At 69.7% G+C, this 113,772-nt stretch carries 93 protein-coding genes, 2 rRNA genes and 3 pseudogenes (2 of these 98 only partly in view); 62 read left to right on the forward strand and 36 right to left on the reverse strand.

Annotated elements, in window-relative coordinates:
- Together AC1PLR_RS00780 and rrf are read left to right on the forward strand one after the other, a co-directional pair.
- A 23S ribosomal RNA gene (locus tag AC1PLR_RS00780) occupies nt 1–1,138 on the forward strand (it extends 1,742 nt beyond the left edge of the window).
- A 151-nt stretch (nt 1,139–1,289) separates the two neighbouring features.
- A 5S ribosomal RNA gene (gene rrf / locus AC1PLR_RS00785) occupies nt 1,290–1,404 on the forward strand.
- A gap of 613 nt (nt 1,405–2,017) precedes the next feature.
- Here rrf and AC1PLR_RS00790 read toward each other — a convergent pair.
- The 9 genes from AC1PLR_RS00790 to AC1PLR_RS00830 all read right to left on the reverse strand — a co-directional run bounded on the left by AC1PLR_RS00790 (nt 2,018) and on the right by AC1PLR_RS00830 (nt 16,673).
- Complete coding sequence (locus AC1PLR_RS00790) at nt 2,018–3,118, reverse strand: alginate lyase family protein (protein ID WP_481102342.1); 1,101 nt, start codon at nt 3,116–3,118, stop codon at nt 2,018–2,020.
- Between the two features lie 372 nt (nt 3,119–3,490).
- On the reverse strand, nt 3,491–4,846 hold the full coding sequence (locus tag AC1PLR_RS00795) for a substrate-binding domain-containing protein (protein WP_481102343.1): 1,356 nt from the start codon (nt 4,844–4,846) through the stop codon (nt 3,491–3,493).
- 144 nt (nt 4,847–4,990) lie between these two features.
- Nucleotides 4,991–5,866 (reverse strand): methylglyoxal synthase, encoded by an 876-nt coding sequence (locus AC1PLR_RS00800; RefSeq protein WP_481102344.1) that lies wholly within the window; start codon nt 5,864–5,866, stop codon nt 4,991–4,993.
- Between the two features lie 104 nt (nt 5,867–5,970).
- Nucleotides 5,971–7,026, reverse strand: a complete 1,056-nt coding sequence (locus AC1PLR_RS00805; protein WP_481102345.1) for a glycoside hydrolase family 5 protein — start codon at nt 7,024–7,026, stop codon at nt 5,971–5,973.
- Between the two features lie 190 nt (nt 7,027–7,216).
- Nucleotides 7,217–8,269, reverse strand: coding sequence for a glycoside hydrolase family 5 protein (locus AC1PLR_RS00810; protein WP_481102346.1), 1,053 nt, complete (start codon nt 8,267–8,269; stop codon nt 7,217–7,219).
- A gap of 273 nt (nt 8,270–8,542) precedes the next feature.
- Entirely contained in the window at nt 8,543–9,601 is a 1,059-nt protein-coding gene (locus tag AC1PLR_RS00815; RefSeq protein WP_481102347.1) for a glycoside hydrolase family 5 protein, read from the reverse strand.
- A gap of 411 nt (nt 9,602–10,012) precedes the next feature.
- Nucleotides 10,013–11,503 carry an FAD-dependent oxidoreductase gene (locus tag AC1PLR_RS00820; RefSeq protein ID WP_019799606.1) on the reverse strand — a complete coding sequence of 497 codons (1,491 nt, stop codon included), beginning with the start codon at nt 11,501–11,503 and terminating at the stop codon, nt 10,013–10,015.
- A 124-nt stretch (nt 11,504–11,627) separates the two neighbouring features.
- On the reverse strand, nt 11,628–16,085 hold the full coding sequence (gene gltB / locus AC1PLR_RS00825; RefSeq protein ID WP_481102348.1) for a glutamate synthase large subunit: 4,458 nt from the start codon (nt 16,083–16,085) through the stop codon (nt 11,628–11,630).
- 192 nt (nt 16,086–16,277) lie between these two features.
- Complete coding sequence (locus AC1PLR_RS00830; protein ID WP_010342269.1) at nt 16,278–16,673, reverse strand: I78 family peptidase inhibitor; 396 nt, start codon at nt 16,671–16,673, stop codon at nt 16,278–16,280.
- Between the two features lie 289 nt (nt 16,674–16,962).
- On the opposite strand from AC1PLR_RS00830, the gene AC1PLR_RS00835 reads away from it, so the two are divergent.
- Nucleotides 16,963–18,192 (forward strand): DNA topoisomerase IB, encoded by a 1,230-nt coding sequence (locus tag AC1PLR_RS00835; RefSeq protein ID WP_481102349.1) that lies wholly within the window; start codon nt 16,963–16,965, stop codon nt 18,190–18,192.
- A gap of 45 nt (nt 18,193–18,237) precedes the next feature.
- Here the strand turns inward: AC1PLR_RS00835 and AC1PLR_RS00840 are convergent, their stop codons facing one another.
- Nucleotides 18,238–18,594, reverse strand: coding sequence for a hypothetical protein (locus AC1PLR_RS00840; protein ID WP_010342267.1), 357 nt, complete (start codon nt 18,592–18,594; stop codon nt 18,238–18,240).
- A 139-nt stretch (nt 18,595–18,733) separates the two neighbouring features.
- Here AC1PLR_RS00840 and AC1PLR_RS00845 point away from each other — a divergent pair, with 139 nt between their 5' ends.
- Both AC1PLR_RS00845 and AC1PLR_RS00850 read left to right on the forward strand, forming a co-directional pair.
- Nucleotides 18,734–18,967, forward strand: coding sequence for a hypothetical protein (locus AC1PLR_RS00845; protein WP_019797504.1), 234 nt, complete (start codon nt 18,734–18,736; stop codon nt 18,965–18,967).
- A 71-nt stretch (nt 18,968–19,038) separates the two neighbouring features.
- Nucleotides 19,039–20,079, forward strand: a complete 1,041-nt coding sequence (locus AC1PLR_RS00850; protein WP_481102350.1) for an SDR family oxidoreductase — start codon at nt 19,039–19,041, stop codon at nt 20,077–20,079.
- A gap of 367 nt (nt 20,080–20,446) precedes the next feature.
- On the opposite strand, the gene ligD is transcribed toward AC1PLR_RS00850, so the two are convergent.
- From ligD to AC1PLR_RS00865, 3 genes are all read right to left on the reverse strand, one after another.
- Nucleotides 20,447–23,089: a DNA ligase D gene (gene ligD, locus AC1PLR_RS00855; protein WP_481102351.1), complete on the reverse strand. Its 2,643-nt coding sequence runs from the start codon at nt 23,087–23,089 to the stop codon at nt 20,447–20,449.
- Nucleotides 23,090–23,108: 19 nt separating this feature from the next.
- Nucleotides 23,109–23,285, reverse strand: a complete 177-nt coding sequence (locus AC1PLR_RS00860; RefSeq protein WP_420008511.1) for a DUF3606 domain-containing protein — start codon at nt 23,283–23,285, stop codon at nt 23,109–23,111.
- A gap of 167 nt (nt 23,286–23,452) precedes the next feature.
- Nucleotides 23,453–25,780, reverse strand: coding sequence for a TonB-dependent receptor (locus tag AC1PLR_RS00865; RefSeq protein ID WP_481103506.1), 2,328 nt, complete (start codon nt 25,778–25,780; stop codon nt 23,453–23,455).
- 614 nt (nt 25,781–26,394) lie between these two features.
- Between AC1PLR_RS00865 and AC1PLR_RS00870 the strand changes: the two genes are divergently transcribed.
- Entirely contained in the window at nt 26,395–26,781 is a 387-nt protein-coding gene (locus AC1PLR_RS00870; RefSeq protein ID WP_481102352.1) for a BlaI/MecI/CopY family transcriptional regulator, read from the forward strand.
- Between the two features lie 3 nt (nt 26,782–26,784).
- Nucleotides 26,785–28,914 carry a M56 family metallopeptidase gene (locus tag AC1PLR_RS00875; RefSeq protein WP_481102353.1) on the forward strand — a complete coding sequence of 710 codons (2,130 nt, stop codon included), beginning with the start codon at nt 26,785–26,787 and terminating at the stop codon, nt 28,912–28,914.
- Nucleotides 28,915–28,935: 21 nt separating this feature from the next.
- On the opposite strand, the pseudogene AC1PLR_RS00880 reads toward AC1PLR_RS00875, so the two are convergent.
- Both AC1PLR_RS00880 and AC1PLR_RS00885 read right to left on the reverse strand, forming a co-directional pair.
- Nucleotides 28,936–29,724 (reverse strand): annotated as a pseudogene (locus tag AC1PLR_RS00880) (ribonuclease H-like domain-containing protein); the annotation flags it as partial.
- A 311-nt stretch (nt 29,725–30,035) separates the two neighbouring features.
- The gene (locus AC1PLR_RS00885) at nt 30,036–32,555 is read right to left on the reverse strand and encodes a DEAD/DEAH box helicase (protein WP_481102354.1); all 2,520 of its coding nucleotides are present in this window, start codon (nt 32,553–32,555) and stop codon (nt 30,036–30,038) included.
- Between the two features lie 234 nt (nt 32,556–32,789).
- Between AC1PLR_RS00885 and trhA the strand changes: the two genes are divergently transcribed.
- Nucleotides 32,790–33,452: a PAQR family membrane homeostasis protein TrhA gene (gene trhA / locus AC1PLR_RS00890; protein ID WP_371184401.1), complete on the forward strand. Its 663-nt coding sequence runs from the start codon at nt 32,790–32,792 to the stop codon at nt 33,450–33,452.
- 64 nt (nt 33,453–33,516) lie between these two features.
- Nucleotides 33,517–34,029 carry a hypothetical protein gene (locus AC1PLR_RS00895; protein WP_481102355.1) on the forward strand — a complete coding sequence of 171 codons (513 nt, stop codon included), beginning with the start codon at nt 33,517–33,519 and terminating at the stop codon, nt 34,027–34,029.
- A 48-nt stretch (nt 34,030–34,077) separates the two neighbouring features.
- Here the strand turns inward: AC1PLR_RS00895 and AC1PLR_RS00900 are convergent, their stop codons facing one another.
- The 4 genes from AC1PLR_RS00900 to AC1PLR_RS00915 all read right to left on the reverse strand — a co-directional run bounded on the left by AC1PLR_RS00900 (nt 34,078) and on the right by AC1PLR_RS00915 (nt 39,597).
- Nucleotides 34,078–35,775 carry a peptidoglycan-binding protein gene (locus tag AC1PLR_RS00900; protein ID WP_481102356.1) on the reverse strand — a complete coding sequence of 566 codons (1,698 nt, stop codon included), beginning with the start codon at nt 35,773–35,775 and terminating at the stop codon, nt 34,078–34,080.
- A 52-nt stretch (nt 35,776–35,827) separates the two neighbouring features.
- A complete protein-coding gene (locus AC1PLR_RS00905) occupies nt 35,828–36,988 on the reverse strand; it encodes an XAC2610-related protein (protein ID WP_481102357.1) in 1,161 nt (386 codons plus the stop codon).
- A gap of 130 nt (nt 36,989–37,118) precedes the next feature.
- The gene (locus AC1PLR_RS00910) at nt 37,119–37,676 is read right to left on the reverse strand and encodes a lysozyme inhibitor LprI family protein (RefSeq protein ID WP_481102358.1); all 558 of its coding nucleotides are present in this window, start codon (nt 37,674–37,676) and stop codon (nt 37,119–37,121) included.
- Between the two features lie 97 nt (nt 37,677–37,773).
- Nucleotides 37,774–39,597, reverse strand: coding sequence for a family 43 glycosylhydrolase (locus tag AC1PLR_RS00915; protein ID WP_481102359.1), 1,824 nt, complete (start codon nt 39,595–39,597; stop codon nt 37,774–37,776).
- A 152-nt stretch (nt 39,598–39,749) separates the two neighbouring features.
- On the opposite strand from AC1PLR_RS00915, the gene AC1PLR_RS00920 reads away from it, so the two are divergent.
- From AC1PLR_RS00920 to AC1PLR_RS00945, 6 genes are all read left to right on the forward strand, one after another.
- Complete coding sequence (locus tag AC1PLR_RS00920) at nt 39,750–40,658, forward strand: DUF4424 family protein (protein WP_481102360.1); 909 nt, start codon at nt 39,750–39,752, stop codon at nt 40,656–40,658.
- A gap of 159 nt (nt 40,659–40,817) precedes the next feature.
- On the forward strand, nt 40,818–42,212 hold the full coding sequence (locus AC1PLR_RS00925) for an MFS transporter (RefSeq protein ID WP_481102361.1): 1,395 nt from the start codon (nt 40,818–40,820) through the stop codon (nt 42,210–42,212).
- Nucleotides 42,213–42,333: 121 nt separating this feature from the next.
- Nucleotides 42,334–43,149: an EcsC family protein gene (locus AC1PLR_RS00930; RefSeq protein WP_371184031.1), complete on the forward strand. Its 816-nt coding sequence runs from the start codon at nt 42,334–42,336 to the stop codon at nt 43,147–43,149.
- 104 nt (nt 43,150–43,253) lie between these two features.
- Nucleotides 43,254–44,078, forward strand: a complete 825-nt coding sequence (locus AC1PLR_RS00935) for an NYN domain-containing protein (protein ID WP_267120257.1) — start codon at nt 43,254–43,256, stop codon at nt 44,076–44,078.
- A gap of 73 nt (nt 44,079–44,151) precedes the next feature.
- Complete coding sequence (locus AC1PLR_RS00940) at nt 44,152–44,754, forward strand: DUF938 domain-containing protein (protein ID WP_481102362.1); 603 nt, start codon at nt 44,152–44,154, stop codon at nt 44,752–44,754.
- A gap of 215 nt (nt 44,755–44,969) precedes the next feature.
- Nucleotides 44,970–45,752 (forward strand): hypothetical protein, encoded by a 783-nt coding sequence (locus AC1PLR_RS00945; RefSeq protein ID WP_420008521.1) that lies wholly within the window; start codon nt 44,970–44,972, stop codon nt 45,750–45,752.
- Between the two features lie 301 nt (nt 45,753–46,053).
- Here the strand turns inward: AC1PLR_RS00945 and AC1PLR_RS00950 are convergent, their stop codons facing one another.
- Both AC1PLR_RS00950 and AC1PLR_RS00955 read right to left on the reverse strand, forming a co-directional pair.
- Entirely contained in the window at nt 46,054–46,650 is a 597-nt protein-coding gene (locus AC1PLR_RS00950; protein WP_481102363.1) for a hypothetical protein, read from the reverse strand.
- A 267-nt stretch (nt 46,651–46,917) separates the two neighbouring features.
- Entirely contained in the window at nt 46,918–50,640 is a 3,723-nt protein-coding gene (locus AC1PLR_RS00955) for an indolepyruvate ferredoxin oxidoreductase family protein (RefSeq protein ID WP_481102364.1), read from the reverse strand.
- A 190-nt stretch (nt 50,641–50,830) separates the two neighbouring features.
- Between AC1PLR_RS00955 and AC1PLR_RS00960 the strand changes: the two genes are divergently transcribed.
- The gene (locus AC1PLR_RS00960; RefSeq protein ID WP_481103507.1) at nt 50,831–51,442 is read left to right on the forward strand and encodes a tetratricopeptide repeat protein; all 612 of its coding nucleotides are present in this window, start codon (nt 50,831–50,833) and stop codon (nt 51,440–51,442) included.
- 17 nt (nt 51,443–51,459) lie between these two features.
- Here AC1PLR_RS00960 and AC1PLR_RS00965 read toward each other — a convergent pair whose 3' ends face one another.
- On the reverse strand, nt 51,460–51,660 hold the full coding sequence (locus AC1PLR_RS00965; protein WP_481102365.1) for a hypothetical protein: 201 nt from the start codon (nt 51,658–51,660) through the stop codon (nt 51,460–51,462).
- A gap of 114 nt (nt 51,661–51,774) precedes the next feature.
- Here AC1PLR_RS00965 and AC1PLR_RS00970 point away from each other — a divergent pair, with 114 nt between their 5' ends.
- A complete protein-coding gene (locus AC1PLR_RS00970; protein ID WP_481102366.1) occupies nt 51,775–52,689 on the forward strand; it encodes an AEC family transporter in 915 nt (304 codons plus the stop codon).
- Between the two features lie 264 nt (nt 52,690–52,953).
- On the opposite strand, the gene AC1PLR_RS00975 is transcribed toward AC1PLR_RS00970, so the two are convergent.
- Entirely contained in the window at nt 52,954–54,447 is a 1,494-nt protein-coding gene (locus AC1PLR_RS00975) for an AAA family ATPase (protein WP_481102367.1), read from the reverse strand.
- Between the two features lie 142 nt (nt 54,448–54,589).
- Here AC1PLR_RS00975 and AC1PLR_RS00980 point away from each other — a divergent pair, with 142 nt between their 5' ends.
- The 10 genes and pseudogenes from AC1PLR_RS00980 to AC1PLR_RS01025 all read left to right on the forward strand — a co-directional run bounded on the left by AC1PLR_RS00980 (nt 54,590) and on the right by AC1PLR_RS01025 (nt 63,892).
- Complete coding sequence (locus AC1PLR_RS00980; RefSeq protein WP_010340933.1) at nt 54,590–55,222, forward strand: ParA family protein; 633 nt, start codon at nt 54,590–54,592, stop codon at nt 55,220–55,222.
- Between the two features lie 15 nt (nt 55,223–55,237).
- Nucleotides 55,238–55,714 carry a SixA phosphatase family protein gene (locus AC1PLR_RS00985; RefSeq protein ID WP_010340932.1) on the forward strand — a complete coding sequence of 159 codons (477 nt, stop codon included), beginning with the start codon at nt 55,238–55,240 and terminating at the stop codon, nt 55,712–55,714.
- Nucleotides 55,705–56,325, forward strand: a complete 621-nt coding sequence (locus tag AC1PLR_RS00990) for a YceI family protein (RefSeq protein WP_481102368.1) — start codon at nt 55,705–55,707, stop codon at nt 56,323–56,325. Before AC1PLR_RS00985 ends, AC1PLR_RS00990 begins: the two co-directional genes overlap by 10 nt.
- Before the next feature lie 11 nt (nt 56,326–56,336).
- Nucleotides 56,337–57,615: pseudogene (locus AC1PLR_RS00995) on the forward strand (phospholipase D family protein); the annotation flags it as partial.
- A 122-nt stretch (nt 57,616–57,737) separates the two neighbouring features.
- Nucleotides 57,738–58,331: pseudogene (locus tag AC1PLR_RS01000) on the forward strand (phospholipase D-like domain-containing protein); the annotation flags it as partial.
- A gap of 148 nt (nt 58,332–58,479) precedes the next feature.
- Entirely contained in the window at nt 58,480–58,899 is a 420-nt protein-coding gene (locus tag AC1PLR_RS01005; RefSeq protein ID WP_420008525.1) for a hotdog fold thioesterase, read from the forward strand.
- A gap of 114 nt (nt 58,900–59,013) precedes the next feature.
- Complete coding sequence (locus AC1PLR_RS01010; protein ID WP_019801786.1) at nt 59,014–59,808, forward strand: lysophospholipid acyltransferase family protein; 795 nt, start codon at nt 59,014–59,016, stop codon at nt 59,806–59,808.
- A 67-nt stretch (nt 59,809–59,875) separates the two neighbouring features.
- A complete protein-coding gene (locus tag AC1PLR_RS01015; protein WP_481102369.1) occupies nt 59,876–60,868 on the forward strand; it encodes a YheT family hydrolase in 993 nt (330 codons plus the stop codon).
- 316 nt (nt 60,869–61,184) lie between these two features.
- Complete coding sequence (locus AC1PLR_RS01020; RefSeq protein WP_481102370.1) at nt 61,185–63,260, forward strand: tetratricopeptide repeat protein; 2,076 nt, start codon at nt 61,185–61,187, stop codon at nt 63,258–63,260.
- Nucleotides 63,261–63,280: 20 nt separating this feature from the next.
- Nucleotides 63,281–63,892, forward strand: a complete 612-nt coding sequence (locus AC1PLR_RS01025; RefSeq protein WP_481102371.1) for a YbhB/YbcL family Raf kinase inhibitor-like protein — start codon at nt 63,281–63,283, stop codon at nt 63,890–63,892.
- Between the two features lie 220 nt (nt 63,893–64,112).
- Here the strand turns inward: AC1PLR_RS01025 and AC1PLR_RS01030 are convergent, their stop codons facing one another.
- Nucleotides 64,113–64,904, reverse strand: coding sequence for an undecaprenyl-diphosphate phosphatase (locus AC1PLR_RS01030; RefSeq protein WP_440985301.1), 792 nt, complete (start codon nt 64,902–64,904; stop codon nt 64,113–64,115).
- Between the two features lie 226 nt (nt 64,905–65,130).
- Between AC1PLR_RS01030 and glnA the strand changes: the two genes are divergently transcribed.
- From glnA to AC1PLR_RS01065, 7 genes are all read left to right on the forward strand, one after another.
- A complete protein-coding gene (glnA, locus tag AC1PLR_RS01035) occupies nt 65,131–66,540 on the forward strand; it encodes a type I glutamate--ammonia ligase (RefSeq protein ID WP_481102372.1) in 1,410 nt (469 codons plus the stop codon).
- Between the two features lie 319 nt (nt 66,541–66,859).
- Complete coding sequence (locus AC1PLR_RS01040; RefSeq protein ID WP_010341076.1) at nt 66,860–67,198, forward strand: P-II family nitrogen regulator; 339 nt, start codon at nt 66,860–66,862, stop codon at nt 67,196–67,198.
- A gap of 19 nt (nt 67,199–67,217) precedes the next feature.
- Nucleotides 67,218–68,657 carry an ammonium transporter gene (amt, locus tag AC1PLR_RS01045; protein WP_420008529.1) on the forward strand — a complete coding sequence of 480 codons (1,440 nt, stop codon included), beginning with the start codon at nt 67,218–67,220 and terminating at the stop codon, nt 68,655–68,657.
- Between the two features lie 328 nt (nt 68,658–68,985).
- Nucleotides 68,986–70,023, forward strand: a complete 1,038-nt coding sequence (locus tag AC1PLR_RS01050; RefSeq protein WP_481102373.1) for a two-component system sensor histidine kinase NtrB — start codon at nt 68,986–68,988, stop codon at nt 70,021–70,023.
- Nucleotides 70,024–70,033: 10 nt separating this feature from the next.
- Nucleotides 70,034–71,464 (forward strand): nitrogen regulation protein NR(I), encoded by a 1,431-nt coding sequence (gene ntrC / locus AC1PLR_RS01055; protein WP_481102374.1) that lies wholly within the window; start codon nt 70,034–70,036, stop codon nt 71,462–71,464.
- 245 nt (nt 71,465–71,709) lie between these two features.
- The gene (locus tag AC1PLR_RS01060; protein ID WP_481102375.1) at nt 71,710–72,291 is read left to right on the forward strand and encodes a superoxide dismutase family protein; all 582 of its coding nucleotides are present in this window, start codon (nt 71,710–71,712) and stop codon (nt 72,289–72,291) included.
- A gap of 78 nt (nt 72,292–72,369) precedes the next feature.
- Nucleotides 72,370–72,996, forward strand: a complete 627-nt coding sequence (locus tag AC1PLR_RS01065) for a superoxide dismutase family protein (protein ID WP_481102376.1) — start codon at nt 72,370–72,372, stop codon at nt 72,994–72,996.
- Between the two features lie 164 nt (nt 72,997–73,160).
- Here AC1PLR_RS01065 and AC1PLR_RS01070 read toward each other — a convergent pair whose 3' ends face one another.
- Entirely contained in the window at nt 73,161–73,727 is a 567-nt protein-coding gene (locus tag AC1PLR_RS01070; protein WP_481102377.1) for an NADAR family protein, read from the reverse strand.
- Nucleotides 73,728–73,938: 211 nt separating this feature from the next.
- Nucleotides 73,939–74,826 (reverse strand): hypothetical protein, encoded by an 888-nt coding sequence (locus tag AC1PLR_RS01075; RefSeq protein WP_481102378.1) that lies wholly within the window; start codon nt 74,824–74,826, stop codon nt 73,939–73,941.
- Between the two features lie 105 nt (nt 74,827–74,931).
- Between AC1PLR_RS01075 and AC1PLR_RS01080 the strand changes: the two genes are divergently transcribed.
- Nucleotides 74,932–76,212, forward strand: coding sequence for an acetyl-CoA C-acetyltransferase (locus AC1PLR_RS01080; RefSeq protein WP_026143786.1), 1,281 nt, complete (start codon nt 74,932–74,934; stop codon nt 76,210–76,212).
- A gap of 100 nt (nt 76,213–76,312) precedes the next feature.
- On the forward strand, nt 76,313–76,936 hold the full coding sequence (locus AC1PLR_RS01085; RefSeq protein WP_481102379.1) for a hypothetical protein: 624 nt from the start codon (nt 76,313–76,315) through the stop codon (nt 76,934–76,936).
- Between the two features lie 171 nt (nt 76,937–77,107).
- Here the strand turns inward: AC1PLR_RS01085 and AC1PLR_RS01090 are convergent, their stop codons facing one another.
- The 3 genes from AC1PLR_RS01090 to AC1PLR_RS01100 form a co-directional block, all read right to left on the reverse strand.
- The gene (locus AC1PLR_RS01090) at nt 77,108–78,376 is read right to left on the reverse strand and encodes a heme biosynthesis HemY N-terminal domain-containing protein (RefSeq protein ID WP_481102380.1); all 1,269 of its coding nucleotides are present in this window, start codon (nt 78,374–78,376) and stop codon (nt 77,108–77,110) included.
- Entirely contained in the window at nt 78,373–79,353 is a 981-nt protein-coding gene (locus tag AC1PLR_RS01095; protein ID WP_481102381.1) for a uroporphyrinogen-III C-methyltransferase, read from the reverse strand. Before AC1PLR_RS01095 ends, AC1PLR_RS01090 begins: the two co-directional genes overlap by 4 nt.
- A gap of 112 nt (nt 79,354–79,465) precedes the next feature.
- Nucleotides 79,466–80,239: a uroporphyrinogen-III synthase gene (locus AC1PLR_RS01100; RefSeq protein WP_481102382.1), complete on the reverse strand. Its 774-nt coding sequence runs from the start codon at nt 80,237–80,239 to the stop codon at nt 79,466–79,468.
- A 42-nt stretch (nt 80,240–80,281) separates the two neighbouring features.
- Here AC1PLR_RS01100 and AC1PLR_RS01105 point away from each other — a divergent pair, with 42 nt between their 5' ends.
- The 5 genes from AC1PLR_RS01105 to AC1PLR_RS01125 all read left to right on the forward strand — a co-directional run bounded on the left by AC1PLR_RS01105 (nt 80,282) and on the right by AC1PLR_RS01125 (nt 83,356).
- Nucleotides 80,282–80,752: a YiiD C-terminal domain-containing protein gene (locus tag AC1PLR_RS01105; RefSeq protein ID WP_420008540.1), complete on the forward strand. Its 471-nt coding sequence runs from the start codon at nt 80,282–80,284 to the stop codon at nt 80,750–80,752.
- 45 nt (nt 80,753–80,797) lie between these two features.
- Complete coding sequence (locus AC1PLR_RS01110; protein ID WP_209245335.1) at nt 80,798–81,217, forward strand: hypothetical protein; 420 nt, start codon at nt 80,798–80,800, stop codon at nt 81,215–81,217.
- 53 nt (nt 81,218–81,270) lie between these two features.
- On the forward strand, nt 81,271–81,705 hold the full coding sequence (locus AC1PLR_RS01115) for a rhodanese-like domain-containing protein (RefSeq protein WP_420008541.1): 435 nt from the start codon (nt 81,271–81,273) through the stop codon (nt 81,703–81,705).
- Between the two features lie 88 nt (nt 81,706–81,793).
- Nucleotides 81,794–82,312, forward strand: coding sequence for a protein-export chaperone SecB (secB, locus tag AC1PLR_RS01120; protein WP_010340061.1), 519 nt, complete (start codon nt 81,794–81,796; stop codon nt 82,310–82,312).
- An 18-nt stretch (nt 82,313–82,330) separates the two neighbouring features.
- Complete coding sequence (locus AC1PLR_RS01125) at nt 82,331–83,356, forward strand: NAD(P)H-dependent glycerol-3-phosphate dehydrogenase (protein ID WP_017912148.1); 1,026 nt, start codon at nt 82,331–82,333, stop codon at nt 83,354–83,356.
- Nucleotides 83,357–83,532: 176 nt separating this feature from the next.
- Here the strand turns inward: AC1PLR_RS01125 and AC1PLR_RS01130 are convergent, their stop codons facing one another.
- Both AC1PLR_RS01130 and AC1PLR_RS01135 read right to left on the reverse strand, forming a co-directional pair.
- Nucleotides 83,533–84,105, reverse strand: a complete 573-nt coding sequence (locus tag AC1PLR_RS01130; RefSeq protein WP_371184070.1) for an OmpO family porin — start codon at nt 84,103–84,105, stop codon at nt 83,533–83,535.
- A 409-nt stretch (nt 84,106–84,514) separates the two neighbouring features.
- Complete coding sequence (locus AC1PLR_RS01135) at nt 84,515–85,117, reverse strand: TetR/AcrR family transcriptional regulator (protein ID WP_481102383.1); 603 nt, start codon at nt 85,115–85,117, stop codon at nt 84,515–84,517.
- A gap of 127 nt (nt 85,118–85,244) precedes the next feature.
- Here AC1PLR_RS01135 and AC1PLR_RS01140 point away from each other — a divergent pair, with 127 nt between their 5' ends.
- From AC1PLR_RS01140 to AC1PLR_RS01155, 4 genes are all read left to right on the forward strand, one after another.
- Nucleotides 85,245–86,462, forward strand: a complete 1,218-nt coding sequence (locus AC1PLR_RS01140) for an efflux RND transporter periplasmic adaptor subunit (RefSeq protein ID WP_481102384.1) — start codon at nt 85,245–85,247, stop codon at nt 86,460–86,462.
- Between the two features lie 14 nt (nt 86,463–86,476).
- On the forward strand, nt 86,477–89,626 hold the full coding sequence (locus tag AC1PLR_RS01145; protein WP_481102385.1) for an efflux RND transporter permease subunit: 3,150 nt from the start codon (nt 86,477–86,479) through the stop codon (nt 89,624–89,626).
- A gap of 1 nt (nt 89,627) precedes the next feature.
- Nucleotides 89,628–91,094: an AdeC/AdeK/OprM family multidrug efflux complex outer membrane factor gene (adeC, locus tag AC1PLR_RS01150; protein ID WP_481102386.1), complete on the forward strand. Its 1,467-nt coding sequence runs from the start codon at nt 89,628–89,630 to the stop codon at nt 91,092–91,094.
- Nucleotides 91,095–91,228: 134 nt separating this feature from the next.
- Nucleotides 91,229–91,813, forward strand: coding sequence for a TetR/AcrR family transcriptional regulator (locus AC1PLR_RS01155; protein WP_481102387.1), 585 nt, complete (start codon nt 91,229–91,231; stop codon nt 91,811–91,813).
- A 252-nt stretch (nt 91,814–92,065) separates the two neighbouring features.
- On the opposite strand, the gene AC1PLR_RS01160 is transcribed toward AC1PLR_RS01155, so the two are convergent.
- Nucleotides 92,066–92,608, reverse strand: a complete 543-nt coding sequence (locus AC1PLR_RS01160; RefSeq protein ID WP_481102388.1) for a TetR/AcrR family transcriptional regulator — start codon at nt 92,606–92,608, stop codon at nt 92,066–92,068.
- 148 nt (nt 92,609–92,756) lie between these two features.
- Here AC1PLR_RS01160 and AC1PLR_RS01165 point away from each other — a divergent pair, with 148 nt between their 5' ends.
- A complete protein-coding gene (locus AC1PLR_RS01165; RefSeq protein ID WP_481102389.1) occupies nt 92,757–93,446 on the forward strand; it encodes a DUF1349 domain-containing protein in 690 nt (229 codons plus the stop codon).
- Between the two features lie 84 nt (nt 93,447–93,530).
- Here AC1PLR_RS01165 and trmL read toward each other — a convergent pair whose 3' ends face one another.
- Both trmL and AC1PLR_RS01175 read right to left on the reverse strand, forming a co-directional pair.
- Complete coding sequence (trmL, locus tag AC1PLR_RS01170; RefSeq protein WP_481102390.1) at nt 93,531–94,010, reverse strand: tRNA (uridine(34)/cytosine(34)/5-carboxymethylaminomethyluridine(34)-2'-O)-methyltransferase TrmL; 480 nt, start codon at nt 94,008–94,010, stop codon at nt 93,531–93,533.
- A gap of 41 nt (nt 94,011–94,051) precedes the next feature.
- On the reverse strand, nt 94,052–94,528 hold the full coding sequence (locus AC1PLR_RS01175; protein WP_481102391.1) for a hypothetical protein: 477 nt from the start codon (nt 94,526–94,528) through the stop codon (nt 94,052–94,054).
- A gap of 411 nt (nt 94,529–94,939) precedes the next feature.
- Here AC1PLR_RS01175 and AC1PLR_RS01180 point away from each other — a divergent pair, with 411 nt between their 5' ends.
- The 6 genes from AC1PLR_RS01180 to AC1PLR_RS01205 all read left to right on the forward strand — a co-directional run bounded on the left by AC1PLR_RS01180 (nt 94,940) and on the right by AC1PLR_RS01205 (nt 102,298).
- Complete coding sequence (locus AC1PLR_RS01180; RefSeq protein ID WP_481102392.1) at nt 94,940–97,813, forward strand: M16 family metallopeptidase; 2,874 nt, start codon at nt 94,940–94,942, stop codon at nt 97,811–97,813.
- Nucleotides 97,814–97,938: 125 nt separating this feature from the next.
- Nucleotides 97,939–98,256 (forward strand): DUF4156 domain-containing protein, encoded by a 318-nt coding sequence (locus tag AC1PLR_RS01185; protein WP_019800624.1) that lies wholly within the window; start codon nt 97,939–97,941, stop codon nt 98,254–98,256.
- Nucleotides 98,257–98,358: 102 nt separating this feature from the next.
- On the forward strand, nt 98,359–99,375 hold the full coding sequence (locus tag AC1PLR_RS01190) for a 3-oxoacyl-ACP synthase III (RefSeq protein ID WP_010340070.1): 1,017 nt from the start codon (nt 98,359–98,361) through the stop codon (nt 99,373–99,375).
- 118 nt (nt 99,376–99,493) lie between these two features.
- On the forward strand, nt 99,494–100,576 hold the full coding sequence (locus tag AC1PLR_RS01195) for a Fic family protein (RefSeq protein ID WP_481102393.1): 1,083 nt from the start codon (nt 99,494–99,496) through the stop codon (nt 100,574–100,576).
- Nucleotides 100,577–100,661: 85 nt separating this feature from the next.
- Entirely contained in the window at nt 100,662–101,567 is a 906-nt protein-coding gene (locus AC1PLR_RS01200; protein WP_481102394.1) for an alpha/beta fold hydrolase, read from the forward strand.
- 251 nt (nt 101,568–101,818) lie between these two features.
- Nucleotides 101,819–102,298: a hypothetical protein gene (locus AC1PLR_RS01205; RefSeq protein ID WP_481103508.1), complete on the forward strand. Its 480-nt coding sequence runs from the start codon at nt 101,819–101,821 to the stop codon at nt 102,296–102,298.
- Nucleotides 102,299–102,411: 113 nt separating this feature from the next.
- Here the strand turns inward: AC1PLR_RS01205 and AC1PLR_RS01210 are convergent, their stop codons facing one another.
- On the reverse strand, nt 102,412–102,786 hold the full coding sequence (locus AC1PLR_RS01210; protein WP_481102395.1) for a YkgJ family cysteine cluster protein: 375 nt from the start codon (nt 102,784–102,786) through the stop codon (nt 102,412–102,414).
- A gap of 149 nt (nt 102,787–102,935) precedes the next feature.
- On the opposite strand from AC1PLR_RS01210, the gene oleC reads away from it, so the two are divergent.
- The 8 genes from oleC to AC1PLR_RS01250 all read left to right on the forward strand — a co-directional run bounded on the left by oleC (nt 102,936) and on the right by AC1PLR_RS01250 (nt 112,007).
- Complete coding sequence (oleC, locus tag AC1PLR_RS01215) at nt 102,936–104,597, forward strand: olefin beta-lactone synthetase (RefSeq protein ID WP_481102396.1); 1,662 nt, start codon at nt 102,936–102,938, stop codon at nt 104,595–104,597.
- A 100-nt stretch (nt 104,598–104,697) separates the two neighbouring features.
- Nucleotides 104,698–105,708: a 2-alkyl-3-oxoalkanoate reductase gene (gene oleD / locus AC1PLR_RS01220; RefSeq protein ID WP_481102397.1), complete on the forward strand. Its 1,011-nt coding sequence runs from the start codon at nt 104,698–104,700 to the stop codon at nt 105,706–105,708.
- Between the two features lie 63 nt (nt 105,709–105,771).
- On the forward strand, nt 105,772–105,930 hold the full coding sequence (locus AC1PLR_RS01225; RefSeq protein WP_003468167.1) for a DUF1328 domain-containing protein: 159 nt from the start codon (nt 105,772–105,774) through the stop codon (nt 105,928–105,930).
- Between the two features lie 199 nt (nt 105,931–106,129).
- Nucleotides 106,130–108,088 (forward strand): alpha/beta hydrolase family protein, encoded by a 1,959-nt coding sequence (locus tag AC1PLR_RS01230; RefSeq protein ID WP_481103509.1) that lies wholly within the window; start codon nt 106,130–106,132, stop codon nt 108,086–108,088.
- 79 nt (nt 108,089–108,167) lie between these two features.
- Entirely contained in the window at nt 108,168–108,809 is a 642-nt protein-coding gene (locus tag AC1PLR_RS01235) for a ubiquinone biosynthesis accessory factor UbiJ (RefSeq protein WP_010340080.1), read from the forward strand.
- Nucleotides 108,806–110,464 (forward strand): ubiquinone biosynthesis regulatory protein kinase UbiB, encoded by a 1,659-nt coding sequence (gene ubiB / locus AC1PLR_RS01240; protein WP_481102398.1) that lies wholly within the window; start codon nt 108,806–108,808, stop codon nt 110,462–110,464. Before AC1PLR_RS01235 ends, ubiB begins: the two co-directional genes overlap by 4 nt.
- Nucleotides 110,449–111,066, forward strand: coding sequence for an O-methyltransferase (locus AC1PLR_RS01245; RefSeq protein ID WP_481102399.1), 618 nt, complete (start codon nt 110,449–110,451; stop codon nt 111,064–111,066). Before ubiB ends, AC1PLR_RS01245 begins: the two co-directional genes overlap by 16 nt.
- A 155-nt stretch (nt 111,067–111,221) precedes the next feature.
- Entirely contained in the window at nt 111,222–112,007 is a 786-nt protein-coding gene (locus AC1PLR_RS01250) for a pseudouridine synthase (RefSeq protein WP_481103510.1), read from the forward strand.
- A 101-nt stretch (nt 112,008–112,108) separates the two neighbouring features.
- On the opposite strand, the gene AC1PLR_RS01255 is transcribed toward AC1PLR_RS01250, so the two are convergent.
- Nucleotides 112,109–112,633, reverse strand: coding sequence for a DUF2059 domain-containing protein (locus AC1PLR_RS01255; RefSeq protein ID WP_371184104.1), 525 nt, complete (start codon nt 112,631–112,633; stop codon nt 112,109–112,111).
- 161 nt (nt 112,634–112,794) lie between these two features.
- Here AC1PLR_RS01255 and arfB point away from each other — a divergent pair, with 161 nt between their 5' ends.
- Both arfB and AC1PLR_RS01265 read left to right on the forward strand, forming a co-directional pair.
- Entirely contained in the window at nt 112,795–113,226 is a 432-nt protein-coding gene (gene arfB, locus AC1PLR_RS01260) for an alternative ribosome rescue aminoacyl-tRNA hydrolase ArfB (RefSeq protein WP_017907723.1), read from the forward strand.
- 51 nt (nt 113,227–113,277) lie between these two features.
- Nucleotides 113,278–113,772 carry the 5' portion of a lysophospholipid acyltransferase family protein gene (locus AC1PLR_RS01265; protein WP_420010298.1) on the forward strand. The gene runs 60 nt beyond the window's last position, so only the first 495 of its 555 coding nucleotides appear in the window; it begins with the start codon at nt 113,278–113,280; the stop codon falls past the right edge of the window.

Consider the following 113,772-nt stretch of genomic DNA (forward strand, 5'->3'; position numbering starts at 1 on the left):
GCTGCGACTGTTTATCAAAAACACAGCACTCTGCAAACACGAAAGTGGACGTATAGGGTGTGACGCCTGCCCGGTGCTGGAAGGTTAATTGATGGGGTCAGCCGCAAGGCGAAGCTCTTGATCGAAGCCCCAGTAAACGGCGGCCGTAACTATAACGGTCCTAAGGTAGCGAAATTCCTTGTCGGGTAAGTTCCGACCTGCACGAATGGCGTAACGACAGCGGCGCTGTCTCCACCCGAGACTCAGTGAAATTGAAATCGCTGTGAAGATGCAGCGTTCCCGTGGCAAGACGGAAAGACCCCGTGAACCTTTACTATAGCTTTACACTGAACGTTGAGTTCGTCTGTGTAGGATAGGTGGGAGGCTATGAAACTGTGGCGCTAGCTGCAGTGGAGCCATCCTTGAAATACCACCCTGTCGTGCTTGACGTTCTAACCTAGGTCCGTAATCCGGATCGGGGACCGTGTATGGTGGGTAGTTTGACTGGGGCGGTCTCCTCCTAAAGAGTAACGGAGGAGCACGAAGGTACGCTCAGCGCGGTCGGACATCGCGCACTGTGTGCAAAGGCATAAGCGTGCTTGACTGCAAGATCGACGGATCAAGCAGGTACGAAAGTAGGTCTTAGTGATCCGGTGGTTCTGTATGGAAGGGCCATCGCTCAACGGATAAAAGGTACTCCGGGGATAACAGGCTGATACCGCCCAAGAGTTCATATCGACGGCGGTGTTTGGCACCTCGATGTCGGCTCATCACATCCTGGGGCTGTAGTCGGTCCCAAGGGTATGGCTGTTCGCCATTTAAAGTGGTACGCGAGCTGGGTTCAGAACGTCGTGAGACAGTTCGGTCCCTATCTGCCATGGGCGTTGGAGATTTGAGAGGGGCTGCTCCTAGTACGAGAGGACCGGAGTGGACGAACCTCTGGTGTTCCGGTTGTCACGCCAGTGGCATTGCCGGGTAGCTATGTTCGGAAGCGATAACCGCTGAAAGCATCTAAGCGGGAAGCGCGCCTCAAGATGAGATCTCCCGGGACACAAGTCCCCTAAAGGAACCATGTAGACTACGTGGTTGATAGGTCAGGTGTGTAAGTGCAGCAATGCATTGAGCTAACTGATACTAATGATCCGTGCGGCTTGACCATATAACCTCAAGATGCTTCCTCGAAGCATCCCTTAGCGCGACACACGTCGATCGCTCTCACTCGCTCGCTACATCACACCCCATGAGAGGCTGGCGCCTGCCGTCCTCGGTCACACGACCGATCGACCGCACGGCGACACTCCAACCGTCTCCCTGGTGAAATTAGCGCTGTGGAACCACCCGATCCCATCCCGAACTCGGAAGTGAAACGCAGCTGCGCCGATGGTAGTGTGGCTCAAGCCATGCGAGAGTAGGTCATCGCCAGGGGCTTTACCCCAAATCCCCGTCCGAATGGACGGGGATTTTTTATTGCGCGCGGAAAAACGATCCGACGCGCGCAGGCGAGCGGGGACGGGCGAAACCTCGTTCTCTCTTCTCCCGTCGGGACCATGGCCCCCTTCTTGGGGGAAGGTGCCCCGAAGGGGCGGATGAGGATGCGGGCGAAGCCTCGCAATGACGGATCGGCGAGGCGCTGCGCGCGCCGCACCCTCACCCCAACCCCTCTCCCGGGGGGAGAGGGGCGCGGTTCTCCCTTCTCCCGTCGGGACCGGCCCCCTTTGCGGGGGAAGAGGGCTGGATGAAGGAGCTGGCGAAGCCTCGCAATGACGGATCGGCGAGGCGCTGCGCGCCGTACCCTCACCCCAACCCCTCTCCCGGCGGGAGAGGGGCTCGGTTCTCCCTTCTCCCGTCGGGACCGGCCCCCCTTATCCGGGAGAGGTGCACCGCAGGGCGGATGAGGCCAAACCGCGCGACCATCTCCCGCGCCGCTGTGCCGCGCGATGAGATGTGCGATGGCTCGCATCGAGACCTGTCGCGTCGCGGACCCTACGTGATGCGTGGCTGAGCACCGGCATTCCGATGCCGGCGGAGTCGACGGGAGCTAGCGCGGTGAATCGGGCAACGTGCTGATCGCCAGGCGCCAGGGTGGCGTCCCGTGTCCGAGTTGCTGTGCCAGTTGCGCGCAAGCAGGGTCGTAGGCCGCTGCAAGCACCAGCAGCGGCACCGCGCCTTCGGCCGCGTAAGGTGCGCCGATCACATGACCCGCTTCGCCATTGGCCGAGCGTGCCTTGTCGAACGGTACCTGGCTGCCGACGAATTCGGCGTGGCTGCGATCGCCCCGCACATACGGCAGCAGCCAGTCGACGCTGCGTGCCAGCGATGCGCCGTTCGGTGCGCGCCAGTGGTACAGATCCTCGCCGCGTTCGGAGAACAGCAGTGCCAGCGTCACCAGCGGACGCAGGTCGTAGACGTGATAGGACAGCGCATCGCGTTCGACGAAATCGATGCTGCGGCCGTCGGGCAGCAGGTTGTCGGCGATCTGCTGGCGAAAGCCGGTGCGGGCGTAGTCCAGCAAGCGCTGATCGTCGAGCGCGGCGCCGATCATGCCCACGGTCTTCAGCCGGTGGCTGTGCCAGTTGTTGGTGGCGGTCTTGCGCTTGAGGTCGCGCGAGCCGATTTCGGCATCGGCGATCTTGCGCATCCACGCGTCGATGGCGTGGCGTTGTGCGTCCGGCAGCGTTGGGCGCACGATGCGGTACGCGAAGATCGCCGGTTCCAGCCCGGTCTCGTCGATCGGATTGCCGTTGGGCACATTGCGCGCGGCCCATTGCGCGAGTTGGTCGCCGGCGGCCAGCGCGTCGGCGCGCTCGCCGTCCAGGGCGTAGCGCAGCGCCAGCGCCTGGATGCGCGGCATGTCGCCCAGGCTGGTTTCGGTTGCCGCCTTCACTGGATCGCCGCGCAGGCGACCGCCGGTGCTCAGGGTGTCGAGCGGATGTGCGCCCTGCGCGCGTGCCGCATCGGCCAGTCGGGCCTGCGCTGCCTCGACCTGCCGCCAGGCCGGATCGGTGGCGGCCGACGCATGCAGCCGTTGCCATTGCTCCGCGGTCGGCCACAGCCGTTGTACCGCGGCGGCGGGCGTGCTGTGGGTCAGCACGAGTCCGGCAAGCATCACGCCGAGAACGGCGTGCGATGAGCGAAGCATGGCGATCTCCGGAAGCGCTGGCGAGGGTGTCGGGCGACTGTAGGCGCGATGCGGTGAACGCCGGATGGCCCGAGTCCGGGAGCACGGTCGCCAGCATGCGCTCGCCGGTGCGCGGATGGCGACGGGTCGTATCGGCGCCAGCGCGGCGTCACGCGCGCGCGGCTGCCAATGCCTGACAACGCGCTGACCTCCCATCTTCCGCCGGCGAGGGCGCTCCGTACCCTCACCCCAACCCCTCTCCCGACGGGAGAGGGGCTTTGGCGTTTCCTTCTCCTCTCGGGACCACGGCTTGCTTTTCGGGGAAAGGTTCCGGAGGGGATGAGCGGTCGAGCGACGTCGTACCTAACCGGCCGCAACCACGCTCCGGCTGTCCTATCGCGCCCGATCCAGCAGCCACACTTCGACGCGTTCGTTGCGCGCCTTGGCCGCCGCGTCCTCACCGCCGATCAGCGGACGCAGTGCGCCGAGACCGCGTACCCGTTCCACTGCGACACCGCGTTGCACCAGGTAGGCGGCGACCACGTCGGCGCGGTCGTTGCTGGCGATGGTCGGGTACAGGCGGTTGGCGCTGTCCGGTGTGGCGAAGCCGATCACCGCCAGGGCGCGGCCGTGCATCGCCGGCTGTTGCATGAAGGCGACCAGCCGGTCGAGATCCTGTGCGCTGCGCGCTTCGTACATGCCATTGAGCGACTGCAGGCTGAAACGCAGCGTGGTGGTCAGGCGCCGGGCACCGGCGCTGGCCTGGACATAGGTGCCGTCCGCGCGGGTCGCGGCGGTGGCGCCGTGCGGTGTGGCCGGGTCGACGTCGATCGTCATGGCGATCGGGCCGAGTCGGCGCACCACCCGTTGCGCCTGCGGGCCGATCGCGTACAGCGCCAGGCTGCGGCCGAGCGCCGACATCATCTGGCCGCCGTACAGGCTGTAGCGCTGGACCAGCGGATAGTCCTCGCCGCGCACGGCGGCGTCGGTCGGGAGCACGGCGATACCGCCGTCGGCGATGGCCAGTGCGCGCGTCCCGGCCGGCACCGGCGTGGTCAGGCCGACGACCGCCAAGGCGTCGGGATGGCCGGCGACGGCGCGTGCCGCCTCGGCCAGGTCGGCATGCAGGACGTTCCCCGGCGTGCGCAGTGCCGGCAGCGCCAGGCGTTCGCGCAGGAAGTCGTCGAGACCGCCGGGAATGGCACTGCGGTGCAGCGCGATCGGCAGGTCCGCGCCGCCGAGTTGCGACCAGCGCGTCGTCCGGCCGCTGAGGATGTCGCGCAGTTGCGCGACGCTCAGCGCGGCGATGGGGTTGTCGGCGGCGACCAGCACCCGCGCGCCATCCAGGGCGACGACGAACTGCTGGTCCGGCGACCCCAGGTCGCCGAGCTGCCAGGCGGCCTCGCGTTCGTGCGCATCGGGCTGGCGCGCCAGCATCGCCAGTTCGGCGTCGCCATGCACCAGGTCGGCGAAGCCGGCGGCCGCGCCGGTGCCGGCGATCTCCACCACCAGCGGCGCCTCGTCGCGGACCGCGGCGATCTCCAGCGTCGTCGCATCGACGCGATGCCGCTGCAGTTGCCGGTAGCCCATGCTCTGCAGCCAGGATTCCACCAGCGCCGGCATCAGCCGCGCGCCGAGGCTGTTGGAGCCGTGCACGCGCAGGCGTTCGGCCGGTTGTGCGGACGCGGCCGGTGACGCGCACAGCATTGCCGCGCCGAGCAGCAACAGGCGCAGGGTGAAACGCAACATGGGATCCCCCCTGGGATCTGGACAGGCGCGGCAGTGTTGGCGATCGGCGTGTGACTGTGCGCATGGTCACGCACGACACCGCTGCGTCGCGGCGTGTCCTGCAGACGGTCAACGCGCGACGCGAGCGCGCGGGACCGTCGAACCTCAGGCCGATCCGAGCCGGCGTTCGGCGGCCTGCGCCCAGCGCGCGGCGATCGCCGGCGAGGTGATGCACACGGCGCTGTCGGTGACCGTGGTGACCGCGCGTTCCAGCAACTGGATGTCGGCCTCGTGCTGACGCGCGACGTGTGGATCCTCGAAGAAGATCGCGCGGTGGCAGCGCCGTTCCAGGACGCGATCGGCGATCTGCGCGTCGCCGCCCATCGGACCGCTCTGGTAGCGGTGCACCCAGTCCTGGCCCTGCGGCCAGCCGCGGCTCCAGGCCAGTTCGTTGAGCCGCTGACCGGTGGTGCCGGTGGCCACGCGCTCGGCGAAGCGCGACAGCAGGTCGAAATGTTCGCTGGCGAAGGCCAGCATCTGCGGCTTCATCGCATCGTGGGCGATCAGCGCCAGGGTCTGCCGCGGCAGCGTATAGAGATCGTCGGCGCCGGGATCCGGTGACAACGCGGCGTGGATGCGCTCCATCTCGACCCAGTCGCGGGCGCTGGCCACGGTGGAAATGAACGGCTTGCCGTGGATCACGCACTGGCGCTTGAGCGCGATCGCCTCGGGGAAGATCGAGGACGGGTCGACCGGATCGATCAGGTAGATGGCACCGTCCAGGGTCCGCTCGGCGCCTTCCAGGCCCACGACCTCGGCCACCAGCTTCATCAGTCCGCCCTCGCGGCCGAATGGGTAGCGCCTGAGGCCGGCATGGCCGGCCAGCAGGCCGGCACGAACGATCGCTTCGTGGGTACGGCCGACCGCGTGCAGGCCGAGCTGCAATTCGCGGATACCGGCTTCGCTGGCGCGCAGCCAGCGGAACAGCGCGGCATCCTTGCCCTGGTGGTGCAGTCGGTTGGCGGCCAGGCCCAGGCGCATGCGTCGATCCGTACGGGAAAGGTGCGACAGTCTGCGCCCGATGGCGGTGTCGACTCAATCGCCGCGATCGCCGGGCCGCCGCTGCGGACCCGGCGTTGCTGCAGTCACTGCGTGACTTGCTGGGCGCGCACCGCCAGTACGTCCATCTGCGGCTTGTCGGCACCGCTCTTGTCCGGCTGCAGGTTGAACGCGTAGTCGCTGCGCCACCACGCGCCGCCGGCCCAGGCGGTCCAGCCCAGCCAGACGTCGCCATTGTCGTGGACGTAGCCGAGCATGGTGTCCAGCGCGGCCAGGCAGGTGGGGTCGCTGCTGCCGCCGAACTCGCCGAGGAAGCCGCGATAGCCATTGGCGCGCAGCCATTGGGTGAACGCTTGCAGGCGTTCCGCGCCGATGCTGGTGCTGACGCAGGCGGCACTGGTGCCGGAGGAGTCGGCATCCAGATACTGGTGCACCTCGAACGCCAGGTTGGCGGCCGGGTCGTGGACCGTCAGCAATCCCTGCGCGTTGGACACGCCGTACCAGGTGCTGTTCCAACTGTGCGCGCCGCTGAAGGCGGTGCCGGGCACCAGGATCAGGTTGTCGGCACCGGTGCCGCGGATCGCGTCGATCGCTGCCTGCGCGATGGCGGCCCAGTCGCCGGAGGCGAGGCCATTGGGTTCGTTCATCAGCCCGAACACCACGCTGCCGTCGTTGCCGAACACCAACGCCAGGCGCCGCCACAGATCGGCCAGCGCCGCCGCCGGCACCGCGTCGCCGCCGATGCGTACGCCGTCGTACTTGGCGTAGTTGTGCACGTCGAGGATCAGTTGCAGGTCGTAGCGCTTGGCGCGTTCGACGGCGGTGCGCAGGGCGTCGAGTTGTGCCGCATCGAGCGGCCCGCCGGCCTGCGGCTGCAGCCGTTCCCACAGGAACGGCAGGCGCACGATGTTCATGCCCTGCGCCGCGGTGTACGCATAGTCGGCGTCGGTGGGATACACGTAGTCCTTGAACAGCACGCCTGGCTTTTTCGCGGAGTTGAATTCGGCGCCGGCCAGGTTGATGCCGGCGTAGCGCAGCGTCTGCTGCGCGTGGGCGAACGGCGCGCAGGCGGCCAGGAGCAGGCACAGCGCGGCGCGCTGCCGCCACTGCGGGGAACGGGAAACACGGGTCATGCGTGGCATGGCGGATCCTTCGTGGGGAAGAGCGGCAGGCGCCACCGCGATGCGGCGTGCGCGGCCGTGCACAACGCTGCAATCGCCATGCCAGAGCGATCGTCGTCGTGGGAAATGTGCGACGCATTGCACGTCGCACGTCATGCGTTCGCGCGCACCGCGTTGTGCGCGTTCGTCACTCTTGCGGCGTCGGTCGCGCTCAGCGCGTGATGCGCTGCGCCCAGGGCGCGAGGATCGCCATCTGCGGACGGTCGTGGCCGTCGGCGTCGGGCTCCACATTGAACGGATAGTCGGCGCGCCACCAGGCGCCGCCTGCCCAATAGCTCCAGCCTAGCCACAGCGTCGGGTGCTGGGCGATGTCGGCGAGCATGCCATCGAGCGCGCGGCGGCACACCGGATTGTCGGCGGCGGCGAATTCGCCGAGGAAGCCGAGGTGGCCGGTCTCCTGCAACCATCCGGTGAACGCACGCAGGCGTTCGACGCCGATGTCGTCGCTGACGCAGACCGGGCTGGTGCCGCTGGAATCGGCATCGAGGTATTGATGCACTTCGATCGCCATGCGCTGCAGCGGGTCGTGCAGCGCGGCCAGCGCGCTGGCGTTCGAGGTGCCGCCCACCGGGGTGTACCAGCTATGCGCGCCGGTCCACAGCGCGCCCGGCACCAGGATCAGGTTGCTGGCGCCGGTGGCGCGGATCGCGTCGACCGCGGCCTGTGCGGCGGCGGCCCATGCGGCCGGCGTGATGCCGTTGGGCTCGTTCATCAGCCCGAACACCACCGCATTGTCGCTGCCGTAGGCGCTCGCCAGACGCTGCCACAGGTCGACGAAGGCGGCGACCGGCAGGCCGGTGCTGCCGACGAGGCGGCCGTCGTAGCGCGCGTAGTTGTGGATGTCCACGATCACGTACATGCCCTGCGCCTTGGCCTGCTGCACGGCGTCGTCGAGCAACGCCAGTTGCGCGGCGTCCAGCGGCCCTTGCGGTTGCGGCTGCAGGCGTTCCCAGCGCACCGGCAGGCGCAGCAGGTTCATGCCCTTGCCGGCGAAATAGGTGTAGTCGCTGCTGCGCGGATAGGTGTAGTCGACACCGACCACGCCGGGGATCTTCGACGGCGCGATCTCGGCGCCGGACAGGTTGACGCCGGCAAGACGCAGCGCTTGCTGCGCGTGCAACGGGACGAGCGGAACGGACAGGCACAGCAGCAGGGCGGCACGCCAGGCGTGCCGCGACCGCCGCCGCAAGATGCGCGCGATCATGCTGGATCTCCTTCGGCATCAGAGGGGGAACCCGGCCGATGCAGAGAGAGCAGCCGGGCTGATGACAACGGTGTGCGGACACCGTAGTGCATTGCCGAGGTCAGGGCGATACGTCGCAGGTGCGCATGCATGGATCTGTGCGGCGATTGGCAACGCGATCCGGTACTGGATCGCGCTGCATGCGCTGTGCCTGGTGTGTGGGTCGCTGATGCTGCACGACGCGGTGCGGGGATGCGCAAGGCGTTGCCGGCATGCAGCGCCGGCAACGGCGGCTCACTTCTTGCCGGTGATCTGGCGCGCGTACTTGGACAGGATTTCCATCTGCGGCTTCTCGCTGCCGTCCTTGCCGGGTTGCACGTTGAACGGATAGTCGGGCTTCCACCACGCGCCGGCCGCCCACCAGGTCCAGCCCAGGATCACGTCGTCGTTCTTCTGCATGTAGCTGAGCATGTTCTCCAGCGCCTCATTGCAGGTGGGCGTATTCGCGGTGGCGAACTCGCCGATGAAGCCGACCTTCTTGTTCTCGCGCAACCAGCTGACGAATCCGGCCAGCTTCTCGGCGCCGGCGGTGGCGCTAACGCACTCGCCCTTGGTGCCGCTGTTGTCGCGGTCCAGGTACTGGTGCGCTTCGAACGCCATGCGGTTGCGCGGATCCTTCAGCGGCTGCAGGGCAACCGCGTTCGGCGTGCCGTAGGCGGTGCTTCGCCAGCTGTGTGCGCCGGTGTAGGCGGTGCCCGGCACCAGGATCAGGTTGTTGGCGCCGGCCTTGCGGATGGCATCGATCGCCGCCTGCGCCGCACTGGCCCAGTCGGTCGAGGACACCGCGTTGGGCTCGTTCATCAGCCCGAAGATGACGTTGTCGTCGCCCTTGAACTCCTTGGCCAGGCGCCGCCACAGATCGGCGAACACGTCGTCGGGGGCGCCCTCGCTGCCGACCAGCGCGCCGTTGTACTTGGCGTAGTTGTGCGGATCCAGGATCAGGTACAGGCGGTTGGCCTTGGCCTGCTCCACCGCCTTCTTCAACAGCGCCAGTTGCGCCGGGTCGAACTCGCCCTTGGCGGTGGGCTGCAGGCGTTCCCACAGGAACGGCAGGCGGATGGTGTTCATGCCCTTGCTGGCGAAGTAGCTGTAGTCGCTGGCGGTCGGGTAGGTGTAGTCCTTGTAGAGCACGCCGGGCTTCTTGCCGGAGTTGAACTCGGCGCCGGACAGGTTGACGCCGGCGTACTTGAGCACGCTGCGGCCTTCGGCGGCGGCGTTGCAGGCGACGGTGGCGAGCAGCAGCGCCAGCGGCAGGGAACGCCAGCGCGGGGAACACGACGAGGAAAGCGACATGGGGGAGCTTCCTGGAGTGAAGGGGGAGCGCCGCCCGCTCGGGGGTGCGGACGGCAGGCGCAAGCGTGCAAGGATCGCCCCCATGACCGCCAGCTTGGACGCACCCGTGTTAGCCGGGCATTCACCTGGAACAGACAGGCCGTGCGCGGACGCCAGCCGGCATCACAGCGCACGCGTGGTGCAACTGGCAGTGGCGGCGTGACCGCGGTCGCGATGACCGCCTGCCCGGGCGTGCAGCGATGGCAGAGCGGGGTGTTCGTCACGCCAGCGACGCTGCGCGCAGCCTGTTCCCGGCGCGTGCTGGCGTACGGGATCGAGGATGCCGCCTTCGGCCGCTTCCGCCGATCCCGCAAGGTTTGCCGTCGCCGTCGTCCCGAACGCCCGACTTCTGTCGAAGTCCGGGCGGGGAGCTCAGGCGGCTGCCTGGGTCGTCACCGGCAGGCGGTTGCCGATCCATTCGGCGATGCTGGCCGCGGCATCGCGGCCTTCGGCCACGGCGGTCACCACCAGGTCGGCGCCGCGCACGGCGTCGCCCCCGGCGAACAGCTTCGGGTTGGTGGTCTGGTACGGCAGGCGGCCGCTGCCGTCGGACTCGCCGCCGCCGGCGAGGATGCGGCCGTTGGCGGTGCCTTCCACGCCCTGCGCCGCCAGCCACTCCGGCACGCTCGGCGAGAAGCCGAAGGCGATGATCACCACGTCCGCGTCCAGCAGCGATTCGCTGCCTTCCACCGGCACCGCGGCCTGGCGCCCGCGCGCATCCGGCTCGCCCAGACGGGTCTGCACCACGCGCACGCCGACCAGGTTGCCGGCGGCATCGGCTTCCACCGCCAGCGGCTGGCGGTTGAACAGGAAGCGCACGCCTTCCTCGCGCGCATTGGCCACCTCGCGCGCCGAGCCGGGCATGTTGGCCTCGTCGCGGCGGTAGGCGCAGGTGACCTTGGCCGCACCGAGGCGGATCGCGCTGCGCACGCAATCCATGCCGGTGTCGCCGCCGCCGAGCACGACCACGCGCTTGCCGCTCAGGTCGGGCAGCGCGATCTTGTCTTCCCAGCCGGCGATCGGCCGGCCCCAGGGATCGTTGCCGCCGACGATGCGGCTGTTCTGCACCAGGAACGGCAACGCCGGCAGCACGCCGGGCAGATCCTGGCCAGGCAGGCCGCCATCGGTGTAGCGGTAGGCGCCGGTGCCCAGGAACACCGCGTCGTACTCCTCGAGCAACTGCTCCAGGCTCACGTCGCGGCCGATCTCCACACCCAGCCGGAACTGCACGCCCATGCCTTCGAGCACCTCGCGGCGCTTGCCGATCACGCTCTTGTCCAGCTTGAAGCTGGGGATGCCGAACTGCAGCAGCCCGCCGATCTGCTCGTAGCGGTCGTACACCACCGCCTGGATGCCGGCGCGGGCCAGGCGGTCGGCGCAGCTCAGCCCGGCCGGGCCGGCGCCGATCACCGCCACGCGCTTGCCGGTGGGCTCGACCTGGCTCAGGTCCGGGCGCCAGCCGTTGTTGAGCGCGGTATCGACGATGTACTTCTCGACCGCGCCGATGGTGACCGCGCCGAATTCCTCCAGCGTGCAACTGCCTTCGCACAGCCGATCCTGCGGGCACACCCGGCCGCACACTTCCGGCAGCGGGTTGGTGCTGTGGCACAGCGCTGCGGCCTCTTCGATGCGGTTTTCCTGCACCAGCTGCAGCCACTGCGGGATGGCGTTGTGCACCGGACACTTCCAGCTGCAGTACGGGTTGCCGCAATCCAGGCAGCGCCCGGCCTGGTACTGCGCATCGGCCTTGTCGAACTTGCCGTACAGCTCGTTCCAGTCGCCGGAGGTACGCAGTTCCACCGGGATGCGCTGCGGCATCTGCCGCGGCAGGTCGAGGAACTGGAAGGCGTGTTTGCGGCTCATAGGGCTGGGAATCGCGAATGGGGAATGGGGAATCGGAAAAGCGGGTCTGCGTGAGCGGAAGGGGAGCTGGCGAGCCGGGCTGTGACCATTCCCGATTCTCCATTCCCCATTCCCGGCACCACCATCAAGCGGCGCGCCGCAGCGACTCGGTCAACGACTCGATGCTCGCCGCCTTCGGTTTGACCAGCCAGAACTTGCCGACGTAGTCGCGGAACTCGTCGAGGATCTGCTGCGCCCAGATGCTGCCGGTCAGTTCGCGGTGGCGGCTGATCAGCTTGTGCAGGTGCTGGCGGTGGCTCTCGAAGCCTTCGGCGGAGATGCGGTGGATGTCGATCAGTTCGTGGTTGTAGCGGTCGACGAAGTCGCGGTCCACGTCGAGCACGTAGGCCAGGCCGCCGGTGAAGCCGGCGCCGAAGTTCAGGCCGACCTTGCCCAGCACCAGCACGATGCCGTCGGTCATGTACTCGCAGCAGTGGTCGCCGGCGCCCTCGATCACCGCCAGCGCGCCGGAGTTGCGAACCGCGAAGCGCTCGCCGGCGCGGCCGGCGGCGTACAGTTCGCCGCCGGTGGCGCCGTACAGGCAGGTGTTGCCGATGATCGCGGTGCTGCGCGCCTCGAAACGCGCGCCGCGCGGCGGACGCACCACCAGGCGGCCGCCGGCCATGCCCTTGCCGACGTAGTCGTTGGCCTCGCCTTCCAGTTCCAGGTGCAGGCCGCCGGCGTTGAACGCGCCGAAGCTCTGCCCGGCCGAGCCGCGGAAGCGCAGGGTCAGCGGCGCATCGTCCATGCCGTGGTTGCCGTGGACGCGGGCGATGGCGCCGGACAGGCGCGCGCCGATCGAGCGGTCGGTGTTGTGGATCAGGAAGCGATGGTCGCCGCCGCGCTTGTGCGCGATGGCGTCGGCGAGCAGGCCGTCCATCTGCGTGGCCAGGCTGTCCGGCGATTCGTACAGGCGCTGCGCGGCGCAGTGGCCGCCGTCGTGGCGCACGTCCTTGAGCAGCCGCGACAGGTCCACGCGCACGCCTTCGCGCGGCGAGATGTCCAGTTGCTGCAGCAGTTCGGTGCGGCCGACGATCTCGTCCAGCGAGCGCACGCCCAGGTACGACAGCCACTGCCGCACTTCCTCGGCCAGCAGCCGGAAGAAGTTCTCCACGCGCTCGGGCAGGCCGACGAAGTGGTTGGCGCGCAGGCGCTCGTCCTGCGTGGCCACGCCGGTGGCGCAGTTGTTGAGGTGGCAGATGCGCAGGTACTTGCAGCCGAGCACGATCATCGGCCCGGTGCCGAAGCCGAAGCTGTCCGCGCCCAGGATCGCGGCCTTGACCACGTCCAGCCCGGTCTTCAGGCCGCCGTCGGTCTGCAGGATGGTGCGCGTGCGCAGGTCGTTGGCGACCAACGCCTGGTGCGACTCGGCCACGCCCAGTTCCCACGGCACGCCGGCATAGCGGATCGAGCTGACCGGGCTGGCACCGGTGCCGCCGTCGTGGCCGGACACGGTGATCAGGTCGGCGCCGGCCTTGACCACGCCGGCGGCGATGGTGCCCACGCCGGCATGGCTGACCAGCTTCACCGACACCAGCGCGCTGGGATTGACCTGCTTGAGGTCGTAGATCAGCTGCGCCAGGTCTTCGATCGAGTAGATGTCGTGGTGCGGCGGCGGCGAGATCAGGCCGATGCCCGGCTTGGCGTAGCGCAGCCGCGCGATCAGTTCGTTGACCTTGTGCCCGGGCAACTGGCCGCCTTCGCCGGGCTTGGCGCCCTGCGCGACCTTGATCTGCAGCACCTCGGCGTTGACCAGGTATTCGGGGGTGACGCCGAAGCGGCCGGACGCCACCTGCTTGATCTTGGAGCGCTTCTCGGTGCCGTAGCGCGCCGGGTCTTCGCCGCCTTCGCCGGAGTTGCTGCGCCCGCCGAGGCGGTTCATCGCGATCGCCAGCGCCTCGTGCGCCTCCGGCGACAGCGCGCCGAGGCTGATCGCGGCGGTGTCGAAGCGACGCAGCAGGTCCTCGGCCGGGGCGACCTCGTCCAGCGGGGTCGGCGTGGCCGCGCGCTTGAGTTGCAGCAGGTCGCGCAAAGCGGAGGCCGGGCGCCCGTGCACTGCGGCGGCGTAGGCGTCCCAGTCGGCCTGCAGGCCGCTGCGGGTGGCGCGCTGCAGGGTCAGCACCACGTCCGGGTTGTACATGTGGTACTCGCCGCCGTGCACGTACTTGAGCAGGCCGCCCACTTCCGGCTTGAGCAGGTCGTTCCAGGCGCGCGCGGCGAGCTGCCGCGCCTCGGTGTCCAGCCGCGCCAGGCCGACGCCGCCGATGCGCGCGGCGGTGTCCGGGAAGCACAGCGCCACCACGTCCGGATCCAGCCCGACGATCTCGAACAGCTGCGCGCCGCGGTAGCTGGCGATGGTGCAGATGCCCATCTTGGAGATGATCTTGGACAGGCCCTTGTAGATGCCCTTGCGGTACTTGCGGCCGATCTGGGTCTGTTCGCCGCCGCTCTTGAGCAGCAGGATGCCGCGCCGGCCCAGGTCGAACAGGGTTTGGTAGGCCAGGTACGGATACACCGCGGTGGCGCCGAAGCCGAGCAGGCAGGCCATGTGGTGCGGATCGCGCGCGGTGCCGGTCTCGATGATCAGGTTGACGTCGCAGCGCAGGCCCACCCGCGAGAGGTGGTGGTGCACCGCGCCGGTGGCCAGCAGCGCATGCGCCATCGGCCGCTCCGGCACCGGGTAGCGGTCGGTCAGCAGCAGCATGACCTTGCCGTCGCGCGCGGCCTGTTCGGCCTCGGCGCAGATGCGCTTGAGGCCCGCCTCCAGGCCTTCCTCGACGCTGTAGGACAGGTCGATCTGCGCGTTGCGGGTCTGGTACTGCGGCATCTTCAGCAACTGCCGCAGCTTGCGCTGGCTGAGCACCGGCGAGTTGAGGATGACGTGGTTCACCGTCTCCGGGCCGGCATGGAAGATGTTGGTCTCCTTGCCGAGCTGGGTGGTCAGCGACATCACGCAGTCTTCCCGCAACGGGTCGATCGGCGGGTTGGTGACCTGGGCGAAGGCCTGGCGGAAGTAGTCGTACAGCGGCCGGGTGTGGCGGCTGAGCACCGCCATCGGGGTGTCGTCGCCCATCGAGCCGGTGGCTTCCTGCTCGGTCTCGGCCAGCGGCCGCAGCACCTGCTCCACTTCCTCGGTGCTGAGCTGGAACAGCTTGTGGTAACTGCGCAGCGTGCGCTCGTCGAACGGCTCCTCGACCAGCGAGGGGTCGATCAGCTCGGTCTGCAGGTAGGTCACGCCCTGCTGCAGCCACTGCTTGTACGGGGCGCGGCCGCGGTTGATGCGGTCGATGGCATCGGAATCGAGCAGGTCGCCGCGCTTGAGGTCGATGGCCATCATCTCGCCGGGGCCGAGCTTGCCCTTGCGGGTGACGCGCTCGGCAGGCAGTTCCCACACGCCGGCTTCGGAGGCCACGAGGAAGTGCCGATCGGAGGTCAGCATCCAGCGCGCCGGGCGCAGGCCGTTGCGGTCGAGCATGCATGCGGCGTAGCGGCCGTCGCAGGCGACGATGCCGGCCGGGCCGTCCCACGGCTCGGTGTTGAGGCCGTAGAACTCGTAGAACGCGGCCAGGTCGGCGTCCTTGAACTCCAGCGACTGCGTGGCCGGCGGCACCAGGATGCGCAGCGCCTGCAGCAGGTCCATGCCGCCGGCGACCAGCAGCTCGAGCATGTTGTCCAGGCTCTGCGAATCGGAGCCGTGCATGGAGATCACCGGGTCGAACTCGGCGATGTCGAAGCGCGGGGTCTTCCACACCTTGCTGCGCGCCTGCGCCCAGTGCCGGTTGCCCTCGATGGTGTTGATCTCGCCGTTGTGGGCGAGCAGGCGGAACGGATGCGCCAGCGGCCAGCGCGGCAGCGTGTTGGTGGAGAAGCGCTGGTGGAACACGATGGCGCTGGAGGCCAGGTCGTTGCGCTGCAGGTCCGGGTAGAAGGTGCTGAGCTTGTCCGGCAGCACCATGCCCTTGTAGCTGATGCCGTTGGGCGAGAGCGTGGTGACGTAGAAATCGCCGACCTCGCGCAGGCGCTGCTCGGCGCGGCGGCGCGCCAGGAACAGGGCCAGGGCGAAGGCGTCCTCGCCCTGCTCGGCGCCGGCGTCGACGAACACCTGCTCGATCCGCGGCAGGGTGTCCTTGGCCAGTTGCCCGCACACCGCATCGTCGGTGGGGGTAAGGCGCCAGCCGCATGGCTGCGCGCCGACCCGACGCAGTTCCTCTTCCAGCACCTGCCGGCAACGCGCGGCGGCATCGGCATCGTCGCGCGGCAGGAACACGTTGCCGGCGGCGAAGCGCGCGCCGACGCTCAGGCCGGCCTCGCGCGCCAGCGCGCGCAGGAACGGCTCGGGTTTGCGGATCAGCAGGCCGCAGCCGTCGCCGGTGAGGCCATCGGCGGCGACGCCGCCGCGGTGGGTCATGCGCGACAGCGCGGCGATGGCGGTATCCACCAGCGCCCGCGAAGGTTGGTCGTCGAGTTGCGCGACCATGCCGAAACCACAGGCATCGCGCTCGTCTTGGGGGTCGTAGAGCCCGTGGCGGTTGCGGGGGGCCATGTCTGCCTCTGAAAGCGATCCGAAGGAACGCGGCGACACTCGCCCCCGCTCTATCCTGGAGCGCTTCTTGAGGTCACCGGAATCCCGACTAAAACATAGTTGGTGCGGTGCCGCAATACACCGTTACACCTGCAACTTCAGCGCTGGCGGCGGCCGTGTCGCCGCCGCCGCGCCGGGGTCTTGGCCGAGCGCTCAGCCGCAGCGAACGCCGGTGATCTGGTTCTTTTCGTCGACCTCGATGTTGAGCCGTTCGCCGTTGAACTCCATGGTCACCGCCTGGTTCGGCTTGAGCACGCGGGCGGTCTTGGCGCCGGTATCGCTGCGCGCCTGGTCCAGCAGCGCCGGAGCGAAGGTCTGGCCGACCAGGCCCTGCGCCTGCGAGGCATCGCAGCTGCCCACCGGCGGCGCGTCCGGCGCGTTGGCCGGGTCCGGCGCGGCGGCCTGCTGCGCGGCGGCCTGGGCCTTGGCGCTCACCTGTTCCTGCTCGTCCGGCGGCGGCGCGCCGCAGGCGGCCAGGGCCAGCGCCAGGCAGGCCGTGCCGAGCAGGCCGGCACGCGTGGACGCACGGGAGGAAAGGAGGTTGCTCATCGGGGCTCCTATGGATGGAGGGAAGGACGCGTGAAGCATAGAACGTGCGTCGCGCTTTGAGGCCACCCAGGGCCACCGGCGGCGAACGGCGCCGCCGGCGCGCCGGCCACGGGGATCCGGCCTTCCGGCGCGACGCACGTTCCAACGCCGGCAGCATCGGACATGGCGCGTTCGCCTCTCGTTAAGCGCTGCAGCCGGCCGGCATCACGTGCCGTAGCCGTTGCGCTGCCGACAATCCAGGCTCGTGGAACCGGCGGCGCGGGCCGCGGTTCCGGCTTCCGGAGGTCCGATGTCCACCCAGTCCCGTTCCACCGCCGCCGCCGAGGCCGCGCGTGCCCGGCAGTCCCGCCAGGCCGCCAGCAGCGCCGGCCTGGTCTATGTTAGCGACCAGGAGCCGGGCATCGTCCGCCGCCGTGCCGGCAAGGGTTTCAGCTACCGCCTGCCCGACGGCAGCGCGGTGCGCGACGCCGCCACCCTGCAGCGCATCCGCCAACTGGCGATCCCGCCGGCCTATACCGAGGTGTGGATCTGCACGCGCGACAACGGTCACCTGCAGGCCACCGGCCGCGACGCGCGCCGGCGCAAGCAGTACCGCTACCACGCCGACTGGGCGCAGGTGCGCGGCGACGGCAAGTTCGAGCGCATCGTCGCCTTCGGCCAGGCCTTGCCACGGCTGCGTCGGCGCCTGCGCCGCGACATGGCGCTGCCCGGCTACCCGCGCGACAAGGTGCTGGCGATGGTGGTGGCGCTGATGGCCGAGACCCTGGTGCGCGTGGGCAACGCCGAATACGCGCGCAGCAACCGCTCCTACGGCCTGACCACGCTGCGCAACCGCCACCTGGCCTTCGTGAAGGGCGGCCGTGCGCGGCTGCAGTTCCGCGGCAAGGGCGGCCAGGAGCACGACATCGAGGTCGACGACGTGCACCTGGTCAAGCTGATCCGCGGCTGCCAGCAACTGCCCGGGCAGGCGCTGTTCCAGTACCGCGACGACGACGGCCAGTTGCAGCCGGTGGATTCGGGCGAGGTCAACGACTATCTGCGCGAGGCGATGGGCGAGAGCTTCACCGCCAAGGACTTCCGCACCTGGGGCGGCACCCGCGCCGCGCTGCAGCGGCTGGCCGCGCTGCCGCTGCCCGACACCGGCGGCGAGCGCGCGCTGGCGCAGGCGCAGAATGCGGTGATCCGCGAGGTGGCCGAGGCGCTGGGCAACACCCCGGCGGTGTGCCGCAAGGCCTATATCGACCCGTGCGTGTTCGACGGTTGGCGCTGCGGCCGCCTGCACGGCCTGTGCGAGGGCGTGCGCGGCGAGCGGCAGTGGGATCTGATCACGCTGAAGTACCTGGGGCGGGCACGCACCGCGGCGCGCAAGGCGGCCAAGGCCGCTGGCCGTAACGCGGCCAAAGCGCCGCCCTTGCGCAAGGCCGCGCGGACCACGCGCAAGGGTGCGGTGGCAAGTACACAGGGCAGTGGTCACCGCAGCAAGCGCAAGGCCGCGCCCGCGGTGCGCAAGCGCGCCTGAGCGCCGTACCGCCGCAGATGCGGCGGCACGGCCCCGCGGTGCGGATCAGCCGCAATACACGGTGGTGATGTTGTTGGTCGGGCCGACTTCGACGGTCAGGCGGTCGCCGCCGGTTTCGCGGGCGCCGCGGTTGGCGCTGTCCACGCCGCTGGAGGTGGCGCCGTTGTCGGCGACGCTGCTCTTGACCACCTGCACCTTGAGGCTGTCGCTGTCGACGCGGGCGCGTTCGACGGTCATGCGCGAGGCGGCCAGGCCGACCGCGCCGCGGACCTTGTCGATATGGCACTGGCCGGAGATGACGCCGTCGATCGGCTGCACCTGCGCCACCTGGGTGGTGCTGCAGGCGCCGAGCAGCAGCACGGCGGCGAACGGGGCGAGGCGGGCAAGCGGGTGGCGGATCATGGGGCGTCTCCTTCGATCGATGGCGCGAGCCTGTCGCGGCGCATGTTTGCGCCGCATGAAGAGATCGCGCCGGCGGTTTCACCGGTCGTGGCCGCGGGCGGGGCCAGACTCGGGATTCCCCCAGCAACCGGAGCCGATCATGGCCACCTGCGATGTCTGCGGAAACGACTACGACCAGGCCTTCACCCTGACCCAGGGCGCGCGCAGCGGTACCTTCGATTCGTTCGAGTGCGCCATCCACGCCTTCGCCCCGCGCTGCAGCCATTGCGATTGCCGCATCGTCGGCCACGGCGTGCAGGCCGGCGAGCGCATGTTCTGCTGCGCGCACTGCGCCCAGCACGCCGGCGTCAGCGGTCTCGCCGACCGCGCCTGAGCGACGCCCGTTCCTTCCCTTCGAGGAGGGTTGCGCGACCGCGTCCTCCTCCCGCATCCGGAGTATTGCCGATGGCCTCCCGCAAGCGTCCTGCCGCCACCAAGTCCGCCCCGTCCAAGCGCAGTGGCGCCGTGGCGTCGTCCAGCGCCAAGACCGCGCAGCAGCAGCGCGCGCTGCAGCGCGCGGTCGATGCCGGCGACGCCAAGCCCAAGCCCAAGCCCAAGCGCGCCAAGCCGGGTGACGCCGGCCAGGCCGGGCCGCGCAAGCAGCCGCAGCGCATGCCCAGGCAGCACCTGGCCAAGCCGGGCAACGAGCACGCGCTGGCGCTGCAGCCGCGGTTCGAGGCGCCGGAGTACGTGGGCAGCGGCAAGCTGCGCGGCATGAGCGCGATCGTGACCGGTGCCGACTCGGGCATCGGCCGCGCAGTGGCGGTGCTGTTCGCGCGCGAGGGCGCGGATGTGGCGGTGCTGTACCTGGACGAGCACGAGGATGCGCAGGTCACCCGCCAGCACGTCGAGAAAGAAGGCCGCCGCTGCATCACCATCGCTGGCGACGTGAAGGATCCAGCGTTCTGCGAGGGCGCGGTGGCGCAGACCGTCAACGCCTTCGGTGGGCTCGATGTGCTGGTCAACAACGCGGCTTTCCAGTTGCATTGCGATGCGCTGGAGGACCTGAGCGAGGAACATCTGCAGGAGACCTTGCAGACCAACATCGCCGGCTATTTCCACATGGCACGCGCGGCGCTGCCGCATCTCAAGCGTGGTTCGGCGATCGTCAACAGCGGTTCGGAGACCGGGCTGTTCGGCAGCAAGTCGCTGCTGGACTATTCGGCGACCAAGGGCGCGATCCATGCCTTCACCATGGCCCTGGCCAGCCAGTTGCAGCCGCGCGGCATCCGCGTCAACGCGGTCGCGCCAGGGCCGGTGTGGACGCCGCTCAATCCTGCCGACAAGCCTGCGGAGGACGTGGCCGAGTTCGGCAAACAGAACCCGATGGGGCGCCCGGCGCAGCCGGAGGAACTGTCGCCGGCGTATGTGTTCCTGGCCTCGCCGATCACTGCCAGCTACATCAATGGCGCGATCCTACCGGTGATGGGTGGGCCGACGGGGTAGGGGGCGAGTGGGTTGGCGGGTGAGTTGGCTGGCGGTCGGACCCTCACCCCAACCCCTCTCCCGCCGGGAGAGGGGCTTTTGATTCCCTTCTCCCCTCGGGACCATGGCCCCCTTTTTGGGGGAAGGTGCCACGAAGGGGCGGATGAGGGTGCGGTCGCTCGTGTTCGATCTCAGCGCGTCGCTTCGCGCCGGACCCTCACCCCAACCCCTCTCCCGAAGGGAGAGAGGCTTTTGACTCCCTTCTCCCCCCGGGAGAAGGTGCCCCGAAGGGGCGGATGAGGGTACGGGTCGCTCGTGTTCAATCTCAGCGAGTCGCTTCGCGCCGACCCTCACCCCAACCCCTCTCCCGACGGGAGAGGGGCTTTGCTCACTCCGTTTCGGCCCAGCGCGCCAGGTTCTGCTTCAGCGCGTCGATGCCGGCCCACGGATCCTTGCGTCGCCGTTTCAGCTTGGCGGGGACGTCGCGCAGCTTGAAGGCGTCGGCGCGGTGCAGCTTGGGCAGGTCGCTCCAGGCCAGCGGCATCGCCACCGGGGCGCCGGCGCGGGCGCGCAGCGAGTACGACGCCACTGCGGTGGCGCCGCGGCCGTTGCGCAAATAGTCGACGAAGATGCGCTGGTTGCGCAGGCGCTTGCTGGCGGTGGCGAGGAAGCGCTCGGGTTGCGACTGCGCCAGTGCGTCGGCGAAGCCGTGGGCGAAGCGCTTGGTCAGGTCCCGGTCGCAGCCCGGCGCCAGCGGCACCACCACGTGCAGGCCCTTGCCGCCGGACACGCGCAGGAACGATTCCAGCTCCAGTTGCGTGAGCAGCTTGCGGATGTCGGTGGCCGCGCGCTTGACCTCGGCGAAGGGCACGTCCGGGCCCGGGTCCAGATCGAACACCACGCGATCGGCGCGCTCCGGGGACGCGGCATGCGCGCCCCACGGGTGGAACTCCAATGCGTTGAACTGCACCAGCTCCAGCAGCCCGGCGGCATCCTCGACCACCAGGTACTCGGCCTGGGTGCCGCTCTCTTCCTTCAACCGCACCGACGACACCAGTTCCAGTCCGGCGGTGTGGTGCTTCTGGAAGAAGCACGCGCGTTCGGCGCCGGCCGGGCAGCGGATGATCGACAGCGGGCGGCCGGCGATCTCCGGCAGCAGGTGGTCCATCACCGCGCTGTAGTAGTCCCACACCTCGCGCTTGGTCGCGCCGATGTCGGGGAAGACCACGCGGCCCGGGCTGGACAGCGTCGGCGGTGTGCGCGCGGTGCCCGTGGTCGCGACGTCGCGCTTGCTGCGCCGAGGACCGCTGGTCTTGGTTTCGCTCGACTTCGCAGCCTTCGTCACCTTGGTCGCCTTCGTTGTTTTGGCCGTTGCGTCTGCCTTGGCTTTCCTGGCCGCCGGCGTCACCCGCGCCGCCGCCGCGCGCGGTGCCGGTGCGTCGGCATCGCCCAGGTCGGCGATGTCCTTGTCCGGTCGCACCGCCTTCAACGAGGCCTGGCGCAGCAACTGCTGTCCGCCGATGCCGCGGTAGAACACCTCCACCACGAAGCGCGGCGCGAACCAGCGCGCGCTGCGCAGATCGGTCTCGGTGGTGGGCACGTGCACACTGGGCGTGGCGCTGCCGGCCTTGCCGATCAGCGCGGTCAGCTCGCGCAACAGGGCATCGGAGAAGCCGGAGCCGACCCGCCCGACGTACAGCCAGCCATGTTCGGCATCCGGCCGCGCCAGCAGCAACGAGCCGAAGCCGCTGCGGCTGCCCTTGGGCGCGGTGTAGCCGACCACCGCGAATTCGTCCGAGCGCAATTGCTTGGTCTTGCGCCAGTCGTCGCTGCGGCCGCCGTGGTAGCTGCGGTCGGCGCGCTTGGAGACGATGCCCTCGAAGTGCTGCGCGCCAGCGAGCTGGAACGCGGCGTCGCCGTCGCCGTCGATGTGCGAGCTGAAGGCCAGGTGCGTATCGGCGTCCTGCAGCAGCCGCTGCAGCAGCGCCTTGCGTTCGGACAGCGGTGCGGCGGCGATGTCGATGCCGTCCAGATGCAGCAGGTCGAACAGGGCCAACGCCAACTTGCCCTGGCGCTCGCCGGACAGCACCGCCTGCAGCAGGTTGAAGTCCTCCTTGGTCCCCTTGCCGGCGATCAGTTCGCCATCCAGCGCCGCCGAGCGCAGGCCCAGCGCGGCGATGGCATCGCGGATCTCGGGAATCTTGTCGGTCCATTCGATCGCGTTGCGCGACCACAGCCGCACCACGCCGTCGGCGACGGTGGCCAGGATCCGGTAGCCGTCCCACTTGATCTCGTGGATCCATTGCGCGCCCTGCGGCGGGGCATCGCCCAGCCGGGCCAGCTGCGGCGCGAACGGTCCGTCCGGCGCCGCCGCCGGCATCGCGCCCGGCAGCGCCTCGGCCAACTTGGCCCAGTTCGTCCGGCGGCCTTTGCGCACTGGCGCCACCGCCGTGACCTTGCGCTTGTCCGGTTTGCCGGCGCCGGCGCGTTTGATGTCCTGCGCCAGCGCCGCGGTGACATCGGCCAGCAGGTCGTCGGCCTCCAGGTCGCCGGCGAAGGCGTCGTCCTCCTTGAACAGCAGCCACTGCGGCTGCCGCGCCGGCTTGCCCGAGCGCACCAGGTGCCAGCCACCCTTGAGCTTGTCGCCGAACAGTTCGAAGCGTAGATGGCCCTTGGCCAGTTGCGCCTCCGGATCGTCCGCGCTGCTCCACACGCCGTGATCGAACTGGGCGACGTGGCCGCCGCCGTATTCGCCCTGCGGGATCTCGCCCTCGAACGTGGCGTAGTCGAGCGGATGGTCTTCCACCTCTACCGCCATGCGCTTGACCTTGGGGTCGTAGCTCGGCCCCTTCGGCACCGCCCAGCTCTTCAGCGCATCGCCGACCTGCAGTCGGAAATCGTAATGGCGGCGGCTGGCGTGGTGCAGCTGCACGACGAAGATCGGCCGCTGCCCCGACGGCACCGGCTTGCCCGGCTCCGGCTCGCGGGTCTTGTCGAAGCGGCGCTTGCGGCGGTAGTCGGCGAGGCTCATGGCGCGGGCCCGGCCCGCGTCACTTGCGCAGGTGCGCGCGGACCGCCGCGGCACTGCTGCCCACGGCTTGCACGGCGGCGCGCAGCGCGTCGGCGGACACGCCCAGCGCCTGCGTCCAGTAGCGCACTTCGTAGTCTTCGTGGAGGTTGATGCGGTCGCGATCGGGCGAACCGGTGTTGCGGGTGTCGTCGCTCATGCCGATGTCCTGCTGTCCAGAAGCCGCTGCGGTCGTGGGGCGCCGCGTGTGGCGGCGAGTGCCGACGGACGCGGCGTGCGTCGGCGAACCGGTGCGGAAACTTCTAGTCGCGCCGGCGTGGCATCGCCGTGAACGCCGTGTCTGCCCCATGCATGCGCGCCGCCCGCTCAGAACGCCAGCGAGGTACTGAACAACACCTGCCGCGGCGCGCTGCGCTGCAGCGTCTGGTAGTCGCCAGCGAACGCCGAGCCGGCGATGTTCGCGGTACCGATGTTGTGGCGATCGAGCAGGTTGCTCACGTCCAGGCGCAGTTCCAGGCCGGGCAGCGGGCTGTCCGCGCCAAGCGTGTAGGCCGTGTACGCGTTGACCTGCCAGAACGCCGGTACGCGCAGGTCGTTCTCGTAGGTGAAGGGCTGATGCAGGTACTCGGTGCTGGTGGCGCCGAAGCGCCAGTGGCGCACATGCGCCGACAGGTCGCTGACCAGCGACAGTTGCGGATAGCCGGGCTGCGCCTTGCCCTGGATCGGATAGACGTTGCCGTCGACGACCACGTCGCGGTCGTAGACCGAGCGCGCCAGCGCCACGCCCTGGTAGAACTGCAGGTGCGGGGTCAGGTCGGCGGTCACGCCCAGGTCGGCGCCGAAGGTGTGCATCTTCGGCATCACCTGCACGGTGTTGACCTGCGCGAACTGGGTGCCGACCGCGGCCGACAGCAAGCGGTGACGGATGTCGCCGTAGAACACGTCGGCGGTGACGGTGGCGCGGTCGAAGCGATGGGTGCCGCCGAGGGTGAGGTTCCAGTCCTGTTCCGGCTGCAGGTGGCGGGCGAGGCGGTCGAACGTGGCCTGGTCGGGGACGGTCCAGGCGGAGGCGGTGTAGCCGATGTTGCCGCGCTGGGCGACGCGGAAGCCGTTCATCGCGCTGCCCAGGTCGATGAAGCCGTCGGTCTGCGCGGTCGGGCTCCAGAACAGCGACAGGTGCGGCAGGAACGCGCTTTTGGCGCGCAGCGTGCCGGAGGCCGGCCGGTCCGGCGCACCGCCGACACCGCCACCGCTGGTGCGGAAATCCACCGCCTTGACGCCCAGGCCCAGCACCAGCGTGTCGCCCAGGGCGATGTCGTCGTGCACGTACACCTGGCGCGCGCGGGTCGTCCACTGCGAGCCGTTGTCGGTCTGGAACGCCGGGCCGTAGGTGTCCCACGGCCCGATGGTGCGCAGCGGCCGGCCTTGTCCCAGCAGCGGCTCGCTGTACCAGAAGGTCGCCGCGTCGGCGCTGGCGTGCTCCTGCCAGAGGCCGGCGCTGAGGGTGTGCCGGCCGAGCAGGTAGCTCAGGCTGAGCAGGGCGCCGCTGCGCTGCAGGTGCGGTGCCTGCACCTGCTCGGAGAACGGCGCGCCATTGGGCGAAGGCGTGGTCGGGTCGCTCAGCGTGGCGTGGGTGCGGCTGCGCGCGCTGTAGACCTGCACATGTCCGTTGAGCGCGTCGGAGATGCGGAAGTCGTGCGCGAGCGAGGCGATGCGGTCGTCGGTGACCTGACCGGTGTCGTACGGCAAGAGCCCGGCCAGCGTGCCGCAGCTGTAGACGCCGCAGGAGGCGCCGGCGTTCTGCGGCAGGGCGACGGCATAGGCCCTGGCGTAATCGGGATAGAAACTGTCGGCGCGCCAGCCGAGCTTGCCGAGCATGTCGAAGGACAGGTTGTTGTAGCCCCACATCGCCGCGTGGCTGGCCGACAGGAACACGGTGAACGTGCCCCAGGCCACGGCCTGCGTCGCCTTCAGGTCGCCGCGCAGGAAGCGCTGGGTGCCGCCACCCTGGTATTTGTCCGCACCCAGCCGTTGCAGGTCCACCTGCAGCTTCGGGCCGTTGTCGCCCTGCTGTCCGCTCTGCGCGGAAACGGTGGTGACCTGGGTCGCGTCGCTGCCCACACCTTGCTTGACGCGCAGGCCGGGCGAGTCCTTCGGTTCGCCCAGGCGGTACTCCAGCGCGCCGCCGTTCGCGCTGCTGGAGAACACGCTCACCGGCGCCGCGCCGGGGCTGACGGTGATGGTGCCGATCGCATCCGGCACGCCGACGTTGACCACGCTGGTGCCGGTCAACGACAGGAAGCCGCTGTCGTTCAACGGCACGCCTTCGAAGGTGATGCCCATTTCGTTCATGCGGAAACCGCGCACGAACAGACTGGTGGCGGAGACGTCCAGGCCCAGCCCGTCGGTGGCGGTGTAGCTGGCGCCGGGCACGGTCTTCAGCCGCGCCAGGCCGTTGCTGCCGGCGACGTCGGCGTCCATGTCGCCGGCATTGATGACGTAGCGGTTCGGGCCGACCACTTGCGTAGGCGCCACCGACGCCGCATGCGGCGAGGCCACCACGTCCAGTGCGGACAACGTGGTCGGCGTGGTGTTTGCGTTGCCGCTGGCAGTCGCCTCCGCGGCGTGTGCCGTGGACGCGGCGAGGCAGGCGGTCAGCGTCGCGGACAACAACGACGGCGTGCACGCGCGCATGCGGCGATGCGGTGCGGGCGGCGGCAAGGCGGTGGCGCGGAGACGGGAGGAAGTCGCGTGCATGGTGGGATCCGGCGTGGAGTGGGAGCGGTGGCGCACGCGCGCACCCAGCGCTGGGCGGCGGCCTCGCGGCGACGCCCGGCTGGTTGTGCGTTTGCGATGGAAGGGCGCCGGCAGTGCGGCGCGGACCAGGGGGCGTGGCGCGTGGCTTTGCGGCTGTTCGCTGCAAATCGATGAAGGCGAACGGCGCATCCGCGCGGCAGCGCGTGACCCGAGGTGGAGACAGCGGCGTGAAGCGATGCAGAGAATTCTTGCACCGCATGTGCGCTTGCACCATTGCGCGTTGGTACAGCCTTGCCTGCCGCGCGTATGCGTGGCGATACCTGGGTATAGGGCATTCGGTCCCCAGCGCGAACAGTCGGAGCGCAGCGAACGTGAGGCATGGACGAACCGACTACCCAGACATCCGCCAGCCTGCGATAAGCGCTGCCAGCCTCGCGGCCGGACACCATCGCCAGGCCTGCAGCCGCCTGTCGCCCGTGACCTGCGACCTATTGACGACAGTTGTCGTCACGGGTAGCTTTGCCGACACGTGTAGTCATCGGAGCGGGCGGATGCGTCGCAAATCGATCGGGGACCAGGAACTGGCCCTGCTGCAGTACATCGCCGAGCGCGGCGATGCCAGCGTCGGCGAGGTCGCCGCCGGGTTCGGCGAGGCCCGCGGACTGGCGCGTTCGACGGTGCTGACCATGATGGAGCGCCTGCGCGCCAAGTCCTATCTGCGCCGTCGCCAGGTGCAGGGCGTGTACCGCTATGCCGCCACCAGCGGCCAGGACGACGTGGTGCGCAGCGCGGTCGGCAGCTTCGTCGAGAAGACTCTGCAGGGCTCGGTCTCGCCGTTCGTGGCGTGGATGTCGCAGCGCGCCGAGGTCAGCGACACGGAGCTGGCCGAACTGGAGGCCCTGGTGGCCAAACTGCAATCGCAACGGCGAGAGGACTAAGCCATGCACAGCCTGTTGGGGACGGACGTGTTCGAGACTCTGCTGTCGCGGCTGCTGGCGACGAGCGTGCAGACGGTGGTGCTGGTCGCGCTGGTCTGGGCGCTGTGCCGCTGGCTACCGACCCTGCCGGCGGCGACGCGTTGCCGGCTGTGGTGGCTGGTGGCCGCGCAGAGCGTGCTGGGCCTGCTGTGGGCCGGGGCGGTGCAGTTGCCGGTACTGCCGGCCGCGCCGGCGCAGATGGCGACGCCACCGGCGGTCGTCGCCACGATGCCGGCGACCCCGGTACGCGCTGCGACGTCGTCTGTGCAGGCCGCCTCCGCGGTGCCCCCGCAGCTCAACGTCAACGCGACCGCCGCCACCGCTGTCGCGTCGATCGCCACCCCGCCGGCCACGCCGTCCTTGGCAGCCTGGCCGTGGGCGCAGGCGCTGGCGGCGTTGTGGCTGGCCGGCGTGCTGGTCTGCGCCGCGCACAGCGTGCTGGCCTACCGCCGCAGCCGCCAGCGTGCGCGCGCGGCGGCGCCGTGCACCGACGCCGCCCTGCTCGGCGCGTTGCGCCTGGCCGCCGAGGCGCACGGCCTGCGCGAGCCGCCGCAGCTGCGGCTGTGCGCGCACATCGATTCGCCGCAGTTGATCGGGCCGTGGCGGCCGGTGCTGCTGCTGCCGGCGCGGCGCATGGCCAGCCTGCGCGCCGACGATCTGGACATGGCACTGACCCACGAACTGGTGCACCTGCAGCGCCGCGACCTGTGGTGGGGCCTGCTGCCGGCCGTGGCGCAGCACCTGTTCTTCTTCCATCCGCTGGTGCATCTGGCCAACCGCGAGTACGCCCTGGCCCGCGAGGCGGCCTGCGATGCGGCCGTGGTCGCCGGCCACCGCCATTGCCGTCACGACTACGCGCGGCTGCTGGTGCAGCTGGGCGTGGCGCCGCGGCCCAGCGCCGGCGTGGCCAGCGCCTCGCCGACCTTCCTGAGCCTGAAACGGAGATTGCAGATGCTGCAGACCACGTCCGCTTTTCCGCGCCTGGGCGCGGCCCTGATCCTGACCGCGGTGACCGTGCTCGGCGTGATGCCGCTGCGCCTGGTGGCCCAGCCCGGCCATGCGGCCCCGAGCGCGGCGCCGACCCGGCCGGCGCGCACGCCGGCGGCCGACGTGGCGACCGATGTCGATGCCGGCACCGAAGCCGCGGCCGATGCGGCTGCCGCGGCCGCCGAGGCGGCGCAGACTGCCGCCGATGCTGCCGGCGATGCCGCCGCGCAGGCGGCCGACGTGGCCGATGCCGCGCGGGAACGTGGACGCGAGGCGGCGGCTGCTGCGGCAGAAGCCGCCGAAGCTGCCGAAGCGACCGACGCGGCGGACATGGACGATGCCGCGCGTGCCGCCGACGCGCCCGCCGCGCCGCTGCCGCCGCGTGCGTCCAGGGCGGCCAGGGTGGCGGCAGCGACGCCCGCGCAGCCTGCACCGCCGCCGGTCGCGCCACTGCCGCCGCCCGCGCCGCTGGCGCCGCCGGCACCGGCGGTCCCCGCTGCGCCGCCGGCCATCGGCTCGCGGATCAGCAAGCGGTCGGTGCAGAAGACCCGCAACGGTCAACTCGAACAGTCGTATGTCCGGGTCAAGGGCAACCACTCGACGATGAGCGGCAGCAGCGACGAACTCGCCAGCATGAAGCGCGAGACCCAGGGCGATGGCCTGTGGTTCCGCCGCGGCGGCAAGCGCTATGTGGTGCACGATCCTGCGCTGCTGGCCCGCTTCGACGCGCTGTTCGAGCCGATCGGCAAGCTGGGCGCACAGCAGGGCGAACTCGGCAAGCGCCAGGGTGCACTGGGCCGCGAGCAGGGCGAGCTGGGCCGGGAACAGGGCAAGCTGGCGCAGGAGGCCGCGGCGCGGGCGCTGGCGCGTATCGACATGGACGCCGTCGCTGCCAAGGCGCAGGCGAATGCACAGGCAGCGCTTGCGCAGCGCCAGGACGCGCTGTCGGCGAAGATGCGCGTGCTCGGCGAACAGCAGGCTGCGCTGGGCCGGCAGCAGGGCGAACTGGGCGCGCGGCAGGGCGAATTGAACGCGCAGCTCGATCGCGAGGTCGACCGCCTGTTCGATGCGGCCATCGCCGCCGGCAGTGCGCAGCGGCTGGAGTGATCCGCCGGCCGCAAGCCGCGCCTACGCCGACGCGGCCGCCGCCAGCGCGCGTTCCTCGGCCTCGGCGGCGACCAGGCGCTGCAGCAGCAGCGCCAGCGTGACCACGTCCTGATGGTTGTGTGCGGCGACGCGACGCAGGTTGCGCGCGTTGCCGCCGCGCAGGTAGCCCAGCCACGCCGCCGGCGCTTCCGAGCCCGGCAGATCGTCCTCGCGCACCACCCGCAGCAACTGCCGCTCGATGGTGGCGAGCTTGCAGTTCTCCCAGGTGCCGCGGTAGCGGCGGCGGGTGGGATGCAGCAGGTCCACGTGGTCCAGCGCCGACAGCGGATCGGCGCAGCGCGCCAGCCGGTAGCGGGTCTTCAGCAGCGGCGCGTCGTAGCAGCGGCCGTTGTAGCTGGACAGCACCGTGCCTGGCCGCAGCCAGGCGCGGAACGCCTCCAGCATCGCCTTCTCCGCGCCCATCGTGGCCATCAGCAACTGGCGGATGCGCAGGCCCGGGCCATCGGCCGGATGCACGGTCCAGTCGGCCGCGCCGATCATGAAGGCGCGCGTCCCGGTGCCGCCGGCCAGGCCGGTGGTCTCGGTGTCGAAGAACAGCAGGTCGGTCGGTTCCACCGCATCCTCGCGGCGGGCGAAGGCCAGCGACAGCGCGCCGGCGGGGATCGGCTGCGGCAGGAATGCCTCGATCAGGTGCAGCCCGGGCGCGATCTCCACCCCGGGCAGATGTCGATCCGGCGCGGCTGGCTTGCGCGCGACCGCTGCCGCGGCGGGCGCGACGGCGCGCTCGCGCAGGCCGAGCAGGCGGCGCAGGGCGGACACATCGGTGCCGCCGCGGTCGAACGGGGCGATGGCGATGGGTGGCGCCACGGCGGTGTCGGTGCCGCCGCTGCGCGCGGGAGCGGGTTGCGTGCGTGCGGCCGGCGGTGCCGCGTGCGATGCGACCTCGCGCGGCTGCGCCGTTGCCTGCCGCGGCGCGTGCGTAGGCGTCGTCGCCACAGCGTCCGTGCGCGACGCGCGAGGCGCATCGGCCGCGGTGGGATTGCCGGAGGACGCCGGCGTGCGCTCGGCGCTGGCATCGCCGGCCTGCCGGCGCAGCGCGCGCAGGCGCTCCAGGCTGATGCTCATGCGCTCCACTCCGGCAGCGCGTCGGCATCGACGTCGGCGGCGAGCGTGGCCGGGCCGCGCGCGTCCAGCGCCGCGTCGTCCCCGCCGTCGAGCAACAGGCGCAGCACGCGCAACGCCAGCGCCCGCGGCGTGGTCGCGCTTTCCTCCTGCGCTGCCAGCACCGGGCCGACGCAGGCCGGGCAGCCGGCCACGCAGTCGCAGCCCTGTACCAGTTCGCGCGCGCGCTGCACCAGCTCGGCCTGGCGTCGCCACAACGGCTCGCTCAGGCCGACGCCGCCGGGGAAGTTGTCGTACAGGTACACGGTGGGCACGAACTGCTGCAGTTCGACGCTGGCCGGCTCGCCGCTGTCGCCGCCGCGCAACTGGCCACGGCCCTTGGCATCGGCCACCGCGAACCAGGCGCCGTCGCCATCGCCCACCGCCTGCTGCAGATCGCGCGCATCGGCCATCACCGCCACCGTGGCCACCACGTGCAACGCGTAGGCCGCGCCCAGGAAACCGTCCAGCGCGTCCTGCTTGCTGCCGAACGCCTTGAGCAGGGTGGCCTGCGGCAACTGCCACCACACCGCGGTGGTGTGCAGTTCCTGGTCGGGCAGGTTGACCGGGCCGTAGCCGATGTTCTCGTGGGTGTAGTAGCGGATCTTCTTGTAGCCGGCCACGCGCCGCACCACGTGCACCTCGCCGTGGTGCGCGTCGCCGCGCCCGGCTGCGCCGCCGTCGAAGCGGTCCAGCACCTTGAGCTTGGTGAAGTCGATGCTGTCGGTGTAGTAGTCGACGTGGGTGCGGGTGACGTAGGCCTTGCGCCCTTCCCAGTCCAGCTTCTCCACCTGGTAGGGCGTGCTCTGCACCATGTGGATGGCGCCCTCGTACAGGGTCAGCGCGGCGGCGGAATAGTCGACCTCGGCGATGATCTGCTGCTTGCCGTCGGTCTTGTCCACCACCACGAAGTTGCCGTCGGCCACCGAGCGCAGGCTCACCGCATTGGCCGGGTAGCTGTCGGCGATCCACTCCCAACGGTCGCCCTCCTGGTGCACCACCTCGCTCTCGGCCAGCGCTTCCAGGAACACCGCCGGGTCCACCGGGCCGAACGCCTCGCCGGCGACGAAGGTCAGCTCGAACGCGGCGCAGCGGATGTGGTCGAACAGGATCAGCGGCTGGTCCGGGGCGATGCGCGCGTGCTCGGGCGAGGCGTCGGCGAAGAAGTCCGGATGCCGCACCACGTACTGATCCAGCGGCTGCGAGCTGGCCACCAGCACGCCCAGCGCCGGCTGCTGGCGGCGCCCGGCGCGGCCGAAACGCTGCCAGGTGGCGGCGACGCTGCCGGGGTAGCCGTTGAGCACCACCACGTCCAGCGCGCCGATGTCCACGCCCAGCTCCAGCGCCGAGGTGGAGACGATGCCGTCGATGCTGCCGGCACGCATCGCCCGTTCGGCCTCGCGGCGCTCGCTGGGCAGGTAGCCGCCGCGGTAGGCGCGGATGCGCGGCGGCTTGCGCGGGTCGTGGTCGAAGATGTCCTTCAGGTACTTGGTCAGCACCTCCACCATCAGCCGGGTCTGCGCGAACACCAGGGTCTTGAGCCCGGACTTGATCGCGATGCGCGCGATGCGGTTGCTCTGCGAACGCGCCGAGGCGCGCAGGCCCAAGTCGGCGTTGACCACCGGTGGGTTCCACAACAGCACGTGCTTGTCGCCGCTGGGCGCGCCGGAATCGGTGATCGCGTGCACGCGCTGCTCGATCAGCGCCTCGGCGTGCGCGCGCGGGTTGCCGATGGTCGCCGAGCACAGGATGAACTGCGGCGTGACGCCATAGAACGCACAGATGCGCTTGAGCCGGCGCAGCACGTTGGCGACGTGGCTGCCGAACACGCCGCGGTAGGTGTGGATCTCGTCGATCACCACGTAGCGCAGGTTCTCGAAGAACTGCGCCCACTTGGTGTGATGCGGCAGGATCGCCTGGTGCAGCATGTCCGGGTTGCTGACCACGATGTCGCCGTGCAGGCGGATTGCCTGGCGCGCATCGCCGGGGGTGTCGCCGTCGAAGGTGAAGGCCTTCACCCCGAGGTCGCCGGCACGGTTGAGGTCCAGCAGTTCGGCCACCTGGTCCTGCGCCAGCGCCTTGGTCGGGAACAGGTACAGCGCCTTGGCCTGCGCGGTCATCGCCGCGGCCACCACCGGCAGCGTGTAGCACAGTGACTTGCCCGAGGCGGTGGGGGTGACGATGGCCACGTGCTCGCCGCGCTGCGCCGCCTCCCAGGCCTCGGCCTGGTGGCTGTACAGCTGCGCGATGCCGCGTTCGCGCAATGCCGCGGCCAGCGCCGGTGGCACGTCGTCCGGGATCGGCGCGTAGCGGCCGGCCTGGCCGGGGATGGTGAAGCTGCCGGTGATGCGGTCGTGGTAACGGCGCTCCAGCCGCGCGCTGAGCAGGGCGCCATCGCGCGAGGGCACCCCGTCGGTGGTGGACAGGGCGCGCTCGGCGTCCTCGGTGCGCGGGGCTAGGGCGTGGGCGTGGGCGGGCATCGGCACGGCTCTCAAAGCGGAACAGGGAAGCGAAATCGCGTCTCAGGGTATGAGACGGGGCGCGCCGAGGCGAGGACGGCAGATGAGCGGATTCAGGCGGGGCGGTTGCGGGTGCGTTGCCCATATGGATGCCGCGCCATCGGTGCGTTGCCCCGGTCGCCTTGCGCGCGTTGTCGTCCTCGACAGGTATCCTGTCGTCCCCCCGGCACCGGCGGCCCCTGTCGCCCACTGTTCCTGTCCGTGTCCGCTTCCGCGCTTCCCCCGCACTACCGCACCGCCGCCGCCCGCCGTGCCGATCTGCTCGTGCATGCCGCCGGCCTGCTGCTGGCCGTGGTCGGCGGCGCGCTGCTGGTCTGGCGCGCCCATGCCAACGATGCGCTGATCCTGGCCACCAGCATCTACGCGCTGGGGCTGCTGACCATGTTCGCCTGCTCGGCGGCGTACAACTTCGCCCCGCCGCAGCGCCAGCCGGTGCTGCGCAAGCTCGACCACGCCGGCATCTTCGTGATGATCGCCGGTTCCTACACGCCGTTCTTCGTGCTGGCGCTGTCCGGCGCCTGGGTCTGGTCGATGACCCTGGCGGTGTGGGGCGTGGCGCTGTTCGGGGTATTCGCCAAGCTGTTCCTGCCCGGCATCGCCAAGGGCTTCTGGGTGGCGATCTACCTGCTGCTGGGCTGGGCGGGGATGGCCGCGGTCAAGCCGATCGTGGCCGGACTGGACACGCCGGTGCTGTGGCTGATCGCCGCCGGCGGCGCGATCTACACGGTGGGCGTGGCCTTCTACGTACGCAAGTCGATGCTCTACAACCGCGCGATCTGGCATGCGCACGTGCTGGGTGGCGCGCTGGCGCACTGGTGCGCGATCTGGCTGTGCCTGCGCCCGCTGTCGCCGACGTGAACGGCGGTGGCGACGCGCTAGAGATGGCCGCGCCGCGTCCGTAAGCTCGGGCGCCATGGACAGCATGGGCACAACGGAACCGATCGGCCGGCGCCTGAGGGCGTTGCTGGCTGTCGCGTTGCTGGCGGCGTGCACGCAGGTGCAGGCGCAACAGGCGGCGCCTGCGACCGATGCCGCTGCGCCGCCCGCGTCGTCCGTCGCCATGCCGCCGGCCACCGACGCTGCCAAAGACGACATCCAGACCCTCGGCGAAGTGCGCGCGCTGCCGCCGGACGAGGGCGAGCCGCTGGATCTGTATCGCTTCAAGAATCCGGTGACCCCACCGCCCAACCGCTTCGACAAGGACTGGCGGCCGCCGCCCTCGGTGGAACAGGTCAGCCAGAGCGGCGGCTACATCGCGCTTGGCGTCTACTACCTGGCCGGCAAGGCGGCCAAGGGCCTGCATGCGCTGACCGGCGGTCCCGACCAGGTCCAGGCCGCCGTCGCGCGACCACCCCCGCAGCTGAGCGAGGCCGAGCTGCAGCGCGCCATGAAGGTGTGCGCGGAACAGGGTGGGGGCTGCGCGGCGGGGCAGTGAGCGTGTCGCCAGCTAGCCAGGGCTCGGGCACCGTCGGCACGGGCCGTGTCATCCCATGCTTCTGCTGTTGGCCTCGCGTGTCTGTGCGTCGCGCTGTTGCTCCATGGCGACCTGAGCCTGCAGGCTGGCTTGGCGTTGCTGCTCCGATTGCGCCAAGGCACCGAAGGACACCTCCACTGGTGTATTGATCGCTTGATCGGTCGGCATGTGCGCGCGCAGGCTGGCGGGATTGCGTGGATCGCCTTCGACGACGAAGACGTACTGCCCCGGCTCGGCCTGACGGCCGCGCTCGCTGAGCAGCACATGATCGACGCGGGTCAGGCCGTTGCGCGTGGCCAACTCGGTCAGGCTGGCCTTCATGCATGCGCTCGCGGTATCGGACGCGCGGCCGAGTTGCCGGTCCAGCGCGTCGACGCCGTTGGAGCAGTCCTGATACAGCGAGCTGTGCATGACCGCAGGCGCTGCTGGCGTCGGTGCTTGGCCTCGCCGCTGATCGGGTGATGGCTCCTGCGTTGCAGGTGCAGATGGAGCGGGTTGCGCCGGCGCCTGCTGGCGGGTCTGATATTCGGCCCTAGTATACGGTGGCGGTTGCGGCGGCCAATTTTCCGGACGGTCGAATTCGGTGGTGGGCGCTAGATGCTGGCTCACCGCGGACGCATTCAACTGCCGCCGCGTCTCCGTATCGGCGCGTCCGGTCTCCTGCAGCCCATTGGCCTTCTGGAATGCACGGACGCCGGCTTCGATGTGCTCGTCGTAGAGGCGGTCGCCGCCCCAGTTCGGAGGCGCATTCTGGATGTAGCCCAGGCCCTGCAACTGACGGCGCAGTTCATAGACAGGTTCCCCCTTCTCGCCTCGGCGGAGCTCTCCGTCCTTCAAGGGGCCGTACAGGTCGGTCATCGTCTGGCGCTTGAATTGCGGCTGCGCCTGCAGGGTATCGGCGCGCAGTTCGGCCAGCATGGCGGCATCGACGCGGCCGGTTGGCTCTGCAACGCCTTTGCTGCGCTCGTATTGTTTGACTGCATGCTCGGTGCCAGCACCAAAGTCGCCATCGGGGGAGATGGCCTTGCCTTTGCTATCGGTCATTCCCAGCGCGGCCAGATACTGCTGTGCTTCGAACACAGTTTGATTCGCGTCGCCCTTGCCGACGGATGCTGGCGCATTGGATGCGGCCGGCGGCTGCGCGGGTGCCACGGCTTCGCGTTGGGCGCGCTCTACCAGCGCCGGTACCGAAGCTTCCCAAGTGCGCGCATAACCGGCGATGGTTTGCACGCTTGCCGCATCGCGGGGATTGATGATCGCGCGTGCGCCGGCATAGTCCTGTTTGTCGGCGTTGATATGGGCGGCCAGGGTCTGACCCTGCACGAAGTCGCCATCGCGCATGCCGGCGACGAGGATCTTCGCCGCAATGGCGGGTTCCGCGGCCCGGCTTGGCGATTGCACGAGTTCGCGGCCTAGCCCGGCCTTCTCGCCAAGCTTCTCGTACAACTCGACATGGGTGAGATGCGCATAGCCGCGGCCGTAATAGGCTTCGCCACCGTGATACGACAGCGTCACGGCCTGCTTTCGCCCCCAGTCCTCTTCAGGGGCCTGGAAGTCTTTGGATTCGTGCTGTGCCGTGGCCAGCACATACGCGATCTGCCGGGTATCAGTGACACCGTGGTCCAGGCAGCTGCGGACGATCAGGTCGACCGATTGTTCGCGTGTCAGACCGAATCCCGCGTTTTGCTTGCCGTATCCGTCGCTCATGGGAGGTCCTTGTCTCTCTGTGTCATGCGAGGGTTGCGCCGCACTGGCTTAGCTACTTGCAGGAATCGATGGTCTTGCTGGAATGCCGCGTCGGTGTCGTTCCATGCAGAGCAAGCGCCACCATGGTGCGCTTGCATTGTCCTTCTTCCGACCACAGATGCAGGGTCGTGCCGCTGATGCCGGAGAGTGTGAGGCCGCGTGTCGCCTGTGCGAGCTTCTCGCTCTTCACGAAGCGCTTGGCCTTTGGATCGAATAGATAATAGGTATAGGCGGGCGCGCCGAGGCGGCCGGAAAAGTCGGTCCACAACAGCAGATCGTCGTAGCCGTCACCATTGATGTCCGAGACGATCACGGTGTAATGCAGGCCCTCGCTCTCTTCGCCCTGTTGAGTAATGGGGCCGCGATAGGCGGCGACATACTCTTGCTGGTCGGTTGTCTTGTTCAAAAAGACCAGCGACGGGACCGGGATGGACTGCTCACCCGCCGGACGCCGCACCACGACCGTCGCGGGCGCGCAGCGCAGCAGTAGCCCGCCGGTGTCGCGACAATGTGCGTCTGCGACCTGCAGGCTTAGATCTCCCAGGGAAAACGCGACCTGTCCCGCCGCATCCGGCAGCCCAGTCGCAGTGAACACCTTCGCCGCCGAGCCTGCATCGGGCGACGGCGTGATCGGCTTGGCGGCACTGATCGACGCGACGAACTGCGGATCGTTCAGTTGGCGCAGGCGGCTGATCGTCGTGGCCAGCCTGCATTGCTTGGCATCCAGGCGCATCGCCGGGCTTGCCTGCTCTGGCAGCTTGCACCGATTCTGGTAGATCTGCGCGATCCATTGGCGCTGTGCGGCTTGCAACGCCGATCGCTCTTTCGCGGACGGCAGGGCCGTCATGCGGGCGCGGTAGACCCTGTTCAACTCGCCGTCCTGGTAGGCGAACTCCTCGTCCACGCAGCGTTCCCGCCCCTCCTGCTGCATCGCCTTGGCGAGACACTGCGAATATGTGGGACGCAGCGCGTCCTTCTGCAACGCCAACAACTCCGCGCCCGACGGCAAGGACGGAGCCGCCGCGACTGCGCCACTTAGCACGATCGCGGACAAGGCCCCGAGGCACCGGGTGCCGAGCCAGCGCGCGTGCGCCCATTTGAACGATGAGACAAGGCCAGGGTGCGGCAGTTGTGGCGACGTGCTCCGCTTACGAATCTGATCTCGTTGTTCCATGCCTGCCATCTCCGGCCTCCGTGCAACGCCTTTGAAAGACCTCAGCTGTGCTTTGCTGCCTGGGACAATCGCCTGTTCAGCACCGCAACACGCTGCCGCGTAGCGTCCGACAGCTTGCCTGTCACTGCCCTCAACGCCCGCCGCGCGTATAGCCTTCCAGTTCGTCGGCGCGGGAGCTGATCCGGCGCAGGGTGGCCTCGGCGCTTTGCAGGCCAGCCTCCTGGCCGCGGGCGCCGAACGTACGGTCGAGCTGTGCGGCCTGGTCGTTGGACTGCTGCCAGGTGGATTGCGCATCCATCAGGCGGGAGCGGTCCATGCCGCTGAGGCGGTAGCGCAGCTTGTCGTAGGCGCGGTCCAGGCGTTCCTGCTGCACGCGCTGTTCGCGCTGGATGCAGCGCCGGTTCTCGTCCAGGCCCTGGGCCTGCTTGCGGCAGTCGTGGTAGGTGGCGGACAGGCCATCGCTCGGTGCAGCGGCTTCGGCGCCGGCCGGCGGCGTCTGCTGCAGTTGCTGCTGCATCTGCTGGATCTGCTCGGCCTGCTGCTGCAGCAGGCGTTGCTGTTGCTGAAGTTGCGCGTCGCGCGGGTCCATCTGCTGCGCGGCGGCGTTGCCGCACACGCCAGCGACCACCGCGGCGATCAGCCATGCGCGCAACCGGCGCTGGCGCTGGGTTCCCTGGTGCTGGTGCATCGTCCTTCTCCTTCGATCGGCAACCGATCCTGCCGCGCGCCGCATCGCCGGTGCGCGGTCGAGGTGGCGCCAAGCATACGGGAAGGCCGTGATGGCTTCATGGCACGGCGATGGGTGCGCTCAGCGGGGAGACACCGCGTTCGTCGAACGCTTCGACGGCGAACACGTAGTCCTGGTCGACGTTGAGCGCGCGGAGTTCCAGGTCGGTGCCGCGGTCGGCGAACACCTGGTAGGTGAGGGTGAGGCGGTCGGCGCGCAGGCCCCAGCGCACGTTGTAGCCGACGGCGCCGGGTACCGCCTGCCAGTGCACGCGGGCGTTGCGGCGGTCGGCCTCGCGGTGCGCGACCACGCCGGTGGGCGCCGGTGGCGGGGCGCCGTCGGCGTTGCCGAACACGCGCAGGTCGCTGATCGCCAGATGGGCGGCGCCGACGTGGCCGTGCACGTAGCGGATGTAGCGGGTGCGCACCGATGCGGGCAGTTGCAGGTAGGCGTTGGGCCGGTCGCGGCGGTCGGCGCCGTCGCCGACCTCGGCCAGCGGCAGCCAGTGGCGGCCGTCGCGCGAGTGCTGCAGCCGGAACGCGGTGTAGATGTCCGGCGCATCGCCGTAGCGGCCGGCACGGTAGTCGGCGAAGTTGATCTGCACTGCGCGCACGTTGCGCTCCCCGCCCAGGTCCACGGTGAGGGTCTCGCCGGCCGCGTTGCGTGCGGCGACCCAGTAGCTGCGCGGGTCCTCGTCGGTGGTGCGGTCGGCGGCGAAGCCGTCCAGGGTGGACGAGGCGGTGGCCGGCTTGCGGTAGGACAGCAGCATCCAGCCGGTGAACAGCGTCTCCGGGTCGGCCACCGGGCCGTCCGGCATCCAGTGCGGGAAATCGCCGAAGCGGGTGGACACGCGCATCTGCCCGTCGTCGGCGAACGCGGCCGGGAACAGCACGATGCGCCGTTCGAAGGTCCAGTTGGCGCCGATCCAGGCGGTGCCGCTGTTCCACCAGTTGCCGTGCGCGTCCTGGAAGGTGGAACCGTGGCCGGCGCCCTGCATGAAACCGCCGGGCTTGTACGCCACCGGGTTGTAGGGTGCGTAGACGAACGGGCCGAGCGGGTGCTCGCCGACGTACACGCCGTTGGCGTAGGCGTTGTACTCGCTGCCCGGCGCGCCGTATTGCAGGTAGTAGCGGCCGCCGGTCTTGGTCATCCATGCGCCTTCCAGGAAGCTGCCGATCGGGCTGCCGTCCGGGAAGCGGGCGCCGCGGTGATCGGGGCCGAAGCGCTCCCAGCCATGCTGCGCCGGGTCCAGCGCGAGCAGCGGCGTCGGCACGCCGCGGAAGGCGAAGCCCTGCGCACTGCGGTCCATGGCGATGCCGTACAGCGGGTAGCGGTCCGACGAGCCCCAGTACAGGTACCACTGGCCGTCGTCGTCGATGAACAGGTCCGGATCCCAGGGGCCGGGCGGCACGTCGCTGAGCGGCCTGCCCTTCATCTCGGTGCCGATCGGCTGGGCGCGCGGCAGCGTGGGCAGCAGCCGGGTCAGGAAGTCGAGTTGGCCGCTGGCCGGGTCGCGGGTCTGCAGCAGCGGGCGCGGTTCGAAGGCCGACTGCATGATCACCAGGCGGTCGCCGTCGGCGACCACCGCCGGCGCGACGATGCTCTCGAACGGCCAGCGGCTGGGCGTGACGAACTGCCAGTCGAGCAGGTTGGGGGAGCGCCAGTAGCCGTCGGCCAGGGTCTGGAACAGGTAGTAGGCATCGCCGAAGTGCACGAACACCGGATCGGCGCCGGTGCGGTAGGAAATGCCTTCGTTCAACTGCTCGAAGTTGTAGCGGTAGTCCAGGTCGATCGGGTTGGCGTAGCTGCGCGCGCCCGGTGCCTGCGCTGCGGCCAGCCCGGCGGACGCCAGCAGCGCCAGCGTTGCGAATGCTTTGAACATGGCGATGGCCTTCCCCCCGTGACGGCGGCGGCTACCGTAGCAAACGCCGTGGAGGGGCGCGATGCGGCGCGTGATGCGCCGCGGTTACCATGGCGCTCGTTCGCCGGCGCCGCGCTGCGGTCGCGGCGCCCATCCGATCGACCCCCGATTCCATGACCACCAACGTCTCGCCGCGCCGCCTGCTGCCCTCCCTGCTGCCGTGCTTGCTGTTCGCCGCCGCGTCCGCCTTCGCCAACGACAGCAGCATCGGCGACGCCAATGGCTCCATCGAGCTGATCCGCCAGCCGGACATCCGCATGAGCAAGGAAGACCTGTTCGTCAGCGAGGAGCGGGTGCAGGTGGACTACGTGTTCACCAACACCAGCACGCGCGAGCTGCTGGTGCCGATCGCTTTCCCGATGCCGCCGATGTACTTCGGCATGGCCGACCACAGTGCGCTCACCGACTTCAAGCTGTGGGTGGACGGCAAGCCGGTGCGCACCGAGCGCCGGCTGGTGGCGAAGCTTGACGGCAGCGACATCTCGCGTGCCTGGGCGGCCAGTGGCTGGACGCCGGACGACTTGGCCGAGTACGTCGAGAGCGGCAACGTCCCGGCCGGCCGCAAGCCGCTGCCCGGGCGCTGGTTCGATGCGGACGGGCAGCCGCGCTTCACCCTCAGCGAATACTTCGTCTGGCAGCAGCGCTTCCCCGCCGGCGGCACGGTGGCGATCCGCCACAGCTACGTGCCCAGCGTCGCCACCGGCGTGCCGATGCTCGCCAGCGATCTGATCGGCGAGTACGCCAAGCCCACCTGCCTGGACGCCGCCACCCAACAGCGCATGCGTCGCCGCGCCGGCGCCAACGGCCTGCAGTGGAGCAACCTGCGCTACGTGCTGCGCACCGGCGCCAACTGGAAAGGGCCGATCCAGGACTTCCACCTCACCCTGAAGAAGCGCGCCCCCGGCGACCTGCTCAGCCTGTGCTTCGACGGCGACCTGCAGCGCACCGATGCGCTCACTTTCGAGTTCCGCCAGCGCGACTTCATGCCCGACCGCGACCTGGACATTCTGTTCCTGCGCTGATCCGTTGCCGGCACCCGCCGTGTCCGGCCGCGCCGAAGCCGACATCTCGCTGAACGCCGAAGCGGCGCGGTCTGCAGTTTTCGCCCGACGCGGTGGCGCGCGCGGCGGCGGATCGGGCAGCATGCGGCGGCGCGTTTCCTCCCCCCAGGACCCACCCGCATGCGCGATGTCGCCGTTGCCGCTTCCGATCCCGTCGCCCTGGTCGCGGCGCGCATGGAGCGCCTGCCGCCCACCCGCACCCTGTGGCGCCTGGTGGCGCTGCTGGCGCTGGGCGGCTTCTTCGAACTGTACGACCTGTTCCAGACCGCCTACCTCAGCCCCGGCCTGCTGCGCGATGGCATCTTCGCCGAGGGCGCGGCCGGCGTGTTCGGCATCGCCGACCAGGCCGCGTTCGCCTCGGCGACCTTCCTGGGCCTGTTCCTCGGCGCAAGCCTGCTCAGCCCGCTGGTCGATCGTGTCGGACGCCGCGCGGTGTTCTCCTTTGCGCTGCTCTGGTACAGCGTGGCGACCGTGGCGATGGGCCTGCAGCACAGCGCGCCGGGGGTCATCCTGTGGCGCGGCGTGGTCGGCATCGGCCTGGGCGTGGAGCTGGTCACCATCGACACCTACCTGTCGGAAATGGTGCCGCGGCAAATGCGTGGCGCGGCGTTCGCGCTGGCGTTCTGCGTGCAGTTCCTGGCGGTGCCGGCGGTGGCGCTGAGCGCCTGGGCGCTAGTGCCGCACGCGCCGCTAGGCCTGAGCGGCTGGCGTTGGGTGGCGCTGCTCAGCGGCGGCTTCGCGCTGGCGGTGTGGTGGCTGCGCAGCCGTTTGCCGGAGTCGCCACGCTGGCTGGCCACCCAGGGCCGCCACGCCGAGGCCGACGCGGTGCTGCAGCGGCTGGAGGCGCGCTGTGCCGCCGACCTGGGGCGGCCGTTGCCGGCGCCGGATCCGCTCCCTGCCTCCCTTGCGCCGCCGCCGCGCTTCTCCGCGCTATGGCAGCCCCCGTACCGGCGCCGCATGGCAATGCTGGTGACCTTCCACATCTTCCAGGCGATCGGTTTCTTCGGTTTCGGCAACTGGCTGCCGGCGCTGCTGGCGCGGCAAGGCGCCGACAGCGTGCACGGGCTCGGCTACGCCTTCGCCATCTCGCTGGCGTATCCCGTGGCACCGCTGCTGCTGATGGGCGTGGCGCAGCGCTGGGAGAACAAGTGGCAGGTGGTGGTGTCGGCGCTGGGCGCGATGCTGTTCGGCCTGCTGTTCGCCTGGCAGCACCAGCCGCTGTTGCTGATCGCCTGCGGCGCGGCGGTCACCTTCTGCAATGCCTGGATGAGCTTCGCCTACCACGGTTACCAGGCCGAATTGTTCCCCACGGCGCTGCGCGCCCGCGCGGTGGGCTTCTGCTATTCCTTCAGCCGCCTGTCCACCGCCGCCAGCAGCCTGCTGATCGGCATGCTGCTGGACCGCACCGGCCATCGCGGCGTGCTCGGCTTCATCGCCGCCAGCCTGCTGATTGCCGCCGCGGTGGTGGGCCGGTTCGGACCGCGCACCCGCCAGCGCGCGCTGGAGCGGATCTAGGGCTGGCCCTGGGCGCACGGGCGCGCCGACCGCTGAACGTCCCGAACCGGTCATCGGCTCTCGACACCATGTCGCTGCCGCCCGGTGCATGCTGTCGCCTCCCTCGCCACGAGCTTCGGCCATGACCACGCTACTGCCCGTCCCCGTGATGGATGCCGCCGACCACCGCGACCTGGCCCAGGCGCGCGCCCTGCTGGAACACCCCGGCCTGGCGGCGAAGATCGCCAATGCGGTGGGCGCGCCGATCGAGGCGCTGATCAGCAAGCGCCTGCCGAAGATGCTGTCCTCGCGCATCGATGCGGTCAGCCAGCGCGCGCTGCGGGTGGCGTTGCGCTCGGCGCTGCTGACCCTGCGTGGGCAGGCGCCGGAACGCGCGCGGCCGCGCCTGCATGGCGCCGCGGTGGCGGCGACCGGCGCCGCCGGCGGCTTCTTCGGCCTGCCCGGGCTGGTGGTGGAACTGCCGCTGACCACCACCTTGATGCTGCGCTCCATTGCCGACATCGCCCGCGCCGAAGGCGAGCGCCTGGACGATCCGGCGACCGCCCTGGCCTGCCTGGAAGTGCTGGCGCACGGCGGCCGCAGCCAGCGCGACGATGGCAGCGAATCGGGTTACTTCGCGGTGCGTGCGGCGATGGCGCAGCAGCTCAGCGCCGCCGCGCAGTACATCGCCGCGCATGGCCTGGGCAGCAAGGGCGCGCCGGTGCTGGTGTCGCTGCTGTCGCGCATCGCCGCCAAGTTCTCGGTGACGGTCAGCGAGAAGCTGGCGGCGCAGGCGGTGCCGCTGGTCGGCGCGGCCAGCGGCGCGCTGCTCAACACGGTGTTCATCGCCCACTTCCAGGCGATGGCGCGCGGCCACTTCACCGTGCGCCGGCTGGAACGCCGCTACGGCGAGGCCGCGGTGCGCCAGGCCTACGAGGCGCTGCCGGCAGGGCGATGAGCCATGGCGGTCGCCGCATTGCGCTGGCTGTGGGCAGCGCGCGCTGGCACAGTGGTGACCGCTTCCACGCTTCTCCCGCTCTTTCCTTGCCGCAGGTGCACGCCATGAAAACCCGCCACCGTTCCGACAGCGACGACGACCAGCCGCGGCTGGCGGTGCTGATCGACGCCGACAACGCGCAGCCGTCGGTCATCGAAGGCCTGCTCGCCGAAGTCGCCAAGTACGGCCTGGCCAGCGTCAAGCGCATCTACGGCGATTTCACCAGCACGCGCATGACCCAGTGGAAGCAGGCGCTGCTGAAGCACTCGATCAGCCCGGTGCAGCAGTTCGCCTACACCAGCGGCAAGAATGCCACCGACAGCTCGCTGATCATCGATGCGATGGACCTGCTCTACACCGGCCGCTTCGACGGCTTCTGCCTGGTTTCCAGCGACAGCGACTTCACCCGCCTGGCGCAGCGCCTGCGCGAGGAGGGGCCGACGGTGTACGGCTTCGGCGAACGCAAGACCCCGGATGCGTTCGTGCAGGCCTGCGACAAGTTCATCTACACCGAAGTGCTGCGCAGCGAGGCCAGCGCCGCCGAACCGGCCAAGCCCGCCGCTGCGGCCGCCAAGCCGGCGGCCAAGGGCCGCAAGAAGCCGGCCGCGACGCCGGCCAAACCCGAGCCGACGCCCGCTGCCAACGAGACCAAGCAGGCGCCGCTGACCCTGCTGCGCCAGGCCATCGAGGAAGCCTCCGACGACCAGGGCTGGGCCGGGCTGGGTAGCGTCGGCAGCTATCTGAACAAGGTGCGCCCGGATTTCGATCCGCGCCTGTACGGCCACAAGAAGCTCAGCGACCTGCTGCGCCGGCTGTCGACGCACTTCGAACTGGAGGAGCGCGGCAACGAGGGCGGCGGCAAGCGCATTTTCGTGCGCTCGCGCGGATGAGCCGTCAGTCGCTGCCATTCGCGCTGGTGCGTGCCGTCGCGGCACGCAACGGCACACACAGGTGCACGACACGATGAGCGATCGACCCTACGCCCCGTCCTGCGACCGCAACCGCGATCCGATCCTGCGGGTGCTGCAGCGGCACTTCGCCGGTCGCCGCCATGTGCTGGAGATCGGCAGCGGCACCGGCCAGCACGCGGTGCATTTCGCCGCGGCGCTGCCGCATTTGAGTTGGCAATGCAGCGAGCGCGCCGAGCACCTGCCCGGCATCGCGCAGTGGCTGGCGGCGGCAGGCCTGCCGAACACGCCGCCGGCGCTGGCGCTGGACGTGCGCGAGGGGCCGTGGCCGCACACCGGCTACGATGTGGTGTTCACCTCCAATACCTTGCACATCATGGGCTGGGACGCGGTGCAGGCGTTCTTCGCCGGGGTCGGCCAACTGCTTGCCGCCAGCGCCGGCGGCATGCTGGTGGTGTATGGGCCGTTCAATTACGGCGGCGCCTTCACCAGCGACAGCAATCGCGACTTCGATGCGTGGCTGAAGGCGCGCGACCCGGCCAGCGGCATCCGCGATGCCGAGGCGGTGGACGCGCTGGCGCAGGCGCAGGGCCTGACGTTGCAGGAAGACGTGGCGATGCCGGCCAACAACCGTTGCCTGGTCTGGCGCCGCGGCTAGGCGCGGCTGACCGCGACGACGATCTGAACCGGGTGCGCGATCGGCCCGACGGTGGCGCGTTGCGTCCAGGTGACGAAAGCGTGCCGTGCCCCTCATGACGGGTTCACCACTGTGCCACGGCGGATTCACCGCGCGCTTGCGACTGTGCGTCGACACCCGCCGCCGCCGAACGGGCCTGCGGTCGGTGCTTCCTTCCTTCGCCACGGAGCGTTCCCATGGACAACAACGACAAAGCCCGCGATCTCAATCGCGACCCGATCTCCGGCACCCCGGGTTCGCATCCGGTCGGGGTCGGTATCGGCGGCACCGCCGGCGGCGTGGCCGCGGGCGCACTGGCCGGCACCGTGTTCGGGCCGCTTGGCACCTTGATCGGCGCAGCGGTGGGCGTGGTCGCTGGCGCGGCTGCGGGCAAGGGCGTGGCCGAGCGCATCGATCCCACCGGCGAAGACGCCTACTGGCGCGAGGAATACCGCAACCGCGACTACGCCAAGGCCGATTACGACTACGATCGCGACTACGCCGCGGCCTACGGCCTGGGCCTGCAGGCCCGCGAGCAGTATCCCTCGCGCACGTGGGACGAACACGAGCGCGAACTGTCGCACGACTGGGGCACGCGCCGCGGCGACTCGCGCCTGGAGTGGGACGAGGCGAAGCTGGCCGCGCGCGATTCCTGGGAGCGCGCCGATGCCACCTACCGCACCTACGAGGACAGCGACCGCTACTACGCCGATCGCTTCGACACCGTGGACTACCGCGAGACCGACAGCAGCTACGACGACTACCGCCCGGCCTACCGCTACGGCGTGCAGGCGCGCAGCCGCTACCGCGACCGGGTCTGGGACGACCGCCTGGACACGGACCTGGAAAGCGGCTGGGAGCGCGCCAAGGATCGCTCGCGGCTGAGCTGGGCGCAGGCCAAGGCCGCCGTGCGCGAAGCCTTCGATTCGGATCGCTACGATCGCCCGGGCCGCGGCAATCCGCCCGATCCGCGGGTCTGATTCGACGTTCGTTCCGTTGAGTGCCTTCGCTCGAGTTACCACCCGGCACTCGACAGAGTGACGTCTCGATACGACACAGCGGCCGCTCGCCTAGGGCCGCTGTGGCGTATACGGAGTGTGCGGACCCAACCATGTGGGAGGGACTTCAGTCCCGACGCGCAGACCCTTCCGTCATCGACAGCATCGCGATCGACCGGGATCCATCTGCATGGTAGTGGTGCGCGGGAAGGCGCTGGCACAGGCTGCATCGCCACCGGGTGACATGGCAGGTCGCGGCTGAAGCCGCTCCTACAGCCTGGCCCTACAGTCCGTCCGACTTCAGCGAACTACCCGCAGGTTGTTGCGCCGTCGATTGCAACGGATCGTCCTCCTGCGCATCGGCCTCGGCGTCTTCCTTCAACGCCGCATCCCACCATGCCGGGGCTGCCAGCGGTTCTTCCCCATAGCCGTTCATGCAACCTGTTCGTTGCTGCTCCAGGCGCTTGTAGTCCAGGGTGAGACGTTGCACGTCCTGTTGCTCTGGCCACTCGGTGTAGGCGAAGTAGCCCTCGTACTGGTTCCCATTGATGCAGGCGATATACGAATCCGCCCGCAGCCCGGCTGCCTGAAAGACCAAGACACGCGCCTCGCCGTTGCGATCCAGGCGGCCATGGAAGACCGTCCATTTGCCCGATGCGCAACTCGCGCCGGAGATCCCCATGTAGCTCAGGCACGGAATCGACCACACGTCCTGCTGGACGCGGATCCTCGCGCCGGAGAGCGGCCGATCGGGCCCCGCCACGACGCGTATCGTGATGAACCGCGGCATGATCCAGGGGCCAGCGTGCTCCGCCAGCAGGTAGAACAGCAGGATGGCGCCCACCAGCGCCATGCATGCGAGTTTGACCAAACGCTTCACGCGATGTTCCTTCGAGGGTGATGCGGTCGTGGATCGCTGGCGATCCACGCAACGCGCGGATGATGCCCAAGGCCGGTTGCCCTGGGCGATGCTGCTGTCCTGCGTGCTGCTGGAGTCGGGTTGAGGCTGCAGCCGCTCCTGCAGCAGATGCACGCCAGGGAGCGCGGGAGGGCGGCAGGCGCGGCGCCCGCCGCGCCGCGTTCGGTCAGACGCCTTCGATGCCGCCACTGCGCCGCCGCTGCACGGCGGCAGGCGTTCGTCTCCCGCTCAGGCCGCCTGCACGATATGCAGCGCCTTCGGATTGCGCCAGGTCGCCAGCAGCCGCGCTTCGCGCTGCTTGGCTTCGTGCAGGTGCGCTTCCTTGACGTGGCCGTAGCCGCGGATGTGTTCCGGAATGCTGGCGATCTGCACCGCCAGCGCCAGGTTGTCGGCCTGCAGCCGCTGCAGCAGTTCGTCCACGGTGGCGACGTAGTCGGCGATCAACTGCCGTTCGCCGCGGCGCTCGGCGCTGTAGCCGAACACGTCGAAGGCGCCACCGCGCAGCCGGCGCAGCTTGGCCAGCCACTTGAACGCGGTGAACATCCACGGCCCGTACTCGCGCTTGCGCAGCCGGCCGTGTTCGTCCTTCTTCGCCAGCAGCGGCGGCGCCAGGTGGAAGCGCAGGCGGTAGTCGCCCTCGAACTGCGCCTGCACCTGCTGCGCGAACGCGCCGCTGGTGTACAGCCGCGCGACTTCGTACTCGTCCTTGTAGGCCATCAGCTTGAATGCGTAGCGCGCCACCGCTTCGGTCAGCGCGGTCGAGGCCGGGGCCACCCGCTGCTCGGCGGCACGCACGCGCTCCACCAGCGCGGTGTAGCGCGCGGCGTAGGCGGCGTCCTGGTAGTCGACCAGGAAGGCGTGGCGGCGCGCGACAAGCTCGTGCAGCGAGCGCGACAGGCGACTGTCGTCCAGCGGCGCGTGCCCGGCCTCGCCGCTGTCGGCGGCGGCCGGCAATTCGCGCGCCGGACGCGGATTGGACGGATTGCGCGGGGCGGCGCTGGCGCCGGCCTCGTGGCCTTCCCACTCGCCCGGCGGCAGTTGCTGCAGGCCCAGCGTCTGGCGTTCGCCCTCGTCCGCGGCCGGATCGGCGAGACCCGCCGCGCGTCGCACCGCCGGCAGGTCCAGCGCCGCCAGGCGACCCCAGGCGAAGGCCTGCTGGTTCATCGTCACGGCCGCGCCGTTGAGCTCGATGGCGCGCATCAGTGCGGCGTGCGACAGCGGCACCAGGCCCTGCTGCCACGCGTAGCCGAGCATGAACAGGTTGCTGGCGATGGCGTCGCCGAGCAGCGCGGTGGCCAGCTGTGTGGCGTCGAGCAGCAGCGGATCGCGCCCGCCCAGCGCCAGGCGCACGCCGGCAATGATGTCGGCTGCCGGGAACTGCATGTCCGGATGCGTGGTGAAGGTACCGGGCATCGCCTCGTAGGTGTTCAGCACCACCTGCGAGCGGTCGCCGCGCACCTTCGACAGCGCCCAGTAGTCGTTGACCACGACCATGTCGCAACCCAGCACCAGGTCCGCCTCGCCGGCGGCGATGCGCACCGCGTGCAGGTCTTCCGGTTGCCGCGCGATGCGGATATGCGTGGTGACGGCGCCGCCCTTCTGCGCCAGGCCGGTCTGGTCGAGCACGCTGGCGCCCTTGCCCTCCAGGTGCCCGGCCATGCCCAGCAGCGCGCCGATGGTGACCACGCCGGTGCCGCCGACGCCGGTGATGAGGATGTTCCAGGGCTGGCTCAGGTCGCTGCGGAAGTTCGGCGCCGGCAGTTGCTCCAGCAGTGCCGCGGCCTCGGCCTTGCGGCCCTTGCGTGGCTGCCCGCCGTGCACGGTGACGAAGCTGGGGCAGAACCCGGACACGCAGGAGTAGTCCTTGTTGCAGCTGGACTGGTCGATCTGGCGCTTGCGTCCGTACTCGGTCTCCTTCGGCAGCACCGACACGCAGAAGCTCTTCTCACCGCAGTCGCCGCAGCCTTCGCAGACCAGCGAGTTGACCAGCACGCGCTTGGGCGGATCGGGCAGCTTGCCGCGCTTGCGCCGGCGCCGCTTCTCGGTGGCGCAGGTCTGGTCGTAGATCAGCACGCTGGTGCCCTTGACCTCGCGCAGGCGCCGCTGCACCGCGTCCAGTTCGCTGCGGTCGTGGAACTCCACGTCGCTGGGGAACAGCTCGCGGCGCCGCGTCCACTTGCCGATGTCGTCGCTGACCAGGGCGATGGTGTGCACGCCCTCGGCGCGCATCTGCCGGGCGATGTCGGGCACGCTGAGGGTGCCGTCCACCGGCTGCCCGCCGGTCATCGCCACCGCGTCGTTGTAGAGGATCTTGTAGGTGATGTTGACGCCGGCGGCGATCGACTGGCGGATCGCCAGCGAGCCGCTGTGGAAATAGGTGCCGTCGCCCAGGTTCTGGAACACGTGCGGGGTGTCGGTGAACGGCGCCTGCCCGGCCCAGGTGACGCCTTCGCCGCCCATGTGGGTGAAGGTGTCGGTGGCGCGGTCCATCCACGTCACCATGTAGTGGCAGCCGATGCCGCCGAGCGCGCGCGAGCCCTCCGGCACCACCGTGGAGGTGTTGTGCGGGCAGCCGGAGCAGTAGTGCGGCACGCGCGGGAAGTTGGCGCGCGGCAGCGCCATTTCCGCTTCCTTGGCCTCCATCCAGCGCAGCCGCTGCTGGATCGAGTCGGTGTCGAGCGCGGCGGACTGCGGCAGGCGCAGGATGCGCTGGCCGATCACTCCGGCGATGGTGGCCGGGGTCAGTTCGCCGGTGGACGGCAGGATCCATTCGCCGGCCTCGTCGTACTTGCCGACGATGCTCGGGCGCGGGCCGGCGCTGGCAGGCCAGTTGTAGAACTGCTCCTTCATCTGCCGCTCGATGAAGGCCTTCTTCTCCTCCACCACGACGATGTCCTGCAGCCCGCGCGCGAACGCGGCGATGCCCAGCGGCTCCAGCGGCCAGGTCATGCCGACCTTGTACACGCGGATGCCGATGCGCGCGCAGGCGTCCGCGTCCAGGCCCAGGTATTCCAGCGCCTGCAGCACGTCTAGGTAGCTCTTGCCGGTGGTGACGATGCCCAGCCGCGCCTGCGGCGCGTCCATCACCGTGCGGTCGATGCCATTGGCGCGGGCGAAGGCCTGCGCCGCACGCACCGCGTAGCGGTGCAGGCGCATTTCCTGGTCCAGCGGCGGATCCGGCCAGCGGATGTTGAGTCCGCCGGGCGGAAGTTCGAAATCCTCCGGCAGCACGATCTGCCGCGCGAACGGGTCCACCTGCACCGAGGCCGAGGATTCCACCGTCTCGGCGATGGTCTTGAAGCCGATCCAGCGCCCGGTGTAGCGGCTCATCGCCCAGCCGAGCAGGCCCATGTCGAGGATGTCCTGCACCCCGGCCGGGTTGAGCACCGGCATCATCGCGCTGACGAACTCGTCCTCCGAGCCGTGCGGCAGGGTCGAGCTGCGGCAGGCGTGGTCGTCGGCGGCCAGCGCCAGCACGCCGCCGTGGCGCGAGGTGCCGGCGGCGTTGCCGTGCTTGAACACGTCGCCGCAGCGGTCCACGCCCGGGCCCTTGCCGTACCACATGGCGTACACGCCATCCACGCGCGCGCCGGGGAACAGGTTGGTCTGCTGCGTGCCCCAGACCATGGTCGCGCCCAGGTCCTCGTTGAGGCCGGGCTTGAACACCACGTTGGCCGCGTCCAGGTGCTTGCGCGCGCGCCACAGTTCCAGGTCGAACCCGCCCAGCGGGCTGCCGCGGTAGCCGCTGACGAAGCCGCCGGTGTTCAGCCCGGCGGCGCGGTCGCGCAGCTGCTGCATCAGCGGCAGCCGCACCAGCGCCTGCACGCCGGACAGGTAGATGCGGCCGTCGGTTCGGGTGTACTTGTCTTCCAGCGTATAGCCGGTATCCACGCCGCCAGCGGCCGCTGCGGCGAGGGAGGACGACGGACGCGGATCGGCGATGCGGTTCATGGCTTGCCCGGAAATGGAAGGCTGGCGGGCGCGCAGCGCCTGCCGCGCGCGATCGTCCCGATTGTATCAGCGGCGATTTTTGCGCTCGTTCTCGTCCACGTCGGCCCCGCCGGGGTAGGATGGGACCCGGGTGAGGGGATCACTCCAGGGGATTGCAGCAGTGAAGGCATACACATACGCAGTGGCCGCGATGCTGGCCTGCATCGGGCTGGCCGCCGCGGCCAGCGTGCGGGCGCAGGCATTGCCGGCACCGAAAGAGTTCTATTTCGACGAAGACCGCAGCACCACGCGTCCGGTCACCGCCATCGCCGGCAGCGGCGAGGCCCTGGTCGATCGCCTGGCCAGCGCCGTGCAGCGCGACCCCGATGCCAACGAAGCGCGCGCGCAGTTGGCCGGCATCGCCATGGCCGGCGGCCGCCAGGAACTGGGCGAACAGCTGTACCAGGCCGCGTTGCACGGGCTGCCCGCCGGTGTGCAGCGGCGCCAGGTGCAGTGGAACTACGGCTGGGACCTGCTGCGTGCCGGCGACCCGGCGCGCGCGCTGGCGCAGTGGGGCGCGCTGGTCAACGGTCGCCCGGCCGCGCCGGACTGGCTGCCGCCGACCCTGGCGCTGGCACTGTGGCGCTTGCAGCGCAAGGACGAGGCGGTGAAGTGGTATGCCGCGGCGGCGCGCACCTGGCCGGACAAATGGGGCGCCACGGCCGATTTCGTGGCCTTGCTGCCGACCTGGCGCGACGACGAGCGTGCCACTCTTGCCGAAGTGCAGGCCGCCTGGAAGGCAGCGCCGCCGGCCTGGCCCTGAGTCGGCGCGCAGCGCGCCTACCGCGGCAGGGCGGGGCGCGCGTCGAGGCCTGCGTCGAAAGCGATGCGGCTGTCGCCTTCGCGTTTGCTGCCGTTTGAGGCGCAACGCACGCAGGCGTCCCCACGCGTCGCGCCGAGCGCGATGTCGCCCACGCAGGCGTTGCCGACGCGGCGCTGGTGGGCCGGTATGCCCCGCGCGTTGCGGATCACGATCGCCATCTTTGATCTGCCACGCGCTGGCATGTCGGCGCGGCCGCGGCGGCCGCGCCTCCATCGCGTCCACACCGCGCATGCGATGATGCGGGCCGATTCTCGTCGAGTTGCGTTGTCGCGATGGCCTTCGATGCCTTTGCCCTGATTCTGGCCATGCTGGCGCTCGGCAAGCTGTTCGCGCGCCTGCGCGTGTTGCCGGCCAACACCACCGAGGTGCTCAACGGCGTGGTGCTGTACCTGTGCCTGCCGGCGTCCGTACTGATCTACGTGCCGCGCCTGCAGTTCAATTGGGAGCTGCTCGGATTGATGCTGACGCCGTGGCTGCTGACCGGCGTGAGCGTGCTGGCGATGCTGGCCCTGCGCGGGCCGCTGCGGCTGCGCCGCGAGCAGCAGGCGGTGCTGCTGCTGTGCGTGGCGCTGGCCAATTCCAGCTTCATCGGCTACCCGATGGTGCGCGCGCTGCTCGGCGAGGCGGCCCTGCCGTATGCGGTGGTCTACGACCAGTTCGGCACCTTCGTGTTGCTGTCCAGCTTCGGCCTGTACGTGCTGGCGCGCTACAGCGGCGAGGCGCCGCCATCGCCGCGGCAGACCCTGCTGCGGATGGCGCGCTTCCCGCCGCTGTGGGCGCTGCTGTTCGCGCTGACGCTGATGCCGGCGCAGCCGCCGGCGTGGATCGCCTCCGGCCTGCAGCACCTGGCCGACGCGATGCTGCCGCTGGTGATGCTGGCGGTGGGGTTCTCCATCCAGTTGCGGCTGCCGCGCGAGGAACTGGCACCGCTGGCTGCCGGGCTGATGTTGAAGCTGCTGGTGCTGCCGGCCCTGGCCTGGCCAATGTCGTGGGCGCTGGGCCTGCGTGGGCAGGCGCTGCAGGCCAACGTGCTGGAATCGGCGATGCCGACCATGATCACCGCCGCCCTGCTGGCGATCTCGCATCGCCTGGCGCCGCGCCTGGCCGCGGCCTTGGTCGGCTACGGCATCCTGCTGTCGCTGGTCACTTTGCCGGCGTGGGCGTGGTTGTTGGGGGCATTGCGGTAGTGGTGGCGCGACGGAGCTAAATTGCACGGCATGGCATCACGCGCGTCCGTACCCTCATCCGCCCCTTCGGGGCACCTTCTCCCGTGGGGAGAAGGAGAAGCTTAAGCCCCTCTCCCCCCGGGAGAGGGGTTGGGGTGAGGGTCGGGCGCAGCCTCATGAAAGCAGGAGCAGTCGCAACCAACACCGGAAGCGACCGATAGCGCCTGGTCGCGGCTGAAGCCGCTCCTACACAGCCCCACAACGCCGCGACTGGACCGCCCGCAACTAATCCGCCGGCACCGTCCGCCCACTGGCCCAACTGCGCAGCGCCTGCACCTGCTCGGCCATCAACACCGAAAGCGGTCGGGTGTTGCGGATCTCCTGCATCAGCAGCTCGGTGTCCAGCGGCCGCTGTTCGGCATGCGCGGCATACAGCCCGGAGACGATCGCCTGCTCGATCTCGGCGCCGGAGAACCCATCCGCCGCGGCAGCCAAGGCCGGCAGCGCGAACGCGTCCGCGTGCAGTTGCCGCCGGGTCAGATGCAGGCGCAACAGCTCCACGCGCGCCTGCGGATCGGGCAGGTCGACGAAGAAGATCTCGTCGAAGCGGCCCTTGCGCAGCAGTTCCGCCGGCAGCTCGTGCACCTGGTTGGCGGTGGCGACGATGAACACCCCGGCGCTGCCGTCGGCATTGCCGCGTTCGGCCATCCAGGTCAGCAGCGTGCCGAGCACGCGCCGCGACACGCCGCCGTCCTCGCCGCCGCTGGCCAGGCCCTTCTCGATTTCGTCCATCCACAGCACGCACGGCGCCAGCTGTTCGACCGCGGCAAGGGCATCGCGCAGATTCTTCTCGGTCTCGCCGTGGTACTTGGCGTACAGCGCGCCCATGTCCAGGCGCAGCAGCGGCACGCCGAACCCGGCGGCGGTGGCCTTGGCCAGCATCGACTTGCCGCAGCCCTGCACGCCGAGCAGCAGCACGCCCTTGGGCGGGTCCAGCCCCGGTGGCGCGGTGCCGGCGAACACCGCGCGGCGCTGCGCGATCCATTGCTTGAGCCGGCGCGCACCGGCCACGTCCTCGAAGCGCGTGGCGTCGTTGTCGTACTGCAGGTGGCCGCTGCGGTTGAGCAGTTCGAACTTGAGCTTGGCCAGTTGCGGCAGGTCGGATGCGGTGAGCGCGCCGTCGGCGTAGATCAGTTGCCGGGCGATGCGCCGCGCGTCGATCAGGCTGAGGCCGCGCAGGTTGCGCAGGATCTGCTTGACCGCCTCGCCGTCGACTTCCACCCGGCGTCCGCCGAACTCGCGCGCGTAGCCCTGCGCTTCCTCCTGCACCATCTTCAGCAGCGCGTTGGCGTCGGGCAGGCGCGGATTGAAGCGGGTCGCCAGCGCCTCGAGTTCGGGCGGCAGTTCGATCCGCGTGCCGATCAGCACCAGCACGTGCGGCTGGCAATGGCGGCGCTCGACGATGTCGCGCAGCAGGCGCTGGTGGCTGGCATAGCCCAGGTACGGTGTGACGTCGAGCAGCAGGTAGATGCCGCGCTGATCGGCCTGCTTGATCGCCTGCAGCACCGCGCTGGCGTCCGGTGGCCCGCTCGGCGGGTCCTCGCGGTCCAGGTCGATGCGGCGCAGGCCCTCGGTGATCGACCAGCGGTGCAGGGCGCGCCAGACCTGCATCAAGGCCTGTCGGAACAGATCGACGATGCGCGCCTCCTCCTGCGTCTCGATCACGATCAGGGGCGTGTTGGCGCGGATCAGCGCGACCAGGTCCTGCAGTTCGCTCATGGCATCGGAAGCCGAAGGGGGCCGCCACGATAGCAAGCCCGGCGGCGGCCGGCGTGCTGTCGGTCGGCATGCTGCATGTTGACTACCGGCTGACGTAGGGCCGGTGTACGCTCCGGCTTCTTCCCCCGGAAGCGAGGCGTGCATGAAGACGATCCTGGTGGCCGGCTCCAAGGGTGGCGTGGGCAAGACCACGGTCGCCACGCACCTGGCGGCGTCCTACGCGCTGGCCGGCAAGCGCACGGTGCTGGCCGATGCCGATCCGCAGGGCTCCTCGACCCGCTGGGCCGAACGCCGCGCCGGCCTGGACAGCGCGGTGCTGCCGATCGACGCCAGCCGCAAGCGCAGCTGGCGCGCGGCGCTGCCCGACGACGCGCAGCGGGTGATCGTCGATGCCGCCGCCGGCGCCATGGCCGAGGATCTGGGCCACTTCCTCGACGAGGCCGACGCAGTGGTGGTGCCGGTGATGCCGTCGGCGCTGGACATCGAGGCCACCGTCGGCTTCCTCAACACCCTGGCCAAGGTGCCGCGGGTGCACCAGCGCAAGTTGCCGGTCGGGCTGGTGCTCAACCGCAGCAAGCCCTGGACCAACGCCACCCAGCAGGCGCTGCAGATGCTGGGCGAATGGCCCTACCCGGTGGTGGCGCAACTGCGCGACAGCCAGGCCTACGTGGTGCTGGTGGGGCTGGGCCGCAGCCTGTTCGATTACCACTCCGTCCAGGTCCGCGACCACCAGCAGGACTGGGAACCGTTGCTCAAGTGGCTCAAGAAGGCCTGACCGATGACCATCGTTTTGCGAGAAGTGATCCTGCTGCGCCATGCCCACGCCGAACCGGCCGACACCGGCCAGGCCGATTTCGACCGGCCGCTGTCGCCGCACGGCCTGGCCGAGGCCGAGGCCGCCGGGCGCTGGCTGCTGGAGCAGCGGCTGGTGCCGGACCGGGTGCTGTGTTCGCCGGCGCGGCGCGCGCGCGAGACCCTGGAGGCGGTGCTGGAGCTGACCGGCTACGTCGAGCAACGCCTGGAGCCGCGCATCTACGAGGCCACTTCGGGCACCCTGGCCGATCTGCTGGACGGCCACCGCGACGTCGAGCGGCTGTTGCTGGTCGGCCACAACCCGGGCCTGGAGCGGCTGGCGGCACTGATGCACAGCGGCCAGTCCGGCGACTACCGCGGCATGCCCACCGCCAGCGTCGCCGTGCTCGGGGTCCCGCACGACGCGGCGATCGAGCCGGGCGTGGCGCGCTTGACCGCGTTCTGGTGGCCCTGAGCGCGCTGCGCAGGTCCCTGCGGCCGGCGCTGTGCGCCGCGCTGCTGCCGTTGTGTCTGTGGTGCGCTGCCGCCTGTGCGCAGGTGACGCCAGCCTTGCTGGCACCCGGCGAGTACGCGCTGGACCCGGCGCAGTCGCGCTTCGGGTTCGAGATCCGCACCCGCTTCGGCCAACGCATCGAAGGCTTCTTCCCGCGCTACGAGGGCACCGTGCACGTGCTGCCCGATGGCCGCCATCAGGTGCACCTGCGCCTGTTCACCGCCTACGTGGAAATCCCCGGCAAGCCGCGCTACACCGGCTGGATGCGCGGCGAGGATTTCTTCGACGCGCCGCGCTACCCCACCGTGTCCTTCGACTCGCAGCCGTTCTCGCCGCAGGTGCTGGGCAAGGGCGGGCCGATCCCCGGCGTCCTGAGCATCCGCGGGATCAGCCACGCCGAGACGCTGACCGTCATGCCGGCCGCATGCACCCGCGCAGGCTATGATTGCGACGTCATCAGCCGCGGTACGGTATTGCGTGGACGTTACGGAATGGACAAGTGGGATCTGGCCTTGAGCGACCGGGTCACCTTCGTGCTGCGCGCACGCCTGACCGAGGCGTCCACTCGGTGACATCACGATGGATGCGGGTGCTGGTGGTGGTGGCGCTGCTGCTCGGCAGCGGCTGCGCGAGCCTGTCGCAGGCGCAGCACGGCCGTGCCGTGGCGATCGCCGAGGCCGCGCGCGACCGCCAGGTCGACTGCACGCGCGGGGACCACTGCGCGCTGGCCTCGCCGCTGCGCGGGCTGGCCGGCAAGGCCTTCGCCCAGTCCGGCGACGGCGCGCCGCGGCATTACGCCACCATCCTCGACCACGGCGAAGAAGCGCTGGTGGCGCGGGTCAACCTGATCCGCAGCGCCAGCCGCAGCATCGACCTGCAGACCTACATCTTCGACAAGGACGACAGCGCGCGGCTGGTGATGGACGAGCTGCTGGCCGCGGCGCGGCGCGGGGTCAAGGTGCGGGTACTGATCGACCAACTCTCGGCGATCTCCGACCTGCAGATCCTCGGCGCCCTGGCCGGCGCGCACGAGAACTTCTCGCTGCGCATCTACAACCCCACCTTCGGCCTGGCCAAGCCCAACTATTTCCATTACGCCGCCAGCGTGCTGTGCTGCTTCCGCCGCTTCAACCAGCGCATGCACAACAAGCTGCTGGTGATCGACGATGCGATCGGCGTGGTCGGCGGGCGCAACTACCAGGACGACTATTACGACTGGGACGCCGAGTACAACTTCCGCGACCGCGACGTGCTGGTCGCCGGTCCCGTGGCGCGGTCGATGGCCGCCAACTTCGACGCCTACTGGGCCGCGCGGCGCAGCGTGCCGGTGGCGCGGCTCAACGACGTCGGCAAGCTGCTGCTGCGCGAGGGCGTGCCGGCGATGCCGCCGGCGCAGTTCCTGCGCCCGGAGCGGGTGCAGCGGGTCAGCGAGGAGGCGGCCGATCCGGCCTTCGTGGAGAACGCCTTCGTGCTTCCGGCGCTGCCGGTCAAGCATGTGGACTACGTCGCCGACCTGCCGCAGAAGCACCGCCGCGAACACGGCCCCAAGGCCATCTCCACCGCGCCCAAGCTCGACCGGCTGATCGCCGACGCGCGCGAGGAGATCATCCTGCAGACGCCGTACCTGGTGCTGTCGGACCCGGCGCAGGAGATCTTCCGCGACCTGCGCAAGCGCACCCCGCCGCCGCGCGTGGTGGTGGCCACCAACAGCCTGGCGGCCACCGACAACCCGGTGGTGTACGCGCTGTCCTACAAGTACAAGCGCCGCAACCTGCGCGAGCTCGGCTTCGACATCTACGAATACAAGCCGTTCCCGCTGGACGCGCCGGTGGACTACGCCAACCTGCTGCCGGCGCCGCTGCAGGGCGAACTGCCGTCCACCGCGGCCAGCGACGACAACCAGGGCGAGCCCGGCAGCGGACGCAACACGCTGCTGGGCGGCAGCGCCGCCGGGCGCAGTTCGCTGCTCGGCAGCGGCAGTGGCGGGCCGTCCGGCGGCCGCGGCGACGGCAGCGAGGTCGCGCGCCGGGTGCTGCGCACCGAGACCCGCCCGTCCTACCTGAGCCGGCGCATCGCCAACCGGCCGTTGCCGGTGACCCGCGAGGGCGCGCGCATGGGCCTGCACGCCAAGTCGCTGGTGGTGGACCGCCGCGTCGGCGTGATCGGCACCCACAACTTCGACCCGCGCAGCGAGACCTACAACACCGAAGGCGCGGTGATCGTCGACGATCCAGCGTTTGCGCAGGCGCTGGCGGCCAGCATCGGCCGCGACATCGAGCCGGAGAACTCCTGGGTGGTGGCGCCGCGGGTCAAGCCGCCGGTGCTGTCGGGCCTGAACTACAGCATGGGCAAGGTCTCCGAGGCGCTGCCGGTGCTGGATTTCTGGCCCTGGCGCTACGCCACCGACTACGAGTTCCAGCCCGGCCCCGACTGCCCGGCACCGCTGACCCGGCGCGATCCCGGCTTCCACCGCTGCTACAGCGCGGTCGGCGACTTCCCCGAGGTCAACGTCGGCCCGAAGTGGCTGCTGGTGCGGATGTTGACCGCGTTCGGCTCGGGCTTGGTGCCGATTCTCTGATGGGCGGGGATTCGGGATTCGGGATTGGGGATTCGCAAAAGCGCCTTCCTGCGAGCTCATGCCTCGTCCTGGCGCGATAATGTCAGCGCCGGGGATGCCGCTCTTGCCAATCCCCAATCCCGAATCCCCAATCCCGGCCCTCCAACCAATGTCCTTTCGCGAACCTGCCGATCTCGCTGTCCTCAACGCCGATTGCCGCGACACCCTGATCGCGCACCTGGGCATCGTCTTCACCGAGGCCGGGCCGGACTGGCTGCGGGCGACGATGCCGGTGGACGCGCGCACGCGGCAGCCGTACGGGCTGCTGCACGGCGGTGCCTCGGTGGTGCTGGCCGAGACCCTGGGCAGCACCGCCGGCAACCTGTGCGTGGGGCCGGGGCGGATCTGCGTGGGCCTGGAGATCAACGCCAACCACCTGCGCGCCGCGCGCAGCGGCACGGTCACCGGCACCGCGCGGCCGCTGCACGTGGGCCGGACCACGCAGGTGTGGGAGATCCACATCGAGGACGCGGCCGGCAAGCCGGTATGCGTGTCGCGGCTGACCCTGGCGGTGGTCGACCGCGGCTGAGCCCGGCGCCCGGGCTGAACCCTGCCTCGGCACGCGCTGCCGCGGCGGCGCCAGCCGCGTCTTCGGGGTGACACAATTCTCCGCTAGGCCCCCGCTTCCGGTACCCTTGTTCAGATGAGCGAGTTCTCCCCACCCGCCATGCGCCAATACGGTGGGGCGCTGCGCTGGGTTCGTTACGGCTACCGCGTGCCGCTGCTGGCGTTGCACGTGCTGTTGTCGCTGCCGTTCCTGCTGGTGTGCATGGCGCTGTCGCCCGGCCGGGCCGGCACCGAATCCTTCGGCGACCGCATGGTCTGCTGGTGGTCGACTTGGCTGCTGCGCATCTTCGGCCTGCGCGTGCGCCGCATCGGCGCGCCCTTGCCCAACCCGGTGCTGTTCGTCGCCAACCACGTCAGCTGGATCGACATCGTGATGCTGCACAGCCAGCGCATGATGGGCTTCGTCGCCAAGCGCGAGATCGCCGGCTGGCCGCTGGTCGGCTGGCTGGCCGCACGCGGGCAGACCATCTTCCACCAGCGCGGCAGCACCGAGTCGCTGGGCGGGGTGCTGCAGGCGATGCTGGAGCGGCTGCGCTCCGGCTGCTCGGTCGGCGTGTTCCCGGAAGGGCGCACCCGCAGCGGCCAGGATGTGGGCCCGTTCCACGCGCGCATCTTCCAGGCCGCGGTCGAGGCCGAGGTGGCGGTGCAGCCGGTGGCCCTGCGCTACGGCGCCGGCGGCTCGGCCCAGCAGATCGTCGCGTTCGGGCCGCACGAGAGTTTCTTCGCCAACTTCCTGCGCCTGCTCGGCGAGCCGGGGCGGGTGGCCGAGGTGCATTTCCTGGAGCCGATCCGGCTGCAGGACGTGGAAGGGCGCCGACGCATCGCCGAGATCTCCCGCGCGCGCATCGTCACGGCGATGGCACAACCCTGAACAGCGGGACACTGCCCCTGCCGCGCTTGACCGATTACTCCAGTCGACAGGCGCAAGCTCGCTCTCCATGAACGCGACCGATTACTCCCCCCCACGCTGGCTGCGCAACCCGCACGTCCAATCGGTACTGGGTTCCAGCCTGCTGCGCGTGCGCCGTGGCGAACAGTTGCTCGCCGCCAGCGGCGCCACCACCACCTCGCACATCCTCGATGGCGGCGACGGCGTGCGCCTGCAGGGATGGCTCAGCGTGCCGGCCGGCGAAGCGCCGCGCGGCACCGTGCTGTTGCTGCACGGCTGGGAAGGCAGCGCCGACTCCAGCTACATGCGCCTGACCGCGGCGAAGATGCTGGCGCTGGGCTACCAGGTGTTCCGGCTCAACTTCCGCGACCACGGCGGCACCCACCACCTCAACGTGGACCTGTTCCACTCCGAGCGCCTGGACGAAGTGGTCAACGCCGCCTGCGACCTGTGGCGGCGCTTCCCGGCGCCGACCCTGCTTGCGGCCGGCTACTCGCTGGGCGGCAATTTCGCCCTGCGCCTGGCGCTGCGCGCGCCGGCCGCGGGGCTGCCGCTGCAGCACGTGGCCGCGGTGTGCCCGCTGCTGGACCCGGCCACCACCATGCAGCGGATCGAGAACGGTCCGCAGTTTTACGACTGGTACTTCCGTCGCAAGTGGCGCGAGTCGCTGCTGCGCAAGCGCGAGCTGTTCCCCGACCGTCACGGCTACGACGACGCCACCCTGGCGCTGGACATGCGCGGGTTGATGGCCTGGCTGGCCGAGCGCCATGCCGGCTTCGCCAGCCTGGACGCCTACTTCGACAGCTACTGCATCGCCGGCGAGCGCCTGCTCGACCTGCGCGTGCCGGCCGACATCCTGATGGCCGAGGACGATCCGGTGATTCCGCTGGACGACTTCCGCAGCTGGCGCCTGCCCGACATCGCCCGGCTGGAGATCGCCCGTTGGGGCGGCCATTGCGGCTTCATCGAGAACGCGCGCGGCGACGGCTTCGCCGAACGCTGGGTGGCCGAACGGCTGACCGAGGGGTTGGTGGAGGCCTGACCGGCGGCGGTGGCGCTTTTGCCGGCGGGCGACCTCGCCCGCGCCGGTGCGCGCCAGGCGGTCAGCAGGGTGAGCGCACCGCGATTCCCCGGGTGATGCCCCCTTCCTTGGTTCCGCACCAACGTCGCCGCCATCAGGTAGCGCTGCCCGGCGCACGTCGCCGTCTCGTCGCCTCAGTCCACCCGTAGCGTGGCGACACGGCCGTTCCCAGCGAGGCCAGACGACGCCCGCCGTGCCCGCCGACTGGCCGCAGGCGCCCGCGCAGGGCGGCCCGATGCTCCCGCTACAATGCGGGTTTGCCCCGAACCGGAACGCCATGCACGAGCCCATTCTCGACGCCCTGCGTCGCCAGGACACCGCCGACGCGCTGCGTCTCGCCCAGACCTGGGCCGCCGAGGCCGCCGACGACCCGCAGGCCTTGCGCTGGTTGGCGCTGGCGCAACAGCAGCACGGCGAGACCGCCGCGGCCCTGGACAGCATCGGCCGCGCGATCGCGCTGGCGCCGGAAGACGCCAGCCTGCACCTGCTGCACGCCGGCATGCTGGTCAGCGCCAACGACCTGGCCCAGGCCGAGGACGCCCTGGCGCAGACCGCCGCGCTGGATCCCAACGAATTCCTCGCCTACGTGATGCGCGCGCACCTGGCGCTGGGCCGCGGCGACCTGGACGAAGTGGAGCGGCTCAGCCGCACCGCCGCGCGCCTGCAGCCGGAGCATCCGCAACTGCTCGGCGTGGACGGCATGCTGGCGCTGCGCCGCGGCGACGCCGACCGTGCGCTGGCGCTGCTCGCGCGCGCCAGCAACGCGCTGCCGGACGATCCGCGCCTGCTCTACGCGCTGGGTTTCGCCTACCTGGACAAGCAGCACTTCGCCTTCGCAGAGACCGCGTTCCGCCGCGTCGCCGCGCTCACTCCGGGCACCGGCGCGGCGATGATGGCGCTGGTCGCGCAGCTGGCCTACCGCCAGGGCCGCCTGGACGACGCCATCACCGCGCTGGAGACGGTGCTGGCCGATCCGGCCGGCGATACCGCCAACATGCGCCGGCTGGCCGGCGAATACGCCCTGCAGGCCGATCGCCCGGCCGAGGCACTGGACCACCTGCGCCGCACCCTGGCGGTGGCTCCGGCCGACCGCCGCACCCTGCACGCGGCGCTGATCGCCTGGCAGCGCCTGGGCGCGATCGACGACGCCCGCGCCACCCTGGAAGCGGCGCTGGCCACCACCACCGACGCCCACGACCTGTGGCTGGCGCGGCTGGCGCTGGAGCCGGTGGGCGGCCCCGAGGCGCGGGCGCTGATCGCGCGCTGGCAGGCGGCGATGCCGGCGCACGTGCCGGCGCTGGAAGCGCAGCTGCGGGTGCACGACATGGCCGGCGAGCGCGACCAGGGCGAGGCCGTGGCGCAGCGCATCGTGGCGCTGGAACCGGGTCGGCTCAGCGGCGAGGAACGCCTGGTCGAGGCGCTGCTGGAGCGCGGCGAGCACGATGCCGCCATTGCCCACGTGCACGGCCTGATGCAGCGCATGCCCGAACGCGACCGCACCGTGGTGCGGCCGTGGCTGGCGGCGGTGCAGGATGCGGCCGGGCGCCCGGACGACGCGCTGGCGACCTGGGTGGCCTTCCAGGAGGAGCAGTTGCCGCACCGCCTGCCGCTGCCGCCACTGGGCCAGGCCCCGGCGCAGTGGCCGCCGCTGGGCACGGTCGACCCGCAGAACCAGGCCCGCCCGCTGTTCGTCTGGGGCCCCCCGGGCAGCGGCGTGGAGCGGGTGATCGCGGTGATCGACGCGGCCAGCCCGGTGCTGCGCGGCGACCGCTTCGGCCAGCAGCCGCCGACCGACGGCCTGCAGCGTTTCCGCAGCGTCGGGGAACTGGACAGTGGCGCCCTGGACGGAGCGGCGCTGGTCGCCGAGTGGCGCGCGCAACTGCCGGCGCGCGGCGTCGGCGACGGCAACATCGTCGACTGGCTGCTGTGGTGGGACAACGCGCTGCTGCGCGCGCTGCGCCCGCACCTGCCGGAAGGGCGGCTGCTGATCGTGCTGCGCGACCCGCGCGACATGCTGCTGGACTGGCTGGCCAATGGCGCCCCGGCGCCGCTGGGCCTGGCCTCGCCGGAGACCGGTGCGCAGTGGCTGGCGGCGGTGCTGTCTCAGGTCGCCGACCTGCATGAGCAGGATCTGTATCCGCACCACCTGGTGCGCCTGGACGGGACCGAGCACGATCCGGCCGGCGTGGCGGCGGCGCTGGAGCAGGCGTTCGGCGTGGCGTTCCCGACCATCGCCACGGTCGGCCCGCCGCGCCTGGCCGCCGGCCACTGGCGCGCCTACGCCGCCCCGCTGTCCGCGGCCTTCGCGCTGCTGACGCCGGTCGCGGTGCGCCTTGGCTACCCTGAAACCTGATTCCCCAAGGAGATTCACGCATGCGCCTTCGCAGTGACAGCATCCAGCCGGGTCAGCCCATCGCCGCGACCTACGCGATGGGCCAGGCCGACGGCTTCGGCGGCAACCGCAACCCCCACCTGGCCTGGGACGCGGTGCCGGCCGGTACTCAGTCCTTCGTGCTGCTGTGCGTCGATCCGGACGTGCCGACCGTGGCCGAGATGGTCGGCCGCGACGACGTGCAGATCCCGGTCGAACAACCGCGCACCGAATTCGTGCATTGGGTGGCAGTGGACCTGCCGGCCGACCTGCGGGAGATCGCCGAGGGCAGCGCCAGCGACGGCGTGGTGGCCAAGGGCAAGCAGCAACCGCCCGGCCTGGACGGCGCGCGGCAGGGGCTGAACAGCTACACCGACTGGTTCGCCGGCGACGCGGCAATGGGCGGCGACTACCACGGCTACGACGGCCCGTACCCGCCGGCCAACGACCTGCGCGTGCACCGTTACTTCTTCCGCCTGTTCGCCCTGGACGTGGCGCGCCTGGACGTGCCGGCACGCTTCACCTCCGCCGATGCCTTGCGCGCGATGCAGGGCCACGTGCTGGCAGAGGCTAGCCTGCACGGCACTTACAGCCTCAATCCAGCCGCGAAGTGAGCACTAAAGCCCCTCTCCCTCCGGGAGAGGGGTTAGGGTGAGGGTCCGGCGCGTGAAGCGCCTCGCTGATCTGGCATTGCGAGGCTTCGCCCGTACCCTCATCCGCCCCTGCGGGGCACCTTCTCCCGAGGGGAGAAGGGAGAAGCCGAAGCCCCTCTCCCTTCGGGAGAGGGGTTGGGGTGAGGGTACGGCGCGCGCAGCGCCTAGCGGACTCAACCCCTCACGCCGCCGGCAACCACAGCAGCAGCGCCGCGCCCAGCACGATGCGGTACACCGCGAAGGCGGTGAAGCGGTGCGACTTGATGTAGCCCAGCAGCCACTTCACCACCACGAAGCCGGTGACCATCGAGGCGACGAAGGCCAGGGCCACGTCGCCCCAGTTCTCGCTGCCCAGGCCGCCGTCCTTGTACAGCTCCAGGAACGAGTAGGCGCTGGCCGCGAACATGGTCGGAATGCCGACCAGGAAGGCGAACTCGGCTGCGGCCGAGCGCTTGCTCAGGCCCAGCAGCATCGCCAGGAAGATCGTCGCCGCCGACCGCGAGGTGCCGGGGAACACGCCGGCCACCACCTGCGCCAGGCCGACCGCGATGGCCACCGTCCAGGTCACCGTCTCGCGCTCGGGCATGCGTGCGGCGAAGTACTCGGCCACCAGCATCCACACGCCGCCGATCACCAGCGCCCAGGCCACCGGCTGCACGCTGTCGGGCAACTGCCAGCCGGCCTTGCGCACCACCAGGCCGACCACCGCGGTGACCAGGAAGGCGGCGCCCAGCTTGAATGCGTAGTCGCGGTTGGCGCGGTCGCCCAGGCCGGTGGCCAGGTCCCACAAGCGCTGCCGGAACACCAGGGTGGTGGCCAGGATCGCGCCGGCCTGGATCACGATGTTGAAGAAGTCGGAACGGTGGCCGAGCCAGCGCTCGGCGATCAACAGGTGCCCGGTGCTGGAGATGGGCAGGAATTCGGTCAGGCCTTCGATGATGCCCAGCAGCAGGGCCGACAACAGATCGCTCATGGAGGAAAGGGTCGCGTTTGGGGGAGGGGGGAAGCTGCGCAAGGATAGAGCATCCATCAGGCGCACAAATTTGGTGCGTTCGGGCGTGAATGCACCAGGAAAGTGCAGTGCATTTGCATCGTTCGCGTGCACGCTTCAGCAGAATCAAGGGCTTGTGAGTGCCACACGCTTGGCATGGCGATTGCTGATACTCGCCCACGCCCTTCACAACCCGAGGTTGCATCGAATGTCTGCGGAAACTATTGAGAAGCTGGTCAAGGACAACAAGATCGAGTTCGTCGACCTGCGCTTCGTCGACATGCGCGGCGTGCAGCAGCACGTCACCTTCCCGGTCAGCATCGTCGAGCCGTCGCTGTTCGAGGAAGGCAAGATGTTCGACGGCAGCTCGATCGCCGGCTGGAAGGGCATCAACGAGTCGGACATGGTCCTGCTGCCCGACGCCGACACCGCCTTCGTCGATCCGTTCATGGCCGATCCGACCCTGGTGCTGACCTGCGACATCCTCGACCCGGCCACCATGCAGAGCTACGGCCGCGACCCGCGCGGCGTGGCCAAGCGCGCCGAGGCCTACCTGAAGTCCAGCGGCATCGCCGACCAGGCGTTCTTCGGCCCGGAGCCGGAATTCTTCATCTTCGACGGCGTGCGCTTCGGCAACGAGATGGGCCACACCTTCTTCAAGATCGATTCGGAAGAGGCGGCCTGGAGCAGCGGCAGCAAGATCGAAGGCGGCAACAGCGGCTACCGTCCGGCGGTCAAGGGCGGCTACTTCCCGGTGCCGCCGACCGACTCGCTGCAGGACCTGCGCGCCGAGATGTGCAAGACCCTGGAGCAGGTCGGCATCGAAGTCGAGGTGCACCACCACGAAGTGGCCACCGCCGGCCAGTGCGAGATCGGCACCAAGTTCAACTCGCTGGTGAAGAAGGCCGACGAACTGATGATGATGAAGTACATCATCAAGAACGTCGCCTACCGCAACGGCAAGACCGCGACCTTCATGCCCAAGCCGATCGTCGGCGACAACGGCTCGGGCATGCACGTGCACCAGTCGCTGGCCAAGGGCGGCACCAACCTGTTCTCCGGCGACGGCTACGGCGGCCTGTCGCAGATGGCGCTGTGGTACATCGGCGGCATCTTCAAGCACGCCAAGGCGATCAACGCCTTCACCAACTCCGGCACCAACAGCTACAAGCGCCTGGTCCCGGGCTTCGAGGCGCCGGTGATGCTGGCCTACTCGGCGCGCAACCGTTCGGCCTCGTGCCGCATTCCGTGGGTGTCCAACCCGAAGGCGCGCCGCATCGAGATCCGCTTCCCGGATCCGCTGCAGTCCGGCTACCTGACCTTCGCCGCGCTGATGATGGCTGGCCTGGACGGCATCAAGAACCAGATCGACCCGGGCGCGCCCAGCGACAAGGACCTGTACGACCTGCCGCCGGAAGAAGAGAAGCAGATCCCGCAGGTGTGCTCCAGCCTCGATCAGGCGCTGGAAGCGCTGGACGCCGACCGCGAGTTCCTCAAGGCCGGCGGCGTGTTCACCGACGACTTCATCGACGGCTACATCGCGCTGAAGATGCAGGAAGTGACCAGGTTCCGCGCGGCCACGCACCCGCTGGAATACCAGCTGTACTACGCCAACTGAGTTCCACGCGCGGCGATGGCGAAGGCTTCCCCTCCCTCCTTCGCCATCGCCGCCACCTGCCCGGCTGGGGAGCCGCGCAGGTGGTCCGCGCCAGCGTCATCGATTGACCAGGGGATGTACCGCGCAACAGAGCGCTTGCGTGCCGTGGGCCACGTTCCCTCCCACGTCGCCGTTGCCGCCGCACCTTCGGTGCGGTGGGCCACGGCGTGATCCACGGAACGCATCGCGCAGCAGTAACCGCGCCGTTCGCGGCGCGGTCGATGGGCTCAGTGCCGGCCGGCCTTCGGCGGCCGGTTCCTTCCACCAACGGGGTATGCGCATGAAACTGATCACCGCCATCATCCGGCCATTCAAGCTCGACGAGGTCCGCGAGGCCTTGTCGCAGGCTGGGGTGTCCGGCATCACCGTCACCGAGGTCAAGGGCTTCGGTCGGCAGAAGGGCCACACCGAGTTGTATCGCGGTGCCGAATACGTCGTCGACTTCCTGCCCAAGATCAAGATCGAGACCGTGGTGACCGACGAGCGTCTGGATGCCGTGGTCGAGGCGATCCAGGGCGCGGCCGGCACCGGCAAGATCGGCGACGGCAAGATCTTCGTCACCGCCATCGAGCAGGTCGTCCGTATCCGTACCGGCGAAATCGGCGCCGATGCGCTCTAACCCCACCTTGGAGCCCTTCATGAAGACAGGTCTGTTCGCCGGGTGGAAGGCCCGGTTCTACGCGGTATGCATGCTGATGCTGGTCAGCGCGATGGCGGTCGGCGTGCCCGGCAAGGCCTTCGCCCAGGCCGAAGTCACTCCGGCGCCGACGCCGGACGTGGTCACCGAACAACTGACGCCGCCGCCCGCGCCGGCCGCCGCACCGGCACCGGCCGCTGCCGCGCCGGTGGTGGACAAGGGCGACGTCGCCTGGATGCTCACCTCCACACTGCTGGTGCTGCTGATGGTGGTGCCCGGTCTGGCGCTGTTCTACGGCGGCATGGTGCGCGCCAAGAACGTGCTGTCGGTGCTGATCCAGGTCGGCGTGGTGTTCTCGCTGATCGCGGTGCTGTGGGTGGTGTACGGCTACAGCCTGGCGTTCGCCGACGGCGGTCCGTTCATCGGCACGCTGCACAAGGCGCTGCTGGCCGGCGTCGACACCACCACGCTGGCCGACACCTTCTCCAAGGGCTTCAAGCTGCCGGAGTACGTGTTCGTCGCCTTCCAGCTGACCTTCGCCGGCATCACCGGCGCGCTGATCGTCGGCGCCTTCGCCGAGCGCGTGAAGTTCGCCGCGGTGCTGCTGTTCGTGGTCATCTGGTTCACCTTCGGCTACCTGCCGCTGGCGCACATGGTGTGGTCGACCCCGGGCTTCCTGTTCAGCAGGAGTGCGCTGGATTTCGCCGGCGGCACCGTGGTCCACATCAACGCCGGCGTGGCCGGCCTGGTCGGGTCCTACTTCGTCGGCAAGCGCCTGGGCTTCGGCCACACCGCGATGAAGCCGCACAACGTGACCCTGACCTTCGTCGGTGCCTCGCTGCTGTGGGTGGGCTGGTTCGGTTTCAACGCCGGTTCGGCGCTTGAAGCCAACGCCACCGCGGCGCTGGCCTTCCTCAACACCCTGCTGGCCACCGCCGCGGCGGTGCTGGCGTGGTCGCTGACGGAGAAGGTGATCAAGGGCAAGTCCTCGGCGCTGGGCGTGGCCTCGGGCATGGTCGCCGGCCTGGTCGGCATCACCCCGGCCGCCGGTACCGTGGGGCCGTTCGGCGCGATCGCCATCGGCGTGGCCGCCGGCGTGATCTGCGTGTGGGGCGTGACCGGGCTGAAGAAGCTGCTCAATGCCGACGACACTCTGGACGTGTTCGGCGTGCACGGCGTCGGCGGCATCGTCGGTGCGATCCTCACCGGCGTGTTCACCGACAAGGCGTTGGGTGGCATGGGCTACGCCGAGGGCATGACCATGGGCAAGCAGTTGGTGGTGCAGGCCGAAGGTGTGCTGATCACCGTCGGCTGGATCGGCGTGGTCTCGGTGGTCGGCTTCCTGATCGCCAAGCTGGTGGTCGGCCTGCGCGTGCCCGAAGACGCCGAGCGCGAGGGCCTGGACATCACCTCGCATGGCGAATCCGCCTACGAGTTGTGAGTTTCGCCGGCCCGCGACGGCGGTCGCGGGCCTTGTCGCAGTGAGTGTGGCCGGCGCTGGTGGCCGGCCCACGCAGCCGCGGCCTTCGCCGGCGCTTCCTGGGGGGAAGCGCCGGCCATTCTCAAAAGATCGAGGTATTCCGCGTGGCCATTCGCCTCGCCACACCCCCGGCTTTCCGCAAGATTCCTGGCTGCGTCGCGTTGCAAGGTCCGGTGTCAGCGTCACCCGGTCCGCAGGCGGCTGCACGCCGCGCCGTCCGCAAGGGCAGGGGCCGTGCCGTGCGCCGCTCGCCCGTGCCGCCCGCCTGGCTTTGCACTACATTGGTGCAATGGCCATGAACACCCCGCCGCCCCCGCTTTCCGCCCTCGGTACCCCGGTGGTCTGGGCCGACGGCGACGGCCGCCTGCGCGGCGCCAACCCCGCCTTCGCGCGCTGGCTCGGGGTCAGCGTGCGGCGCCTGCTCGACCAGCCGCTGGCCTCGCTGGAAGTGCAGGGCGATGCGCTGGCCCGGTTCCTGCGCAACGACGAGCGCGACGTGCTGCGCCTGCACCGCATGGCCCTGGCCGTGCCCGGGGAATCCCCGCGCTTCGCCGAGGGCTGGCTGTCGCGGCTGGACGACGGCGGCTGGCTGCTGGAAGCGCACCCGGTCGACGAGTTCCCCACGCCGGACCCGGCGCAGGCCCTGCCGAACGCGCTCAGCGCGGCGCTCAAGGGTCTGGCCCATGAGTTGCGCAATCCGCTGGCCGGGCTCAAGGGCGCTGCCCAGCTGTTGGCGCGGCGCGCCCAGCACCGCGACGAGGACGAACGCGAGCTGATCGAGCTGATCGGCGCGGAGATCGAGCGCCTCAACAGCCTGCTCGACCAGTTGCTGTCGCCGGCGCCGGCACGCCCGCACGCCATGCTCAACATCCACGCGGTGCTGGAGCGGGTGCTGCGCCTGGCCGAGAACGAAGGCGGCTGGTCGGTGCGCCTGCAACGCGACTACGACCCCAGCATCCCCGAATTCCTCGGCGATGCCGACCGCCTCACCCAGGCGGTGTGGAACCTGGTGCGCAACGCGATCCAGGCCGGTGCCGCGCAGGTCACCCTGCGCACCCGCGTCGAGCACGGCCAGCGCATCCGCGACCGCGTGCATGCGCGCGGTCTGCGCCTGGAGATCGTCGACGACGGCCGCGGCGTGCCCGAGGAACTGGCCGAGCACCTGTTCCTGCCGCTGGTCAGCGGCCGTGCCGAAGGCAGCGGCCTGGGCCTGGCGCTGGCGCAGCAGGTGGCGCGCGAGCATGCCGGCTCGCTGACCTACCGATCCCGCCCCGGCCACACCGTGTTCACCCTGCTGCTGCCGCAGAGCGCAGCGGACACCGATTAGGAGCACCGCGATGACCGACGCCCTGCAAGGAACGCAACGGATCTGGGTGGTCGACGACGACCGTTCGGTGCGTTTCGTGTTGTCCACCGCGCTGCGCGACGCCGGCTACAGCGTCGACGGCTTCGACAGCGCCGCCGCCGCGCTGCAGGCGCTGGCGCAGCGGCCCATGCCCGACCTGCTGTTCACCGACGTGCGCATGCCCGGCGACGACGGTCTGGTGCTGCTGGACAAGCTCAAGGCCGCGCACCCGCAACTGCCGGTGATCGTGATGTCGGCCTACACCGACGTGGCCAGCACCGCCGGCGCGTTCCGCGGCGGCGCCCACGAGTTCCTGTCCAAGCCGTTCGACCTGGACGATGCGGTGGCGCTGGCCGCACGCGCGCTGCCCGATCCCGGCAGCGCCATCGCCGCGGCACCGGCAGTGGCCCCGGCCGGGCAGGGCAGCACCGAACTGATCGGCGACACCCCGGCGATGCGCGCGCTGTTCCGTGCCATCGGCCGGCTGGCGCAGGCGCCGCTGTCGGTGCTGATCAACGGCGAGACCGGCACCGGCAAGGAACTGGTCGCGCACGCGCTGCACACCGAGTCGCCGCGCGCGCGCAAACCGTTCGTCGCGCTCAATACCGCGGCGATCCCGGCCGAACTGCTGGAGAGCGAACTGTTCGGCCACGAGGCCGGCGCCTTCACCGGCGCGCAGCGCCGCCACATCGGCCGCTTCGAGCAGGCCGACGGCGGCACCCTGTTCCTGGACGAAATCGGCGACATGCCGCTGCCGCTGCAGACCCGGCTGCTGCGCGTGCTGGCCGAGAACGAGTTCTTCCGCGTCGGCGGGCGCGAACTGATCCGGGTCGACGTGCGGGTCATCGCCGCCACCCACCAGGATCTGGAAGCGCTGGTCGAACAGGGCCGCTTCCGCGCCGACCTGCTGCACCGCCTGGACGTGGTGCGGCTGCAGTTGCCGCCGCTGCGCGAGCGCCGCGCCGACGTGCCGCAACTGGCCGAGAACTTCCTGGCGATGGCCGCGCGCAAGCTCGACACGCCGCCCAAGCGGCTGGCGCCGGCGGCGCTGGACGCGCTGCGTGCCTATCCGTGGCCGGGCAACGTGCGCGAGCTGGAGAACGTGTGCTGGCGCCTGGCCGCGCTGGCGCCGGCGGAGATCATCGATGCCGGCGACGTCGAGGCCGCCCTGCTGCGTGGCGGCCGCCGCGAGCGCAGCGGCGACGGTGGCGAGTGGGACACGCAGCTGTCGGCCTGGGCGCAGCAGCGCCTGTCCGACGGCGCCGAGGGCCTGCATGCCGAGGCCCGCGAACGCTTCGACAAGGCGCTGCTGGAAGTAGCGCTGCGCTTCACCCAGGGCCGCCGCGCCGAAGCCGCCGCCCGCCTGGGCGTGGGCCGCAACACCGTCACCCGCAAGCTGGGGCCCGGGCGGCGGCGGCGCTGAGGGGCGGGGATTGGGGATTGGGGATTGGGGATTCGCAACGGCGATCCCATGTGCGGGCGGGCATCGCCCGCTGCATGGACGCGTGCTGCGGCATGGTGCACGGGCCATCGCGCCGAACCGCGTGGCGCTACGCTTCTGCGAATCCCCAATCCCCAATCCCACCCAACTAGACTGCACGCCGTGCGCCTTCATGAGGTCTGCACGGCTGCCCCTCTAGTTTCGCCCTGCCACAGGAGTCGATGTCGATGCGTTATGGATTGCCCCTCGCCGCGAGTGCCTTGTTGATGCTGGCCGCGTGCAGCAGCGCGCCGCCCAAGGCCCCGCCGCCGCCGCCGCCGCCCAAGGCCCCGCCGCTGGCCAGCGCCGGCACCGTGCAGCAGGCGCAGGCCGTGCTGGCGCCGGCCTCCGGCAGCCTGGTCAGCGGCAAGCTGTCCCTGATCGCCGCGCCCGGCGGCGTGCGTATTACCGGCACGCTCGGCGGCCTCCAGCCCAACCGCAGCTTCGCCTTCCACGTGCACGAGCGCGGCGACTGCAGCGCGGCCGACGCCAGCAGCGCAGGCGGCCACTTCAATCCGCTCGGTGCCCCGCACGGCCGCGCCGGCAGCGGCCCGCACCATGCCGGCGACATGGACAACCTCAACGCCAATGCCGACGGCACTGCGCAGATCGACGTGCTGTTGCACGGCGTGGTGCTCGGCGGCGGCGCGGCCAACGACATCGTCGGCCGCGCGCTGGTCGCGCATGCCGATCCGGACGACTACCGCAGCCAGCCGGCCGGCAACGCCGGCGCGCGCGTGGCGTGCGGCGTGATCCGTCCGTTGCGCTGACCCCGCATCGCTACTTCCGCCCGGGTCCGCCTGGGAGGTCCGTCCGCATTCCGCGGCTCTGCAACGAAGGAGAACCCCATGCGTCGTACCCTTCCCAGTCTGCTGTTCCTGGCCACCACCCTGGCGCTGAGCGCCTGCAAGCGCGAAGAACCCTCCGCCACGCCGGCGGCGACCCCCGAACCGGCCGCCGCCCCGGCCGCGAGCGCACCGCCGGCCGCCAGCAACGCCACCGGCAGCGCCAGCGCCGCGCTCAGCCCGACTCAGGGCAACGAAGTGGCCGGCGAGGTCAAGTTCACCACCGTCGATGGCGCCGTGCATGTCACCGGCACCATCACCGGGCTCAAGCCCAACAGCGAGCACGGCTTCCACATCCACGAGTTCGGCGATTGCAGCGCGCCCGACGGCAGCAGCGCCGGCGGCCACTTCAACCCGGCCAAGACCGAGCACGGCCAGGTCGGCAGCGATCCGCACCACGGCGGCGACATGCCCAATCTCAAGGCCGACGCCGAAGGCAAGGCGACCATCGATGCGGCGGTGTCCAACAACGTCAACATCGGCAAGGGCGACGGCTTCGACATCCTCAACCACGCGGTGATCGTCCACGCCGACCCGGACGACTACAAGAGCCAGCCCACCGGCAACGCCGGCGGCCGCCTGGCCTGCGGCGTGATCAAGGGCGACGCGGCGGCCGCGCCGGCGCAGTAAGCGCACGCTGGATGACGTTCGCGATGGCGGCGTCCGCGTTGCGGACGCTGCCGTCCTGCCGTTTCTTGGATCTGAACTTGCCTGATCGGCGCTGATATCCGGCAAACGGCTCAAGTCGCGCCGGATCGCGGCTGGATGCCGCACAGCGGCGGCGTGTCTCGCGCTCAGCGAGGATCTGATTCAGCCAGTTGCCGACGAACCTCCATCAGGGCGAAGCCCAGCAGGTTCTCGCCCTGCCACGCTGTGGGATCGGCTGTGCGCGGGTCGTCTGCCGCCAGGCCGACGCCCCATATCCGGTCGACCGGACTGGCTTCGACCAGCACTCTGTCGCCGGTTCCGAGCAGGAAGGTTTTCAGCGCCGCATGCTGCCCGAATTTGCCCAGGTTGCCCGCGATGACCAACTGCATGCGGGCGTCGCGCCAGGTGGATTCATCGAAACCCTGGATCTCCCGCCCGATCGCCTTGACCTCGCCTGGGTGCGCGGCGGCCAGAATGCGGGCACAGGCGGCGTGATCGCCGAACAGCCGCGCCTTGCCGGCCATCATGTAATGCTCGGCGGTGGGGTAGGTCACCGAATCGAGCACGAAGGACGCCTCGAACCATTGGCTGAAGCAACTGTGGTCGATGGCGCCGGGCTGCTTCGGCGTATGCCCCCAGAAGTGGACGAACTTGAGAGGTTCGCCCGCCTGCTGACGTGCGCACAGCGCTTCCACGGTCAACACGGTGTGCATGGATGTCCTCGCTGGAAATCAAGCTCGACTGCGCCGCTGCAATCCCGCGGTGCCTGGACAGCGCCGCGGATGCTGCGACATGCCGTTGCGGCCGCCTGTTGCCGCGTCACCCGGCTTGCGTTCTCTCTGCAACGGGCGTCCGCCGAGAGGTAATCGCTGGCCCGCTTGCTCCGGTCGGCTGGTGACACGCCACTTGAGGTGCCGACGCGGCTCAGGCCGCCAGCAACGCCTGCTTGGCGTCCTGCCCGCTCTCGCAATGCACGTACAGCACCGGCAGGCCGTGGGCCTCGAGCACTGCGGCCAGTTGCCGCTGGCGTGCCAGGTACTGCTCGTAGACCCGCTGCAGGCGTTCGCAGTCCTGGCGGTCGTAGGCGTAGTGCGCGCACCAGCTGGCCGGGTCGAACAGCGCCATGCGCACCTCGCCTTCGCGGTAGCGCAGCAGCGGCTCGGGCGGGGCCTGCAGCCATTCTTCCTGGTCCGGCGCCAGCAGCGCGGTCTCGATCAACGGCCACAGCGGCGCCAGGCCCTGGTTGTCGTACTGCATCGACATCATCGCTGCCAGGTCGTTGCCGGTCAGGTAGCGGGCGTGCTCGATCTGCGCGCCGAAGCCTTGCTGTGCCAGCAGCGCGGTGTCCGCTTGCGCCATGCCCTGTGCCAGCAACACGTCCTCCAGCGCTTCGGCTACGGCCTGCACGGTGTCGGCGGGGCCGCTGAGCAGGAACGGCACCACCCGCAACGCGCCGCCGCGCAGGCCAGGGTCGGCCTGGAACGGCAGCGGCACGCTGCCGTCGGCATCGGTGCCGAAGGCGAGCAACCGCGGGCCTTCGGTGCGGCCGGGCGCGCGGGCGGCGAGTTCCTCCAGACGCCGGTGCAGCGGCCAGCCCGGACGCAGCGCTTCGGCCGGATCGAAATGCGCGCCGGCCAGGCTCAGTTCCAGTTCGCGCACCGCCGGCACCAGTTGCGCCAGGTCGCGGCCGACCTTCTCGGCCAGTTCGGCGGCCTGCGCATGCGGCAGCGCCGGGTGCGCCGGTTCGCGCCCGGAGGACAGTTCCAGGGCGATCACCCCGTGGGCGTGGCGGATGGCGGAGGCTTGGGTCATGGGATTGGCGGTTGGCCCGTCGCGGGCGCATAGCTACACTCGCTTCATTATGCCTGCGCTACCGTGCAGGCCATGTCCCTGACTCCCCTCGCGCGAGGTAATCCCATGCCAGCAGCCCGTCCCGTCGCCATTCTCGGCGGCGTCCGCATTCCGTTTTGCCGGCAGAACACGGCGTATGCGGATGTCGGGAACCTCGGCATGTCGGTGCGCACGCTGGGCGCGCTGGTCGAGCGTTACGGGCTACACGGGCAGCAGCTGGGCGAAGTGGCGATGGGCGCGGTGATCAAGCACTCCAGCGACTGGAACCTGGGCCGCGAGGCGGCGCTGTCCTCCGGGCTGTCGCCGCTGACTCCGGGCATCACCCTGCAGCGCGCCTGCGGCACCAGCCTGGACAGCATCATCACCGTCGCCAACAAGATCGCGCTGGGGCAGATCGAATCGGGCATCGGCGGCGGCTCGGACACCACCTCCGAAGTGCCGATCGTCTACGGCAAGAAGCTGCGCGCGCGCCTGCTGGCGGCCAACCGTGCCAAGAGCACCGGCGACAAGCTGCGCGCGCTGACCCGCGGCTTCAAGTTCGCCGAGCTCAAGCCCGAGTTCCCGGGCGTGGCCGAGCCGCGCACCGGCAAGAGCATGGGCGACCACTGCGAGGACATGGCCAAGCAGTGGAACATCTCGCGCGATTCGCAGGACGCCTGGGCAGTGTCCTCGCACCACAAGCTGGCCGCCGCCTACGAGCGCGGCTTCTTCGCCGACCTGATCGCGCCGTTCCGCGGCGTGGAGCGCGACAACATCCTGCGCGCGGATACCTCGCTGGAGAAGCTGGCCACGCTGAAGCCGGCCTTCGACAAGGTCAGCGGCCGCGGCACCCTGACCGCGGCCAACTCGACCCCGCTGACCGACGGCGCCGCCGCGGTGCTGCTGGCCTCGGAAGAATGGGCGCAGGCGCATGGCCACGTGCCGATGGCCTATCTGCGCGATGCGCAGGTGTCGGCGGTGGATTTCGTGCACGGCGAAGGCCTGCTGATGGCGCCGACCGTGGCTGTGCCGGAGATGCTCAAGCGCCATGGCCTGCGCCTACAGGACTTCGACATCTACGAGATCCACGAGGCCTTCGCCGCGCAGGTGCTGTGCACGCTGCGTGCGTGGGAGAGCGAGGACTACTGCCGCACCCGGCTCGGCCTGGACGCGCCGCTGGGGCAGATCGATCCGGCCAAGATCAATCCGGTGGGCTCGTCGCTGGCCACCGGCCATCCGTTCGCCGCGACCGGCGCGCGCATCGTCGCCACCGTCGCCAAGCAACTGGTCGAACGCGGCGGTGGCCGCGCGCTGATCTCGATCTGCACCGCCGGCGGCATGGGCGTGGTGGCGATCGTCGAGCGCTGAGCGTCACCCGCGCGCGGGCTCCAGTGCCGGCGCGCGCCGCGCCACGGCCTTCGGTCCTGCCGCGCCGCCCCGGCATTGACCGCGCTGCATCCGCGCTACCATGCCCGCCGATTCGCCTGCGCCACGCGGGCGACACGGCGCGCAGGGGGCGCAGGCCATGATCGAGCAGGACAGTTTCAATCCGTATCAGGCGCCAAGCGCCTCCATCCCGGCCGGCGCACCGCCGCTGCCAGGCGATACGCTGTGGCGCGCCGGTGGCGAGTTGGTGTGCCTGCGCGACACACCCTTCCCGCCGCACTGCGTGAAGTGTGGCGCGGCGCTGCAGGCCGACGAGCTGAAGCAGCGCACCTTCTATTGGCATGCGTCCGGCTGGTATGTGTTGCTGCTGGTGAACATCGTGGTCTATGCCGTAGCGGCCTTGGTCGCGCGCAAGCGCAGCAGCCACATGCTGGGGATGTGCGCCGCGCATCGGCGCCGACGCAACAGGTTCATGCTGCTGACGGCAGGCGCCTTCCTCGTCGGGCCATTGCTGGGGTTCGCTGTCGGTGGCGACCTGGGAGCCGGGCTGGGCGTGGTCGCGTTCCTGACCATGCTGATCTGGGGCATGGTCGGCGCGCGCATCCTGGTGCCGCGTCGCATCGATCAGCGCTATGCGCGCTACAAAGGGCTGGCGCCCGCATTCCTGGAGCGCCTGCCGATGTTGCCGCCCTATCTGCGCCGTTGAGCGGAGCACGCTGCTGGCCATCCGCGCGGTGATCGTTGCACAAGTGCAGCTGCGTCCAACTGTATGGTCGCGTTGCGCTCCCAAAGCAATCTCGTAGGAGCGGCTTCAGCCGCGACAGGCATTCCCGGTAACGCCGTCGCGGCTGAAGCCGTTCCTACGGAGCAATCGGACTCAGCCCTCCAGCCGCGGGAACCCATGCTCGTCGCGGCATTCCGTGCTGCCCGGCTCCGGCGCGATCGAGGGCACCGGCGCCACCGGCTCCGGCAGCGGCTGGGCCGGCTCGCCACGCTGCACGCGCAGTGCATTGGCGTAGCAGCGCTGCGCCGCGAGCATGTCGCCGGCGTCGGCATAGCCGTCGCCGAAGATCTCCCAGGCCTCGGCGCCGGCGCCGAGCGCCAGCGCGCGGTGCAGGAATTCCTCCGCCTGCGGCCACTGCTGCTGGTGCCGGGCCATGCGCGCCAGGGTCAGCAGCAGCGCCGGGCTGTCCGGATGCGCCTGCAGCCAGCGCTGCGCACTGGCACGGCGCGAATCGTATTTCTCCACCGGCAGCCGTCCGTACAGGGCGACCAGGCCTTCGTCCCAGCGCGTGTCCAGCGCCTGCTCCAGGCTGCGCAGCGCCGCATCGTCCCAGCGCAGCGCCGCCGCGCGCACCGCGTAGGCGGCGACCACCGCCGGCTCGCTGCGCAGCGACTTGGGCAGGCTTTCCCAGCGTTCGGCCAGGGCATTGGCATCGGTCGCCTGGTCCAGCGAGGCCGCGGCCAGCCGCGTTTCCAGCGTGGCGATCGCCTCCAGCGGCAAGGCCTGCTGCTGGCGGATCGCGCCGAGCTGGCCATAGGCCTCGCCGGCACGGCCGATGCGGGTCAGTGCCTCGGTGCGCAGCAGCAGCCCGCGCGGCGGCAGCGGCTGTGCCGCGGCCACGTCCAGCGCGTTGATCGCATCGACCGGGCGCTGCTGCTCCAGATGCAATTCGGCCTGCAGCAGCGCATGCGCGGCGGCATCGCGTTCGGCCAGGCGGCGCAGGTGGCGCTCGGTCGCCTCGCGGTCGCCGCGCGCATCGGCCGCGCGCACCGCGGCGATCATGGCGATGGCGCTGACCTCGGGATCCTCCGCGGCGGCGTTGAGTTGCTTCTCGGCCCGCGTCCACTGGCCGGCGTGGGCAGCGGCCAGGCCGTCGAGCAGGCGTGCGCGCGACTGCTTGCGGCGCCGACGGCCCCAGGCGCGGAACGGGAAGCTGAGCACGTTCCACACCAGCCACAGCGCCAGGAACGCGATCACCAGCAGCAGCGAGGCCTGCGGCAGCGAGGCGATGTAGTCGGTGCCGCCGACGCGCACGATCACCTCGCCCAACTGGCGCACCGGGTCCTGCCCCAGCCACTGCGCACCGATCACGCCCAGCGCGATGACGATCAACAGCACGATCAGAGAACGAAGGGATTTCATGACGGGCTCCTTGCGTCACGCATCGCGCGCAACTGTTGCAGGGTGGTTCCGAGTTCGGGAATGGTCGGGCGCAGATCGGCGTTGGCCAGGGTGCGCAGCGCGGCGCGGCGTTCGCGCAGCTGCGGCGACTCCGGCCACAGCCGCGACAGCCAGCGCCCGGCGCCGGCCAGCGCGCTGCGATAACCGCGCGTGTCGCCACGCTCCAGGGCCGCGCGCGCCAGAGTCAGGTCGAGCTGCAGCGCATCGTGGGCGGCCACGCGCTCCGAGCCGGCGGCCAGCACGCCACCCTGCGAGGGGCGGATCTTCACCAGCGGCGCCAGCAGGCGCTGCCACAGCGGCTGCTGCGCGCTCTCTGGCAATTGCGTCGGCAGCTTGTCCAGGCTGGCGGCGAAGGCATCCAGCTGCGCCGCCAGGCGCGCCTGCGGCCCGTCGCCCAGCGCGTCCAGCGCGGTGCGTTCCTGCAGCAGCGCCTGGCGCAGATTGAGGAATTGCGGATCGTCGATGCCGTCCAGTACGCCGCTGGCCAGTGCATAGGCGCGGCGCGCACCGACCGCGTCGCCGGCCAGCAGCAACCGCTGCTGCCCCTGGTTGAGCAGCAGTTCGACCTCGTCCAGGCGCAGCGCCTGCGCGCCGTGGCGGTTGGAGTCGGCCAGCTTGGCGACATTGGCCTCCAGCAGCGCGCTGCGCTGGCTCAGCCCGAGCATTTCGTCGCGCAGCACACGGTTGGTGCTGGCCGCGTCCTGCAGCCGCTGCGCAGTGGCGCGCTGGTCGCGACGCAGGCTGTCCTGGACCTGCTGCAAGGCCTGCAGTTGCTGCTGCAGGTCCGACTGCTGGGCCAGTTCGCGCGCGCTGCGCGCCTGCCACCAGTCCCAGCCACGCCAGCCGGCGAACGCCAGCGCGGCCAGCGTGGCGAGTACCAGCAGCAACCAGATCCAGCGTGTGGAACGGCGAGGCGTGATCGGGATTTCGTCGGTCATCGGCAGCGTCCTGGAGGGCCGTCGCCCGTCGCGAGCAAGGCGGGGGTCGGCGCGGCACGGCCGAGCATGGCGTGAGCGGCACTGCGGCCGCAACCCGGGTGCTGGCCCGCGTTCAGCGAGGTGGCGAACGCGTCACGATCGCCACCGCGGCGGCCACCAATTGCTGCGGCATCGGCCCGGCCGCCTGCGCCACGTCAACGAAGCCAAGGTCTGCGGCCAGGGTCGCCAGGCGCGCGCTGGCCGCGACCACCGGACGCGCGCGCCAGGCCTGCGCCAACGCTTCGGGCAGCTGCGCCAGCAGCTGTTGCAGCGCTTCGCCACTGCTCAAGGCCAGCACCCCGGGCGCTGCCGCACGCAGGCGGGCCAGGTCGGCTGGGCGCAACCGCACCGGTTCGCGGACATACACGTCGGCGCGCCGCAGCGGCGTGCCGCGCGCCTGCAGGTGCGCGGCGATCAGGCCGCGCCCGCCGGGAGCGGTGACCAGGCCCACCGGCAACTCCGGCGCAGCCAGCTCCGGCAGCGCCAGCAGCCCGTCGCTGTCCATGCGCGTCGGCGTCGCCACCTCGGCGATGCCGTGTTCGCGCAAGGCGCGCGCCGTGCCTGCGCCCACCGCCAGCCAGCACTGGCCGGGGCGTGCGGTCAGCGGCTGCAGCGCCGCGGCCGCGCGTACCGCCGCCGGGCTGCTGACGATGACCCGTGGCGCATCCAGCGCTGCGGTCAGGGCCGCGCGGGTGGCGGGATCGGCGCGCGGCCGTATCCGCCATGGCGACACCGCCAGCACCCGCCCGCCGCAGCGCGCCGCGGCCCGCCGCAGCGGTGCGTGCTCGCCCTGCGGGCGCAGCGAGATCAGGATCCAGGCCGGGGCCGCGGTTGCATGCGCGCTCATGCCAGGCATTATGCGAGCCCCCACCGGCAGCACAATCGCACCATGGCAGCGGATCTTTCCTTCGAGGCGTTCCTGCAGCAGTTGCAGCGGCAGTTCCAGGCCATGCCGCCGGTGGCGGCGCTGCAGGTCGCCGTGCAGGGCTATGCCGAGCAGCGCCTGCGCCTGGTCGCGCCGCTGGCCGCCAACATCAACGACAAGGGCAACGCCTTCGGCGGCAGCCTGGGATCGGTGATGACCCTGGCCGGCTGGGGGCTGGTCAACTGCGAACTGCACCGCGCCGGCCTGCAGGCCGACGTCTATGTCGCCGACAGCCAGGTGCGCTACCTCGCGCCCCTGTATGCCGATCTGCATGCCCAGGCCACTGCCGACGCGGAGGGCGACTGGGACGTGTTCGTGAACACCTTCCGCCAGCGCGGCCGCGCCCGCATCGGCATCCAGGCCCAGGTCGGTGCGCCTGGTGCGGCCGCGGCGGCGACCTTGAGCGGTCGCTTCGTGGCCATCGCCAAGGGGTAGGATGCGCGGATCGCGCACCCCGCGCGCCGCCACCTGGACGCTGCCATGCCTTCGATGTTCCGCGCGCTCGCGCTGCTGTTGCTGCTGGGCTGGACCGGTGCGGCCACGGCCGGCAGCGGCGCGCAGCAGCGCAAGCTCGATGACCTGCAGACCGCCTATGCCGCGGCGGTGCGCTGGAGCGAGTTCGAAACCGCCTGGCAGGCGGTGGATCCGGCCTACCGCCAGGCGCATCCGCTGACCGACCTGCAACTGGAGCGCTACCGGCAGATCCAGGTCTCCTCCTACAAGGTCGGCGCCGCCGCGGTCGGCGACGGCGAGGCGCTGCGCGAGATCGAGCTGGGCGTGATCAACCGCAATACCCAGGCCGAGCGCATCGTCCGCTACCGCGAGCGTTGGCGCTGGGACCCGGCGGCCAAGACCTGGTGGCTGCAGGACGGCCTGCCGGACCTGTGGAACGGCCAGTAGCGCGGTCGCCGAGCTGTGCGACAATCGGCGCCCGCTTCCCGCCCCTGAGTCCCGTGAACTTCGAAGAACTGCTGGCCTTCGCCGGCCGCAACCCGATGCTGGCCCTGGCCCTGGTGGGCCTCACCATCGCCCTGATCGTCACCGAAGTGGCGCGCCTGTTCCGTGGCTACAAGAGCCTGCGGCCGGCCGAGCTGACCCGCTTGATCAACGCCGGCAACGCGGTGGTGGTCGACCTGTCGGCCTCGGCCGATTTCGAGAAGGGCCACATCGCCGGCAGCCGCAACGCCACCGCCAGCCAGTTCGGCCCCGAGCACAAGCTGGTGGCCAACGCCAAGGCGCAGCCGGTGGTGCTGGTCTGCCGCACCGGCACCACCGCCGACGGCGCCGCCAAGCAGTTGAAGAAGGCCGGCTTCGAGCAGGTCTTCGTGCTGGAGGGCGGCATCGCCGCCTGGCAGCAGGCCGAGCTGCCGCTGGTCAAGGGCCGCTGAGACACCCCGTCCGGCCGGCCCTGGAGGGTCGCGGCCGGCGTGTGATAATCCCGTTTCTTTCTGTTACCGAATCCACCGGAGTCAAGCAATGTCCGACCTCACCAACAACGGCGCCGCGGCGCCGGCCGACGCCGCGGCCGGTCCCGCCTTCACCATCGAGAAGATCTACGTCAAGGACGTGTCCTTCGAGTCCCCCAACGCGCCGTCGGTGTTCAACGACAACGCGCAGCCGGAACTGCAGCTCAACCTCAACCAGCGCGTGCAGCAGCTGAACGAGCAGGCCTTCGAAGTCGTGCTGGCCGTGACCCTGACCTGCAACGCCGGCGGCAAGACCGCCTACGTGGCCGAAGTGCAGCAGGCCGGCGTGTTCGGCCTGGTCGGCCTGGACCCGCAGGCGGTAGACGTGTTGCTCGGCACCCAGTGCCCGAGCATCCTGTTCCCGTACGTGCGTTCGCTGGTCAGCGACCTGATCCAGGCCGGCGGCTTCCCGCCGTTCTTCCTGCAGCCGATCAACTTCGAGGCCCTGTACGCCGAGACCCTGCGCCAGCGTGCGCAGCAGGGCGAGGGCCAGTCGCTGGCCGATTCGGAGCCGGCCGGCAACGCCTGAGCGCGTTCGCCGTTGCGCATGCGCGATAACGCCAAGAAGAAGATCGCCGTCCTCGGCGCCGGCTCCTGGGGCACGGCGCTGGCATCGCTCACCGCGCGGCACGGGTATCCGACCGTGCTGTGGGGTCGCGACGCCGTGGTCGCCGAGGCCATCGGGCAGCGTCACGAAAACCCGCGCTACCTGCCGGGAATCGCGCTGCCGGAGGGCCTGCAGGCCACCACCGACCTGGCGGCGGCCATCGACGGCGCCGACTGGATCCTGGTGGTGGTGCCGTCGCATGCGTTCACCGACACCCTGCAGCAACTGGCGCCGCTGCGCCCGGCGCAGGCCGGCGTGGCCTGGGCGACCAAGGGCTTCGAGCCCGGGTCCGGGCGGTTCCTGCACGAGGTGGCGCAGGAGATCCTCGGCGAGGACGTCCCGCTGGCGGTGGTCACCGGCCCGTCCTTCGCCAAGGAAGTGGCCCTGGACCTGCCGACCGCGGTGACCGTGCACGGCGACGCCGCGTTCGCGCAGCAGGTCGCCGACGCCATGCACGGCCCGACCTTCCGCGCCTATACCGGCGACGACATGGTCGGCGCCGAGCTGGGCGGGGCGATGAAGAACGTGCTGGCGGTGGCCACCGGCGTGGCCGACGGCATGGAGCTGGGCCTCAACGCCCGCGCCGGCCTGATCACCCGCGGCCTCAACGAGATGCTGCGGCTGGCCGCGGCGATCGGCGCCAAGCCGGAGACCCTGATGGGCCTGGCCGGGCTCGGCGACCTGGTGCTCACCTGTACCGGCGACCTGTCGCGCAACCGCCGGCTGGGCCTGGCGCTGGGCCGCGGGCAGCCATTGCAGGAGGCGGTGCGCGCGATCGGCCAGGTGGTCGAGTCGGTGCAGACCGCCGACGAGGTGATGCGCCAGGCCGAGCGCCACGGCATCGACCTGCCGATCTCCAACGCGGTGCGCGCGGTCCTGCACGGCGAACTGACCCCGGCGGTCGGCCTGCAGCAGTTGCTGGCGCGCGAGCAGAAGCCCGAGTACCCGACCACCCTGTTCAGTTGATCCGGCCAGTTGCCGAACACGCGAACGCCCGGCCTGGCCGGGCGTTTTCGTGTCCGCGCGTCGGTGTGTCATCGACGACGGCCGGATCGACAGGCAAAAAAAAGCCCGGTCGTGGGACCGGGCTTTCCGAACCGCGCGCGGCGGGAGAGAACGACGCGCGCAGTGCTAGGCAACGCTTACCAGCTGAAGCGCGGGCCGACGAACCATTCCTTGTCGCCGTGGCGGTCCATCTTCAGGTCGGCGCTCAGGCCCCAGTTCTGGTTCAGCTTGGCCTGCGCGCCCAGGCGGCCGTAGAAGGTGCCTTCCGGATTGACGCCGTCCTTCTTCGCGTAGTCCTCGTAGCCGCCCAGCGCATAGACTTCCAGGTACGGGTTGAACGCGGTGCGGATACCCGCTTCGGCGCTCCAGCCGTTGAACTTGGTGCCGTATTCCGGGTCGAAACGGTTGTAGGCCACGCGGGTCACCAGGTCGGTGCTGGTCGCGATCTCGTGGTTATAACCGGCGCCGATGCGCCACTGGTCGACGCGCACGTCGCCGAAGTCGGTCTTCTGGCGGTTGAAGTCGCCGAACACGCTGAAGTTCGGGTGGAACGCGTAGGAACCCTTGACAGCCCAACCGTCGGCATCGCCGCCGCTGGCGTCGGTCTTGACGTAGCCGCCCTCGACATAGTTGTAGGAAAGGCCTTCGGCAGCCGAAGCGGCGAACGGCAGGGTGGCCAGGAGGCCGAGAGCAAGCAGAGAGGTCTTCATAATCGGGTACCTTCGTTATTAGGTTTGTCGGCGCTGAGGCGTGGGGCCGTTCGCTGCCGATATGTAAATTATCCGTTAGTGACCCGAACTCGCCCTGAATCCCGAACTGACTAGTCCATAAATTAAACGCCGTGTTCAGGCGTGCGCGACGTGCTGTTTCAGCCACGGGGGCCATCGCTCGAGCAGCGTGTACGCACCGTCGGGCCAGAGGCTTGTACGAACTTTGGATGGACCTGCGAGTAGTAGGTTGAGCTGCCGCAGCCGACGTGTCGTCATTCCCTGCTGGGCTTCACCGCTGCAGACGCTGTAGCGAACCGCACTCTCGGCGACCTAGAGCAGCGAATTACGGGTCGATGACATTGGCCGGCTGAAATCACTTTTGCCAGTGCGCCTGCGCTGCGAAGCACGTCTACGTTCCATAGCCACCTAGGAATACCGCCAGCGCTTGCCGTGTTGCCTCGCGCAGGTACTCCGGCGACGGGTTCACCAACGCACCGAACAGGAGTGGCATCAGCGTTTCCGCTTCCAGCAACCCCGCCAGATGGCGCGCGGCGGTGGTCGGGTCGGCGCGGCGCAAGCGGCCCTGGTCCATCTGTGCCCGCAGAAACGCGCCGAGGCGCTGCATGCCCTGGTCGGGGCCGCTCTGGAAGAACAGCATGCCGATGTCCGAGCGGCCAGAGACGCCGATGATGGTCTGCCAGACCTGTACCGACTGCGCTGAGCACAGAAAAGCGAGAGTGTCCTCGCCCATGCGCTGCAACGCGGTCGGCAGATCGTCCTTGGACTGCTCCAGCGTGGCCAGGATGGGATCCATGAACTGGATCGCGACGCTGTGCGCCACCGCGACGAACAACGCTTCCTTGGACGGGAAATAGCCATAAAGGGTGCGTTTGGAGGTACCGGCGCGAGTGGCGATCTGGCTCATCGAGGCACCCTCGAAGCCTGCTTCGAGGAAGACCGCGGCCGCTGCTTCTACGATCGTTTCGCGTTTGGCTTCGGTCCTGACGCGCATGGCTTGGCCGTGGGGAAGGCGCTTAAGTATACCGGCAGGGCAGAAGTGATTGACGGCGAGAAATTGGGCGAATAGTATACCAAACCGTACCGTTTATATTACTTCAGCCTCCCATCCGGAGATCCCCGTGCGCCCTGTCCTTTCCTCCCGTCTATCGCTGGCCGTGGCCGTGGCCGCCACCTCGCTGTTGAGCGCGTGCGGTTCGCCGCCGGGCGGTCCGCCGCCGCAGGAAGGCACGCCGGAGATGGGCGTGATCACCGTCGCCACGCGGCCGGTCACCCTGACTACCGAGCTGCCGGGGCGCACGCTGCCCTATCTGATTGCCGACGTGCGGCCGCAGGTAAACGGCATCATCCAGGTGCGCACGTTCCGCGAGGGCGGCGAAGTCAAGGCCGGGGAGATGCTTTACCAGATCGATCCGTCCACCTACCGCGCCACCTACGACAGCAACGTGGCCGCGCTGGGCAAGGCCCAGGCCACGCTGCGCAGCGCGCGGCTGAAGGCAGAGCGCTATCGCGAACTGATCAAGGTGTCGGCGATCAGCAAGCAGGACAACGACGACGCCGACGCCGCGATGGACCAGGCCGAGGCGGATGTCGCCGCGGCCAAGGCCAATGTGGAGAGCGCGCGCATCAATCTGGACTATGCGCGGGTAAGTGCGCCGATTTCCGGGCGCATCGGCAAGTCCAGCGTGACCGCCGGCGCGCTGGTCACCGCCAGCCAGGCGACCGCGCTGGCCACGATCCAGCAGTTGGACCCGATCTATGTCGACGTCACCCAGCCCAGCGCCTCGCTGCTGCGACTCAAGCGGGCGCTAGCCAGCGGCGATCTGGAAAAGGCCGACAGCAATGCGGCCAAGGTGAACCTGCTGCTGGAAGACGGCAGCCCGTACCCGCTGCAGGGGAGGCTGGAGTTCTCCGATGTCACCGTCGATCAGAACACCGGCTCGATCACCGTTCGCGCGGTGTTCCCGAATCCGAACGCCGAGCTGTTGCCCGGCATGTATGTGCGTGCGGTGTTGCAGGAAGGGGTGAAGGGCGACGGCATGCTCGTACCGCAGCAAGCGGTGTCGCGCAACGGTGCCGGCAAGCCGACCGTGTACGTGGTCGGCAGCGATCACAAGTTGCAGTTGCGCGTGCTGGAGACCGATCGTGCGATCGGCGACCAGTGGCTGGTGCGCAGCGGACTCAAGCCTGGCGAGCAACTGGTGGTCGAAGGCCTGTCGCGAGCCCGGCCCGGCGTGACGGTCAAAACGGTGCCGTGGCAACCGAAGGCGGTCGCTGCCGCATCGAGCGCCTCCCCCGCAGCCGCTTCCGCCGCGGCCGCGCCGCGCGCGGCCAACTGAGGCGCTGGACCGTCATGGCACGCTTCTTCATCGATCGTCCGATCTTCGCCTGGGTGCTGGCCATCGTCGTGATGCTGGCCGGCATCCTCTCCGTGCTCACCCTGCCCATCGCGCAGTATCCGAGCATCGCGCCGCCCGCGGTCGCGATCACCGCCACCTACCCGGGCGCCTCGGCCAAGACCCTGGAGGACACCGTCACCCAGGTGATCGAGCAGAAGATGAAGGGCCTGGACCACCTGAGCTACATGGCTTCCACCAGCGAGTCCATCGGCCAGGTGACCATTACCCTGACCTTCGACAACGGCACCGATCCGGACACCGCACAGGTGCAGGTGCAGAACAAGCTGTCGCTGGCCACGCCGCTACTGCCGCAAGAGGTGCAGCAGCAGGGCGTCACGGTGGCCAAGTCGGTGACCAACTTCCTCAACGTGCTGGCCTTCACCTCCGAAGACGGCAGCATGAGCGCGGCCGACCTGTCCGACTACGTCGCCGCGAACGTGCAGGAAACGATCAGCCGCGTCCAGGGTGTCGGCGACACCACCTTGTTCGGCTCGCAGTATGCGATGCGGATCTGGCTCGATCCCAACAAGCTCAACAACTTCGGCCTGACTCCGCTGGATGTGAAGACCGCGGTGCAGGCGCAGAACGCGCAGGTGTCGGCCGGCCAGCTTGGCGCCTTGCCGGCGGCCGCCAACCAGCAGCTCAATGCCACCATCACCGCGCAGACGCGGTTGAAGACCGCCGCCGAGTTCGAGGACATCCTGCTGCGCACGCAGTCCGATGGCTCGCAGGTGCGTCTGCGCGACGTGGCCAGGATCGAACTGGGCAGGGAGAGTTACAACAGCGCCGGCCGCTACAACGGCAAGCCCGCCGCCGGCCTGGCGATCAAGCTTGCCACAGGCGCTAATGCGCTGGACACGGTCAAGGCGATCGACGCAAGCCTCGCCGAGCAGGAGAAGTTCTTCCCGCCAGGCATGAAGGTGCAGAAGCCGTACGACACCACCCCGTTCGTGCGCATCTCGATCGAAGAGGTGGTGCGTACGCTGGTCGAGGCGGTGGTGCTGGTGTTCCTGGTGATGTACCTGTTCCTGCAGAACTTCCGCGCCACGCTGATCCCGACCATCGCCGTGCCGGTGGTACTGCTGGGCACCTTCGGCGTGCTCGCCGTATGCGGCTTCACCATCAACACGCTGACCATGTTCGCGATGGTGCTGGCGATCGGTCTGCTGGTGGACGATGCGATCGTGGTGGTGGAGAACGTCGAGCGGGTGATGAGCGAGGACCATTTGCCGCCGAAGGAAGCCACGCGCAAGTCGATGGGGCAGATCTCCGGCGCACTGGTCGGTGTGGCCCTGGTGTTGGCCGCGGTGTTCGTGCCGATGGCGTTCTTCGGCGGTTCCACCGGCGTCATCTATCGCCAGTTCTCGATCACCATCGTCGCGGCGATGACGCTGTCGGTGCTGGTGGCGATGGTGCTGACCCCGGCGCTGTGCGCCACCTTGCTCAAGCCGGCCAAGCAGCACGGCATGGCCACCACTGGCTTCTTCGGCTGGTTCAACCGCATGTTTGACCGCGGCAACGGCCGCTACCAGGGCATCGTGCGGCACATGTTGGGCAAGGGCTGGCGCTACATGATCGGCTATGCGGTGGTGTTGGCGCTGGTGGTGGTCGGCTTTATGAAGCTGCCGGTCGGATTCCTGCCCGACGAAGATCAAGGCTCGCTGTTCGTGCTGATCCAGTTGCCGCCCGGCGCCACTGCGGTGCGCACCGATGCGGTGATCCGCCAGGTCGAGCATCACTTCCTGGTCGATGAGAAGGACTCGGTCTCCGGTGTGTTCGCCGTCAACGGCTTCAGCTTCGCCGGCAACGGCCAGAATGTGGGCTTCGCCTTCGTCAAGCTGAGAGCCTGGGACGAGCGTACCCGGAAGGACCAGAGCGTAACCGCGGTGGTGGCCAAGGCAGGCAGGTTCTTCGCCGGGATCCGCGACGCGAAGGTGTTCGCGTTCGCGCCGCCGGCGGTGTCGGAACTGGGCAACGCCACCGGCTTCGACCTGATGCTGCAGGACCGCGCCAACCTCGGACACGAGGCCTTGATGCAGGCGCGCAACCAGCTGCTGGCGGAGCTGTCGCAAGACCACCGGCTGGTCGCGGTGCGCCCGAACGGGCAGGAGGACACGCCTGAGTTCAAGCTGGACATCGATCCGCACAAGGCCGAGGCGATGGGCCTGTCGATCTCCGACATCAACAGTGCCTTCTCCAGCGCCTGGGGCAGCACCTATGTCAACGACTTCATCGACAAGGGCCGAGTCAAGAAGGTGATGCTGCAGGCCGACGCCCGCTACCGCATGCTGCCGGAGGATATCGACCGCTGGTACGTGCGCAACAGCGCCGGCGCCATGGTCGCATTCAATTCCTTCGCCAAGGCCAGTTGGATCATGGGCTCGCCGCGGCTGGAACGCTACAACAGCGTACCGTCGGTGGAGATCCTGGGCATGGCCAAGCCTGGTGCGGCGTCCAGTGGCCAGGCCCTGGCCATCGTCGAGGCCGCGGCGGCCAAGTTGCCGCCGGGCATCGGCTACGAGTGGACCGGGCTGTCACGGCAGGAAAAGGCGTCCAGCGGCCATACCGGCCTGTTGTACTCGCTTTCGATCCTGATGGTGTTCCTATGCCTGGCCGCGTTGTACGAAAGCTGGTCGATTCCGTTCGCGGTGATCCTGGTGGTGCCGCTGGGCGTGTTCGGTGCGCTGCTCGGTGCGGTGCTGACCTGGAAGATGAACGATGTGTACTTTCAGGTCGGGCTGTTGACCACGATTGGCCTGGCGTCGAAGAACGCGATCCTGATCGTGGAGTTCGCCCGCGAGCTGCACGAAGGCGGCAAGAGCCTGATCCAGGCTGCACTGGAAGCGGTGCGGATGCGCCTGCGGCCCATCCTGATGACCTCGATGGCGTTCATCCTCGGCGTGGTACCGATGGTGCTGGGCAGCGGCGCCGGCGCCGGCGCCCAGCACGCGCTTGGGACCGCGGTGATCGGCGGCATGCTGTCGGGCACGGTGTTGGCGATCTTCTTCGTGCCGCTGTTCTTCGTGCTGGTATGCGGCCTGTTCAAGCGGCGCGCCGGCATGTCCGACGATCCGCCCGCCGCGCACGTCGCGGAAGGAGCCTGACATGCCCCGTTTCCTGCCGACCCCGCTGGCGCTGCCCGTGTCCGCATTGCTCGCCGGCTGCAGCCTGATGCCGGCCTACGAGCGACCTGCCGCACCCGTGCCGTCGCAGTTCGACGGCGCCGCCGCCGACAGCGACGCAGGGACTGGCGCGATTCCCGTCGCCGACATCGGCTGGCGTGCAGTGTTCACCGATCCGAAGCTGCAGCAGGTGATCGAGCTGGCGCTGGACAACAACCGCGACCTGCGCGTGGCCGCGCTCAATATCGACCAGGCCTGGGCGCAGTACCGCGTGCAGCGCGCCGACCTGGCGCCGGGGGTGGACCTGGCCGGCAGCGGCAGCGGCTCGCGCACTCCGGCCGATCTGTCCGGCACCGCACGCCCGCTGGTGGCGCACAGCGACAGCGCCACGTTGGGTATCAGCGCCTACGAACTGGACCTGTTCGGCCGCGTGCGCAGCCTCAAAGAACAGGCGTTGCAGCAATACCTGGCCACCACCGAGGCGCAGCGCAGTACCCACATCAGCCTGATTGCGCAGGTCGCCACGGCCTATCTCACCCTGGCTGCCGACCAGGATCTGCTGCGCCTGGCGCACGACACACTGACCAGCCAGAGCGAGAGCTATCGGCTGCAACAGCGCAGCTTCGAGCTTGGCTCAGCCTCGGCGCTGACCTTGCGGCAGGCGCAGACCACGGTGGAAAGCGCGCGGGTGGACGTGGAGCGCTATACCGCACAGGTGGCGCAGGATCGCAATGCGTTGCGTCTGCTGCTCGGCACGGAGGTGCCGGGCGAGTTGCTGCCAACCGCACTGCCCGACAGCGCCAGCGCCGATGACAACGTGCTGGCCGGCATTCCGGCCGGCTTGCCGTCCGAACTGCTGCAGCGTCGCCCGGATATCCTGCAGGCCGAGCGCACCCTGCAGGCGGCCAATGCCAATATCGGCGCCGCGCGTGCCGCGTTCTATCCCAGCATCAGCCTGACCGCTTCGGCCGGCAGCGCCAGCGCCGGCCTGTCCGGGCTGTTCAAGGGCGGTTCTGGCAGTTGGAGTTTCGCGCCGAGCATCGCGTTGCCGATCTTCGACGGCGGCCGAAACCGCGCCAACCTCGATGTCGCCAAGGTGCAGCGCGACATCGACGTGGCCAATTACGAAAAGGCGATCCAGACCGCGTTCCGCGAGGTCTCAGATGCGCTCGCCGAGCGCAGTACGCTGGGCCGCCAGCTGCAGGCGCAGCAGGCGCTGGTGGACGCGTCGGCCGACAGCTACCGGCTGTCGCAGGCGCGCTTCGAGCGAGGTGTGGACAGCTACCTCGGCACGCTGGATGCGCAGCGCACGCTGTACAGCGCCGAGCAGGCGCTGATCAGCACGCGGCTGTCGCGTTTCACCAATCTGGTGACCTTCTACAAGGCGCTGGGCGGCGGCTGGGTGGAGATGGCCGCGCCCACGGACGCGACGGCCTCGACGGAGCGCTGACGGTGCCTCGGCAGGTGGCCGCAGCGACACGGGTGCGACGGCGTGGCGAGCGCGGCGCGACCCACGAAAAGCACGCCGCGATCCTGGACGCAGCCCGGCGGCTGTTTTTCCGCGACGGCTTCGACACCACCACGATGGATGCCATCGCCATCTGCGCGGCTGTGTCCAAGGCGACCGTCTACGCGCATTTCGGCAACAAGGACGCGCTGTTTCGCGCCATCCTTGCGGCGATGCTGGACGAGTTGCCGGATCGATGGGACGCCTTGCTCGCCAGCCGGGCGCCGCTCCGCCGACGGCTGGCCGCGGTCGCGCACGACCTGATGGATATAGCGACGGGCCCGCTGCTGCAGGCCTCGCATCGCATGCTCGTACCAAACCAGTTCCTGCCGCAGCGCACCGGCGGTCACTGGGATCTGTGCTACGCCCGCTACGACTGCGCGATGCAGCGTTTCCTGCGCACCGAGCACGGGCGCGGCACTCTGGCGATCGCCGATGTAGCGCATGCGTCCGCCCAGTTCTTCGGGTTGGTCGTCGGTGCGCCAGCGCTGCGTGCGCTGCTCACAGGCGCGGCGCCGGTTGCACAGTGGCGCCAGGCCAGTTGGGTGGACGATGCAGTCGAGTTGTTCCTGCGCGGCTATCGTGCGGCGCCTGCGTTGCGCGGGCGCGATCCGGGTCGCCCCTTCATTGCTCATCCGCGCGAACAGCCGACAGGAGATTGAAAGCTCCCTGGCCAGACATGCGACCACGTGCTGGGAGTACTCGAACGCGCATGCGCGAAGTCTCCTCAGCACAAGCGTGCCATGACGCCACATTCGGTGCATCGTGACCGCACGACGTGCGCATCATGGTGCCGGGATGTACACCTGATGGCGCTCGCCCCAGTCGGGATGCGTTCCGTCGCATTTCAGGCAGCCAGGAATTCACGGCCGTCAGCGCAGATGGTGATGCCGACCGCGCGTGCGGTCGGCACGCTACAGCGCGGCGAGCGTCTCGATCGCCGCGCGGACGCGCTGCCTGTCCATGGGGACCACCGAGCGGTGGATCGTGGCGCCTTCGATGAAGGCGTCGATGGCGGCGGATGCGGCGGCGGAGAAATGCGTTTCCAGCGCGGCCCGGCTCCTGGCCATCCACTGCTGCATGATCGCGGTCAGCGCCGGGTGCCGGCGGGCGAAGGCATACAGTTCGTAGCTCAGCAGCAGCACCCGCGGCGACGCCGTTCCCTCGGCGAAGATGATGTTCACCACCGCGTCCAATGCCTGCGCGTGGGTCTGCGCGGCGCGGATTTCGGCGGCGAAGTCGGTGGATACCTCCTGGGAAAACCGTGTGAACGCGGCCACCAGCAGGTCGTGCATCGAACCGAAGTAATAGGTGGTGGCGCTCAGCGGAACACCGGCCTCCGCAGCCACCTTGCGGAAGGTGGTGCCGGCGACGCCGTGGTCCAGGATCACCCGCAGCGCGGCCTGCTCGATCGCTTCCTTCCGATGCGGATCCTGGCGCCAGGTCCTGCCGCTCATGCCTGTCCAACGCTGTCTCGACCAAGGCCGATGATCGCAGGTCGCGGTTGACGCCTCAATTGGTACGGATGTACAAATTCGCCGATGAGGTCGACGAAGGCCATCGCCGCGATGGCGCCTCGCAACCAACGACGTGAGGAGCGGCGCGATGGCCAAAGGCGGAGAGCGGGACGTGGATATCGGGCGCCGGGCGACCGTGGGCGGGCTCGCCGCTGGTGGCGTGGTGCTGGCCACCGGGGTGCACGCCGCCGCGCCCGCCGGCTGGGAGGCCGGCACCTGGCTCAATGCGCCCAAGGTGCATCGGATCCTGCCGGGCGGCGTGCTCGACGTGGTCACCGACAAGGGCAGCGATTTCTGGCGCGAAACCCACTACGGGTTCACCCGCGACAGCGGGCACTTCCTCGGCATCGCCGCGCCCGCGCGCTTTACCTGCCAGGTGCGCGTGCGCGGCAAGTTCGAGCAGCTCTACGACCAAGCCGGCCTCATGGTGCGGGTCGACGAGCGCCGCTGGGTCAAGGCCGGGATCGAACTGAGCGATGGGCGGCCGATGCTCAGCAGCGTATTGACCGACGGCCGTTCGGACTGGGCTACCGGTCCGTACGAAGCGGACGCGTCGGATTTCTGGATGCGTGCCACCGTGGACAAGGGCGTGCTGCGCCTGCAGGTCTCGCGCGACGGCGAGTTCTGGCCGCTGGTGCGGCTGTGCCCGTTCCCGGTGGCGTCCTCTTACCTCGTCGGCCCGATGACGTGCACGCCGGAACGCGAGGGCCTGAGCGTCCGTTTCTCCGATTGGCGGCTGGGGCCGCCGCTGGGCAAGGACCTGCACGATCTGTCCTGACGCCTGCAGTGCCGCAACGCAGGTCGGATTGGCGATACAGCGATAGAGCCTCGATGGCGTTGCCGGGCGCTGCGCGCCACGCGCTCACTCGGCGCCGGGAAAACCCAGTTGTCGCCACGCATCGAACACCACCACCGCGACCGCGTTGGACAGGTTGAGGCTGCGGTTGTGCGGCTGCATCGGCAGGCGCAGGCGCTGCTCATCGGGCACCTGTTCCAGCACGGTGTCCGGCAGGCCGCGGGTTTCCGGGCCGAACAGGAAGGCGTCGCCGTCGGCGAAGGCGGGCGTGTCGTAGCGGGTGCTGCTGCGGGTGCTGAGGGCGAACAGACGGCGCGGCGCGATGGCCTGCAGGGCCGCTTCCAGCGACGCGTGGACCTGCAGTCGAGCGTATTCGTGATAGTCCAGGCCGGCGCGCTTGAGCTGACGGTCGCCGAGCTCGAAGCCCAGCGGCTCGATCAGGTGCAGTTGCGCGCCGGTATTGGCGCAGAGGCGAATGACGTTGCCCGTGTTGGGCGGAATCTCGGGCTGGTAAAGCAGAACGTGCAGCGTTGGGGTCGCGATCATCGGCGCAGTGTACGCGCCGGCGCGGAGGCCTTGCTGCCGATTCAGCGCATCAGGCCGACCGCCATGTCCTGGCCCAGCTTCTGCAGACTCGGCTGCAGCTGCAGCATCGCGGTGTCCAGCGTCTCGCCGACCACGTCGCCGATCGCCAGCATGCTGCCCATGTCCGCATCCGGACGCACCTGCACGGTGGCCAGGGTCACCACATGCTGGCCGGCGGCCTGCGCGAAGTTGCGTTCGGCGACCTGCTCGGCCGACGGGCGCACCTGCACCGCGGCCAGGGTGGTGATGCCGCTGGACAGTTCGGCGTCGCGCTGGGCGATCTGCTCGGCGGAGGGGCGCACCTGCACCGCCGCCAGGGTGGCGATGCCGCTGGTCTGCTCGACGTTGCGCTGGGCGATCTGGTCGGCCGACGGGCGCACCTGCACGGTCTCCAGGGTGGTGATCTGCGCGGCGGCGAAGGACGGCGCGGCGAACAGGGCGGCGATGGCGGCGGTCAGGAGCAGGGTGGTGGTTTTCATGGCGGGCCTCGTTGGTGTTGTTGATCAGTGGTGTGGTAGTAATGTAGTACACCTAAGCAGGGGCTGCAAGAACTTTTTTGCGTTCGGCAGTTTCATTAAGCTTGCATTCACTAAGTTGGATGGGCTTCTGCGTTCGAAGATGTGTAAGCAGGCCGCGTGCCAACTCCAAGTTGCTGTATTTCAATGGAAATTTTTCCGATCAAAGTGTCCGGGGGCGGACACCCGGGCGCTCGCGTACGCCGGACGCGGACACGTGGCGCCGTTGGCGGCGGCGACCGCCCCGTTGATGGTGGGGTTGCGACGTCGTTGAAAAGGGCGTCAGCGACAACGGCGGAATGCGCGCCGTGCAGTACGCCCGGTACGATCGGCGTTCACCGGCTGTTTCACCGGCCCCAAGGAAGAAGGATCCGCATGACTGTCTCGACACGCCCGCGCGGCGCCCTGCTGGCCGTTGCCCTGTCCGCCGCGCTCGGCGCACTGAGCTACGCGCCGCCTTCGACGGCGGCCAGGTCCGCCGCCGCCACGTCGGTGGATATCGCCTACGAGCAATTCACCCTGCCCAATGGGCTGCGGGTGGTGGTGCACACCGATCGCAAGGCGCCGATCGTGGCGGTCAACCTCTGGTACCACGTGGGCGCCAAGGACGAGCCGGCCGGGCGCACCGGGTTCGCGCATCTGTTCGAGCACCTGATGTTTCAGGGCAGCGAAAACCACCACGGCGAGTTCTTCGAGCCGTTCAAGCAGGTCGGCGTCACCGACCAGAACGGCACCACCAACAGCGACCGCACCAATTATTTCGAGACCGTGCCGACCACCGCGCTGGACATGGCGCTGTGGATGGAGTCGGACCGCATGGGCCACCTGCTCGGCGCCATCGACCAGGCCGCGCTGGACGAACAGCGCGGGGTGGTGCAGAACGAGAAGCGTCAGGGCGAGAATCAGCCGTACGGGCAGGCCTGGAGCCGGCTGAGCCGCGCGCTGTACCCGCCCGGCCACCCGTACCACCACACCGTCATCGGCTCGATGAACGACCTCAACGCGGCCTCGCTGGCCGACGTGAAGCAGTGGTTCCGCACCTGGTACGGGCCCAACAACGCGGTGCTGGTGCTGGCCGGCGACATCGACCTGGCCACGGCCAAGGAGAAGGTGACGCGCTACTTCGGCGACATCCCGGCCGGCCCGACCATGGCCCAGCCCAAGGTCGACGTGGCCCAGCGCAGCCAGTCCAGCCGCGAGACCATGACCGACAAGGTGCCGCAGACGCGGATCTACCGGGTCTGGAACGTGGCGCAGACCGGCACCGAGGATGTCGATCGCCTGCAACTGCTGGCGCAGGTGCTGGGTGGCGCCAAGTCCTCGCGGCTGGACCGGCGCCTGGTCCACCAGGACAAGCTGGTCGACCAGATCAGCGCCTCGGTATGGGCGTCGCAGCTCGGCTCCGGCTTCGGCATCATCGCCATGGTCAAGCAGGGCGTGGACCCGGCCAAGGTCGAGGCGGCGATCGACGAGGAAGTGCGCCGGCTATTGGACAAGGGGCCGGATAAGGCCGAATTGGCGCGCGCCAAGACCGCCTTCCGCGCCGGCTTCATCCGCGGTGTCGAACGCATCGGCGGCTTCGGCGGCAAGGCCGACGTGCTGGCCGAGTGCGCGGTGTACACCGGCGACCCCGGCTGCTTCCGCACCTCGCTGGCGACCATCGCCTCCACCCGTCCGCGCGATCTCACCGCGGTCGGCCGCAAATGGCTGGGCAAGGGCGACTACACCTTGCTGGTGCAGCCGGGCGAGCGTTTGGCGATGGCCGAGGAGCCGACCGTGCAGCCGGCGCCGCTGAATCCGCCGCCGGTCGATTCCAAATACAGCGCGCTGCCCAGCGTGGTCGACCGCAGTGCCGGCCCGCCCAAGACCACCCAGTTCCCGCAACTGAAGTTCCCGGCGCTGCAGCGCGCCACGCTGAAGAACGGCAGCACGGTGATCCTGGCCGAGCGCCATGACGTGCCGGTGGTGCAGTTCAGCTACGAATTCAAGGGCGGGTACAGCGCCGACCAGGGACGCAAGCCGGGCACGGCCAGCTTCGCCATGGGCATGCTCGACGAAGGGGCCGGCGACCGCGATGCGCTGGCGTTCGCCGATGCGGCCGAGGCGTTGGGCGCGTCGCTGTCCGCTGGCGCCTCGCTGGATGGCAGCAATGCCTATCTGTCGGCGCTGAAGGAGAATCTGGCGCCGTCGCTGGCGCTGTATGCGGACATGCTGCGGCGGCCGCGTTTCGCGCCGAACGAGATCGAGCGGATCCGCGCCAGTTGGATCGCCGGCATCCGCCAGGAGAAGGCCCAGCCCAACGGCGCGGCGATGCGGGTGCTGCCGCCGCTGCTGTACGGCGCCGGCCATCCGTACGCCATCCCGTTCAGCGGCACCGGCACCGAGCCGGCGATCGCGGCGCTGCAGCGCGAGGACCTGGTCGACTTCCACCGCGATTGGGTACGCCCGGAGAACGCCACCCTGATCGTGGTCGGCGACACCACCCTGGGCGAGATCGTGCCGCTGCTGGACGCGCAGTTCGGCGACTGGAAGGGCGAGGGGGCGACGCCGTCGGTGCCGGCCCCGGCCACGGTGGCACGGCCGGGCAAGCCGCGCGTGTACCTGATCGATCAGCCCGGCGCGGTGCAGGCCAACCTGTTCGCCTCGGAGTTGGTGCCGCCGACCACCGACCCGGCCGCGGTCCGCTTCGACATGGCCAACGGCGTGATCGGTGGCGACTTCACCTCGCGCCTGAACATGAACCTGCGCGAGAACAAGCATTGGTCCTACGGCGCGCGCAGCGGCGCGGCCAGCGCGCTCGGCCAGCGGCCGTGGACCGCCTCGGCGCCGGTGCAGATCGACAAGACCGCTCCGGCACTGCAGGAGATGTCCAGGGAGATCAGCGCCTTCGCCAACGGCAAGGCGCCGCCGACGGCAGACGAGGTGGCGCGGATCCGCAACATCCAGACCCTGAGCCTGCCCGGCGCCTACGAGACCGCCAGTTCGGTGATGGGGGCGATCGGCGGCATCGTCCGCTACGGCCGTCCCGACGACTACGTGTTCAAGCGCAAGGCCGAGATCGAGGCGATGACCCCGGCGCAGGTGCGCGAGGCGGCGTCGATGCTCGACCCCAACAGCCTGACCTGGGTGGTGGTGGGCGACCTCAAGCAGATCGAGGCGCCGGTGCGCGCGCTGAAGCTGGGCGAGGTCACGGTGATCGATGCCGATGGGGTGCCGCAGGGCGGGGTGGCGAAGCCGGCAGGACGCTGATCCGGTTGGGCGCGCGTCGGCCACGGCCGACGCGCGCTGCTCGCGGCAGCCGGAGTGCCGGCCGTGTCATGGCCGATTCAGCGTTTTGCGGCACAATCCGGATTCACCCGCCAATGGCCCATTCCATGCGTCTACCGATCGCCCTCGCCTTGCTCGCCACGCTCGCCGGCTGCACCTGGGTGCCGATGGCGCCGGAAGGCAAGGGGGTACGGGTGCTGCCCCCGGGGCAGGCCGCCAGCGGCTGCGAGAAGCGCGGCGAGGTGGTGGTGTCGGTGAAGAGCAGCGTCGGTTTCTACCAGCGCAACCCGCTGCGGGTGCGCGAGGAACTGGAAACCCTGGCCCGCAACGAGGCCCCCGGCGTGGGCGCCAACACCGTGCAGGCGATGGGCGACCCGGTCGACGGCGACCAGCGCTTCACCGCCTACCAGTGCGGCGGCCGCTGAACCGCTCAGACCATACGCTTTCCGCGGATTTGTTAAAGATGCGGTAAACCCCCGCAACCGCTAGAATTGGCGCCCCCTCGCCTGACCCTGGCGTACACCTCGATGCTCTTCAACAACGTCTCCATCGCGGGACTGGCGCACATCGATGCGCCGCACACGCTCACCTCCAAGCAGATCAACGAGCGCCTGCAGCCGACCTACGACCGGCTCGGGATTCGCGCCGACGTGCTCGGCGACATCGCCGGCATCCACGCGCGGCGCATGTGGGATCAGGACATGCAGGCCTCCGACGCGGCGACGCTGGCGGCGCGCAAGGCGATGAGCGATGCCGGCATCGAGGCCGGGCAGATCGGGCTGCTGGTCAACACCTCGGTCAGCCGCGACTACCTGGAGCCGTCCACCGCCAGCATCGTCTCGGGCAACCTGGGCGTGAGCGAGCAGTGCATGACCTTCGACGTCGCCAACGCCTGCCTGGCCTTCATCAACGGCATGGACATCGCGGCGCGGATGATCGAGCGCGGCGAGATCGACTACGCGCTGGTGGTCGACGGCGAAACCGCCAACCTGGTGTACGAGAAGACCCTGGAGCGGATGACCTCGCCGGACGTGACCGCCGACGAGTTCCGCGACGAGTTGGCCGCGCTGACGCTGGGCTGCGGCGCCGCGGCCATGGTGATGGCCCGCGCCGAACTGGTGCCGGACGCGCCGCGCTACCGCGGCGGCGTGACCCGCTCGGCGACACAGTGGAACACCCTGTGCCGGGGCAACCTGGACCGGATGGTCACCGATACCCGCATGTTGCTGATCGAAGGCATCAAGCTGGCGCAGAAGACCTTCGCCGCCGCGCGCCAGGCGCTGGGCTGGGCGGTGGACGAACTGGACCAGTACGTCATCCACCAGGTCAGCCAGCCGCACACCCAGGCCTTCATCAAGAACTTCGGCATCGACCCGAAGAAGGTGATGACCATCTTCGGCGAACACGGCAACATCGGCCCGGCCAGCGTGCCGATCGTGCTGAGCAAGCTGCGCGAGCTGGGCCGCCTGAAGAAGGGCGACCGCATCGCGCTGATGGGCATCGGCTCGGGCTTGAACTGCTCGATGGCCGAGGTGGTCTGGTAAGCGGAGCACCCGCTGCAGTATGTCTATGTTGCAAACATGCATAATTTCTGTCTGAAATTATGCATGTTCATGCAAAAATGCATCTAAACTCCGTTTTTCTTTGCATGTGGCGGCCGCGATGCCCCTCTCCGCCTTACAGCACCTGGATCCGGCCCGCTTCGACACGACGGCGATCCTGAAACGGCTCACGATCGCCAGCCGCAGCCTGGCGGAGCTCAAAGGCGTCGCCGCCAGCATCCCGAACCAGAACATTCTGATCAACACGCTGACCCTGCAGGAAGCGCGGGACAGTTCGGCGATCGAAAACATCGTCACCACCCAGGACGACCTTTACCGCGAAGACAATCCGGCCGATGCGACCGGCACCGCGATCAAGGAAGTGTTGCGCTATCGGCAGGCACTGCGCGCAGGATTCGATCAGGTGCGGGCATCGGGGTTGCTGACACTCAATACGGTCGTCGGCGTCCAGGAGCAGCTCGAATGCAACCGCGCGGGTTTTCGCAAACTGCCGGGAACGGCATTGCGTGACGGGCTGGGACGTGTGGTCTACGAGCCGCCGCAAGGCGCCGACGATGTCGTCCGCCTGATGGGTGAACTGGAGCACTTCATCCACGATGCGCCGCCATTCGCGGCAGATCCGCTGGTGAAGATGGCGCTGATCCATCACCAGTTCGAAAGCATCCATCCGTTCTACGACGGCAATGGCCGCACCGGGCGCATCCTCAACGTGCTGTACCTGGTGAAGGAGCGCCTGCTGGATATTCCAGTGCTGTACCTCAGCCGGCACATCGTACGGACCAAGCCCGAGTACTACCGACTGCTGCAGGCGGTGCGCGAAGACGATGCCTGGGAAGACTGGGTGCTGTACATGCTCGATGCCGTCGCCATCACTGCGGCCGAGACGGTCGCCACCATCGTTGCGATCAAGGCGCTGTTGCAGGACACCAAGCAGCGCGTTCGCGAGCACTACCGGTTCTACAGTCAGGATCTGATCAACAACCTGTTCAACCATCCGTACACGCGGGTGGAGTTCGTGCAGCGCGACCTGGGCGTCTCACGTCTGACCGCAACCAAGTATCTTGATGTCCTGGCGCAGGACGGGGTACTGCAGAAGCGAAGGGTCGGTCGCAACAACTATTATGTAAATCTTTCACTGTTCGAATTGCTCGGGCGCGGCGCCGATACAACGGGCGACGGCTGAAGCGCCACGGCGCCTTCGCCATCGGCGCAGGCGTCGCGAGCGATACAACTTCCACTTCGTCTCTATCCCCGAGAAGCGCCGACGCATGAACTACCCCGGCTACCCCTTCACCCCGCAGCGCTTCCAGGTCCGCCCGGGGCTGCACATGTCCTATCTCGACGAGGGCCCGTGCGAGGGCGAGGTGGTGGTGATGCTGCACGGCAATCCGTCGTGGAGCTATCTGTGGCGCACGCTGGTGAGCGGGCTGTCGGACCGCTACCGTTGCATCGTCCCCGACCACATCGGCATGGGCCTATCGGACAAGCCGGACGATGCGCCGGGTGCGCGGCCCGGTTACGACTACACCCTGCAATCGCGCGTGGACGACCTGGACGCGCTGCTGCGGCATCTGCGCATCGATGGGCCGGTGACGCTGGCGGTGCACGATTGGGGCGGCATGATCGGCTTCGGCTGGGCGCTGTCGCATCACGCGCAGGTGCGGCGCCTGGTCATCACCAATACCGCGGCGTTCCCGCTGCCGGCGGCCAAGCCGATGCCGTGGCAGATCGCGATGGGCCGGCATTGGCGCATGGGCGAGTGGTTCATCCGCACCTTCAACGCGTTCTCTTCCGGCGCGTCGTGGCTGGGCGTGTCGCGGCGCATGCCCGCCGACGTGCGCCGCGCCTACGTGGCGCCGTACGACAGTTGGGCAAACCGCATCTCCACCATCCGCTTCATGCAGGACATCCCGCTGTCGCCGGCGGACAAGGCCTGGTCGCTGCTGGCGCGGGCCGAGCAGGCGCTGCCGTCGTTCGCCGATCGCCCGGCCTTCATCGGCTGGGGCCTGCGCGACATCTGCTTCGACCATCATTTCCTGGAGGGCTTCCGACGTGCGCTGCCGCAGGCCGAGGTGATGGCCTTCGAGGATGCCAACCACTACGTGCTGGAAGACAAGCACGAGGTGCTGGTGCCGGCGATCCGCCGCTTCCTGGACGCGCATCCGCTGTCCTGAGCACGCACGCGCACACGCGATGCGACGTGCAGTTGTCGCTGCATCGGCACGCATACCAGGAGCAGGGCATGGCCATGCGGTGATGTGGGAGCGGGGTTGCCGCTGCGTCGTGGATCGTCTACACCGGCGCACGCAAACTGCTACCGATTGCCGTGATGCAACATTGTCGGCTAGGTACAGTCGCCGCCGACGTGCGCGGCGCACCGAGTGGACGCTGCGCGCAATTCGACCGGAGACAGAGAGTGAAAACGATGGCGATGGCGATGCTGCTGATGGCGATGAGCGTGCCCGGCGCGCATGCGGAGGATCTGACGAGGTCCGCGGACGGCAAGACGCTGACGGTCGGCTTCGGCCAGCCCACCTGGAAGCAGGTACTGCACTACCGCAAGCTGTACAACAAGAAGCCGTTCCCCGATGCGGAGATCTATTACTACAGCAACGGCATGTACAAGATCATCTCGCAGGGCGAAAACCACTACGGCGTGTACGTGCTGCAGGGCAGCTTCGACGATCAGACCTACACGATCCGCTTCATCTCGCTGCCGTCCGAGGACTGGGGCAACAAGACCGCCTTCCACCAGTTGACCTTCATTCGCGGCGAGAACCAGAACGTCTTCATCCAGAACGCCATCGTCGACACCGGCGAGGCCATCGCCCAGCAGAACGGCACCTACACGCTGGAAAAGAACACCGTGACCAATCCGGTGCCGACGGCCTGGAAGCATCGCTGAGTCGATGCGGTGCGCGGACGCGGCGTACGTCACGCCGCTCGCCGAATGCCACCAGGCTAGGCATTTGCATAGCTTCTAGTACGGCATCCCGGCCATGCAAGTAGCGCCGCGGCTCAGGCATCCGGCAGATTGCGTTCGACCACGCCGTCCCAGTCGGCCGCGGTCAGCAGCGGCAGCCCATGCGCCAGACGCGATTTGTCGCATTGCGCGCTGCGTTCGCCGAATTCCAGCGAGGCCGGCACCGCCGCGCACACCGACGGCCGTCGCTCGTGGATGCTGCAGCGGCTGTAGCGGCCGATGTCCGCGTCCAGGGCGATGCAGCGCGGCTGCGCCTGCGAGGTGCCGCGCATCACCCGCTCATGGGTGCGTAGCGGCTCGGTCAGTTCGGACGGCACCCTGCCGCCCAGCGCGGGATCGGCTTCGCTCCAGTGGAAACTGACGCGGAAGTAGGCGCAGCAGGCGCCGCAGGTGAGGCAGGGATGGGACATGGCGGCCGGGCCTTGCGCGGCGAACAGCGGTGGGGGGCGCGGCATTCTGACCGAACCGGAGCGCGCTGCAAGCACGCCGGCATTCAGCCGCGGCCGCCGGCGACGGGAGGTCGTCGGCCATGGCCCGGCGCTTCGGCGATAATCGGCGCATGACCACGACCTGCAACATCGCGGCCACGCTGCCGCGGCTGGCGCGCGAGCGCCCGGACCAGATCGCCATGCGCTGCCCCGGCCGGCCCGGTGCTGGCGGCATGGCCGCCTACGACGTGACCCTGAGCTACGCGCAACTGGACGCACGCAGCGATGCCATCGCCGCCGGCCTGGGCAGCTATGGCATCGGCCGCGGCACCCGCACCGTGGTGATGGTGCGGCCGTCGCCGGAGTTCTTCCTGCTGATGTTCGCGCTGTTCAAGGCCGGCGCGGTGCCGGTGCTGGTCGATCCGGGCATCGACCGGCGCGCGCTCAAGCAATGCCTCGACGAGGCGCAGCCGGAGGCCTTCATCGGCATTCCGCTGGCGCAGCTGGCGCGGCGTCTGCTCGGCTGGGCGCGCTCGGCGGAACGGATCGTCACCGTCGGCCGGCGCTGGGCCTGGGGCGGGACCACACTGGCGCGGATCGAGCGCGCCGGCCAGGGCGCCGGCAGCCAACTGGCCGACACGGACGCGGACGACGTCGCCGCGATCCTGTTCACCAGCGGCTCCACCGGCGTGCCCAAGGGCGTGGTCTACCGGCACCGGCATTTCGTCGGCCAGATCGAGCTGATGCGCAATGCCTTCGACATGCTGCCCGGCGGGATCGACCTGCCGACCTTCCCGCCGTTCGCGCTGTTCGACCCGGCGTTGGGGCTGACCTCGGTGATCCCGGACATGGATCCGACGCGTCCGGCCAAGGTCGATCCGCGCAAGCTGCACGATGCGATGCAGCGCTTCGGCGTGACCCAGCTGTTCGGGTCGCCGGCGCTGATGCGGGTGCTGGCCGACTACGGCAAGCCGTTGCCCAACGTGCGCTGCGCCACCTCGGCCGGCGCGCCGGTGCCGCCGGACGTGGTGGCGCGGATCCGCAGCCTGCTGCCGGAGGACGGACGCTTCTGGACGCCCTACGGCGCCACCGAATGCCTGCCGGTGGCGGTGATCGAGGGCCGCGAACTGCAGGACACGCGCGCGGCCACCGAGCGCGGCGCCGGTACCTGCATCGGCACGGTGGTGCCGCCCAACGAGGTGCGCATCATCGCCATCGACGACGCGGCGATTCCCGAGTGGAGCGGCGTGCGCGAAGTGCCCACGGGCACGGTCGGCGAGATCACCGTGGCCGGCCCGACCGCCACCGACACCTATTTCAACCGCGACGCGGCCACGCGCCTGGCCAAGATCCGCGAACGCCTGGACGACGGCAGCGAACGCATCGTGCACCGCATGGGCGACGTCGGCTATTTCGATGCGCAGGGTCGCCTGTGGTTCTGTGGGCGTAAGACCCAGCGCGTGGAAACCGCGCAGGGGCCGCTGTACACCGAACAGGTGGAGCCGATCTTCAACGCACTGCCGGGCATCGGCCGCACCGCCCTGGTCGGCATCGGCGAGCCGGGGCAGCAGCGCCCGGTGCTGTGCTACGAGCTGGACGACAAGGCCTGGATGGCGAGCCAACTGGAACTGGACGAACTGCTCGCGCAACTGCGCGCCACCGCCGCCGCGCATCCGCACACGGCCGGCATCGTCGACTTCCTTGGCCACCCGGGGTTCCCGGTCGACATCCGCCACAACGCCAAGATCGGCCGCGAGAAGCTGGCGCTGTGGGCCGCGGAACAGCGCAAATGAGTGCGTGCGGCCTGGTGACCGGCGCGCCTGCGCAGCCGGGCGACGTTGGCGCAGAGCATGGCCGGCCGCAGAATGGCCGCCCTGACAATGGAGGGTGGCGATGAAGATCGTGGTGACGGGCGGTGGTGGGTTCCTGGGCCAGGCGCTGTGCCGCGGGCTGGTCGCGCGCGGGCACCAGGTGGTCAGCTACAACCGTGGCCACTACCCGGAACTGCAGGCGCTGGGCGTGGCCCAGGTGCGGGGCGACCTGGTCGACGCGCAGGCGCTGCAGCATGCGCTGGCCGGCGCCGATGCGGTGTTCCACAATGCCGCCAAGGCCGGCGCCTGGGGCAGCTACGACAGCTACTACCAGCCCAACGTGGTCGGCACCGAGAACGTGCTGGCTGCCTGCCGCGCGCAAGGCGTCGGGCGTCTGGTCTACACCTCTACGCCGAGCGTGACCCACCGCGCCACCCATCCGGTGGAAGGCCTGGGCGCGGACCAGGTGCCCTATGGCGAGGACTTCCAGGCGCCGTACGCGGCGACCAAGGCGATCGCCGAGCGCATGGTGCTGGCCGCCAACGACGCGCAACTGGCGGTGGTGGCGCTGCGCCCGCGGCTGATCTGGGGGCCGGGCGACAACCAGATCCTGCCCAAGCTGGTCGCGCGTGCGCAGGCCGGACGCGTGCGCCTGGTCGGCGGCGGCGACAACAAGGTCGATTCCACCTACATCGACAACGCCGCGCAGGCGCACTTCGACGCCTTCGAGCACTTGGCGGTGGGCGCGCCCTGCGCCGGCAAGGCCTACTTCATCTCCAACGGCGAGCCGTTGCCGATGCGCGAGCTGCTCAACAAGCTGCTCGCCGCGGTCGGCGCGCCGGCGGTGACCAAGACGCTCTCGTTCAAGGCGGCCTACCGCATCGGCGCCGCCTGCGAGACCCTGTGGCCGCTGCTGCGCCTGCGCGGCGAGCCGCCGCTGACGCGGTTCCTGGCCGAGCAGTTGTGCACGCCGCACTGGTACAGCATGGAGCCGGCGCGGCGCGACTTCGGCTACGTGCCGCAGGTAAGCATCGAGCAGGGCCTGCAGCGGCTGGCGTCCTCATGGCGCCACGACACCTCCGTCACCCGCTGACGACCGTTGGTTGCCGAAGATGATGCCGCGCCGATTCGGCACGACAACTATCTGGATATTGCCATGCTGCATTACGCCATCATCTTCTTCGTGATCGCCATCATCGCCGCCGTGCTCGGTTTCAGCGGCATCGCCGGCGCGGCGACCAACATCGCCTGGATCCTGTTCGTGGTGTTCCTGATCCTGGCGGTGATCTCGATGTTCCGCCGCGGCAAGGTGTAGTCCGCCGCGACAATCGAACGTCGATGCCTGCCCGCGGCGCCCTGCGTCGCGGGCAAGTCGTTTCTGGGAGTAGGGCATTGCGACGTGGCTTCGCGCAGCCCCTTTGTCCGGTCTGGTCGCCCCGGCGGCGTGTGAGCCGGGTCTGGACGGCGTCCGTCGCCCTTGGCAGCATAGGCCACTCAGGGGACAGGGGTGGACAATGCGACAGTGGATCGTTTGGGCAGGCCTCGCGCTTGCCTGCAGTACGTGCGCACATGCGCAATCGCCGACGTTGGATCTGACGCCGTATCTCCAGCATGATCAGTTCGACCGGGTGAAGATCTCGCCGACCGGTGCTTATTACGCTGTCACCGCGCCGTTGGATGACCGTACCGTGCTGGCGGTAGTGCGCCGTAGCGACAAGGAGGTCTCGGCCAAGATCATGGGGCCGGCCGACTCTGTGGTGGACGACTTCTGGTGGGCCAACGACGAACGCATCGTGGTATCGATGGCCGAGCGCTATGGCGCGCGCGACCAGCCGACGGCCATCGGCCAGTTGCATGCCGTGAATGCCGACGGCAAGAATCCGCGCCTGCTCGCCAGCCCTTATGGCATCAACGAGAACGTCAATGGCGCGACCTTCAAGTCGAGCCTGGATGCGTCGGTGTTCATGCTGGATACGCTGTCGAGCGATCCGCGCTCGGTGCTGGTCTCTGTGGTGGAACAGAGCAGCGATCCAAAGGTCCGGGTCGAAAAGCTGGACATCTACAACCGTCGCCGCACTGCGGTGGCCAGCGTACCAGTGCCGCGCGCGGATTTCGTCACCGATCATGCCAGCCGCGTGCGCTTTGCGCAGGGAGCCGATGCCGCCAACAACAGCAAGCTGTTTTACCGCAGCGACGACGCCAGCCCGTGGCAGTTGGTGAACGACGAAGCGCGCAGTGGCCAGCGCAGCTTCCCGCTCGGATTTTCAGCCGATGACAGCATCGCCTATCTGCAGGTGGAGCAGGCGAATGGCCCCGACACCGTGGTGTCCTGGGACCCGCGCAACGACCGCACCACGACGCTGATCCGCGACGACAAGGTTGACCCGTACCGGGTCCTGCGCGATCTGGACGGCAAGACCCCGATCGGCGTGTCGTTCATGAGCGACCGTGTGCGCAACGTGTTTTTCGACGACAACGCACCGACAGCGCGGCTGTATCACTCGCTGGAAAAGGCCTTCAATGGCGATGCGGTGTTCGTCACGTCCGCCACCGCCGATCGGCGGCTAGCCATGGTGTATGTCTGGAGCGACCGCAACAACGGCGACTACTACCTGTACGACACCACCAGCAAACACGCCAGTCACGTGTTCAGCAGGCGCGAATGGTTCGCGCCCGACAAGGTGCCGCGCAGCCGTGAGATCGGCTTCAAGGCGCGCGATGGCATGGCGCTGCACGGCTATCTCACCCTGCCGCTGAATGCCGAAGCCGGCAAGCCGTTGCCGATGGTGCTGCTGCCCCATGGCGGCCCGTTCGGCATCTTCGATGGCTGGGAATTCGACGACGATGCGCAGTTGCTGGCGGCCGCCGGCTATGCGGTGTTGCGTGTGAACTACCGCGGCTCGGGCAATTACGGCCGCGCCTATACCCAGGCTGGCGCCAGGCAATGGGGTGGCAGCATGCAGGACGATCTCACCGACGCCACGCATTGGGCGATCGATCAGGGGATTGCGGACAGCCAGCGGATTTGCATCTACGGCGCCAGCTACGGCGCCTATGCCGCGCTGATGGGCGCGGCGAAGGAACCTGGGCTGTACCGCTGCGCGGCCGGCTACGTCGGCGTCTACGACCTGGAGACCATGTACCGCGACCAGGCCGCGCGCGCGCGGTGGGCCAGGAGCTGGGCCGGCGACTGGCTGGGCGAGCGCGGCAGCCTCGGCGCACGTTCCCCGGTCAATCTGGCGGCGAAGATTCGGGTACCGGTGTTCCTTGCCGCCGGCGGCAAGGACGAGCGTGCGCCGATCGAACACACCGAGCGCATGGAGAAGGCGTTGAAGAAGGCTGGGGTGCCGGTGGAGTCGTTGTATTTCCCCAACGAGGGCCACGGCTTCTATACCGAGCCGCACCGGCGCGCCTATTACACGCAGTTGCTGGCGTTCCTGAGCAAGAACCTGGGCGGCGCGCAGGCGCAGTAGCGGCGCGCGGCGCAGCGGGCGGGACATCTGTCTCGCCCCGCGCACGGCCTTGCGACGTGTCTGCCGCTAGAATGCGGGGATGTCTGGATCCCCCCTCGATGCTCTCAAGCCCCTGGCCGGCCGCGCGCTGGAAGCGGCGCTCAATCGCGCGCTGGCGCTGGACCCGGAAACTGGCGAGGCCCTGCGCGACCTCGATGGCCAGCGCGTGGCGTTGACCCTGGAGGCGCCGGCACTGGCCCTGCAGATCCGCGTCGACGGCACGCAGTTGCGGGTCGGTCCGGTGGATCCGGCGCAGGAGCCGGAGCTGGCGGTGCGCAGCACCCTCGGCGGCCTGCTCGCGCAGTTGCCGTTCCTGGCCCAGGCGCGGCGCACCGGCGGCCCCGGCGGGCGGGTGCGGGTCTCCGGCGATGCCGAACTGGCGCGGCGCCTGCAGCAGCTGGCGACGCGCTTCGATCCGGACTGGCAGCGGCCGTTCGTGCAGGTGTTCGGCGAGGTGCTCGGCGTGCAGGTGGCCAACACCGCGCGCTCGGCCCTGCAGCAGGCCCGGCGCAGTGCGCAGGACCTGGCGCAGAGCGCGGCCGAGTACGTGACCGAGGAGTCGCGCGACGTGGTCGCGCGCGCCGAGCTGGAGGCCTTCTACGACGACGTCGACGTGCTGCGCGACGACATCGAACGCCTTGCCGCGCGCGTGGCGCGGCTGCAGCCGGAGCGCGGCGCATGAAGGCGATGTTCCGCGCCAGCCGCATCGGCCGGGTGATCCTGCGCTACCGCCTGGACGACCTGCTCGACGGCACCCCGGCCGAACGCTGGTTGCGCCTAGCCAAGCCGTTCGTGCCGCGTGCCAGCCCCGACATCGCCGCGCAGTCGCGCGGCGCCCGGCTGCGCCTGGCGCTGCAGGACCTGGGGCCGATCTTCGTCAAGTTCGGGCAGATCCTCTCCACCCGCCGCGACCTGATGCCGCCGGATGTGGCCGAGGAACTGACCCTGCTGCAGGACCGGGTGCGCCCGTTCGACGGCGAGGCCGCGCGGCGCATTGTCGAGCAGGCGCTGGGGCGGCCGATCGCGGTGGCCTTCGCCAGTTTCGACACCGAGCCGCTGGCCTCGGCCTCGATCGCGCAGGTGCACGCGGCGACGCTGCACGACGGCCGCGAAGTGGTGGTCAAGGTGTTGCGCCCGGACATCGAGCGGCAGATCGATGCCGACATCGCCTTGCTGAAATCGGCCGCCGCGCTGGTCGAGCGCACCCATCCGCGCGCCGACAAGATCCGCCCGCGCGAGGTGGTGGCCGAGATCGAGACCACTCTGGCCGCGGAGCTGGACCTGCAGCGCGAGGGCGCCAACGCCAGCGTGCTGCGCCGCTTCTGGCTGCATTCGGACGACCTGTACGTGCCGGAGGTGATCTGGACCCACACCGCCGAGCGCGCGCTGACCCTGGAGCGGGTGCGCGGCATCCCCTCCGACGACATCGCCTCGCTGGACGCCGCGGGCATCGACCGCCGCGCGCTGGCGGCCAAGGGCGTGCGGGTGTTCTACACCCAGGTGTTCCGCGACAACTTCTTCCACGCCGATGCGCACGCCGGCAACATCTGGGTCGACAGCGACCCGGCGCGCCGCGACAACCCGCGTTTCATCGCGCTGGACTTCGGCATCATGGGCCAGCTCTCGCAGGAAGATCAGTACTACCTGGCCGAGAACTTCATGGCCATCTTCAACAAGGACTACCGGCGCATGGCCGAGCTGCACGTGGAGGCCGGCTGGATGCCCGCCAACGTGCGCATCGACGAGCTGGAGGCGGCGGCGCGCTCGGTGTGCGAGCCGTACTTCACCCGGCCGCTGTCGCAGATCTCGCTGGCCGAGGTGCTGATCAAGCTGTTCCGCGTGGCCCAGCGCTACCAGCTCACCTTGCAGCCGCAACTGATCCTGCTGCAGAAAACCCTGCTCAACATCGAAGGCGTCGGCCGCCAGCTCGACCCGGAACTGGACATCTGGGCGGTGGCGCGGCCGGTGCTCGAACGCATCCTGATCGAACGCTACAGCCCGCAGCGGGCGCTGCACGAACTGCGCAAGCGCCTGCCGGAGATCATGACCCACGCGCCGGACATGCCGCGGCTGATCCACGGCTGGCTGCGCCAGCAGGTCGAGGGCCGGCACGAGCTGTCGATGCGCTCGCGCGACCTGTTCGAACTCAACCTGCTGGTGCGGCGCATGCAGCGGCGGGTGGTGGCGGCGATCGCCGGCGTCGGCCTGCTCACCGTGGCCACGCTGCTGTACGCGCTCGACGCTGGCGGCCCGCAGCTGGGCGGGGTGTCGCTGTGGGCGTGGATCAGCGGCGGTGCCGGCATGGCGGCCTTGCTGTCGGCATGGTGGCGGCGTTGAGCGCGACCGTGCTCGACCGCGGGCGCCTGCAGGCGGTGCGCGATGCGCTCGGCGCGGAAGGACCGCGCCACGATGCCGGCCAGGCCGAGCGTGCGCAGCGCCTGCTCAACATCACCCCGGAAACCGGCGAACTGCTGGCGGTCCTGGTGCGCGCCACGGGTGCGCAGCGGGTGCTGGAGATCGGCACGTCCAATGGCTATTCCACCCTGTGGCTGGCCGAGGCCACGGCGGCGCTGGGCGGCCGCGTGACCACGCTGGACTACGCCGCGCACAAGATCGCGCTGGCGCAACGCAACTTCGCCCACGCCGGTGTGGAGGGCTGTGTCGACCTGGTCCACGCCGATGCCGGCGCCTGGCTGGCCGATGCGGCGTCGGCCACGTTCGACTTGGTGTTCCTGGACGCCGAGCGCACGCTGTATTGCGACTGGTGGCCGCAACTGCGCCGGGTGCTGCGGCCGGGTGGGCTGCTGGTGGTGGACAATGCGCTGTCGCATGCGGCGGAGATGGCGCCGTTCGCCGCGCTGTTGCAGGCCGATGCGACGTTCACCTGCACCACGTTGCCGGTCGGCAACGGCGAACTGCTGGCGGTCAAGGACGCGTAGCGTCGGCGTTGGCAGATGCGTCTGCGTGTGACGGTGGACATACGCCACAGTGACACGTCATCCAGGCGCGGCATCCCGGTCGCGGATCCGCTGCGATGCAGGCATCTCCGTGCCGGATCGTGCCGACGCATCGCGCGTCTGGACGCAGCCAGGCGATGCGCATTGTGGCGCGCCGATGCGGCACGGATAATCCGCAGGTGAATACCGCCGAAGCCCCTTTGCAGATCCTTTACCAGGACGCGCTGCTCGCCGTGGTCGACAAGCCCGCCCGGCTGATGGTCCACGACAGCAAGCTCGCCCGCGGCGAGGACGACTTCCTCGCCGAGCGCCTGCGTGCGCAGCTGGGCCGGCCGATCTTCCTGGTGCACCGGCTCGATCGCGCCACCAGCGGCTGCCTGCTGCTGGCCTTCGACCGCGACACCGCCAGTGCGCTGGGCAAGGCGCTGATGGGGGGCGAGGTGGACAAGGACTACCTGGCGATCTGCCGCGGCTGGCCGGCCGAAGATCGCTTCGACGTCGACCATGACCTCGACGGCGGCCCCGGCAAGCCGCTGAAGAAACCGGCGCAGACCCGCTTCGCGCGCCTGGCCTGCGGCGAACTGCCAGTGCCCTCGGGCGAGTTCGCCACCTCGCGTTATGCGCTGCTGCGCTGCAGTCCGGTGACCGGGCGCTTCCGGCAGATCCGCCGCCACCTCAAGCATCTCTCGCATCACCTGATCGGCGACACCAGCCACGGCGATGGCCGCCACAACCGCATCTTCCGCATGCAGGGCGTGCACCGCATGCTGCTGCACGCCGAACGCCTGGCGTTTCCGCATCCGGACGGACGCCGGATCGCGGTGACCGCGCCGCTGGATGCGGAGTTCGTGCGCGCGTTCGGATTGTTCGGGTGGGATACGGCGCCCTGGCGGGTGGATGCCGCCGGCAGTACGGCCGAATAAGGGCAGGCGGCGCGCCGCATGGCCGGTGTGGCAGCGGCGACGTCGGGGCACCACGAGTAACGACGGAAGCCGCTCCTACGACGCGCATGGCCAGCGCTGTGTTACTTGGCCGGCGGCGCGTTGACCGTCTGTTCCAGATCCTTCTGCAGGTCGGCGAACAGCGGGGTCATCTTCTGCTGGATCGCGCCCATCAGGTTCTGCATCAGCTGCGGGGTCTTGTCGAGCAGGCTCTGGCCGGCCGGGCTCTCGTAGAACTCGGCCATCGCCAGCACGTCCTGCTTGGAGAAGGTCTGCTTGTACAGGTTGACGTAAAGCGGACGCATCTCCTGCCAGGACAGCGCCTTGCGCACCGTGGCCTGGGTGCGCTCCTGGATCTGCTGCAGCTTCTGCTGCTGGGCGGCGTCGAGCGGGTGCTGCGCGGTGAGCTGGGCGAACTGCTGGCGCTGCATCGCCTCGATCTGCGGCAGCATGGTGTCGAGCATGTTCTGCGCGCGCGAGGCCGACAGCAGGCGGTTGACGTCGGCATCGGTGGGCGGCTCGGCCAGCGCCGGGAGGGCGGCCAGGGCCAGCAGCAGGGCCAGCAGCAGGCGCTGCGGCCAACGGAAGAAGCGCGGAGTCGGGGACATGGAGCATCCTGCAGAACGATGACCGGCGGCCAGAATACGGCAATCGCCGCGCCGCCGCCGGCTGCGCGGACGCGCGACCGGCCGGCGTCCGCTCCCTGGCTCGTTCAGGCGGCACCGACGCGGAAACCGGGCGGTCCGGCGAATACCCTACAATCCGCGCCATGGGTAACGGGGCCATCCACATCTCAAGCAGCCTGACGATTCCGGAGGACGAAATCGTCGAGCGCTTCGTGCGCGCCAGCGGCGCCGGCGGGCAGAACGTCAACAAGGTCGCCACCGCGGTGGAGTTGCGCTTCGACCTGGCCGGCTCGCCGTCGTTGCCGGAGCCGCTGCGCGCGCGCCTGCTGGCGCGGCGCGACCGCCGCATCACCGCCGACGGCGTGCTGGTGATCGATGCACAGCGCTTCCGTACCCAGGACCGCAACCGCGACGATGCGCGCCAGCGCCTGGCCGAGTTCATCGCCGCCGGGCTGTCGGTGCCGAAGCGGCGCATCGCCACCAAACCCTCGCACGGCGCCAAGCTGCGACGCCTGGACGCCAAGCGCGAGCGCAGCCAGATCAAACGCGGCCGCTCGCCCGGCCGCTGGGAGTGACTTTTGACCGAACGCGATTACCGCCTGCCCGCCGCGCCCCCGAACATGCCGATGGTCAAGCCCAGCCGCTTCATGCGCTGGCTCGGCCGCACCGCCCTGCGGATGACCGGCTGGCGGGTGGTGGGCGAATTTCCCAATGTGCCCAAGCTGGTGATGATCGTGGCCCCGCATTCGTCCAACTGGGACGGGTTCCTGGGCTTCGCGGTCAAGTTCGCGGTCGGCTTCGAGGTGCGGGTGCTGGGCAAGACCCAGTTGTTCTGGTGGCCGCTGGGACCGCTGCTGCGCAAGCTCGGCGGCATCCCGCTGGACCGCAAGTCGCCGCGCGGGGTGGTGGAACAGGCGGTGGCGCTGATCCGCGGCGCCGAACGCATGTGGTACGTGATCACGCCGGAAGGCACGCGCAAGCGCGTGGAGAAGTGGAAGACCGGCTTCTGGAAGATCGCCCACGGCGCGCAGGTGCCGATTTTCCCGGTGTACTTCGACTACCCCAGCCGCACCGTCGGCCTTGGCGAGGTGGTGTGGACCAGCGAGGACATGCAGGCCGAC

The organism is Xanthomonas sp. NCPPB 3570, from assembly GCF_056725115.1.

Bases quoted from the DNA above. Each gene is read 5' to 3' on its own strand.
- AC1PLR_RS00870 (WP_481102352.1), top strand. From the start codon at position 26,395: ATGCGTCGCAAATCGATCGGGGACCAGGAACTGGCCCTGCTGCAGTAC.
- AC1PLR_RS01195 (WP_481102393.1), top strand. From the start codon at position 99,494: ATGCCCCTCTCCGCCTTACAGCACCTGGATCCGGCCCGCTTCGACACG.
- AC1PLR_RS00845 (WP_019797504.1), top strand. From the start codon at position 18,734: ATGGCCACCTGCGATGTCTGCGGAAACGACTACGACCAGGCCTTCACC.
- AC1PLR_RS01015 (WP_481102369.1), top strand. From the start codon at position 59,876: ATGAACGCGACCGATTACTCCCCCCCACGCTGGCTGCGCAACCCGCAC.
- AC1PLR_RS01125 (WP_017912148.1), top strand. From the start codon at position 82,331: ATGCGCGATAACGCCAAGAAGAAGATCGCCGTCCTCGGCGCCGGCTCC.
- AC1PLR_RS00910 (WP_481102358.1), bottom strand. From the start codon at position 37,676: ATGCACCAGCACCAGGGAACCCAGCGCCAGCGCCGGTTGCGCGCATGG.
- AC1PLR_RS00980 (WP_010340933.1), top strand. From the start codon at position 54,590: ATGAAGACGATCCTGGTGGCCGGCTCCAAGGGTGGCGTGGGCAAGACC.
- AC1PLR_RS01065 (WP_481102376.1), top strand. From the start codon at position 72,370: ATGCGTCGTACCCTTCCCAGTCTGCTGTTCCTGGCCACCACCCTGGCG.
- AC1PLR_RS01005 (WP_420008525.1), top strand. From the start codon at position 58,480: ATGTCCTTTCGCGAACCTGCCGATCTCGCTGTCCTCAACGCCGATTGC.
- gltB (WP_481102348.1), bottom strand. From the start codon at position 16,085: ATGGCCCCCCGCAACCGCCACGGGCTCTACGACCCCCAAGACGAGCGC.
- AC1PLR_RS01020 (WP_481102370.1), top strand. From the start codon at position 61,185: ATGCACGAGCCCATTCTCGACGCCCTGCGTCGCCAGGACACCGCCGAC.
- AC1PLR_RS01235 (WP_010340080.1), top strand. From the start codon at position 108,168: ATGTCTGGATCCCCCCTCGATGCTCTCAAGCCCCTGGCCGGCCGCGCG.
- AC1PLR_RS00885 (WP_481102354.1), bottom strand. From the start codon at position 32,555: ATGCCCGCCCACGCCCACGCCCTAGCCCCGCGCACCGAGGACGCCGAG.
- AC1PLR_RS00915 (WP_481102359.1), bottom strand. From the start codon at position 39,597: ATGTTCAAAGCATTCGCAACGCTGGCGCTGCTGGCGTCCGCCGGGCTG.
- AC1PLR_RS00835 (WP_481102349.1), top strand. From the start codon at position 16,963: ATGTCCACCCAGTCCCGTTCCACCGCCGCCGCCGAGGCCGCGCGTGCC.
- AC1PLR_RS01130 (WP_371184070.1), bottom strand. From the start codon at position 84,105: ATGAAGACCTCTCTGCTTGCTCTCGGCCTCCTGGCCACCCTGCCGTTC.
- AC1PLR_RS01135 (WP_481102383.1), bottom strand. From the start codon at position 85,117: ATGCGCGTCAGGACCGAAGCCAAACGCGAAACGATCGTAGAAGCAGCG.
- AC1PLR_RS01100 (WP_481102382.1), bottom strand. From the start codon at position 80,239: ATGAGCGCGCATGCAACCGCGGCCCCGGCCTGGATCCTGATCTCGCTG.
- AC1PLR_RS00875 (WP_481102353.1), top strand. From the start codon at position 26,785: ATGCACAGCCTGTTGGGGACGGACGTGTTCGAGACTCTGCTGTCGCGG.
- AC1PLR_RS01225 (WP_003468167.1), top strand. From the start codon at position 105,772: ATGCTGCATTACGCCATCATCTTCTTCGTGATCGCCATCATCGCCGCC.
- AC1PLR_RS00935 (WP_267120257.1), top strand. From the start codon at position 43,254: ATGAAAACCCGCCACCGTTCCGACAGCGACGACGACCAGCCGCGGCTG.
- AC1PLR_RS00920 (WP_481102360.1), top strand. From the start codon at position 39,750: ATGACCACCAACGTCTCGCCGCGCCGCCTGCTGCCCTCCCTGCTGCCG.
- AC1PLR_RS00820 (WP_019799606.1), bottom strand. From the start codon at position 11,503: ATGAGCCGCAAACACGCCTTCCAGTTCCTCGACCTGCCGCGGCAGATG.
- AC1PLR_RS01210 (WP_481102395.1), bottom strand. From the start codon at position 102,786: ATGTCCCATCCCTGCCTCACCTGCGGCGCCTGCTGCGCCTACTTCCGC.
- oleD (WP_481102397.1), top strand. From the start codon at position 104,698: ATGAAGATCGTGGTGACGGGCGGTGGTGGGTTCCTGGGCCAGGCGCTG.
- AC1PLR_RS01160 (WP_481102388.1), bottom strand. From the start codon at position 92,608: ATGAGCGGCAGGACCTGGCGCCAGGATCCGCATCGGAAGGAAGCGATC.
- AC1PLR_RS00945 (WP_420008521.1), top strand. From the start codon at position 44,970: ATGGACAACAACGACAAAGCCCGCGATCTCAATCGCGACCCGATCTCC.
- AC1PLR_RS00830 (WP_010342269.1), bottom strand. From the start codon at position 16,673: ATGAGCAACCTCCTTTCCTCCCGTGCGTCCACGCGTGCCGGCCTGCTC.
- ubiB (WP_481102398.1), top strand. From the start codon at position 108,806: ATGAAGGCGATGTTCCGCGCCAGCCGCATCGGCCGGGTGATCCTGCGC.
- AC1PLR_RS01090 (WP_481102380.1), bottom strand. From the start codon at position 78,376: ATGAAATCCCTTCGTTCTCTGATCGTGCTGTTGATCGTCATCGCGCTG.
- AC1PLR_RS01070 (WP_481102377.1), bottom strand. From the start codon at position 73,727: ATGCACACCGTGTTGACCGTGGAAGCGCTGTGCGCACGTCAGCAGGCG.
- AC1PLR_RS00975 (WP_481102367.1), bottom strand. From the start codon at position 54,447: ATGAGCGAACTGCAGGACCTGGTCGCGCTGATCCGCGCCAACACGCCC.
- AC1PLR_RS00895 (WP_481102355.1), top strand. From the start codon at position 33,517: ATGGGCACAACGGAACCGATCGGCCGGCGCCTGAGGGCGTTGCTGGCT.
- ntrC (WP_481102374.1), top strand. From the start codon at position 70,034: ATGACCGACGCCCTGCAAGGAACGCAACGGATCTGGGTGGTCGACGAC.
- AC1PLR_RS01245 (WP_481102399.1), top strand. From the start codon at position 110,449: ATGGTGGCGGCGTTGAGCGCGACCGTGCTCGACCGCGGGCGCCTGCAG.
- AC1PLR_RS00925 (WP_481102361.1), top strand. From the start codon at position 40,818: ATGCGCGATGTCGCCGTTGCCGCTTCCGATCCCGTCGCCCTGGTCGCG.
- AC1PLR_RS01145 (WP_481102385.1), top strand. From the start codon at position 86,477: ATGGCACGCTTCTTCATCGATCGTCCGATCTTCGCCTGGGTGCTGGCC.
- AC1PLR_RS00960 (WP_481103507.1), top strand. From the start codon at position 50,831: ATGCTGGCCTGCATCGGGCTGGCCGCCGCGGCCAGCGTGCGGGCGCAG.
- AC1PLR_RS01060 (WP_481102375.1), top strand. From the start codon at position 71,710: ATGCGTTATGGATTGCCCCTCGCCGCGAGTGCCTTGTTGATGCTGGCC.
- AC1PLR_RS00965 (WP_481102365.1), bottom strand. From the start codon at position 51,660: ATGGCGATCGTGATCCGCAACGCGCGGGGCATACCGGCCCACCAGCGC.
- AC1PLR_RS01165 (WP_481102389.1), top strand. From the start codon at position 92,757: ATGGCCAAAGGCGGAGAGCGGGACGTGGATATCGGGCGCCGGGCGACC.
- AC1PLR_RS01175 (WP_481102391.1), bottom strand. From the start codon at position 94,528: ATGAAAACCACCACCCTGCTCCTGACCGCCGCCATCGCCGCCCTGTTC.
- AC1PLR_RS01030 (WP_440985301.1), bottom strand. From the start codon at position 64,904: ATGAGCGATCTGTTGTCGGCCCTGCTGCTGGGCATCATCGAAGGCCTG.
- amt (WP_420008529.1), top strand. From the start codon at position 67,218: ATGAAGACAGGTCTGTTCGCCGGGTGGAAGGCCCGGTTCTACGCGGTA.
- trmL (WP_481102390.1), bottom strand. From the start codon at position 94,010: ATGATCGCGACCCCAACGCTGCACGTTCTGCTTTACCAGCCCGAGATT.
- AC1PLR_RS01050 (WP_481102373.1), top strand. From the start codon at position 68,986: ATGGCCATGAACACCCCGCCGCCCCCGCTTTCCGCCCTCGGTACCCCG.
- AC1PLR_RS01075 (WP_481102378.1), bottom strand. From the start codon at position 74,826: ATGACCCAAGCCTCCGCCATCCGCCACGCCCACGGGGTGATCGCCCTG.
- AC1PLR_RS01205 (WP_481103508.1), top strand. From the start codon at position 101,819: ATGGCGATGGCGATGCTGCTGATGGCGATGAGCGTGCCCGGCGCGCAT.
- adeC (WP_481102386.1), top strand. From the start codon at position 89,628: ATGCCCCGTTTCCTGCCGACCCCGCTGGCGCTGCCCGTGTCCGCATTG.
- AC1PLR_RS01230 (WP_481103509.1), top strand. From the start codon at position 106,130: ATGCGACAGTGGATCGTTTGGGCAGGCCTCGCGCTTGCCTGCAGTACG.
- AC1PLR_RS00865 (WP_481103506.1), bottom strand. From the start codon at position 25,780: ATGCGCGCGTGCACGCCGTCGTTGTTGTCCGCGACGCTGACCGCCTGC.
- AC1PLR_RS00955 (WP_481102364.1), bottom strand. From the start codon at position 50,640: ATGAACCGCATCGCCGATCCGCGTCCGTCGTCCTCCCTCGCCGCAGCG.
- AC1PLR_RS01095 (WP_481102381.1), bottom strand. From the start codon at position 79,353: ATGACCGACGAAATCCCGATCACGCCTCGCCGTTCCACACGCTGGATC.
- AC1PLR_RS00795 (WP_481102343.1), bottom strand. From the start codon at position 4,846: ATGTTGCGTTTCACCCTGCGCCTGTTGCTGCTCGGCGCGGCAATGCTG.
- AC1PLR_RS00850 (WP_481102350.1), top strand. From the start codon at position 19,039: ATGGCCTCCCGCAAGCGTCCTGCCGCCACCAAGTCCGCCCCGTCCAAG.
- AC1PLR_RS01255 (WP_371184104.1), bottom strand. From the start codon at position 112,633: ATGTCCCCGACTCCGCGCTTCTTCCGTTGGCCGCAGCGCCTGCTGCTG.
- AC1PLR_RS01025 (WP_481102371.1), top strand. From the start codon at position 63,281: ATGCGCCTTCGCAGTGACAGCATCCAGCCGGGTCAGCCCATCGCCGCG.
- AC1PLR_RS01250 (WP_481103510.1), top strand. From the start codon at position 111,222: ATGCGCATTGTGGCGCGCCGATGCGGCACGGATAATCCGCAGGTGAAT.
- secB (WP_010340061.1), top strand. From the start codon at position 81,794: ATGTCCGACCTCACCAACAACGGCGCCGCGGCGCCGGCCGACGCCGCG.
- AC1PLR_RS01110 (WP_209245335.1), top strand. From the start codon at position 80,798: ATGCCTTCGATGTTCCGCGCGCTCGCGCTGCTGTTGCTGCTGGGCTGG.
- AC1PLR_RS01200 (WP_481102394.1), top strand. From the start codon at position 100,662: ATGAACTACCCCGGCTACCCCTTCACCCCGCAGCGCTTCCAGGTCCGC.
- AC1PLR_RS00860 (WP_420008511.1), bottom strand. From the start codon at position 23,285: ATGAGCGACGACACCCGCAACACCGGTTCGCCCGATCGCGACCGCATC.
- AC1PLR_RS00905 (WP_481102357.1), bottom strand. From the start codon at position 36,988: ATGGAACAACGAGATCAGATTCGTAAGCGGAGCACGTCGCCACAACTG.
- AC1PLR_RS01040 (WP_010341076.1), top strand. From the start codon at position 66,860: ATGAAACTGATCACCGCCATCATCCGGCCATTCAAGCTCGACGAGGTC.
- AC1PLR_RS00970 (WP_481102366.1), top strand. From the start codon at position 51,775: ATGGCCTTCGATGCCTTTGCCCTGATTCTGGCCATGCTGGCGCTCGGC.
- AC1PLR_RS01010 (WP_019801786.1), top strand. From the start codon at position 59,014: ATGAGCGAGTTCTCCCCACCCGCCATGCGCCAATACGGTGGGGCGCTG.
- AC1PLR_RS00940 (WP_481102362.1), top strand. From the start codon at position 44,152: ATGAGCGATCGACCCTACGCCCCGTCCTGCGACCGCAACCGCGATCCG.
- AC1PLR_RS01080 (WP_026143786.1), top strand. From the start codon at position 74,932: ATGCCAGCAGCCCGTCCCGTCGCCATTCTCGGCGGCGTCCGCATTCCG.
- AC1PLR_RS00800 (WP_481102344.1), bottom strand. From the start codon at position 5,866: ATGCGCCTGGGCCTGGCCGCCAACCGACTGCACCACCAGGGCAAGGAT.
- AC1PLR_RS00815 (WP_481102347.1), bottom strand. From the start codon at position 9,601: ATGTCGCTTTCCTCGTCGTGTTCCCCGCGCTGGCGTTCCCTGCCGCTG.
- AC1PLR_RS00810 (WP_481102346.1), bottom strand. From the start codon at position 8,269: ATGATCGCGCGCATCTTGCGGCGGCGGTCGCGGCACGCCTGGCGTGCC.
- glnA (WP_481102372.1), top strand. From the start codon at position 65,131: ATGTCTGCGGAAACTATTGAGAAGCTGGTCAAGGACAACAAGATCGAG.
- AC1PLR_RS01185 (WP_019800624.1), top strand. From the start codon at position 97,939: ATGCGTCTACCGATCGCCCTCGCCTTGCTCGCCACGCTCGCCGGCTGC.
- AC1PLR_RS00805 (WP_481102345.1), bottom strand. From the start codon at position 7,026: ATGCCACGCATGACCCGTGTTTCCCGTTCCCCGCAGTGGCGGCAGCGC.
- AC1PLR_RS00790 (WP_481102342.1), bottom strand. From the start codon at position 3,118: ATGCTTCGCTCATCGCACGCCGTTCTCGGCGTGATGCTTGCCGGACTC.
- AC1PLR_RS01155 (WP_481102387.1), top strand. From the start codon at position 91,229: ATGGATGCCATCGCCATCTGCGCGGCTGTGTCCAAGGCGACCGTCTAC.
- ligD (WP_481102351.1), bottom strand. From the start codon at position 23,089: ATGAGCCTCGCCGACTACCGCCGCAAGCGCCGCTTCGACAAGACCCGC.
- oleC (WP_481102396.1), top strand. From the start codon at position 102,936: ATGACCACGACCTGCAACATCGCGGCCACGCTGCCGCGGCTGGCGCGC.
- AC1PLR_RS01105 (WP_420008540.1), top strand. From the start codon at position 80,282: ATGGCAGCGGATCTTTCCTTCGAGGCGTTCCTGCAGCAGTTGCAGCGG.
- AC1PLR_RS01180 (WP_481102392.1), top strand. From the start codon at position 94,940: ATGACTGTCTCGACACGCCCGCGCGGCGCCCTGCTGGCCGTTGCCCTG.
- arfB (WP_017907723.1), top strand. From the start codon at position 112,795: ATGGGTAACGGGGCCATCCACATCTCAAGCAGCCTGACGATTCCGGAG.
- AC1PLR_RS00840 (WP_010342267.1), bottom strand. From the start codon at position 18,594: ATGATCCGCCACCCGCTTGCCCGCCTCGCCCCGTTCGCCGCCGTGCTG.
- AC1PLR_RS00930 (WP_371184031.1), top strand. From the start codon at position 42,334: ATGACCACGCTACTGCCCGTCCCCGTGATGGATGCCGCCGACCACCGC.
- AC1PLR_RS00900 (WP_481102356.1), bottom strand. From the start codon at position 35,775: ATGAGCGACGGATACGGCAAGCAAAACGCGGGATTCGGTCTGACACGC.
- AC1PLR_RS01085 (WP_481102379.1), top strand. From the start codon at position 76,313: ATGCCCGCCGATTCGCCTGCGCCACGCGGGCGACACGGCGCGCAGGGG.
- AC1PLR_RS01190 (WP_010340070.1), top strand. From the start codon at position 98,359: ATGCTCTTCAACAACGTCTCCATCGCGGGACTGGCGCACATCGATGCG.